Raw genomic sequence first — 86,478 nt, 5'->3', positions numbered from 1 at the left:
GGTTACGAAGAAATAGTGGAACAGGTCTCTCGCGCTTGGAATACATTCATTGCGGATGTTGAACGAGTCAAAAATCTCTGTTGGAGAGAGTGGATAAAGTTGGTCAATTAATTAATGCAATTGGTATAATGCTCGCTCATTTTGTAATTCTGTTTGCGACATCTTCGCAGAAAGAACGAAAGAGATAAGGGAAGCAGATATTGCAATAACAACAGAAGCCACCACGAAAAACACATCGTAGTTAGCCAATATTTCAGCACTAGGGGGAAAATCCTTTACCGAAAAAAAATGATAATGTCCGTTTTTCAAAGTCTTAAATTGTCTTATCAATAAACTACTACTAAATGTAGTAGTTTCATTTATTTACGCAACTCAACTTTGCTCGCTGTTTTTGTAGAAGAGCGAACTGCATTTTGCATAATAGTTAGTTCACGGCTTGTTAGGTTACGCCACTGGCCAGGTTTTAGTGAGCCGAGTTCAAGGTGCATGATTCGGGTTCGTTTTAGTTTGGTGACCTCGTACCCTAAAAACTCACACATTCTGCGGATTTGTCGATTAAGACCCTGAGTTAGAATAATGGTGAATGTATTTTTGCCCGTGGGTTTAACCACACAAGGCTTCGTTACGGTTCCTAAAATTGGTACTCCGCGAGACATACGGTTGACGAAGCGCTCACTGATTGGTTGGTTAACCGTAACTTCGTATTCTTTGTCATGAGCATTTTCAGCGCGCAGGATCTTGTTCACGATGTCCCCATCGCTGGTTAAAATGATTAAGCCTTCCGATGGTTTATCTAACCTTCCTACGGGGAAAATACGTTCCTTGTGACCGATAGCGTCAATAATGTTGCCTTTGACATGACGCTCAGTTGTACAGGTGATACCAATGGGTTTGTTATAGACAATATATACGCGATCTGACTTGTCTGAGGCTACTGCGCCTACAACTTTACCGTCTACCTTTACAGTGTCACCAGGCCCCACTTTCGTACCCAGTTCAGGTGGTTGGTTATTAACGGTAACGCGATTTTGCTCAATGAGTTTATCCGCTTCACGGCGAGAACACAGGCCAGTGTCGCTAATATATTTATTTAAACGTTTGGGCGCTTGCTCACTCATTGCGCATTAGGTCCTATAGATTTCAAAAGAGGGCAATATTATCACGGCAAAAAGAAAGGGGCGATTCGCCCCTTTCTTTTTTATGCGTTAAACCGTGGTTTTTATTCTCGGTTGTATACTATTGCAACAGATTTAATCTGGTTTACTGGTTACCTGCAGCTGAAGGAGCCGAACCACTTCCACCCGTTGAACCACCGCTAGATACTACTTTGGTTGCTATATCGCGAATTTCGTTTTCCAAACTGGTAATGCGGCCAGATAAGGTCGTATTGCGTTGCTCTAACACAGACAGTTTGTCGGTTAAATTACGTACGCTTTGCTGAGCGCTTTGTTTATCGCTTGCTGCTTGCTCAAGTTGAACATTAACAGCGAGCAGTTCATCAGCTAACGAAGCAAGTTGATTCTTAACCGAGCCAATGGCCGCTGCTTGCGATTTTACATTTTCTGAAACTGAGTTGAGGTTCTTATTCAAGGCGTTTTGAACGTTACCTACGCGGTCGCCAAGATCAGCAATCTCTTGTTGATTACGACGCCAAGCTGACGCCCACAACTTATCCATTTGTTCCCAAAGCTCGTTTGTCTTGTTGGTTAGCTCAGTAACTTTAACTTGCAGGGCAACAGTAGATTCACCAATTTCTTCACCTGTAGCAGATAACTTGTTTTCTAACTTTAATATGCGCTGCTCCGCTTGCTCAGCAACCACTTTTTGTTGCTCAAGCATGGTGTACAGGTAATAGCAACCACCACAGGCGGCTAAGGCGATGACGGCAACGAATACAACCCAGATTCCATTACCGTTTCCACCACCAGAGGGTTGGCGGTTTGCTGATGGGGCAGATGAAGGTGGAGGCGTTGCTTTTGTTGGCGCCGCCTGACGTTTTGTTTGGTAATCACGACGGTCTTCTTCATCCAATCTAATGGTTGGAAACTCGTCGTTTTTCGAATTATTTGCCATAGTAAATTTATAATCTCGTTATGTAGTACTAACTTCATCGCATTTAGATGCTTTAACTCAATAAGAAGACAGCACATTTATATTTGCGCGCTAAAGCATGTTATCGCTAAATTAAAGGAAATTCTACGGCTTATGCTCAATGTCAATTATACATAAGCCATAAAATCCGAGAATTTCCTTAAAGCGTAGCGCTACTGCTTATCGCCGATCCATTCAACGCGATACAAATCTCGTCTTCTATCAAGATAATTCCGCACAGAGCCTTCATTTTGAAGCTTAGTGAGTTTATCCAAATCCAAATCAACAATGAGCGTCATTTCTGTGTTTGGCGTGGTCTCAGAGACAATTGCGTCATGTGGGAACGCGAAATCACTTGGCGAGAAAACCGCGGTTTGCCCATATTGAATATCTACGTTGTCCACTTTGGGTAAGTTACCTACGCTACCTGCAATTGCCACGTAGCATTCGTTTTCAATAGCGCGGGCCTGCGCACAGCGTCGCACGCGCAAATAACCGTTTTTGGTATCTGTCCAGAAGGGGACAAACAAAATTTGCATTTCCTGATCGGCAAGAATACGCGCAAGCTCTGGAAACTCCACGTCATAGCAGATCAAAACGCCGATTTTGCCGAAGTCGGTATCAAATGTCTTAAGGCTGTTTCCGCCTTTCATTATCCAATCTTCTTTTTCGTGAGGTGTTGGATGAAGCTTATACTGGCTTTCAATCGTGCCGTCGCGTTTGCAAATGTAGCTGACGTTATAGAGCTCTTCCTCTTCTACCACAGGCATAGAACCTGCGATAATCGTAATATTGTACGATACGGCCAAATGAGACACGGCAGTTAAAATCTCATCGGTATAGGTCGCTAAATGCCAAATTGCATCAATGGATGAATCTGACGGGCTCAGGCCCATTAATGGCGCGTTGAAAAACTCAGGGAACAGGGCAACGTCGCAAGAATAGTCAGACAAGGCATCGACGAAGTACTCTACTTGTTGTAAAAGCTCTTCTACATTATTGAAGTAACGCATTTGCCATTGAATACATCCGATTCGCGCGCTGGTCTTCCTGCTGGCGATGAGGGAAGGCGTGCCCGGTTCATAATAAATATTGTGCCACTGAAGTAGCGTCGCATAACCCTGTGAGGCTTCATCCTCTGGAAGGTAAGCCGACATGACTTGCTTGACTTCAAATCCATTTGAAAGTTGAAAAGTTAAAATGGGGTCGTAGATGTCTTTGAGCTTGACTTGCTCAATGTATTCATAAGGCGACAGCTCATGCGCATGGTTTTTGTAGTTCGGGATTCGACCGCCCGCCATAATGGATTTTAGATTCAAATTACGACAGAGCTCTTTACGCGCTTCGTAGAGACGACGACCAAGGCGTAGACCTCGATACTCGGGTGAAACAATTACCTCAACACCATAAAGCACATCACCGTTAGGATCGTGTGTGGTCAAATAAGCATCACCCGTAATTTCATCGTAGCTATGTTTATCCCCAAACTGGTCATAGTCTACAATCACTGAAATGGCGAAAGCGACCACTTTGCCTTTATCTTCAATACATATTTGCCCATCGGGAAATGTAGTAACTTGGGCTTTATAGTTAGAGTAAGGCCATGCGCCTCCAACGTTGGCGTATACCTCATCCATTAACGCTTTAACATCGTTGTAGTCGTCCAGTCTCAAATTTCTTAAGTCTAGATGATGTTCCGTTTCTTCTATTTGTGTTTGATCTTGACTCATGGGTTACTCTTTTTGCTAAAAATTTTAGTACGTACATTGCATATATCTTTACTAAACCGCCTTGCCATGCGTTTTTCAACTGTTAATTACAATCCGTATGTGCAGACGTAATGGCAACGGAAACAAGGGCAGAAGAAAAGTCTCTCAATCAACCCTCTTAAAATATACACCTCGGTTTACTTATTGATTTAGTTTACCTTTACCGTCATTTGCTCACTTTAAAATTGATATTAAATAAGCAAGAAGCGTGCGACTTCTTAACGACAAATAATTTTTCTTTTATCGATAAAAAAATAGCGCGGAAAATGCGTGGTGATGCAATTGCTATAGGATTCAACCCCGCGTATAAGTTCGCTAGTTTTTTAACATACACAACCCGCTCCTAACTACACGATTAGTTAACCGCTCAAAGGTAGAAATGCTCTGATGAATAGAGAACAACTTGCGTCGTATCAGCCTCTTCACGTTTTCGATGAAGCCATATTTGAAAATATCGTCGATGACTTAGTCACGAAAGGCTTTTCTATTCAAGAGCATGGTTTACCTGATTTCATTACACAAGCACTTTTGGCCTGCCAGCGTTCGATCTCTGAAGCTGAATATCAAGCGGCAGGTATTGGTCGCGCAGAGAATTATCAAAAAGCTGAAAAAGTTAGAGGGGACGAGATTTGCTGGATTACAGGTTCATCTAGCGAAGGCGCTTTGTGGCTTTCATGGTGTGAAGCCATGCAGCAGTATGTAAATCGTTCGCTCTTTATGGGGCTTTTTTCTTTTGAAAGTCATTTTGCCTGCTATGAGCCGGGTAAATTTTACAAACGCCATGTAGATGCGTTTAAAGGCCAGGGCAATCGCGTGTTGTCTTTAGTCGCCTATTTGAATGACGACTGGACTTCAGAAGATGGGGGAGAACTCGTGCTCTACGCTGATGAAAGTGATCTAATTGGAACAAGAGTGCTGCCAACGAAAGGTACTTTCGTTGTCTTTTTGAGCGAACAATTCCCTCATGAAGTATTACCTGCTGCCCGCAGCCGTCACTCGGTTGCAGGTTGGTTTAGGGTTAACGGAAGCGTTAACGACGCGATTGATCCGCCTCGATAAAAGCACTAATCACGTTGTGAAACGCACGTGTATCTAAAAACCAAGACTTATGTATAATAAGTTTAGGCTGTATGCGCGCTATTATTACAAAACTGGTTTGAATTATGGGCCAGCTCCTCTCGCGCACAGCTCGCGCAACATTGTGCCGTCGCAATAGCAAGTATTCTATTACGACGCTTAGGGAAAAGACGTTAGAAGTGATTGGTAAATGCTGGAAAAAATACCTGCCCCAACCCCAAGAGAAGAATTACATGTGCTGGTTATCGATAACCAGGGGCTTGTACATGATGTAGTGTCATCAGCTTTGCATGAAATTGGAATAAAAAACGTAAGCAGTGCTTTTAATGCCTTTCACGCGAAAAGGTTATGTGCTGCAAGACAATACGACTTTGTTTTACTGGCGTTTAACGTCAGTCACGACAAAGATGGCTTTCACCTTTTTGAAGAATTAAAACACCTCAATCACATCAACGACACCACCACGGTCATTTTTCTCAGTGCAGAGACATCGCCTGAATTGGTTAATTGTATTGTTGAATTGCAACCGGATGACTTTTGGGTCAAACCTCTTCAGCGCAACAAAATTGAGCTGCGTTTGGAATACCTTATCCAAATAAGGTTAAAGCTACATAAAATGCTTCATTGTATGCAGGTGGGGGACTATTCCACCGCTATGTACTATGCAGAGCGCCAGTTAAAAGATCCTTCGCTATCGGAGTATCACACCAGAATTAAACGCTTAATTGGTGATTGCTTATTGCAGCTTCGCGATTATCAAACTGCGGAAGACTACTTTAGAAGCTTATTGCAGAGCATGGATCATGCGTGGGTTCACATTGGTTTAACCCGGTCGTTGCTTCGACAAGATGAATTAGAAGAAGCCCAGCTACTGGTTGATGACTTATTGCAGCGCCACGACACGCGATTCTTAACCTTTGACTTGCTTGCTCAGTATTTTATTGAGAAAGAGCAGTTCGATATTGCCTACGAACAAATGAAAGAGGCGAGTAAGCTAGCACCTCGCAATATTGAGCGTAACAAACGGTTATGGGATCTTGCTCGATTGAACCACGATAAGGCAGGGCAACTTTCAGCCGTTCAAAATATGGCAAAGTTTGCTAAAAATTCTATCCATGACTCACCTCATCTAACGCTCAATGTTATTCGTTCAACCATTGATTTAGCCACAAGCCTTGGCAGTACGGAAGGCGAACGCTATATGAAACGCGCAGAATCTGAACTGGAAGAATTGAAACAACAAAAGGGCATGCAGTCTCAGCTTGGCGAGCAGATTGACGTCGTAAAAGCGCGTGTCTTGTGCTTGCGAGACGACAAAAAAGGGGCTGAAAAGTTGATGAAGGATCGTTCGGCATCTACCGACGGACTCTCGATGGAAGATAGCCTCGATAAAATGAAAGCATTTCACGAGTTAGGAATGCGTGAACACTGTGTGAGTATTTTAGATAAGCTTAGAAAGCAAATTGAAGGGGACACGTTTACTTCTCAAGTGGTAAATGAATACCTGAATCAAGAGTCGATTGAACGTACTGAAATTCAATTTACCACAAAAGAGCTTAAGCAAATGGCTGCGGTTAACTACAAAGAGAATCGGTTGTCGCCAGCCTTCAACAATTTACGCCAGGCACTAACACTGTCCCCTAAAGACAAACAAGTTGCACTGAGCTTGTTAAAAGTTATTACTCAAATCCACTTAGGGGATAATTTAACAGACGACCAGATGGAAGCGGCCCATAAAGCGGCGAAGCTTCTTTTAAGCAGTGACTTGTCGCCAACCCAGGCTGAAAAGCGCGATCAGTACATAAGCCGAATAGGTATAGAAGTGGACGACAGTAACGCTGCTGACTTAGTTGGTGTGGTGGCTGTTAAAGCATAACGGTTACTACACAGACTGTTATTGAAAAGAGTACCAATAAAAAAGCTGCCTCCATTGAGGCAGCTTTTTTTATGTGAATGAAGCACACCCGTTAAGCGTGTACTTCATTCTTTCACTTTTTACTTCTTAACAGTAGTCGAACGACGACGAAAGCCAATCGCTGCAGCTAGCAGGGCAAGAATTCCTCCCATTGCTCCACCTGAGCTATCATTGTTTTCTTCTTCTTCCTCTTCAACTACGTCTGCTTGTAGGTCAAAGGTTGCGATGAATGGGTCGTGATCTGAGCTTCTAAATGGACCAACATCAGTAAAGGCGTAACCGTCTTCATCTGGGTAATAACGAAGCGCTTGATCGTACTGCAACTGGTAAGCTTCAACTGAGTTGATGTTCCAGTGAGCACCGTCAATGGCGTCTGCAAGCATAGCTTCACTTGCTAGTACGTGATCTAAACTACCCACCTGTTCAGTTCCGTAGAACCAATATGAGAAGCCTTCTGCATCAAACTCTTCAGCCAAGTTGTGATAGCCGAAGCTAGACTCTACGTCCACTGACGAGCCTTCATCCATACCTGTATTGACCGCAGTCGTAATAGTGTATCCACGAGACTCAGGTGTGTAATCGGTAAGTACAGCTACTGGATCTTCAGCGCTATAAGCGTTTAAGTCGCCTAAGATAACCTTGCGCTCTGGCAGGCTCTCATCACTTAGCGCGTTGCCTAATGTGATAGCTGCCGATACACGAAGTGCGTTACAGCTACCCTGAATCGTGGTAATTTCAGACGGCGCTTCTGCCACATCTTCTGCACACTGTGAACCTTTTGATTTAAAGTGATTCACGGCAACAAGGAACGATTTGCTGCTTTCAGTGTGTACAAACGATTGAAGAAGGCTTGGGCGCATGCGTGCCAGGCTATCTTCATCAATTTGTTGCTCTGGCATAGCAACTACCATGGCATCATTTTCTGGCGTCACTACTGTAGCTTTGTATAACAAGCCTACAGTAATCGCATCCGTACCAATTTCACTGCCATCACTGGTTGCGATGAATGAGTATTGCTCGGTTTCACCAAGTTCGGCGTTAATAGCATTAACTAGAGATTGGATAGCGCTATCTTCACCAAAACCATCGTTTTCGATTTCCATCAAACCGACAACGTCTGCGTTAAGGTTAACGATAGCTTCAACGATACGACCCTGTTGCAATTCAAACGCCACTTCATCGTCTGCGCCGCGGTTTTCGTCATAATCGAAATTTACGTCGCCATTTGCATCTACTTCACCATTAAAGTAGTTAAGCACGTTGAACGTAGCAATAGATAGGTTGCCTTCTGTAACCACTGGGTTTGCTTCGCGAGAAGACGTTACTTCGATAACGTCGCTTGGATTAATTCTGTAAGTGCCAAAACTGTAGTTTAGTGGGCCAGCAGCAGAAACCGAATCACCAATGCGAATGGCATTAGCGTAGCTGAAAGTAGGGAAGTAATTAAGTGCATCTGGGTACTGCGAGCTGCTGTTATCTTCGATTGTAAGAAGGCTTGTCTCGCTCGCTTCTTCTGCCGCAGTATAAGCTTCTGACAGAGGCGCAGCTACGTCGCTTGGTTGGCGTTTAATTGTATCGCTAACAACGATTTCACCAAAACGCCACAGGTTGTTTGTACTCGTCACTGTTGCATCAGTCACGCTAACAACCATACCTTCAACGGTTTCAAGGTCAAGTTCGTACGGCATAGAAAGTTCTACCGCTGCTACAGCATCCGCTGTACCACAATCAAGTGCAGCCACATCACTATCCATAGCAAGTGTGGTCATACCGTAGTTTTCTTCTACTTCACCGTAAAAGCGAACCAGGTTACCTGTTTCAACGTCGACAGAACCTTCTACAAATAAGCCTTCAGACGTGGCGTCGTCAGCGTCGTAATCAGACGCTTCTTCTTGGACAAAGAAGCCGCCAGCACGTGTGCCAGTTACAATAGCTTCAATTATAACGTTATTGCCAACTTCAGCAGAGCTGCTTTCACTGCCCTGTATAGCACTAATAAGTGTCGCGTCTGCACCGCAAATACCTAGCTCAACAGCAGGCTCTTCTGGAACTTCTACAACGTCACCGCCACCTTCAGTGGTAAATGTACCCGCTGGAAACGGCGTTGCAGCGTCAGTGTTAGTGGTCGAGCCATCAAGCGCGTCAACACCACTGTAAGTCCAGTTAGATGCTTCGAAACTGCCGCCATTTGCTGTTTGACCTGACGTACGGTATGCCCAACCGTCTAGGTACTCCCACGCGGTGCCACTACCGTCGGTGTTGATATCGCCAAACGTGTCAATAACGCTGCCATCTTTAAAAAGCTCAATAGCGTCGTCACCATTAATACCCATTGATGAAGTATCGTAGTCTGGTGCAGAACCGAAAAACGCAGTAAATCCATCAATTTCTGATGCTACGTAGATATAAGTACCAGCGCTTGCAGACGCACCAGCTGGAAACGTAAACTCTTCGCCATCAGTACCGCCGCCGTTGTTTGCAGTTCCAAGGGCATAGGTAGATAAATCTGCTATGTCATTGACTACGAAAAGTTCAACTGCTTTTGGAACACCACCGCTTAACGGTCCATCGATAACACCACTAATGACTAAATCGTTAGCTTGGATGGCGGTTGAAGAAAGTGCAGAAATGATTCCTGCAGATAGTAAAGTTAATGATGTTTTCACGTCATTTTCCCTTTGTAGTTTTCATTATTTTTAATTCACATAATTACTGCTTCTGCTTTTGCCGAAATAGAAAAAACAGAGTGATATGTGAAGCGCAATTTTCTTATTGCTTGAGCTACACTAAGGGCATTTGTAATGGATAGGAATGACTTAACCTTATTCAAGCTGTTTTTAAAATATTATTTAAATATCAAGTTCTTATCATCTACAGGTAAGTTTACTCATACCTTTAACTCTTAACCAAAAGCTAATATAGGTGTTAAGTAATGCTAACGACACGTCTATGACAACAGTTCGCCTGGTAAAAAATACGCTTTTTATTGATATCTTTATTTCAGCGCACGAGTGAACAGCGCATGATCATCAACTACTTGTTCTGTATAAAGATTTGCTATTTTTACGAGCAGGCTTTTTACTTGAGAAAAAGATGTTGATGCTGACGACGCGAATCGTGTACTTCTTCTATCGCCTCGGCAGTGAGCTAGCGCAAGGCTATACCCGCACAATTCGGCAAGATACCAATCCGCACAGGTAATCACCCACGCAGCGAGATTTAAAATGTTCGTAATCGCGGCGTGTTGCCGCAGGTATAGTGGCTCTACATCAAGGTAACACAACAAAGAGTACGGACATTTTAAACTCGCCCTTCGGGAAGGTCTGGCAAGCTTCCTAGCTTCATTCTGGGAATTTGAAAGGGAACAGCCATTCCTGCATTCCCACGCTTCGCTAGGAAACTTGCCAGCGCCTTCTGAGTGGGCGATTATCTGTGTGCATTGGTATTATACTCAAAGCCACCATTTATCGCTTTATTTCCCATTGCAATATCTTGTGGGTCGATTCCCACTTTAGCGTGATGTCGGGAGCGAACCAGGTAATGCGCATTTTCAAACTTAACTTCATCAAGCACTAAGTCGGGTTTTCTTTGCATTCTTCGTTGGCATCGAGCTGTAAGGTGTGCCGCATTTAGGCGATTAACCGGGTTAAAATCTGGAAAGTAATAAATAGGCGCCGCAACACGTTGTTGCTTAACCTCGACAATATGACAATGCGCAAAGCTTGCTGAATTATGTGGTTTTGCTGGTCCTACTAAAAAGTAGTAGCGCGCCATATTTACCGACCCGGTGCCCGCGTCCAGGCGTTTCACTATATCGACTACCGCATCGTCCATGTAGGGAGCAAAAGCTTCTAGTAGCGTGGCGTATTCTTGTGGGCTTAGGGTAGAAAATTTTTCACTGTTGGCCTTAAACCCCAAGGTCTTGCCATCAAAATGAACGGCTTTAGCCAGCGCACTTTTAACCGTGAAGTCTTCTCCTCCTGCGCTGCGGGCTTTGGCTTTTTTATATAGTTTGGTCAGCTTGCTTGGCACGGCATCTGGGCAGTAGTCTACGGCTTCGTTAATCACCATGGCGTTTTCTACTACTTGGCTACAGGTTTCTACATAACGCTCAATAAATGCGTATTGCGCATTAATAACCTGCTGGTGGCTGACAACAGGTTTAGTGATGTCGATGTTATCGCACGCATACTTTCCATCAACGGTGCCTAGGCAATGTATCTGGGCAAGGTGCAATGAAGTGAGATAACGAAGCACATCCCAGTGTGCTTTGCCGACACACGCATCATCAAAGTCGTTGGGTGAGAAGATCACTGTATCTCCGTGAGACCCTTCTTCTGTGAGAAAGCCAAAATTGGAAGTATGACAGTCTCCCATCACGCTGGTGAGGGGAACTGTCTCGCATTCTTTAGGAAAATTGATAAGGCCTGCTTTTATGTCAGCGTAAAACAACTGTGCACTGCCTCTGTAGAAAACAAAGGGGCTGGCCTCCATTTTTGCATGCTTTGCCAAAGTGCGAGATGGCGCGTGTCCATCGATTAGCATTATTTCGTGGGAGATGCGCTGTAGTCGGGAATGGGTCATAGTTTTCTCATTCAGCAGAGTTTAGCCGGTGAAACCGTATTGCAAAACAATCAATCTATTTTGGCTCAATTTTCATCGTTCAATTCAATAACCTGATTAAGCGATTCATTTTTACCAATTAGTTTTTTTTGATTGTGCGCGCTATTCTTATCACCAGTTTCGAGAGACATGAATTTTGCGTTAAGTGATTATCTTCACAAAACTGCAAAACCATGTCGACACAATAAACGTAAAGTTTGTATTCGTATGTGTTTAACGTGCGAAAATAATTTAAACCAAATGGAGAATTAAACATGGCATTGATTAATACTGCTATCAAACCTTTTAAAGCAACTGCATTTAAAGACGGCGAATTCGTAGACGTAAGCAGCGAAGACATCAAAGGTAAATGGGCAGTTTTCGTATTTTACCCAGCTGACTTCACATTTGTTTGTCCAACTGAGCTTGGCGACATCGCTGACAAGTACGAAGAACTTCAGTCACGTGGCGTAGAGGTATTTTCAGTATCTACTGACACTCACTTCACTCACAAAGCATGGCACGATTCTTCTGACACGATCAACAAGATCAAATTTGCGATGATTGGCGACCCAACAGGCGAAATCACGCGTAACTTCGATTGTATGCGTGAAACTATGGGTCTTGCTGACCGCGCTACATTTGTTGTTGACCCAGAAGGCATCATCCAAGCGATGGAAATCACTTCTGAAGGTATCGGCCGTGACGCAGATGACCTAGTACGTAAAGTTAAAGCTGCTCAGTACGTTGCAAACAACCCAGGTGAAGTTTGCCCAGCTAAGTGGAAAGAAGGCGAAGCAACATTAGCACCTTCACTTGACCTAGTAGGCAAAATCTAAGCAGCACGCTTAGCGCTTAATATTCGAAAGCTCAGCGCTTTGTGCGTTGCACAGTATTAAGCAAATAATTTGTAGGGAGTGGGTCTCCACTCCCTGATATTAATTTCCAATTTCCGCTTATGTTGTTGACCCTTCAAAAGGTTGGCGGGGATCGGCGTGTCGAAAATAAGGCAGAATAACCGTGTTAACTAAAGAAATTTTACAAGCATTGAAATCATATGCAGAGTCAATGCAAAAAAACGTAACCTTTGTCGTACAGACCGGTGAACATAGCAAGCGTGAAGAGCTTGTGACGTTTCTGTCCGACATTGCTTCAGTAAGCGAAAAATTAAACGTAGAAGAGCGTGACACAAATGGTGAGTTGCGCAGTGCAATCAGCTTTTTGGTGGAAGCTGACGGCGAAGATACGGGAATTCGTTTTTCTGGTATCCCTGGCGGTCACGAGTTTAACTCGCTTGTACTTGCCATGCTGCATGCAGCGGGTACTGAACTTAAGCTAGACGATAGCGTTAAGTCGATGGTGAAAGGGGTGAATGAACCACTTAATTTTGAAGTGTTCATTAGCTTAAGCTGTCACAACTGCCCTGAAGTCGTACAGGCACTTAATCAATTTGCTTTGATTAATCCTAACATCAAGACCGAAATGATCGACGGCGGGTTATATCAAAATCTAATTCAAGAGCGCGACATCCAAGGTGTTCCTAGCGTATACCTTAATGGCGAGCTATTCGCGAATGGTAAAGTTGATGCCTCTGTGCTTATCAACAAGTTAATTGAACGCGACCCTAGCCTTAAAGAAGCAAACAAAGGCGATGCGTTACCACTTCAAGACGTAACGGTTATCGGTGGTGGTCCAGCAGGCGTTGCTTCGGCGATTTACAGTGCCCGTAAAGGCCTTAAAGTTGCCATTGTTGCTGAAACTTTTGGCGGCCAAGTTAAAGATACCATGGGTATCGAGAACCTTATCTCAGTACCTAAAACAACGGGCCCTGAGCTTGTTGGTAACTTGATGGAGCACGTACGCGATTACGACATTACGCTCAAAGAGCACGTACGCGTTGATAGCATTGAGAAAGGCAATATTAAAACCATTACGCTTTCTTCTGGCGAACAGATCCGCACTCGTACGGTCATTGTTGCGACAGGCGCCCGCTGGAGAGAACTTGGTGTTCCGGGCGAAAAAGAGAACATCGGTAATGGTGTTGCGTACTGCCCACACTGCGACGGCCCTTTCTTCAAAGGTAAAGATGTAGCGGTCATTGGCGGTGGTAACTCAGGTATTGAAGCGGCACTTGACCTTGCTGGCATTGTAAAATCGGTGACGGTATTTGAATTTATGCCAGAACTAAAAGCGGATAAGGTACTTATCGATCAAGCTCAAAAACGCGATAATATTACCATTATCAAGAACGCGGCAACGCGCCAAATTACTGCTGAAAATGGCAAAGTGAACGCAATTGAATACCAAGATCGCTCAACTAACGAAGTGCACACCCGTGAACTTGCAGGTGTATTTGTTCAAATTGGACTAGTACCAAACAGTCAGTTTATGAAGGGCACGGTAGACATGACGCAGTATGGCGAAATTATTGTTGATACTAAGTGTCATACATCTGAGCCGGGTATATTTGCAGCCGGTGACGTAACAACAGTACCGTATAAGCAAATTGTTATTTCGATGGGTGAGGGCGCGAAAGCATCGCTTGCTGCATTTGAATACTTATTAAGCCATGAAGTGGTTGAGTCTGAACAGGAAAGTGAAGCGGCATAGTCATTAGCCTTTCAGTTCTCATGAGAGTTAAAGCCGAGCTAACGCTGTTAGTTCGGCTTTTTTGTATGCGCGTATCTTTATGTTACTTAACAACCTCGGTTAACGCGTTTTCTGTTACTTATTGATGTTAATGTGAATGATACTGGTTATCATTTGTGTAAATTTTTGCTAAATTAGACGAAAGTACTAATGCAGCCTTCAGTTCACTTCATTCTTGTAATAGGCGACTTGATGGGTCTTAAAAATTAATAACAGAAAACACTCAACATGAATAAGAAATTACTCAGCTTGGCGGTAGCGGCTATCTTAGTGTCTCACGCACATGCTCAGGAAGATGAAAGTGGCGCTGGCTTAGCTATAGATAAGCGAGAAGCAACAGGGGAAAAAGCAGAAGCGAATGCAGTAGAAAAGATTGAAGTAGTGGGCATGCGTTCTCCGTTTGGCGCAACAAAAACAAATACACCGATTGTTGAACTCGCCCGTACAATTTCCATTGAAACCGCATTAGATTTAAAGCAAAAAGGTGTGTTAAATCTTTCTCAGTCTGCCACCTATATGGCGGGTGTGACGGGGGAGTCATACGGATACGCCACCCGAGTCGATTCAATCTCTTCCAGAGGATTAAGTATTCCGCGCTATCGCGACTCAATTCAAGAGTTGTTTGGCAGCTATAATTCTACGCGAGCTGAAATTTACACAATGGAACAGGTTGAGCTGCTTAAGGGGCCTGCCTCTGTACTTTACGGTCAGGGCTCTCCCGGTGGCATAATGAACTATGTGTCAAAAACGCCGACGTTAGGCAAAGGAAGCGAAGTGGTGTTGTCCTACGGAAACTTCGACCGCGCGCAAGTTGGGGTGGATGTAAACGGCAGCCTGTCTGAAGATGATAAGTGGATGGGGCGTTTTGTTGGTATATATCGTAATGCTGACTCTCAGGTTGATTATGTTAGCGATGACACCCAAGTATTCATGCCGTCACTGTCCTTCATGCCTTCTGACGATACAACGCTAACGCTTATCGGGTTATTCCAAGATACTGATAGCGATACAGCAGCGCAGTTTATTCCTGTGGAAGGCACATTATTGCCTTTGGCTGACGGCACTTATTTACCCGACCAAGATGTTTACGCAGGTGAACCAGGGTTTAATAAATTTGATACTAAGTCGAACCAAGTTACTTTGCTTGGCGAGCACTTGATTAACGATACAACGTCACTTTCATTTACTGCCTTATGGCGAGATGGTGAGGCAGACTACCACCAAGCGTGGCCCACTTTTACGGGCGGTACTCGCTATCTAAACGCTTTTGTAGGGGCACCGGTCGCGCCTACCGATACCTTTGTGCCGAGAACGTTTTATCAAGCAGACAATACGTTTAATCAACACGCTTTTGATATTCGTGTAAACAAGGGCTTTGTAACAGGCGCTTTCGAACACGAGTTATTAGCGGGTGTACAATATCAACATGTTAAAACTGACGCCAACTCTGCTTACTATGCTGGTGGTGGGGTATTACAAGGTGATTTTAGGTACATTCTGGACTTGGCTAACCCTGAGTACACAGGCGCACCAGAGCAAGCCATTTTCGACGCAATCTACAACGATGCGCCTGAACAGACAGTCACGGACACGGGGTTATACCTGTCTGATCAAATTTCCTATGAAAACTGGCGGGTAACGCTAGGCCTACGTCACGACCGCGTTGATAATGATACGGGCGTAACTGAGCAGGATGACACGCAAACATCATACTCAGCTGGAATTTTGTATCGTTTTGACAACGGCATTTCTCCCTACCTTAGTTACGCTGAGTCGTTCGAGACGGTAGTGGGACTAGATAACAATAACAACCAGCTTAAGCCTGAAGAAGGTCGTCAATACGAGGCAGGGATTAAGTATGAACTCTCGTCAGTACCTGGTTTTATCACGCTGGCGTATTACGATATTGAAGTTTCAAACCTTCCTAATCCTAACGGATTACCAGACGAAGCGGCGCAACAGCAAGGCGTAACGACCATTGAAGGGATTGAGCTTGAAGGGCGCGTAGACTTTGGCCAGATAACAGCGCAGTTTGCGGCGTCGGTCTTGGATGCAGAAGATCCTAACGGTTTTTCGTTGTCAGCACAGCCAAACAGCAATGCATCCCTATGGGTAAATTATTCTCCACTTGAGCTTGAAGCGCTGACGGTAGGAGCTGGTATTCGCTACGTGGGAGAATCAGTTTCTGAGAATGGTATCATCAGATACGACACGCCTAGCTACACCCTTGGTGACCTGATGGTGTCGTACGAGCTAGCAGATAATTTGAATTTGCAGCTGAATGTAAGAAATGTGACCGATAAAAAATATCTCACGTCTTGCTTATTCAGAGGTGACTGTTTCCCTGGTGTACGCAGAACAGTGAACGCGTCGCTAACCTATTCGTTTTAAGGATTTATCATGCTTTCAGTTGCAGCGGGTGGTTTAACACTTGCAGCCTTAGGTGTTATTTATAAAAGTTGGCGCGCTCAAGCGTCAACGTATCTTTATTTGGGTCTTGTCGTATGGCTGGTTGCAGCAGTGTGCTGGTCTTATGCTCAGGGGTGGGAGTTTGGCGTGCTATATGCGCTGTGTATTCCTTCCATTTTAGTGTGGCCTTTTATTGCGTTTAACCAAACGCATTTACCTCAGCCCAAAAATGTACCTCAGCCGAGGAGCTTTGATTTCTCGCGACGTACAGTTCTAGGGAACATCGCAAACTACATCGTGGTGCTGGTTGTTTTATTGGTTGTGAGCGTGTTATTGACGCTAGGACTATGTGCGCTACTACCATTCTCAATAGCAGGGAAGTTGGCTACAGGTATCGTGCTGTTGCCAATTTGGTGGGGTCTTATTGTTTATCACTACCTTGCTACCGCCCACAAAATTAAAGTTGTTGTTGCTTACGCAGTTTTGGCTGCGCTTTGCCTACCAATACTTATTTTCTTCCCCATGTAGGTGAATATCGATGGATAAAATAACAAAACAAAATGCATTAAATGCACATACTTGGGTAGGCGTTTTTCTAAGTGTACTTCTCTTTTTGGTGTGCTTATCTGGGACCGTTGCGGTTTTTCACTTAGAGTTTGAAAGGTGGGAACAGCCGCATATTGAAGAAATGGAGAATGTTTCTCCTGATGTTGTTGAAAAGGCGATGGACACCTTTTTGGCTCAGAATACGCAAGAGTCTCACCATCTTTATGTGGTTTTCCCTACATCAGATATCCCTCGGTTGGTGGTAGAAAACGATCATGCTGCTTACTTTGCCGACAGTGAAGGTAACTTATTAGAGCAAGAAAGCGTGTCTTTTACCGAAATGCTTGTGAACTTGCACTTGTATCTCAATTTGCCACAAAGTTGGGGAATGATTTTGGTCAGCGCTTTGGGCGCTATCATCTGTACCCTTGTCGTCACTGGAATTATTGCTCACAAACGAATAGCAAAAGATGCTTTTAAACTTCGACGGGGTGGCAACGGTCAGCAAGCACAAATTGATTTGCACAACCGTTTTGGACTATGGGCATCGCCTTTTCATTTAGTTATAGGTATAACAGGCGCATATTTTGGTATGGCAGGGATCATTTTGGTGGTTGTTGCCTCACTAAATTACGATGGCGATCGCGACGCGGTTATTCAGAAAATCTTTACGCCAGACCCTGTATTAGCGCCACAGGAAGGTAAACCGGCTATTGGTAGGGCGTTTGCACAAATGGAAACGCTAGCGCCAGAAAAGTCGCCAATATTTTTAACGGTACACGAAGTCGGTGAACCAGAACAGTTCATCGAAATATATGCCAAGGCACCCAATAGAATGATCTACGCAGAAGGCTATCGATTCGATACGGCGGGTAATTTTATCGGTGTGGCCGGCTATGAATTCGGTGAATGGGGTAAGCAGTTGGTATGGGCGATGTACCGTTTGCACTTCGGTGACTTCGCCGGCCTTACCAGCAAATGGCTGTACTTTGTTCTTGGTGTAATGCTGACCATGCTTTGCGTGTCGGGTATGGAGATTTGGCTGTCTAAGAAGGCGCATCCGCCGTTAGCAAGCAGGCTTTGGTACAGCACGGTGTGGGGTAGTGTGAGTGCACTCGCATTAACTGCTGTAGCAGATATGTTTTTTACAGGCTCGCTCATCGCCGTTTTTTGGTGCCTTATGCTATTTAATACCGGTATTACAGTGGGAATTAAATCACTCACAAAGCCGATATGGTTGCTTATATCAGGCCTAAGCGTAATGGTGTTACTCATAGCCTATGCGGCTGTGCACCAAAGCGCGACGCTATCGGTTGCGTCACTTCAGCTTAATATACCTATGGTGGTGTACGTGGTGTGGAGTGTTTATCGTGCTAATACGCTGATTAAGCGAGCTAAAAATGCAGAAACTCAGATTGAAGCAGACGCGAGTAACAACGCGCCTCAATCAGCGCAAGAAAAAAGAGTGAATGCGTAAATCTTATCGTAACTATTAGGGGCTCACAGGAAGCCCCTTAGTTACGCTTCTTTCTTTTCCACGTACCGCCATACATATAGCCATTGCTGGCCTTTGCTCGTTCTTGACAAGCTTTGCATACTATACGCCACGTGTCTTCATCACCACATCGAATACGAAACTGTGTGTCGGCATTGATACCGCAGTTGTCACAGGGTTTTGGTAGCCGAACTCTGTCCTTTTTTCCCACTCTAAAAGCGTCTCTTTTTTTTCAATTAATAATTTCTCTGATGTCTATTTTTTATCACAGGTCACTGCGCATAAGCTCGAAAACTTAAATCACTTTTGCGATTGCAACGGCAATAGAAGAGCCTTTTTCAACGGCTGCGCCCCATAATTTCATTAATAACGACGGCCTTTTTGTCATTAGGAACAGCGCTTCATCTCTGTGATATTGTTCATCTGCTTGGCATTGTCTAAACCGATTTATAACGTTTGAAGGGGGGCTGGCTAACGCAGAAATGCGCTTACATTGTTCTTCGTAATGCGAATCTACGAACTGCTCTACTCGGTAAATGGTGTAGTAAAAGCAATTTATACCGCAAAGTCTTGGAATAAAGCCGGTGATAAACCCAGAAGCTATCCATAAAGGTAAAATAAAACTTCCCCTGAAAAGCGGCATTTCGTTTTCAAAGACGGCGAGGTGTCGTCTTTCCGTTTTAAGGTGCTCATGTATGAAGGGTTGTGCCTCGCTTTTTGTGCCAGAAAGATTAACCAGTTTTAAAACACATTCGGCGAATAGAGCACCACGGTATATCCAAACGGCTCCCGTCTCTCCCGCGTGGCTCGCACGTAGTTCTTTGTCTACTTGCTTAGCGTGATTATCTCCGAGTGTTTTTGCATAAAATGGCATGACGTACCTCTGTAGCATTTTATAAACAAACGATCTGAAGGGGGGAATGGATGCTACCTAACGAATTTGTAATGCATATTCAAATATGCGCTATTTAGAAAGCTCTGGATGATAGTGTTCTATTTATAAACGAAAGCAGAGTATCGGAGGGTTGCTTGCTATGCTTGATAGATACAAAACATGCGTTGCTTGCAGGAGAGCATAAATGAAGGTATTCGGTGGCGTTGTCATTCTTGTCATAGGGTATTTACTATTGTGGCCAGTTCCCATTGCGCCAATAGGCTGGCAAGCACCGAGCAGTAGCGGATTTTCGGGGGAGTTTGCGGAAAACAACCGTCTGGCAGATCTTTCGCTTATTGAATTAGGCGCAGATAAAGGGCCGGAGGATTTTGCGATAAACGTTGCGGGAACTATTGCAACCGCTACTCATTCTGGTGCGGTATTACTCAAGAAAAAAGGTGAGGCAGCATTTACTCCATGGATTAACACTGGTGGACGCCCGCTCGGTATCGAGTTCGATACCAACGGCAACTTATTAATCGCCGATGCACATCGCGGATTGCTAATTGCAGACCCTGAAGGTGAGCTAACGGTATTGGTTAACCAAGTAGAAAACACTAAAGTTGTATATGCGGACGATGTGGATGTTGCCGACAACGGCAATATTTACTTCACTGACGCAACCACCAAGTTCTCCGCCAAAGAGTATGGGGGAACGCTGCAAGCGAGCCTGCTAGAAATTTTGGAACATAGAGGCAATGGCAGGCTTATAGAGTACGACCCAGTACGTAGAACGAGTAATGTACTGATGGATGGTTTGGTTTTTGCGAATGGTGTCGCAATAAGCCATGATCAAAATTCAGTGTTGGTCAACGAAACCGGTAAATATCGCGTGTTGCGCTATTGGCTAGTTGGGCCAAAACAGGGTCAAGTAGAGGTCGTGATTGATAATTTGCCGGGATTCCCAGACAACATCAGTCAGGCAAATAGCGGCGCGTACTTTCTGGGTCTTGCTTCGCCTCGCTCCGCTCCCGTTGACGCTCTATCTGACAAGCCTTTCATTCGTAAAATTGTACAGCGTCTGCCACAGTTCATGCGCCCACAAGGTCAAGCATACGGGCACCTTGTTAAAATAAGCGAAAGCGGAGAGGTTTTACAAAGTTATCAAGACCCTAGTGGTGCATTTCCCTTTGTTACAGGCGCAATACAGACAGATGAAGGTGTATATGTGAGTAGCTTAACTGCACGGTCGGTAGGTGTGTTGCAGTTAAACTAGAGACGATAATAAGCATATTGTTACGGCAGAATAAGTAGTTTTCTTTTCTACCGCGATAGAGCGATACGCGTCACGAATGAAACTTACTCATCAACTCTGCAACACGTTTTCTTACATTTCGAAACATTTTAAACTTTTGTTATGTAGTTACGCTTAGAAGGATATGTCACTATCGGCTATGCTAATAAAAGTTGTTTTTAGCACAAGTTTAGTAGTTTTGGGCTAGCCGTTTTAAAAGGATATTTTCTAAATCATGAAAGCGTATACGTATTCTTCTGTTGCACTTGCAGTCACGATTTCTCTTCTAGCTGGATGTGGAGGTGGCTCAGGCTCGTCTAATACCCCTCCTGTGGTGACAACGCCTACCACGCCAACGACACCTGTAACAACAGAGCCAGAGTGGGAAGCGGGAGTGTATGAACCGCAATCTCAATATCTAGCGAAATGTGAAACTCCTAGAAGTGGTATTGATCCTTTTACTAATAGGGCTTACCCAGATACACAAGGTACCGCTATGGATGAAAAGCTGTGGCTACGTACTTGGACTAATGACACTTACTTGTGGTACGACGAAGTAGATGACAATGACCCTGCAAATTTCTCAGTGTTGGGATATTTTGATCAGCTTAAAACCAATGAGCTAACGCCAAGCGGTACGCCAAAAGATAACTTCCACTTTTCACAGGACACTGCCGAATATAACGAACTGTCTCAATCGGGGATTTCATCGGGCTATGGGTTTGATTGGGAATTTGGTTCAACAACCGTGCCGAGAGTACTAACAGTGCGATTCACTGAACCGGGTTCACCTGCAGCTACTGCTGGCGTGCCTCGCGGTGCGACCCTTTCGCGTATAAACGGCGTCGACTTTGTCAATGACAACACGCAGCAGGGCGTCAATGCGATTAATGCTGCGCTGTTTCCGGAAGACGCAGGTACGGTTACAAGCTTTGAGTTTGTGCAGGTTGATGGTTCAACTCTCTCAGTAGACATCACCTCCGGCGATATCAGCGTAACGCCGGTTCAAAACGCAAAGGTACTCGATACCGAAAACGGCAAAACGGGCTACTTCCAATTCAATACCTTTATCGTTACCGCGCAAGAAGGATTAATTGATGCGTTCGATATGTTTGTTGAAGAAAATGTGACCGAGCTCGTTATTGACCTTCGCTACAACGGCGGAGGACGTTTGGCGCTAGCTTCACAGCTTTCCTATATGATAGCGGGTCCGAACCAAACCAATAACGCAACCTTTGAAACATTGCGTTTTAACGATAAAAACCCAAACACCAACCCTGTCACCGGAGAGACCATTCGTCCAACACCGTTTTACCGCAATGTTATTGACTATAACGCAGGGCAACTTACCGACACGCTTCTGCCTAGCCTTTCGCTGACGAAGGTTTACGTTTTAGCCACGGGCGCGACATGTTCAGCAAGTGAAGCGGTAATGAATGCACTTCGTGGTATTGATGTAGAAGTAGTGCAAATTGGCTCTACTACTTGTGGTAAGCCGTATGGGTTCTACCCAACAGACAATTGCGGTGAGACCTACTTTACTATCCAGTTCCAAGGGGTGAATAACAAAGGGTTTGGTGATTATGCTGATGGTTTCATGCCTACCACCACGCCTAATTTCGATTTTGAGTTGCCGGGGTGTGAAGTTGAAGATGACTTTACCGCAAGCTTGGGTGATCCAAATGAAGGGATGCTGTCAGCTGCATTGGAATATGCTGCTACAGGCTCATGTCCTGAAGTTGTCACGTCAAACGGCGTGGCGGATGTCAAAGCACTGCGCAGTAACCAAAGTGCGTTAGGGGACGAAAAGCTCATTCCTATCGACAAGCCTGAACAACGCAAAGAGAACTTTATTTTACACAACAAAATAAATCAGCCTGTTATTCAGGAGCGCAAGTAATGTCGCTTCTTAATAAAAAAGGAAAACTGCTAAAAGGAAGACTGCTAGCAGCACCTCTCGCCATACTTTTGCTCTCGGCGAGCGGATGCGCGACAACGCAGGAGGCTGAGTTACACGAGGCAGTAACCAAATCCATTAGTGTGAGTCAAAAGCAAGCTATTGAAAGTAAGATCAGCAACTGGTTTGGTGGTCTAAACATAACGATAGCCGATGATGCATTCAGTCAAACCGCGAGCATAACGATTGAGCGTAAAGCAAAGGTAGATGGCAGGGGATTACCTTTTGACGGAAGGCACGACAACCCTGTTTATAGCTTTACGCTGCTAAGTGATGGTGAACAGTGCGTGTTGCGTAACGACCAAAGTGGGGAACTTACCAAGCTTGAAAATGTGACCTGTTATATAGTGGACGAGGCATAAGTCGGGATAAATCGACGAAAGCGCAATGTCATCGTTGACAATAGGCCTTAAAAAAACGCCCAGAGTCTACAAGCTCTGGGCGTTTTTGCTGCTATCGTTTGTGCATGCTTGGCTGCTTTTGCGTGCGGCCGCGACTGTTGCCGCCGCTATTATTTCCTTTCGATGCGTTGCCTCTATTCTTATTCCCGCCGGTGTCGTTACGCTGCTGTGCTGTGTTTCCATGACCTTGCTTGTTAGCGTTGGAATTACGTCGGCTCTTATTTACGCCGTTACCGCCTTTGCTGCTCTTGCCCTGAAAGGTAGGAGGAAGCCCAGTATGTTTAGTCAGTGCGCGTTCACCACGACGGCCTTTTTGCGCTTTTTGGCGTTTTTCATCTGCCGTTTCTGGCGGAACAAGGTGTTGAGGACCACGGCCTATTAAGTCTTCACGCCCCATACGCGTAAGGGCTTCGCGAATTTGCGCAAAGTTTTTCGGGTCGTGATAACGCAACATCGCCTTGTGTAATCGACGGTGAATTTCACCTTTTGCAGAAGGCACCTCTTCACTGTCTTTAGTGACTTTGCGAAGGGAATTTACCTCGGTATGGTACATGGTGGTAGCCGTTGCCATTGGCGACGGATAGAAGTTCTGTACCTGATCGAGCTTAAATTTGTTTTCTTTAAGCCAAATCGCAAGGCTTAGCATGTCTTCGTCGGTGGTACCCGGGTGCGATGCAATAAAGTAAGGAATTAAGTACTGCTTTTTACCTGCTTCTTGTGAGTACTTATCAAACAGCTCTTTGAAGCGGTAGTAGCTGCCCATGCCCGGTTTCATCATTTTTGAAAGCGGACCATCTTCGGTGTGTTCTGGAGCGATTTTTAAGTAGCCGCCTACGTGGTGAAGGGCCAGCTCTTTCACGTATTCCGGGTCTTCTACTGCTAGGTCGTAACGTACGCCTGAAGCAATCAATATCTTTTTAATTCCAGGCAACTCACGAGCACGGCGGTATAAGTCGATAGTTGGCTTATGGTCCGTATCCATGTGCGCACAAATGCTAGGGTACACACAAGACGGCCGACGACATGTAGCTTCTGCTTTAGGGCTCTTACAGCGCAGGCGATACATGTTCGCCGTCGGGCCGCCTAAGTCTGAAATAACACCAGTGAAGCCCGGTACCGTATCGCGTATTTGCTCAATTTCTCGAATAATAGAGTCTTCAGAACGGCTTTGAATAATACGCCCTTCGTGTTCAGTAATAGAGCAGAAGGTACAGCCACCATAGCATCCGCGCATAATGTTGATACTGAAGCGGATCATGTCGTATGCAGGGATTTTAGCATCGCCATAGACAGGGTGAGGCACACGCTGATAGGGTAAATCAAATACCGCGTCCATCTCTTCGGTTTCAAGCGGCATGGCCGGTGGGTTAATCCAAATGTGTCTGTCACCGTGGCGCTGCATGAGGGCTCGAGCACAACCAGGATTGGTTTCTTGGTGCAAAATACGCGACGTATGTGCGTATAACACCTTGTTGTCTTTCACCGTCTCGTACGCAGGTAGCTTAACGTACACGTTTTCCCAAGGCTTACGCTTTTCTTTCTCTTTTTGCGCAGGCTGAATAACAATGGGCGCAGCTTCTGGCGCTTCACTGCTTTTGGCGTCTTTATCCTGCGAATCGCACTCGGGCTCCATCTGGTAGGGGCTTGGAATGGCGTCTATCTTGCCGGGCCTGTCTAGAGAGGTCGAGTCAACACCTTGCCACTCTGGTAAGGCTTCTTTAACGATAATCGCAGTACCGCGAATGTCTCGCAAATCGGCAATATTTTCACCTGCCGCTAAGCGATGAGTGACTTCAACAAGAGGACGTTCGGCGTTACCGAAAAAGAGCATGTCCGCTTTGGAATCGAACAGTACAGAGCGGCGTACTTTTTCACTCCAATAGTCGTAGTGCGCAATGCGACGTAAGCTGGCTTCTATGCCACCAACAATAACAGGCACACCTTTAAACGCTTCACGGCAGCGCTGTGAATACACGGTAACCGCACGATCAGGGCGCTTGCCACCTACATTGCCTGGCGTGTAAGCGTCATCGTGACGAAGCTTTTTGTCAGACGTGTAACGGTTGATCATAGAGTCCATATTGCCGGCTGTTACGCCGAAATACAGGTTGGGTTTACCCAACTTCATGAAATCGTCTTTGCTGGTCCAGTCTGGCTGAGAAATAATACCCACGCGAAAACCATGCGCTTCAAGTACTCGGCCAATCACCGCCATACCAAAACTAGGGTGATCTACATACGCATCGCCCGTTACCAAAATAACGTCACAGCTGTCCCAGCCAAGGGCATCCATTTCTTCCTTCGACATGGGGAGAAACGGCGCAGTACCCAGGCAGTGTGGCCAATATTTAGGGTAAGAAAACAGACCGCGATCGGCCTTAATGGTGGCTTGCATAGTAATCACATCTAGATAAATCAGAGAGTTGCTGAGCTTAAATAAGGCTGTAGCTCAGAATAAGTGCGTAATTATAGCAGTGTTGGCCAAGCTAAGGTATAGCACTGTCATTAAATTAAAGAGCTTTGTATACTCACTTAAAGCAACAAGCTGCAAAGCTAGCCATGAGCGCAGGTTTTTATAAGCGCTTCAAATGCCCGCATTTAGCGAATGAAAGGCTTGTCTATTTACAACGAAGAGAATTAACGACGACTATGGCGTATTGGCTATTTAAAACAGAACCTGATGCATTTTCAATCGATGACTTGGCAAACCGCCCAGAACAAACGGAACCGTGGGACGGCGTAAGAAATTACCAAGCGCGTAACTTTTTACGAGACGGCGTTAAAAGGGGTGACAAAGTATTTATCTATCACTCAAGTTGCAAGCTGGTGGGCATTGCAGGTGTTGCTGAAGTGGTAAGAGACGGCTACCCGGACACCACGCAGTTTAGCCCTGAATCAAAATATTACGACCCTAAATCAAGTCAGGATAACCCCCGCTGGTATCGCGTTGACGTGAAATTTGTAGAGAAATTTTCAAGCGTTCTGCCGCTTTCAGTGATTAAAACGATGGACGGTATTACTGAACTGCCATTGGTCAAAAAAGGTGGAAGACTGTCAATCATGCCTGTAGAAGAGGCTGAATGGCAGCAACTGTATGCTGCTGCCAAACAGTAAGTTAAATGCTAAAAAGCGTAGCCGTCATATCTTGTTAGCTTGCTAAAGATAAATATAAGGGCTATCGCTATGCGCTAACTGTTAACATCGGTAATGACGACTTTAAAATATCCACTAGGAATACTGTGCGACTCATCTGCCTCTGGCAGAGTAGCGAAATACCATTCATATAACGGTCCAGAAACCACATAAACATCTTGCCCAGTTCTCACCACATCACGCACCGCATTTTCTAGATCCACCTAAGGACCTTGGTGGCCGCGGTCAGTACCAATTGTAAACACAGTTATCAGCAAACGCGTTAAATGCGCAAATTGTTAGTGTGAACGTGATTTACAGTGGCTTTTCTTATAATGCCTTGGCTTTATGTTAGTGATAGATAGCCTTAGGCTCGCCCGTTCACCTGCTTTTACGTTTGCTCTGTGCAGCATGTTTTGCTTCATGTTACCCAATTCATTCACGTGTAGTTTTGTGATTAATAATAATCACATTTTGCTGTGTGATTGTTTTTGAATTTGAGGTAGTAGCGTGTCATAGTGGACCTCTAAACGGAAAAAAGTGTCTATTGAAAGCAGAAAAGACAACGCGGCGCATAGTGAAATGACAAGAAAGAGTGCTTTAACAAGCAATACAAAAAAGCGCGCTGGTGTGATTACCGGTGACGTCTCCAACTCTCAGTCTTATTCTGATGCTGAATTCAGAGAGATAATTGCTACGCTGAGAGAGCGTTTAACATACTACGCCGAGTACTACGGTGGAGACTTTGATATTTATCGAGGAGACGCATTCCAGCTAGTTGTTGCACAACCACAGCATAGCATTGCAGCCGCAGTTGGATTGCGGCTAGCTCTTAAGGCGCATGCTTCAGGAGTAGATGTGAGAATGAGTGTTGCTGTGGGAGAAGCGCAATTTCGCCCTTCAGAAGTAAAAACTGGCACTGGAGACGCGTTTGTGTTGTCAGGACGAGGGTTAGATAACATAAAGCCGCACCATCTTACTTTTTGTAGCGGTGAACAAACACTCGACGACAAAACGCAGCTCTTAACACGTTTTGCCGACGCGCATATCAATGGACTGACACAAACCCAGTCGCAAACCTTACTCGCGTATCTTGAAGCAACGGATAAGAGCCATGAAAGTGTAGCGGCCATACTAGATAAAAATCGCAGTAATGTAAGTCGAATTCTCAATGCCAGTAACTATAAACTGATAGCAGAATATCTCGACTATATGGAGAGAGCGCTTATTTTATGGGTTCAAGGTGGAACCTCATTAAAAACGGAACAATTGACCAAGGAAGACTAATGTGATGACGAATAACACGAAAAACATAATGCTTGTGACAGGAGAGCCACATGCTTGCTGAACCTCAACTGCTGGTGGCACTTGTGTTAGCGCATCTATTAGCAGACTTTTATTTTCAACCGTTTACCTGGGTACAGCAAAGAAACGAACGACACGCACTGGCTTTGCCCTTATACCTACACGCAATCATACACGGTATACTTGCGGCAGCAGCAATGTTCTTGTTTTCATCAACGATAAGTATCGCAAGTATAGGTATTGGGGCAATTGTAGTCGCCGTTTCTCACTTCAAAATTGACGTTATTAAATCGTATTGTAAGCAAAACACTACGTCTTTTGTTGTCGATCAAATAGCGCACATTGTCGTGATCTTAGGCGTATTTTTGTATGCCACTAATCAGTGGCACGAGGCAGTGGGACTACTTCAGCAGGTAGGTACATCGCACCTATTAGTGGTCTTGGCCTATTTGGCGGTACTCAAGCCCAGTTCAGTTATTATTAAACAGCTGCTGTCGCCTTGGAGCGATGAAGTATTAGCTAACAAAATGCCGTCTTCTCACCCCAATGATCCGCCGACAATAAGTACAGAGGCACAACAAACTTTATCACTGGCAGGTCAACGAATTGGCTATTTAGAGCGTGTGCTCATGCTTACCTTTGTATTGCTAAATCAATTTTCTGCCATAGGTTTTCTTATTGCGGCTAAATCTATATTTCGCTTCGGCGACCTCACTAAACACCAAGACAGAAAGCTAACTGAATATGTACTTTTGGGCACCTTCACCAGTGTGGCGATGACGTTTGCCATTGGCTTGGCATGCGCAGCGGCATTAGGGCAATTACCTATAAAGTCTTAGCAAACCTCCTTAACGTACTGCTTTTGCAAAGGCTTGTTGACTATGATTGCTGAACACCTAGAAAATACGCGAAGCAAGCGTGGAAATGCCCCGCGTAAGTGAGCTGAAAAATGCGTACTAATCTGTAACGCTAAATTTTGACGACGTTCTTACGTATACAATGGTTTCGCTTTGGTTTGCGTTTTCAAAAGAATGGTGTGCGGCAGTTGATGATTCAATATAACTTCCTGCGTTTAATTCAATCTGTCTGGAGGCGTTGTTTTGGGTATAATTGAGACTTCCTTTGATAACCACTGCCTTAAATTCATCACCATAAGATTTTATTGAACCTTTAAATCCTTTTGGAAGCTTGACAAGGGTACCGTATACACTACTTGTCTCGCCCCACAAATAGGCAACAGAAACACCGTCGGCCGCTATATTTACAAGGTCGCTTTTTTGCAGCCACACCATATTGTCTGCGTGAACGTTGATTGGCCTTTCGCCGTTGTCAAAATGTTCTTTTGATGGCTTTACAAGGTATGGGCCTTCATCAATTTCCAGGTAAATCAGGTTGGTTTTGTCGTTTGCCGCAGTGGTGTGATCTTCACCTGCAGGTTGAGTCCAAAACGAACCTGTTGGCATCCACATCTTTGCTGCGTTTGGATCGTCATTGTGCATTTCACCTTCAATCACAATACTTCTATAGGTTATGTTGTGAATGTGCGGTGGCGATTCAAAGCCTTTGTTAAATCGCACTAACATCCCCGTTGCCGTGTCTTTTGTTCGGTCTCCCCACAAGTCTGCTGCCCCGGGGCTTTTGTCGCCACGGGCTGGGTTCAAGTAACCCCATTCTACATCCTTGGCTGCAATAACTTTGTCTTGTGCTTGTGCGCTGGGTACAAGAAGAAAACAGGTGCTCAATAATAGCGATGCTACTGTCAGCTTGCTTCGGTTCGTTGGTTTCATTCAAACCTCCTAATTGTTGGTCGTAGGTTGTATTTAACAGACAGGCACAGTCTATTATTTCGAATAAGTCTCATAAACGACCAAAATCAATAAAGACTTTCCTGAAAATGTGGATAATAGAGGTGCTCCATTTTGCTTTGTCTTTTTCGCCTTGAAATCAAAAGAGTGAAATAAACGTTGAGGGAAGTATGAAAACCGAAGACCTGTCTGTGTTCGTAAAGGTGGCTGAAGTGGGCTCGATAACCACTGCTGCGATAAAACTTGATATTAGCTCATCTGCTGCAAGTATGGCGGTTAAACGTTTAGAAGAGCAGCTTGGCGTAGCGCTATTCGTGCGAAGTACACGCAAAATTCGATTATCACCTGAAGGAGAGCAGTATTTACCTGTGGCAAAGCAAGCACTCGATACCTTACAGCAGGGCCTTGCATTAGTAACAGAGCAGAAGCAGAGCATTCACGGTGAGCTTCGCATGGCGATGTCTTCGGAAATGGGTCGCAACTTAATGCGTGAACTGCTAAATAAAGTGCAACGCGAAAATCCAGAACTTTCATTGCGATTACATGTGAGCGACAGTCGGGTGGACTTCTACCGCGATGGTGTAGATGTAGCACTTAGAGCCATGACAAAAGAAGCGGTTAAAGAATCGCAGATGTATGGTTTTAAAGTGTGCAATATTCCGCATGTGATTTGCGCGTCTCCCGATTATTTAGAAAGAAACGGTGAGCCTACAACTTTGACTGATTTAGCGCAGCACAACGCACTTCTTTATAAGCTCTACGACCAAACCCACAATACGTGGGAACTTATCAACGAGGGCGAGAGAGTTAAAGTGAAAGTGAACAGTAATCGCGCTGTGAATGACGGTGATATTGTTCGGCGCTGGTGCGTAGATGGAGAGGGGATCGCTAAAAAGTCATGTATAGACGTTGCGGGGGATTTACTGAGCGGAAAGCTGCAGCGTATTTTGACTGGTTACCACGTACCGCTAACTGAAATGTGGCTCATGCTGCCTAGCCGGCATCTTATTACGCCAGCGGTAAGATTAATTAGAGATGAATTAAAACAGGTTATTGAAAATAAGCGTCAACGTCTTATTCAAAATCAAATATTAAAAGAGAGTGAATGGCCGCCGTGTGACAACGCCTAATTCAGTTAAAACAACACCTGAACATCATAAACGGAGAGGCTTTAAAAGCCTCTCCTTAAACCTTAAAAGCGATAGGCGGCGGTAAGCCTAAAGCGCTGAGGCGCGCCAGGTTCAACCCACACATCTGCGAAAGAGTTAGTATAAAACTCTTCATCAAACAGGTTATCTACTGCAACTTTAACTGACAAGTTTTCTACAGGCTCTATTTCAGCAAACGCACGAACCGTGGTGTAGCTTGGTAAGTAGAAGTCGGTAGCGGTTTGACCTAAACGCTCATCAACATACAACAGTCCTGAACCGATACGTACTGGCATATCAGCAAATATAAGTCCCTTGCTCAACTGAATGCTCAATTGGTTTTCTGGAACGTTAATTAAAGGATCGCCAGATTCAATGGCTGCAACAAAGTTAGCATCCGCCGCGTCGTTTGTACTTTCAGCATCTACGAAGGTGTACGACACCCAAAGCGAAATATCATTTTCAAATTCAGCGTTAATGTCTAACTCAACACCACGGCTACGCGCTTCGCCAGCGGGGGTTAAGAAGAAGCCGTCAGACGCCTCAGGGCTATCATCATAAACAAGGATGTTACTTTGCTCGATATTAAACACGGCGAAGGTGATATCACCCCGTATATCATTGAACATTGATGTGAGGTCGGCTTTAACGCCAATTTCCGCAGATTTAGATTCGTTAGGTTCAAACGGATTTCCGGCGAAATCCGACCCCGTCAGCTGACGGAAACCTTCTCCATAGGTTGCGTACACACTTGTGGTGTCATCAAACAAGTAAACAGCGCCCACTTGTGGAGAAAAGCGTGTGTCGTCTTGTGATGTGGTACTTACAGGTGACGCTAAGCGATTATCAATTTCCTGCTCGAACTTATCGAAGCGACCACCCAGCCTAACTTGGAAATTATCAGTGATGTTGATTTGGTCTTGGAAATAGATACCCCACGCTTCCTGAACTTCAAAACGGTTCAAGTTGTCAGACAATTCCACATCTGGAAGTGGTGAGTAATCCGGATTAAAAATATCGACCACTAAGTACTGTTCTAAGTCTAAGTCGTTAATGTCAGTATCGCTTGAAAAGAATGGCGGGCGATAGCGCAGAATAATCTGGTCATTTTCAAACTTATCGTAGTCAGCACCAATAATCACGCGATGTGATAGCGACCCAGTATCGAATTGTCCCGCTATTTCGCCGCGTAAAACGAAGTAATCGGTTTGGAAATTACGGTAGCGCTTAAAACGAGACAACAAGGCTTGATTAGGATCGATAAATAACGTTTGGCGACCACCAAAGTTGTTTTCTAATGCATTACCCTCGAAAGTGGTATCGCGTAAGCCAGCACCCAAAAGCAGGTTCCATTCGTCAGCAAGTTTATGAGAAATCTCAATTTGATGACCAACCACTTCCGCATCGATGGTGTCGCCATTAGGATCGCCAGTAAAGGTTTCAATTGGCTGATGGCCCAACTTACCATCGATGGCCACTACGCCACGGTCGAAAGGAATTTTTTGCTCGGTGTATTCGAGTTCGTACGTAACCGTGGTGTCTGCTGATGCTTCCCACGTAACCGATGGATAAAAGCCAAAACGCTCAGTTTCTACTGTATCGCGGAAACTTTCAGCATCTTCATAAAAGCCTACTAAGCGTACACCTACATTTTCAGTACTGCCTGCAACCGATTGTACATCAGCCTCAATGCGCTTCTGCGACCAGCTTCCGTAAGTTGCTTTAATTTCACCACCTTGACGAAACTGGGGGCGCTTTGTAACAAGGTTTACCGCTCCACCTGGTTCACCGCGACCAAACAGCGCAGCTTTAGGGCCTTTTAATACTTCAACATGATCAATGCCAGAGAGATCACGAGGTCCGCCAAATCCGCGTCCTGCGTTAAAACCGTTTACCAAAAAACCGCTAGGTAAGTTTTCGTCACCTGAAAAACCACGAATAGCAAAGCTGTTCCAAAGGCCACCAAAGTTATTTTGTCTGGCTACCGAAGCGGACAAGTCTAAAGCGTCGTTAAGGTTTATAGCGCCTGCATCATTGATGAGACCAAGGTCGATATCCTGCGCTGCCGCCGGCACTTCTTTATATTCAAATGCCCCTTGATACGCACGGTGCATACCATGCACCGTAATTCTCTCTACATCAGCTTCCGATTGAATATCAGTATTTTGCGCATTTGCAGGCGCATTCAAAAGCGTTGCGATAGAAAGGGCGAGGGTAGATTTTACCCAACTAGTCTTCATTAGTGTTTTCCTGTGTCTTTCTTATTGTTGGTGAAAATTGAGGTAGCTGTTTAAAACTGGCCGATGAAAACTCCGGGGCTTCAAACAAGTGATGATAGTAGAATTTGCGCAACGACGCATGAAACTCGCGAACATTATTTTCGTAGTTAACCATGGCTTTAACATCGGTATCAGCCGCACTCGTTAATAAGCGTTGCGTTAACAAAGACGGGGATAGCAGAGCAACATAGCTTGCAATTTTATCTTTGCGTAAGGTGGCGGCTTGATAAGCCTCTGAAAGTTCCTTTGCCGTTTGGTCGCCAACTTGTTGAAATGCGTAATACCACTTCCAATTAAATGAACTGTCTCGCTGTGGATCAAAGTCGGTTTTATCCGCCCACTGTGGGTGAGTTTCAATAAACGCTTCCCATGTTTGTTCAACAGGTTTGTCCCATGCACTGTTAACGGCTTCTCGCTGCGTGAGCACAATGTCGCCGCCCTCAGGTGTATCAACCGAGGCATTAATTATGGTGTGCCCGGTAACTGGCACAATAACCGTTGTGACAAGCCATACGCCTAACATGATTGAAGCTAGGTGCGTGGCGCTGAAATTGGCAAAACGCTTAGCAGCACCTATAGCAAGCACAATAGCGCTCCAAACAATTATGCTGCCAATGACGATGGTACAAACCGTTACTGTTTGAAACACAGACGCGCCATTCACTACACTAAAGGCAATAAACGGAATAAGTGTAACTAGTGCCAAGGGCACCAGGGTTACCAATACGCGTGATGACCAAATAGCATGCGAATTGCGTGCGGTTACATTAAGTAAGTCAAAACGGCGGGCTTCGCGTTCCTTCGCTTTTAAGTCGTAAAGGAGCAAAATGATAAACAGAGGCAACAGCACACTGGTAACGAAAGCAAAGTCAAAACGCCCTAGGAAAGCAAGCTCCGGATTGTCTGTATCGCTTTCATAAATCTGACCTTCTAGCGCTAGCATTCTAATACGGTGCTTCCACGGAAACACATCGCGCTCTCCTACAGCAGCAAACGCCAACGGCGAGGGCGGGGCATAGGTCAAATGAAAGGCGTAATAGGCTACTATGCCATAATTAGATTGGTGAGTAAGGACAGCGTTGCGCTCTGTTTCATCTTTATCTAACAAGCGCTCAATAGTGGCTTGCTGTTCTTGCATTTCCGAATAGCCAGACCACAACGACATCGAGCTTAAAAGAAACACGACCAAAAGCGTTAGTTTTATCTGACGATGGCCAAATACGAAACCCGCTTCTCGTTTAATATCGCTATAACGCATCATGGATTTAATCTCCTAACTGCAGCTTGAAGAAGTAGTGCGGTAAGTCCCATCCAAAGCAACAGCTGAATAAAATAAATCAACGCGTTACTAATGCGTGTGCTTCCTGCTTCTGGTTTAAAATCAAACTCTGCTAAGATCGCCCAGTTATCTGCGCCAACCACAGCTTTGTCTGCTGCTTCTTCACTGGCGTTGCGGTTCATATCTAACTTGTAATCGAGTTTTTCAGCGTGAACCTTGTTCAAAGCCTGAACAAACTCAAGTCTTAGCGTTTCCGCTTCCCTTAAAAAGCGGTGGTGTGTCTCGAGGCTAGTTCCCGCAAGGATCGTAGAAATAGAGCGCACCGCAACCGTCGGCGAAAGCCAGCCAAACTGCCGTGCTATTTGGGCTTGTTCCAACTCTTCGGTCATGCGGGTTTCAGCAAACTCATTAAGCACTTTGGCTTGTCGACCTTCGGAGTACTGGGCAACAATGCCCCTGAAATTAACGGGTAAGTCGTCAACTGAATCTACATTGTATTTCGCTAGTAAATCTTCTTTTAGCTTCTTGAATGCAGGATCGTTAACGTCATGACCGTCACCTAAACTTCTAAGTTTTTCTTCCACTTTGAAATCGGCTTCAAGTTTTCCCATTGAAGGGGCAATGTTTGTGGCAACGCTGCTCCCTAAACGAGGAAGCAACACACAAGCGCTCATCCAAATGACAACAAGAACGGTGAAGCTAACGCTGCTTTTTTCAAATATGGCTGAGCACGCAGTGACTACCGTAGCCCACAGTAAAAAATAAACCACATAACTAAGGCAAAAGAGTATTACAACAAGTGCACTTTCGTTTGAAAACGCGACATAAAGACAGGCAAGCAGTAGCGGGAGTAAAAATAGGCTGCTAGCGGTTATAAGCGCCAGAAGCTTCCCTAAGAGCAATTGCCAACGGGTGGTGCCTTGAGAAAGCAGTAAGGTTAGCGTGCCGGCTTCGCGTTCACGTGACACGCTGCCGTAGCCAATTAGAATAATAAATAAAGGTGCAAGAACCAAAGCTAAAAAGCTGGGTGTTAAACTACTAAAGCGTGTAAGTCCTGCGGATTGGCGCTGCTCGGCGAACATCGCACTATTTTGGCGGTGTCCTTCTAAAAATATAGCGTTCCCCGTGTAGGTATCGACACCCGGTTCAATTACGCTCAGTGGAGTGGGGGCACGAAATACATAATGACCATAATGCACCATGCGATGAGGGTGCTTATCAGGCTGTGCCTCAAAGCGTTGTTCAGCTTCTGTTTGAAGGTGGTCTCTGGTGTGGGCAGCCTCATCGACGTGAAAGGCGTTAACTACCAGTGCAGCTATGGTAAGCATAGCGCCTAGCAATAAAACGGTCGCTGCTACTTTTGTTCGCAACCAATAGCGCCACTGTTCAGCACAAATGATTTTAGCAACATTCAGTATCATACATTACGCCCTGCAAATGCTGCGTGAACGGCTTCAGTATCTATTGGCGTATCGCCAGCGCGCTCGAAGGAACCTGTGAGTTTGCCATTACTTAAAAGCACAATTCGATGGGCAACTTGGCAGGCACCATAAACGTCGTGGGTAACCATAAAAATAGTAGCGCCACCCGCTGCCAGCTCTGACACTAGCGCATTAAATTCGTCGATGGCTGCTGGATCTAGCCCAGATGTAGGTTCGTCTAAGAACAGTACAGGCGCATTGCGCAGTAGCGCCAAGGCAATTGCGGTCTTCTGACGCATGCCTTTTGAATAATTAGATAGCGCCTTATTCCACGAATCTTCTTGAAGTGCGACCTTGCGAAGTGCGGCGAACATATCGTCGTCAGACTTATCGACTCCAGCCACTGACAAGAAATAACGAATGTTTTCTACGCCAGAAAGATGGCCATATAAGGTGACAGATTCGGGTAAGTAGGCAACAGACTTTTGAACTTGGTTTGGCTGGGTAGAGGCATTATGCCCTAATACAGTGGCGCTACCGCTACTTGCCTTCATAAGCCCTAAAAAAGTTTTAAGGGTGGTGGATTTACCTGCGCCATTTCCACCTAAAAGTGCAAATACTTCGCCTTTTCCTACATTAAAATTGAGATTGTCTAGAAGCGTGCGATCGTCAACACACACGGTAAGCGCATCCGCGCATATCACTGAATTTGTTTGCATTGTTTGGAGAAGCTATACATTAGAATTGTGCTGCAATGTTATAATATAACTATCTAAATGGGAATAGCTTTTATTTAGGTAGTGTGTGTTTTGTTTTAATTAGAACAATTTACAAATTTCGGAAGCTGAAACGAAAAAGGCTTGCCGAGTGGCAAGCCTTTGGAATTGGTGGAGCTGGCGGGATTTGAACCCGCGTCGATGTCGCTATTTTATTGGCCTGTAGGGAAGTCTGTGCAGTATTTGTGTTTTTTAATTTCTGCTAGGCTTAGGTCTTATGCTTCGAAATTGGTTGGCTTCTCTTTTTTCAACGGTGCATTCCACCACTGCCTAAGAGTCATTTTATCCCTCCAACATTCGTATAGCACTCGGCATAACTCACATACCAAATATAATCCAAAGAACACTGCGAAGAATTTCCAATCCATGTTTAAGTTCCCTATCTGTTCTGATAGTCATATTACCATAATTCTCCAAATGTAAGCCTAGTTAGTTATGAGGTTTACTAAATTGGACTTAACTATGACTAAAAAGACATCAAAAGGTGATCTGCAAATCACATTTATTCATCAATTCAAACGCGCTACAAGAACAGAGTGGCCTGATAAGTTTCGAGTCTGCTGGCATTTTAATCCAGAGACACTCGACTATATCTATGAACACAAAGATGAGAAGTTTATTACTAACGGCTTTGTACTCTCAGATGGGCTAGTACAGCAGCTTCCTGAGGAACTGAGAAAGAAATACTTCACTCCTTCAGAAAGGTGCTTGTTATTTCTGTTCTTCGAATTACAGATCTCTGAATTCATCAACTCTGAAGAAGTAGATGATGTTGAATTTGAAAACGTGTTCGGCGTATCGAAAAAGCGTTATTTTTCGGTGGAAGCAATTGATGAATGGAGTGAGCAGATCGACTTACTTTAAGGGCTGCTTTGCAGCCCTTTTTTACTAAGCCTGAAAGTTCTTCCTTCTATGTATATAAGTACAAAAAACGCTCATGTATATGAAGTTCATAGGAAAAATTACCGTTGAGGCTTGATATTCCAACGTAAAAAAAGGGATACTTTATCGAAGTACGAGATTACACGGAAGTTTCCTTTAGATAGTTTGGGCACGATTATAAACAACGCGGATTCTTTAAAATTAATGGCCGCAGTATTTGTTTCTACGCTATCAATACCTTCCAATCATAAAGCTAGTCTACGTTTAAATCACAGTGGTTTAGCGGCGTTGTGGCAAAAATTTTTGTTACTCCTAGTCAGTGTTAACTCGACGTAAATATCAAACTTTCAAAACTAAAATTATTAAATCGATAAAAGGACCTTCCATGACTGATACCGTTTTGCCCTCATATAAAGCTGCACCATTTGTCTTTGAGCCTAACACTTTTAAGGTTGCAGGCCTAAGTCTAATTCCGGCGTGGATGGTGTTCCTATTTGGTGCCGCGCCTGTTTCTTATGGTGAGTCTGATATTTATCAACAGGGTGTAATCTGGCACGTGTTTGCTATTGTACTTGCAGTTATTCTAAAGGTTTTTATTTACGATAAAACGGTTATTAGCAATACGTCATACAACCTTGATGAAGAGGGTGTGACTGTAAAAACAGGCCTATTTAATATTACGACCAAGTCTTTCCGTTATTTGGACATTGTATCGATTCAGCATCAGCAAAATGTAATTGAAGCGAGCAGTGGAGTAGGAACGATAACGATTAGGACGCCATCTGAAGATGCAATCAAACTAAGGCAGTTACCAAACCACATGGAAGTTTTTGAATTTATCCAGTCAAAGCGCAAGGGTAAATTTTAGGCTAACCAATTGGCCTACCTTTCAATACAGAACTTATGAATACAAAAAATAATGGGAACCAAATGTTAAAGAATGTTTTGCTTATAATATCGGTTAGTTTCTTTTTAGCAGGGTGTGTAAGCACTCCAGCAGAGAATAAGGACATGTTAGCAGTTTATGATAAAGAGTTTTTGAAATATTCATCACCATTAACAAATTTAAAAGAAGCGAAAGTTGCCGTAAACGCTCGAAGAATAAATTATGCTCCGACTTTCCTCATCAGTTCTACTTTTGGTGATTTATCATTTACCAAAGAAAGAAAGCGTGGACATCTAAATCTATTAGCGCCACATTTTATTGATGTTTTGAATACCAAAAAATGTGGTTCCAAACTTTCAAAGTCAGAAGAAGAAGCAAGTGCCTGCTATGCAGGTTTCTATGATTACTCTATGGAGCTGACGCCTAAAGGTACTGAGAGAGCAATTGAAAATGCAGAGGATGCAATGAAGAGTGTCTATGCTAGCCTTGCAAAATTGGATGAATTTATATCGATTGTCCCAAAAGAAAACAGATTGTTCATTGGCGAAGTCCTGGCGAGGGAGTTTGATGAGAAGTATACGATGGAACAGTTTTCGAGTGCCATTGATTCATTCGTTTTAACTTACAGTGAGGCAAAACTGCTGAGCAGGGTTGAAGCTCTTGTAAGACAAAACCAAGAAGCGCTATTAGCAGCTGAGCTACAAAAGAAAAAAGAAAAGGAAGCGGAGGCGCGTAGAGCAAAATGGGCCGAAGAAGCAAAATTGCGAAAAGAAAAAAATAGGCTCTTTGCATTGGAAAAAGAAAAGGAAGAGCGTGCTCAGCTAGCAATTTGGAATTCAGAGCGAGAAAAAGTTTGGAAAAACCGTAACTCCCAAACTTTTGGTCTTGGCGACAAGGTTTGTAATTACCAAAATATTATGGGTTTTATTGAAAAGGTTAGTGAAGAAAACATTAAGATTCAGACTTACGGTAAAGCGCAAGGGCCAATGGGAAGATTTTTCGGCAACTTACCGACCTACAACTCTCAAATATTGTACGAGCCAATGGATAAGGTTATATGGGCAGCAAAGGGCGATTACGCCTCTTGCGATTTCTCGACCTAGTCACCTCGTCAGTTTATTAAAAAAGCACCCCTCGCGGGGTGCTCAATATTATTTACTCTCCAATGCGCGCATACAAAAATACGCAGCTAGCGAAAAAATAACCCCTATTCCCACGCATCCAAACGAAATCAAAAATAACCTATATGACAATGCCTCAAAAGCAATGAAGTCGGAATAATCTAGCAATAGAAATAAAATGTTCCAAAGTGTATTAATAATTGCGACATAGCTTACTGAATTAGCAAGTGATATCCATTTTCCAGAGAGTTTAATGCAAGCGTCGAACACGCTTTCGTAGTTAGGTCTCATAATAAATTCCTCAGTTAGTCCTATGATTAACTAAGTTCTGCTCATGAGAATTCTGCTAGATAAAAGAGATATTTTTACTTTAATTTGCGCAATGGCTGCCTTCCGTAAAGCAAGACATCAGTTTCAGTGTAAAGAGAGATGCTGACTTAACAGGCGTTCGACTATTGAAGAGGGCGCGGGAATACCTCGAAGTGACTCGATACAAGCAAACTACATATTAAAAAGGACGGTACGCCTTAGAGGATAAAGCAAACACTTTATCTATATGCCGAGGTTGTAAAACGCCTCCGCATCGTCTAGCCCACTAATTTAAGGCAAGAGCCAACGCCAATCTACCAGATGGGTCTAAGTCATATTTAGTCTCCTGTTGTATGAAGGGGGAGTTAATGGCGTACCGTCAAACCTGTTACCAGACTAATGCGTCGCGCTCACATTAAGTAGTAACTATATTCAGTTTACTTCAATCGAAATTTCCATTGTCATGTAAATTATGCTGAAAATTTTCGTAATCGGAGACTATGTAGTAATAGCTGAGCCGCAATCTTTCATAAACTCAATCTGCTTGAGTCTCATGAACTCGGGTGGGAACACTACTGATAGCACAGTAAACCTCGACAGTGCAATCCTCCTGCTGGCTCGACGCACATAGAGGTATGTGCGTTAAAGATGCTTTGTCTATCAACACGATATTCAATAATTCTTGAAGCTATCGTAAGCCATAAAAAAGGGAGCGCATTGCTCCCTGAGGTCAAGTCTACAACTAATTCAACAACCCTAAAACTCTTCCTCCGTCACGAAAACCTTCTAACCTTATTTCCACTATTCTGTCATTACTGCTTTTTGCGAGCGCTTCGAGCTTTGCGAGTTCGTTGAAAAACGCGTCTCTGGAAATGGACTGTGACTTGTCATCTCCTAACGGTCTTTTACTGTTAAACATTAATTCGTATATGACATCACATTGATTGTGCTGAAATTTGATTTGGCTCGTTAGTGTCGCTTGCTGACTTTCAGTGAAAGAAGAACGGGTGTTCGCGAATAGACGAGCGTGTGCTTTCTCAATCTGGGTGAGAAAACGCTGGCGATGACTATACATGTATACAAATTCATATAGCCCGTTGTCACTTCCAAATTCCTGTAGATATTTGCTAAGTATCTTCGCGCGAAGGTCGCCATTAGATTTATTCTTGGCATTAGATGTTTCCATCTCAATAGCGATACGACAGCCAGTATTTGCATCCACGACCAGAGCATCAACGAGTCTTGCATCATTTGCTCTATTCTCCAATTGAATAGCAATATCGCGCTCAGACGCAAATCCCGTTATTTTCTTGTTCTTCACCAAGTCGAGAATCACAATTTGTGCCGAGAGATCATGAAGCAAATTTCGTTCGTTCACTCTGCTAGCATCTGATCGCAGGTGCAGTTCTCTGTTGAGTAAAAATTCAGCTTCCCGAATGCCTTGGTTGGTTAGAACTATGAAGTTTCTGTCTTGGTTAGCAAAAGTAGGATGTATAGCTACGATTTGTTTCTTTTTGAGTCGATTTACAAGTTTATTTACAGCTTCTCTTGATAGCTCCAAGTGGCGCTGAATTACGGTTTTACAGGTAACTCCAAATATTCCTGTTATCGCTATTGCGGCGTTCTCTCGCTGTATGCCAAGTGAAGCTGGGTCACTTTTATTAGTGATATATAAGTAGCGTGTAGAAGACTCGATTGCACGGTCTATGTAGTTCATTTCATTCTCCTGTTTTTAAATCATAGCTACATAGAATCAAGCTCGGGAGAATCTTCGAATGAGCGCACAATGCTTTGCATTATGCTTAAGCTTCGCTTTGCTAAACATACTGCTTAGCTACAACATTTCTTATTCTTAAAATATTGTCTACTTCGTAGGAGTAAATCTTCTGCAAAGCAGAGCTGACGCGACTCGTCGCTGCTCTGCTACTTGTCACGTTGTGACTGCGACAGAAGTTTTACTCGGAGTCAGCTACCGCTGATTTAGCCACATTCCACCAGGCTCTACTCAGGGAAAGCTGCGCTTTGAATACCCCATCGCAGAGTTCACACCGTTGGTGTTTCAGTTGCCTGCAATTACTCCGTAATTACAAGCAATTTTGCTTATGCAAAATGAAATCTGGCTAAATCTGCGATGCTGCCTCCGGCTCCGATAATTGTTCTGTTTCACAAAACTATTATCTGCGCAGCAGTTGTTGAGCGTTGCTCAAGCTTTTTTACATAATCGTACCGATTACGTTGCTTGCATCTTCGATAAGAGCGAAAAGCAAGTTGCGAGAGGTAACAGGCAAATAATTAGAAGAAAAAAGAGCACCCAGCTGGTGCTCCAAGAACATTCTATTTTTTTCGCAGCTTTGTACTTTGTAAGTGACAAGCAAGTGATAATAAATAGATAAGAAAAATTAGCATATAGCCTCTCATTCCGGTAAACGGATAACTCTCTGCAACTTCGAATTGAGTTATTAGTTGCACAACAAAAATCACAAACAGAATGTCTCCTATGGTCATTAGTTGTGAGCTTAGTACGTCAAACAATGCAATAAAAAATTGCCGCTTACATTTCATGTATTTCTCCTTTTATGTCTTCGGCCTTAAAAAGGGCCACACAAGGAGAACTTTTGAGATTGCAGCAAAGCTTTTTCTTTAATCGCTGACTTCGAGAGTGATTCTGCTTTTGATAGTAGTTTAAAATCGCGTGATTATAACGCTTTAATCATGAGTTGATTTTGTGGTTAGATGTCCGCGAAATTCACTCTTGTCACTTAGTGACCGCGACACAAGTTTTGCTCGGAGGCAGCTACCGCTAATTTAGGCTGTTTTTAAAACTTGTATCGAGTTTTTGTTAGAGAGCTTCGCGCCCTATACAACGCTGTATGCATAGCCCCCATCTAAATGTTGGGAAAAAGATAGATTCTTGATATTATCGACTAAAGTATAAATTATTGCTTAAAAGATTTTAGTTTCAATTACTTGAAACTCCCCTATAGATTAATCGATAATAAAGCAGTTTTTGCTTTGCCTTTACCATAAAAACAAGGATGTAGTATGGAGACTGTTGGTTTATCTCTTCAACTTTTCACCTCTGGAAAATTCATAGCGTTCTACTGTGGTTTCGCATTGGTTATCGCTGTCGGTGCGGCAATCAGATTTCATAGCTTACTTCGACCAATAAATGCAGAAATAGATCGCGCCAAATCTGAGCTAAAAAAATCCAAGCGCGATAAAGAAAGCTTCCCCGAGCACTATTACGAATTTTCTGAGTGGATGAGCAAAACAACGTACCTTAAAGACTGCTGGCGAGAGTTTGAAGAGACTTTACTGATTCCAGGAGATGACTTCGAGGGTGAAAAAGAGGTCATTTTAAACACGCATTTAACATCTACTCATTTCAATCAAAGAAATATTCTTTGGCATTACGTAAACATGCGCTTTTACAACGCGCTGCCAAATATTCTCACAGGTCTTGGCATAATAGGTACGTTTATTGGTTTGTCGATAGGAATATACCTCGCAGCTCCTGGATTAAATTCAAATGAAATGAGCGACGCCAAAAATGCGCTTAATACGCTTCTAGATGGTGCGGCACTGGCGTTCATAACCTCTATAGCAGGTCTAGTTTCCTCTCTGTCATTTTCTTTTTTTGAAAAAATGCGTTTGCATCGTTTCAACAAACGGTGTCAATCACTAGTCGCCGAAATTGATGCTAGGGTCGAGTATTTTTCCGCCGAGCGGCTTGCTAATAAATCGTTAGAAGAATCTAAAAAGCAGTCTATAGCTCTTGAGTCATTTGCTAACGATTTAGCCGTTTCACTAGGGCAGGTAATTGAACAACAAGTCGCAGCGCCAATGGTGGCGGCGATTGACGCGTTGCGAAACGAGCAGAAAACGGCTAGTGACGACACGCTTGAACGTTTAATGAAGGAATTTTCAAGTTCTATAAGTGGTGCTGCTGGTGAAGAGATGAAAGCTTTTGCGTCATCTGTGGAGGTTATGAGCCAACAAATGGAGCAACAAGTCGCAAGCCTTAATCAGGGGCAGCAAGAAATGCAGCAGGCATCGAAGCAAGCTGTAGTTGAAATGTCTGAGGCGCTGTCGAAAGGTAGTGCTGATATCGCGAAAGGAATAGCAGAAGCAGTTTCCGATTTATCTTCAGGTATGTCTGAAGCAATAAAGGGCGTTACGAAAGAACTTGAAGAAGCGGGTGCAAAACTAGCAAGAGACTTATCTAGCGCAATCGAAAACGTAACCGAAATTGCTGCAAAGCTCAAAGAAGCATCTACAGAAATGTCTTCGATGTCTGAGTCAAATAAAGACATTTATGTACAGCTCAATGAAACTCTTGAGCAAAGTAAGTCTTTGGTGGAGAAAGCAGCGCAAGCTAACATTGAATTTAGGCAAGTGGCAAACGAATTTGAAGAGTATAGAAAGTCTGTAAAAGAACATACTGATGCAATTTCAAATTCGACTCAGAATACAGAGCGCTATGTCGGAGAGTTACTATCGGGTCAAAAAGAAATCGAGAGCAGCTGGAAGGAATACAAAGAACGGTTCTCGGATATTGATCAGTCAGTAGAAAGCTTATTCAACTCACTTAGTAATGGTTTGCAGTCATTCGCAAAGAATACTGAAGATTATGTGATTAACTTAGATAAACACGCGGCTGAAGTTGTGCAAAGTTTAGCTGGAGCGACACAAGACCTCTCTGAAACTGTTGATGGACTCGATGAGACTCTAGATAACAGGGCGTCAGTTTTCACTGACGGTCTTCAAAAGATTGTAGTAGAGACACAAAAAGTTGTATCTGAAACACTTTCGAAAGCAAAAGCTGCGGAAAGTCAGTTGGAAAAAAAGATCGAGACAGCAAAGCAAATAACCGATTCGACGCAGTAATTCGATAAGGACATCAAATGAGTGAACAGCATGACCTGCTTGAAGACGAAGGTGCTGGCTATCTGATTTCTGTAGCTGACATGATGTCTGGCCTACTATTAGTTTTTATCATCACATTGGTTGCGTTCATTTTGAACTTCCAAGATGCGATTCAAAAACAAGAAAAAGTAACAGAAACTCAGAAGAGTATTGTTAGAAAGCTCACCAATAGAGAGCAGATTCGAAAGCAACTACTACTTGAGATTCAAAGCGTACTTGAGAGCCAAGATATCATTGTAGAGCTAGATACTGAGCACGGTGTTTTAAGGTTAACCGAACAAGCGGTTTTGTTTAATTCGTCAGAAGTGACATTAAACGAATCGAGTAAAACAAATCTCGAAATAATATCTATGGTTATGTCGAGTATCTTACCATGTTACGCCGCAAATCCCCCTGATAATAGCTTGTGTGTTCACAAGACGGAATTTAAAGGCACGCTAGACAGTGTATTTGTTGAAGGTCATACCGATAACGTTCCAATGAATTCTTGGAGATATAAAGACAACTGGGATCTTTCTGCTCAAAGAGCGATCACTGCCTACAGACACATGATGAACGCCTCCACTTTATCGGAGATGGCGAATACCAGCGGGCAGCCTATTTTTTCTGTATCTGGGTATGGAGAAGGTAGGCCTGTAGTGGGCCATGCACACACAGAGCCAACTAATGACCCAGTTAATAGGCGTATCGATATCAGGTTCATTATGTCTCCTCCTTCTTTGACAGAGGCACAGCGCTCTATCGTTGAAGCAGGGGCACGCTGATGGCGACGAAGAATCTCTCAACCGACTTGTTTTTTCTTTCGAGCACTAATGTATTCATGGAGCAAGAAAGCAAATTGCTAGAGGCAAAGAAAGCTGTTCTGTCTATGTTCGAGGTGTCGTTTGCCGAAGTGCCCGAAGTCGTAGACATCAAAGTGGTTTATGAGAAGTTGATTGTTGCGCTAGATGAACCGGAGCTATTTAACAGGCTTTCTCGTAGAGAAGAAAAGTTGATCCCTTGGGCACTATTACAATTGATTGAAGACGAACCTCTTTACGAAAGGCCAGGTGCAACAACTACTGTTGTTAGTTGGCTATTGAACAAAAAACGTTACCAATCAATACCAGGGTTTATCCATGCCTTTTTATCAGAGTACCCAATTACATCAAAAAGCTTTGCTTCACTGAAAAATGCGATTGAAGCGTTAATAGAAAAATCTGACTCGCCTAAAGTTGCTAGTTTAAAAGAATGGTCACTAAACGTAGATTTATTTTCTCAAACGGTTATGAGCGATTTCGTCCAAATTGCCGTTGAGAAATCATTAAGTGAATGTGTTGCAAAGTACAGATTATATAGAGGCCTTCAGTTTGGTAGTTTCTTCAAGGTCGGTTTAGCGTCCTTGTTAACAGAGCTTAGTGGCTCGCTATCGGCATTTAAATCTATAGAGCAAGAAAAGATAACAGAAGACCTCATCGGCACGTTTATCGACAGCAACGAATGCTTTGTGTACCCCGCATTAAGAAATGATTTTGTCGAAGGGCTTTTACTGTCTTATCAATCAGCACCACCAAAAAAGCGCCTTAAAGACAGGATTAAGAAAGTAATTTTAAAGCATTATGGTGACCCGCGTATAAGTAAGGCCAGGTGGGTTGGTGTGAGTGAAGAAGCCGTGAGCGTAATGAAAGCATGGATGGTCGAAAATACCATGCATGATTTCTTCAACTTACTCAGCCACGTTGCGAAAACCGACTCGACCGCAGATAACCATTGGCAATATAGAAAACGCTTTTGGAACGCTTATCTCAAAAAAGGTGTTATTCAAGAAGCTTGGGTGGCACTTGGGCCTAGGGCTAATCAAGAGGCAAGTGCATTTTTAAGTAAAAGTAGCTCTTTTGCTACGTTAACTGGCGGTGCTCAAAATCATAGTTCATTGATTATGGTAATAGGGGGAGTGTTAATTACTGAATGGAGTCATTCAGGAAAATACCGCCTATGGGAGCGTAACTTGTCAGGGCCTACTTTGTACAAAAGGGCATATAAACGCTCAGAATTGGTAAGTGATAGTGATTATGAAGGTGCACACCATTCAAGTGATTCGGGTGGGTGGCAGTATAAACTATCAACCTTGATAAAAGACTTAACTGGTATCTCAGTAAGTAGTAGAGAGTACATGAATGATAGATAAAGCTACGTTCTCTTGGACATATGAAAACAAGACTTTTCAGTTTTTTGCCGAAAATGCTTCAAACAAAATACACCCGAAAGAATGGGGACGTTATCAACTGGTCGCTAATGACAAAGTAGTTTGTGCTGATTCGTTATTTCGTCTTGCTAATAATGGAGGTGTAATTGAAATTTCTGAAAACGCTATTCATTGTCCCAGCGCCTCTATCGCACAGCTCACCGAAATGGAAGTTAAGCAACTTAACTTAACTGAAGTTTTCAATGGCTCAGTAAAGCTAACATCAACAGGTCTAATAACTAGTCCTAACTTCCAATTAAACTATAGGTTGCTTAATGCGCATGGAAGACCTGTGTTAGGTGCGAAAGTCGACGACATTTTTGTAAGTGCGGCAGGTAAAAAATCTCTCTTACTCGACCCTCTTTATCAGCTCACAAATAAAATTGACGAGTTCAACGGCACTAAAATAGCAGATCAAGACGAAAGATTCGTAGCATTAGGTGAAATTAAAGAGTTACTGCCCATGGAAGCAGTGGTAGATGGTCAATTAGATAACATTACTATTTGTCGTGCAGACAGACTGACACTTGATGTGCAAGAACACGGTGTTTTCAATCCTTTACTGATCAAACCCGCTACCGAAAGCGAATGGAACACACAGTCGCAGTCTGACGTTGAATATGCTGTACCCAAAATCAGGCAGAAGCAGTTCGAAGACCATTTTAAAGGTTGGAGTGGCATTAGAAGTAACTATGCATTAGGGAATAATACTTATGTCGTTCTGCCAAAAAGAATTCAGGAAGTGTTGTCAGTTGTTAAGGAATATCAAACTAAACCTGCTGAAGAACGTTTAGCGTTTGTAAGTAATCCCCACAAGATTATCAACGAGAAACTCGGATACGACGATAACCCAGAAGAAACGGAAGCTGTATTTGTTGAAACGCCTGAATTCGTGAGCCAACGGATAGCGAACATTGGTGTTTGGGAGCCAAAGCTTTGTGCATACGTAGTTAAGCGTGAAGGCGACTGGGTGCCAGATGATCAGCAACGGCTATTTTTTCCGATAGAAGATCTGTTAGTTAACTTCACGGTAGAAGAAATGAAACAGCTTCTAGTGGAAGTAACCGACGCGCTCGATGCAGAAATACCCGAAATTACATTCATAGGTCAGCGAGTTCCAATATCTCTGGAAACGAAAAATCTGTTGATTAGAATGCTCAAACCTTTCGACGAATATGGCCCAGGTGACGCGGATCGACCAAGAGAAGTGTTAGCGCCTGTATTGAAAGACAATATTGAAGATGTTGACTTTCAAATTGTCAAACGTGATTCCAGGCCTGAGCTACAACGATTGCCTGAAAAGCTTAAAACTAAAACGCTATTTGACCATCAGAAGTTTGGTGTGAACTGGCTATGTGAGCATTGGGAAAGTGGTTCAGTTGGCGCGTTGTTGGCAGATGATATGGGCTTGGGTAAAACACTTCAAACCCTGTCATTTCTGACCTCAGTGAAGTCGCAAATGGATGAGCGAAAGTACACCAAAAAGCCCTTTCTTGTTGTTGCACCCTCGGGGTTGCTCAAAAACTGGTTAGATGAAGCGAAAATACATATTGAACCTGATGGCGTAGGCGAGGTATTTGAGGCTTTTGGTGAGAACATCCGTCACTTAAAAAACATGAGTGTGGTAGAGCGGAACCAATTGCTAAGCCGCTCAGATTGGGTTTTGACGACCTATGAAACACTACGAGACAAAATCAAATATTTTATCTCAATTGATTGGGGGGTTACGGTTTTCGATGAGGCTCAAAAGATTAAAAACCCCGTATCTCGTGTTACCGAAATGGCAAAGTCGTTGTCTTCTGATTTTACGCTCATGTTAACAGGTACACCTGTAGAAAACGAACTCAAAGACCTATGGTGTATTGTTGATACTGCGCAACCTGGTTTATTTGGCTCTTTAAGTCATTTTCACAATGAATACGCGTTACCTGCGCAATCTGATCCTACTGAAGCCAAACGCCTTAAGTCGCTATTAGTAGAAAAAAGCCACCCTGCACTAATGCTTCGCCGCATGAAAGAAGACCATATTTCCGGTTTACCAGAAAAGAAAGTGTGTGAAGTACCTGTCCAGATGCCGTCACTTCAGGCCGAAGAATACGAAAAAATTGTTATGGAAGGCCAAGACGAAGCAGCTAAAGGTAATGTTCTAGCAGTTATTCAGAGGATTCGACGTGCATCATTAATAGCAGAGGAGTTTGATGGAACAGGCATAACTGATGGCATCATTAAGCGGTCTGCAAGACTCACTGCACTTATAAATATTTTGGATAACGTCCATTCCAAAGGAGAGAAGGCGCTTATATTTTGCGAAGCTATCGACGTACAAGAATATTTATCAGGTTATTTACAGCAGCGTTATCAGTTACCAAATAGGCCTTTTAGAATAAATGGTTCAGTTGATGGATACACGCGAAAGCGCTTCGTAGACGAGTTTCAGAGCGTGCCTGAAGGTGAGTTTGATGTAATGCTTTTATCGCCCAAGGCTGGGGGAGTAGGGCTGACTGTTACAGCAGCTAATCACGTTATACACTTAACTAGGTGGTGGAACCCAGCTGTTGAAGATCAAAGTACCGACAGAGCGTTCCGAATCGGTCAAAAGAAAACAGTGCATGTATACATTCCGCTAGCGCTTCACCCCAAATACAAAGATCAGTCATTTGACGCCAACCTAAATAGGCTACTGCATAACAAAAGGAACTTAAGTATGAATGCATTATTGCCTGGCACGCTGTCAAAAGAAGATATGCATTCACTATTTAGCGATACACTAAAAACAAACAATTAAAGGAAAAAAGTATGGTATTGCCAGACGTTGGTTTAGTCATAGATGAACCGTACATTTCACAAATATTAGCAGGCGACAAAATATGGGAGATGCGCGGTAGCCGCACAGGTAAGAGAGAAGTCATTGGCTTAATAAAGAAAGGCACCAAACATGTGTACGGAACAGCCGAACTTTATGCATGTGAAGGCCCTTTAAGCTATGAGCAACTGTTAGTAGCAACCGATAAGCATGGAATATCAAGAGAGAGAGTAGAAGCTGGCTTATTAGACAAGTGGAACTATGCTTGGAAACTAAAGAATGTTGTAGAATTTGAAAAGCCGATCCCTTACATCCACCCTAATGGCGCAGTTACCTGGGTCAAATTAAACAATCATGCCCAACAGGCGAATAAGCCGAATAATTCTTCGCCCAAAGCGAAGCAAGTCCTTGCCGAAAAAACGCTATCTAAACAGCAGTCAGTGAACTCATTCCACGCAAGTACAACCGCAGAAAAAACAGACGTACCTGTAGCAAAAGATGGTACGTTTTTCTCACCAGAATTGGCTAGAAATGGATTCTTTACTGTTGGCGAAAAAGGTGATGAGCAAAAATTCCGTTCATTTGAGGATGCGTTGCAATATTTACGGAATATGAATAAAGCCAAGTGGCGACGCCCCAACGACAAAGGAAATTGGGGAATAGTATCAGCGGTGGAATGGCGCTAATTTAGGAGAGCAGTCATGGAAGATGCATACGAAATATTAAAAGCATACCAACGTGAACATCGTGACACGTTTTGCGATAACTTAACCCTTCGAAGTCACAGAGGTCTAAGCTGGTTGCAACGCGCTGAGATGTGCGAAGACGACCCAGATGCAAAATTTATATTTTTATGGATTGCTTTCAACGCTATTTACGCACAAGACTTAGATGCACTAAAACTGAGGGAAGCAGAGAGCTTTTCGCGGTTTATCGAAAAACTTCTTTCATTGGATAATGATAATACCCTAAGTAATATAGTGTGGCAGGAATTCCCGCGCAGTATAAGAGTATTGTTGAACAACCAATATGTGTATCAGCCGTTCTGGGATTACCAAAACGGCAATATAACAGAAGATGAATTCAAAACCCGCTTCGCTGAATCAAAATCTAAAGCCGCTAAAGCATTAGGTAACACCCAGACTCAAACAGTGCTTCAACTGGTGTTACAACGATTGTACACGCTTAGAAATCAACTTATCCATGGCGGTGCAACATGGAATAGCCGTGTTAATCGTGAGCAGTTACGAGATGCAAATTGCTTTTTACATAAACTCGTCCCCGCGCTATTAGACATTATGATGCGTAATCCCAAAGAGTTGTGGGGTACAGCAAACTATCCCGTGGTTACATCCTAAGCAGTTAAACAAGCTAATAGCATAAAACGCTAAAACCAACTTAATACACGCGGTAACATTAACAAACAGAATAAGTGATGCTGGCGACAATGGGCCTGCATACAAAACAGAAAACAGGGACAATGTAGTGGATAACAAAGAACAAGAATTTCTCAACGGTCTCGAAAAGAAGCTGTGGAATGCAGCAGATAAACTGCGCTCGACCTTGGATGCCGCTCAATACAAACATGCTGTATTGGGGTTAGTTTTTCTTAAATATGTTTCCGACGCGTTCGCCATTCGTCAGCAAGAGTTGAAAGCGGCATTCAGTAACCCTGATGACGAATACTTTATAGATCCCGCTGACTTTGATGAAGGCGAAAAAGACCCCGAATACCTAGAGGAAGTGAACGCTGAGCTGGAAGTTCGCGATTTTTATACTGAGAAGAATGTGTTCTGGGTGCCCAAAGAAGCTCGTTGGTCGTTTCTTCAGGATAACAATAAAGTTGTTCACGGTGGAGAAATTGAGATTGGAGCTGATAAAGCTACTGGCAAAGCAGGTAAGAAAATACGCTCGGTAGGTCAATTAATCGATAACGCACTAGAAGCCATTGAGCGCGACAACGCCAAGCTTAAAGGTGTACTCAACAAGCAGTACACCACATTGAAGATTGACCAGAGTAAATTAGGCGAGCTTATTGACCTTATCGCTACTATTCCGTTCAATCACGCCACAATGAACAGCAAAGATATCCTTGGGCATGTGTATGAATACTTCCTTGGACAATTCGCCTTGGCAGAGGGCAAAAAAGGCGGCCAATATTACACGCCAAAATCCATCGTATCGCTGATTGTTGAAATGCTAGAACCATTCAAAGGCCGCGTGTATGACCCCGCGATGGGCAGCGGCGGCTTTTTCGTGCAGTCTGAAAAATTCATTACAGAACACGGTGGTCGCATTGGTGACGTTAGTATTTACGGGCAGGAATACAACTACACTACATGGCAGTTAGCCGCCATGAATATGGCAATACGTGGTATCGACTTTAATTTCGGTAAAGAGCCAGCCAGTACCTACACCAATAACCAACACCCAGACTTACGTGCCGACTACATCATGGCAAACCCACCGTTCAATATGAAAGAGTGGGATGCAGGCGTAGCCGATGACGATCTCCGCTGGAAGTACGGAACACCACCTTCAGGTAACGCCAACTTTGCGTGGTTACAGCATATGCTGTATCACCTTGCTCCTAATGGCTCTCTCGGCTTATTGCTAGCCAATGGCTCCATGAGTTCAAACACCAACAACGAAGGCGCAATCCGCAAAGCGCTTATCGAAAACGACTTGGTTGAATGTATGGTGGCATTACCAGGCCAGCTATTTACTAACACGCAAATTCCTGCTTGTATTTGGTTCTTAACCAAAAGCAAAGGCGCACGAGTAAATGACTATGGCCGAAACCTGCGAGATAGAAAGGGCGAGGTATTGTTTATTGATGCGCGTAACCTCGGCTATATGAAAGACAGAGTGCTCAGAGACTTTGCAACAGAAGATATCCAAAAAGTCACAGATGCATTCCACAACTGGCAAACAGGCGATAGTTATGAAGATATCGCCGGATTTTGCAAATCAGCCAAGCTCGAAGATATTGAAAAGCATGACTTTGTGCTAACGCCAGGACGTTATGTAGGTGCAACCGAGCAAGAAGATGATGGCGAACCTTTTGCAGATAAAATGGCGCGACTGACTTCGCAATTAAAAGAGCAGTTTGAAGAAAGTAACCGACTGGAGCAGCAGATTAAGGAAAATCTGAAGGGGTTAGGTTATGAGTGCTGATTGGCCTGTAGTTAAGTTAGGCGATTTAGTGAACGAAATAACGGTTGGTTTTGTTGGATCAATGACACATGAATATCAGGAAGAGGGAATACCATTTTTTAGGTCAAAGAACATTAGTGAATATGAGATTGATTGGAACGACATCAGATACATTTCCGAGAGCTTCCACTCTAAATTGAAAAAGTCCGCCCTTGCGCCAGGTGATGTAGCTATTGTTCGGACAGGGAAGCCAGGAACAACATGTGTGATACCCGATGACCTATCAACTGCGAACTGTTCTGACTTAGTTATAGTTCGCACAAATCGTCAGAAGTTATGTCCCCATTATTTGAGTTATTTTATGAACTCGGTTGCTAATAATCAGATCAATTCTCATTTGGTCGGAGCTGTTCAGCAACACTTTAACGTTGGGTCAGCAAAAAAGCTTGAAATACCATTACCATCAAGGGAAGAGCAAGATAAGATTGTTTTGGTACTAAAGTCTTTAGATGACAAAATAAAAGTAAATCAAAAAATAAACCAAAGCCTCGAAGTTGTTGCCCAAGCAATCTTCAAAAGCTGGTTCGTAGATTTTGAACCTACCAAAGCCAAAATCGCCGCCCGCGAGGCGTTACTAGCAGAAAACCCAGCCGCCACACCAGAGCAAATAGCCACCGCCGAACGACAGGCCGCTATTCAAGCGATAGCAGGCGCAGGCGACATCATCCCAACAGAACAACTGCAAACCATCGCCGAATTGTTCCCGAATCAATTGGTGGGGAGTGAGTTTGGGGAACTACCTGATGGGTGGAGTTTTAAGACTGTAGGAGAGCTTGTTGATGTATTAAATGGCTTCGCATTTAAAAGTAAGGACTACATTGAAGACGGTATATTTGTCCTAAGAACAAAAAACTTTGATAGTAATAATTTGGTCGAACGTTTATCTGACGATGTATTTTTGCCTGAGAGTTATACTGTTTCGCACAGTAAATACTTATGCGAACCATTTGATTATCATCTTATCATGGTGGGAGCTAGTGTAGGAGGGAGAGGCCTTATTTTACCTTGTCAATTACCAGCATTTCGAAATCAGAATATGTGGTGTTTTAGACCGAAAATTGAATCTAAAGTTGGGAAGGGTTTTACGAAGTTTATGCTGGATTCGATAATAGATAAGTCAAGAGGTCTAGCTTCAGGAAGTGCTCGTGAGTTCTTCAGGAAAGGAGATTTTCAGCAACAACGTATTCCAGTTTCAAAAATCGAATTGACAGAAATATTTGAAAAAATTGCAATGTCTAACTTAGTCTTGCAAGCGTCAAATTGTTCTCAAACGGAAGTCTTAAAAGATATTCGAGATAGCCTTTTACCTAAGCTGTTAAACGGTGAAGAATTAGTTTGTGATGATTTGGTGAGTTAAAAGGCTATGCCTCAAATAAGAGAATGGAATGAAATATCAGACAGATATCATCAAGGAACATTGCTGTTAGGCAATGGTTCTAGTATCGCTGTAAACGATTGCTTTCGGTACGACTCGTTATTTGAAGAAGCTTGTAGTCTTGGATATATCAATGAACAGGTACAACAAGTATTCGAGGAGTTTGGTGTCTCAGACTTTGAACTTGTCTTGCGGAGGTTATGGCAGGCTAAAAAAGTAAATGAAGCATTGGGAGTTGAGCCTGGGAGAGTAGAAGAAGCATACTCTTTAGTGCGTAAGGCATTGATTAACACCGTTCGTGATGTACATGTGTCATACGAGGAAGCTAGTCCACATTTAGAAAGTATTTATCACTATATGATGAATTTTGATACCGTTATAAGCTTGAATTACGATTTGATTGTCTATTGGGCTGCTCAACTCTCAAGGGAAGAGCTTGGCGTTTGGTTCAAAGACTGCTTTAACAAATCAGAGTTCAGGAGTGATTGGGCAGATCTTCGAGAACCATATAGAGCTGATGGTACTACGCTTTTTTTTATCCACATGGTAACTTGGTACTTCGAAGAAAAGGCTTCGCTGGCACGAGGAAAATAGCCACGCAAAATAGAGGAAGTCTTTTAGACGCTATTCTCAATGAGTGGGAAGAAAAACAGTGTGCGCCAATATTTATCTGTGAAGGAACAACAGATAAGAAGCAACAATCCATAGCAAGTTCTGACTATTTAGAGAAAGTTTTCTATGAAGTCTTGCCTTCAATCAGTGAGACCCTAGTCATTTATGGTTGGAGCTTAGGAGAACAAGATACTCACTTACTGCGTCAAATTGGGAAGTCGGCTGTGCAACGCGCAGCGGTATCTATATATGGAGGTGACCAAGTTCTAGCAGGAAATATTGAAAGACAGCTTACGGAGATTGGTTTGGAAGAAATAGTGTTTTTCGACTCAACTAGCGAAGGTTGTTGGAACAACGGAAATGAGTAGCTGCAAGGATAAGAAATAGTGAAAGAAGTAACTGACCTAATTGAGCAGATCAAGCTTGGTGATAAAAGTGCAGTAAAAAAAAGTTTAGATATATCGCCGAACTTATTAAATGAGAAAGGCGAAAGTGGTATCGGGGCGTTTGTGTTTGCACTACAAAAAGGATTTAAGTCAATAGCCCAACTTATCCTTAGTTCTGATAACTTCGATTTAAATCAGTTTCATGCTCAACCACTTGTTTACTCAATTGAACTTGGATATATCGATTTAGCGGCTGAATTACTCAAAAAAGGCGCAAATCCTAATATAACGAATGGTAAAAAATATCCTTTGCTAATCGCCTTGGAAACCGAATGTTTTGCCATCGCTGAAACGATGTTAGCTTGCGGCGCGGAAATTAACATCCGTAATGAACAAGGATGGACGCCATTGATCTGGGCTTCAATAAAAGGTCGAACTGATATTGTTCAATTTCTTTTAAAGCACGGTGCAGATGTTCATATTTGCTGTAACGACGGCTGGAATTCATTGACAGGGGCACACTTTAAAAACCGAACAGACATCGCTGCTTTACTCAAAGAGAAGGGAGCTACCTTTCCATCGAAATATGCAGAAGCAGCGTTACTTTCTTCTTTTGAAGGAGGGTATTTAGACGTAAGCGAAGATTTAGTCAAAAAAGGCACTAACGTTGATATTGCAGATGGTGAAGGCAATTCTCTGTTAATGAAAGCCATTATTCGTGGTGATTATTCATTCGTAAAGTTACTTATTGAACACGGTGTGGATGTCAACGCGAAAGATTCAAATGGCGTTACAGCGTTGATGTTGCTAGCCAAAACTTCAAAAGTTGAATTAATTGAGTTAACAATCAATGCAGGTGCGAGCGTTAATCAGAAAACAAAAAAAGGACGAACTGCATTATGGTTTGCGACTGCGACTAACAATCAGCCCGTTATTAGCAAATTAGTTTCTTCAGGCGCGGAAATTGATTCCGCAAAGAGTAATGGTTGGACATCGTTAATGTTGGCCGCGCAAAGTGGGATTCCATCCTGCGTTAAGCTTTTATTGGACTTAGGCGCAAATCCTGTACTTAAAACTGATAAAGGTTCGACTGCTCACGATATTGCAATAAGCAACAGACCTGTTCTTAAAAGCAATGAAAACTATGAGCGGTACAATAAAACTGTTTCGCTCTTGGAGTATTCTTAATGATTGAGGTTGCCGAAGTATTTGAAGCAGTAAGGCGCGGCTATAATCAACTAGAGTTCGCTTCTGCGGACGAAATCTCAGATTATTTCGCAAGTGTAGAGGCAGAATCTGTTCTAGGTCATGTTAGCAACATTAAGGGCATCCTGTTTGAGCAGGAGTATATGGATACGTTAAGTGCACAGGGTATATCGGCCAATTTGTTCGAGTCTACTAACCATCCGCTAACTGATATAAGTATTCTAAACCCAGACGGCAGTGTTAATGAAATTCAGTTAAAAGCGACGGATAGCGCAAGCTATATCAACACGACTATCAGTGAAAACCCCGAAATAGATATTGTTACTACATCGGAAGTTTTTGAAAGCATTGATTGCGAGAGTGTAATTGATTCTGGAATATCTAATGCCGACCTCAACGATGCAGTGGTTGAGAATTTATTTGAAGATGTTGTGAATCCTGTAAGTCCATTATCAGGCATAGGTTGGTTATTGGGTTTACCCTTTTAGAAGAGTCAAGGAAGAAAGTTAGTGTTTAAGATAGATAAAACAACCAACCGAATTACCCGCCTGCAAAATAAGCGCTTCAGTGATCTAGGTTTTTCAGAAAGGAATCATCTACAGGAATGGTTAGCTTATCAGCCTGATGCGTTTGGTGAAGAATTACTAATTATCCAAAAAGAATTCGACGGTTTTGATGATACGCGTGAAAGATTGGATCTTCTTGCGCTAGATAAAGACGGTAATTTAGTCATTATCGAAAACAAACTTGATGATACAGGTCGCGATGTGGTGTGGCAGGCACTGAAATACGCATCTTATTGTTCGGGCCTCGGTAAAAAACAAATCGTCGATATTTTTCAAAGTTATCTCAATCGTTACTGCGGTGGCGGCGATGCTAACGCATTAGTATGTGAGTTCCTTGAAGTACCTGATATGGGCGAGGTTGTGCTTAATTCTGGTAATGCACAGCGGCTAATTTTTGTTGCAGCCAATTATCGCAAGGAAGTTACCAGTACCGCGCTTTGGTTATTAAGTCACGGTATTCAGTTACAGTGTTTCAAGGTTACGCCTTTTTCTATGCAGTTAGACGTCACTGAGGGGCAACGAGAGGAATTGTTCTTAAACGTTGAGCAAATTATTCCAACACCCGAAGCTAAAGAGTTAATGATAGGTATTAGCGCTAAAGAAGCCGACGAAAAGGTTACAGAGCAAGAACTCAAAAACCGTCATAAAATTCGTTTGGGATTTTGGGAGCAAGCATTAGAGGCATTCAAAACTAGTCAATGCGATTTGTTTGATAATATTAACCCCACGAAGGATCATTGGTTGTCTGCTGGTTCTGGTGTACGTTCATGTCCCTACACGCTTATTTTTGGCGCAAAAGAGGCTAGAGTGCAGTTGGAGTTCACTAGATCTAGTGCAGAAGAGAACAAGTTTATTTTCGACTTTATGCAAGCGAATGAGCAAGATATTGAAACTACATTTAGCGAGGAGTTAACTTGGCTCAGACTAGATGAGAAAAAAGCCAGTCGTGTACAATATTCACAAGAGTTTCAAGGCTACGAGCGAGATTCTTGGCCTGACATTATCGACTGGATGATCACGCACATGATAAGACTTGAGAAGGCGACAAAACAGTATCTGTCTCAAGCAAATAGCCAGATAAAGAATAGTGCCCAGTAGTAAGGAATGTCATGATCACAGAAGACCAACTAGAACAGCTTTGTATCGACTGGTTTAAAGAGACTGGGTATCAGTATGCAAACGGTTATGACATAGCCCCAGATGGGGCGTCTCCCGAGCGAGCAGACTATCAGCAAATATTACTCGTTGAGCGACTTTTCGCACAACTCAAAAAGATAAACCCACTTTTACCTGAAGACGCGCTTCACTTGGCAGTAAGCGCAGTAAGTCAGCCTGACACGCCAATACTTACTAAAAACAACAAGCAGTTTCATCAATATCTGCTTGAAGGCGTGAAAGTAGAGTATAAGGAAGATGGTGAAGATAAAGTTGATTACGCAAGATTAATCGACTTTTCTTCAGTAGATAACAATCAATTTCTCATCGTTAATCAGTTCACCATTACAGGTGCAAAGGGCAATCGTCGGCCCGATGTGTTGGTGTTTATTAATGGTATACCGTTGGCAGTAATTGAGCTTAAAAACCCCGCAACGGAAAATGCTACTATCGATAGCGCTTTTAATCAGCTTCTTACATACAAAGAGCAAATACCCGACCTATTTACGTACAACGAAGCTTTAGTAATAAGCGATGGCTTTGCCGCGAAAGTTGGATCATTAACGGCTAATAAAGAACGCTTTTTACCATGGCGTACAGTAAAAGATGAAGATGACAAAAGACCTTATGAATACCAACTTGAAACGGTTATAAGAGGGTTCTTCGAACCAGAGCTTTTCTTAGATTATATTCGTCACTTTGTGCTTTTTGAGGAAAGCGGTGGCGAGTTAATTAAAAAAATTGCTGCATACCACCAATTCCACGCAGTGCGAGCAGCAGTTGAAGCTACTGTTTTGGCTAGTCGTAAAGAAGATGAGATAGACGAATTCAGCGAGCCACGCGCCAATTATCACAAAAAAGTAAAGCCAGGCTCAGGTAAGGCCGGAGTAGTGTGGCACACACAAGGCTCTGGTAAGTCAATTTCTATGGTTTGCTACGCAGGTAAACTAATGGCCCAGCCAAAAATGAATAACCCGACTATTGTAGTTGTTACTGATAGAAATGATTTAGACGGGCAATTATTCAATACCTTTTCAATGGCATCAGAAACGCTTAAACAAACACCTGTTCAAGCTGAAGACCGTGACTCGTTGCGCGATATTCTTACCTCTAAACAGTCTGGTGGTATTGTATTCACCACTATCCAAAAATTTGCGTTGTTAGCGGGTGAAACAGAGCACCCAATATTGAGTAGCCGCAATAATATTGTTGTCGTTAGTGACGAAGCTCACCGTAGTCAATATGGCGATAAAGCGCGTTACGTGGAAATTAAAGACAAAGATGGCAACGTAATTGATAGTAAATATGTCTACGGCTATTCAAAATATCTACGCGATGCGTTGCCCAATGCTTCTTTTATTGGTTTTACGGGAACACCAATCTCGTCAGAAGATAAAGATACCCGCGCAGTATTTGGCGATTATGTTTCTATCTACGACATTCAAGATGCTGTAGAAGATGGTGCCACAGTGCCTATCTACTACGAGTCACGTTTGGCAAAACTCGATATTAGGCAGGATGATATTGAAAAGCTAAATGCGGATGTTGATGAAGTATTCGAAGATGAAGAAGATGCTTCACAAAAAGAAAAAGCTAAATCGAAGTGGGCGGCGCTTGAGAGGTTGGTAGGCGCTGAACCGCGAATGGCTGAAGTTGCCGAAGATTTAGTAAATCACTTCGAAACGCGTATATCTACATTTCCTGGCAAGGCTATGATTGTGTGTATGAGCCGTGAAATCTGCGTTCATATGTACAATGCATTGGTTGCCCTTCGCCCTGATTGGCATGATGACGACCCTAATAAAGGTGCCGTTAAGGTTATCATGACGGGGTCTGCATCTGATAAACCCTTATTCCAACCGCATATTCACAACAAGGACACCAAAAAGTCTTTTGAGAAACGCTACAAAGACATTAACGACCCTTTACAAATGGTGATTGTTCGAGACATGTGGCTAACTGGGTTTGATGCGCCTATTTGTCATACGATGTATGTAGACAAACCAATGAAAGGCCATAACCTCATGCAGGCCATTGCCCGTGTAAACCGAGTGTTTAAAGATAAGCCAGGCGGACTTATTGTTGACTATATCGGTATTGCTAACGAACTGAAAAATGCATTGAAAACATATGCAGATTCGCAGGGCAGGGGTAAACCTACACACGATAACCATGAAGCGTTTGCAATTATGCTTGAAAAGCTTGAGATCATTCGGGCGTTGATGGTTGGATATGATTACTCAGACTACGAAAGCAGTGCACTTAAGCTTTTACCTGGTGCAATGAATCATATTTTGGGTTTGCCTAACCCTGGTAATGGTCAACTTGACGGAAAAAAACGCTTCCTCGATGCAATGCTTCCACTTTCTAAAGCATTTTCATTATGTAGTACATTGGATGAGACCGCAGAGTACAAAAAAGAAATAGCCTTTTTCAGTGCAATAAAATCGGCTTTCGCCAAGCATAGCGGTGGAAAGAAAAAGTCAGATGAAGATAAGAACTCTGCTCTTAAGCAAATTATTGATAATGCCATTGTTGCTGGCGGAGTTGTCGATGTATTTGAATCTGTGGGCTTAGACAAGCCTAATGTAGGGCTGTTATCTGAAGAGTTTTTGGATGACGTAAGAAACATGAAGCAGCGCCACCTTGCGGTTGAGCTTTTAGAAAAGCTGCTAAAGGACGACGTTAAAGCTAAATTGAAAAACGACGTGGTTTCAGAAAAGGCTTATTCAGAAAGAATTATGGAAACGCTGAGAAAGTATCACAATCGCGCTATAGAGACTGCGCAAGTGATAGAAGAGCTAATCCAGATGGCAAAAGATATGGAGGATGATCTTAAGCAAGCTGAAGAACTCGGTATGAATAATGACGAGATCGCTTTTTATCGAGCTCTAATTCAAAACGAAAGTGCGGTTAGAGAGCTTGGTGACAATAACTTACGTAGCCTTGCTAAAGATATTACCGAAAAGCTTCGAAAATCCACCACTGTAGATTGGCAAAAACGAGACAGTGTTCGAGCAAGGTTACGAAACTTAGTGCGGAGAGCATTACGTAGATGGAAATATCCCCCAGATCGCTCTGACGAGGCAATAGAACTATGCCTTAAGCAGGCCGAAGTTTTGAGTGAAAGTTGGACTTCTTAGGTAGCGATGTTGCGGACTGTCAATGAGTTTACATTAACATAAATCAATCTAACATTACTTTGTAAAAGCAACATAAAACACGTTGTAGATGGAGAAACGCAGTATGGTAAGGGATTACGACTCTCAGCCTAGTTTTGCTTATGAAAAACAAGAAACGCATGAATCGAGAACTGATAGTAACGAAGCCAATATTTCACAAAACCAAAACGAGCAGCCACTTAAGAGCTTAGACGTAAGCGATTTAGAATCTAAATTCATTCTGAAAGCCAGAAAAAAAATAAGGTTGTTTGACCCCGAAGGTATCTATCAATTTAAAGGAAGCGCGATACCTTATTATCAATCTTTTCTTCACCTGATTTCGCTGCTGGTCTCGTTATATTTAATCGCCTATTACTTCGCGGTTATTGTATTTTCAGAGCTTGAACAACTTGATGGGGTGGGTAACACATCTGATTTAACAGCGATAGACAAGTTATTCATGATAACCCTCGCAGTGCTAACCGTCTTGAAGCTAAAGAAACTGATATCTGTGAAGGTTACTCACTATGACGTCAGATATAAATTGGCGCTAGCGGCTAACGGGTTCAATCGCATCGTTATAAATTTAGTAAAATTCTCAATTTACTTTTTAGCGCTCGCTTTATTCATAATAGGTTTAGACCACCCAAACGAAACAATATTAGGCGCTTTCGACAGGTTAGGAAACGGAGTGACAGCAGATTCGCTTACGTTTTTCTCATGGATAGTGACCTTGCTTATTTTTATTAAAGCGTTCAAGCGTTTTGGAAAGGAGTAAATCGATGAAGTATCTCATTATCTTAGCCATCTTCTTAGTTTTCGCTTCACAAGCATATGCAAAAGAACGTTTACCTTCCAACTGTGCCCACCTAAGTGAAGTGTCAAAGGCTTCTTTTGTACTATTCAACAAGAAAGAATTTATGCAACTAGGAGAGTGCTTAGCAATCGCAGCGCTTAAAAACCAAAAGAAGCTTGACCTTGTGCGCTCTTGTAATGAAGTAGATGAGGATAGACGGAACTTTTTGGGGATACTTTCTCTGTCTAAGCTGGAGTCAATTCTGCTAGGGCAATGTATCGGGACAATTAACTATATCTATGAACACTACAATAAAGAAAGAGTAAACGACTATCAGTATCGTACGAGTAACCGCATAGTTTACCGCTGCAACAAAGGTGAGAAAGCGGTAGATATTCTTAGGAACATTAACAAGGATGAAGTAGGGCGGGAGGATATACGTGAGCTACTTTGTGACGAGGTGCGCTATTAATGGGTGAAGTAGAAGTTCAATCATTTTTAGCGTTAGCACGGAGCTATCTAAAAACGGAAAAATTACCAGAGCGTATCAGAAACGCTCTGAACACCATTTTCACCAAAGAAGACGGTGCTAGCTTGTATCGAAGCAAAATAATTGGTGAAAGTCATGATCATATCACACAAAACAAGTATCCAATCATAAAAGGAAGACGTTACTCAGTAAGGAATATTCTTTGCGTTTGGTATTTATTAAACGGTGATACCGGAAAGACTAAGGCATTTTTGCAAAGCTATGCTAAGTCAGGAATGACAAGTAAGTTTGAGAAGATGTTGTTAGAACTTGCTAATCAGCAATATTTAGAGTTTTTCAGTTTGGGCGTAGTCAGAGAAAACATCCATGAAATTATCGAAGCGCTCAAGTCGGATGAATTTGACTTGTTTACTGATAAACTTCCATCTCCATTTTTCTCTAATCATGATGATCCGTCAGATATATCCCCGATTTTAATAGCTTATTCTCAAGATATACCTTGGGAAGACTATATGAGCAGATACGAAGATGCAGAATTCAACTTTAATGAAAAGCGGTATGACAAGGCAAAAGAGATATTGCACAAACTTGAAGAAGACGCCGTCATTCGTCTACCTGTAGTTGAGGCACTGAATAAGAAAATAAAGGCTATCGAGGCAGAAGCGGAGGAAGCCTGGAATTATTTTCAAAAAATGTTGAATTAATGCTTGTTTGTGCCGAGCACAAATAAAAACTGGCTATCGTCGAAACAAAGGAGATAGCCATGACAACATTACGCAAACTTTTCAACCAATACGAATCGGCTGAGTGCCGTAAGTACATTTCTAAAGCTGAGCAGATAGAGGAAGGCCTTAAGTCTGGTAAAAGCTATGCCGAACTTGGCGGACGTCAATTGAGCTTAGCGAAAGGCTTGATACGATTTAAACTAGGCAACTACCGCCTTATATTTAAAAAAGCTCGTGAAGAGTTCATTCCTGACAGTCTAATTCAACGAAAGCACTTAGAACGTTTCCTTAAGCGAAGGTGATACGTGTTTGTATCAAACTTTCAACTTTTAAAAAGGAAACAAAGATATGTCTCAAAAGAAAAAAATTAAGCCAACGGACAATTCTGCAAACCAGAAAAATCCTAACAAAGGAACACCTGGAACTAACAAGCAGTATGACCAGAAACACGGCAATCGTAGTAAGCAAATTCAACAGGGAGGTAAATAATATGAATACTGTAATGGCACAAGTTGTAAATAAGGCGTTCGAACAAAACATAGGGGCTGATGTCGGTAAGTATAGTGAGCAGCGCGTGGCAATAAATTCGCTAAACTTGGATAAGTTGAAATGGAAGCTATCAAAGTCATCTGAGGCAACATGGACTGAAGAGTTGATAGACTTCGCAGAGGAAGAATACAAAAAGTTTCTTTTCTTGAAGCTGATTTATCCTAAAGTTGCCTTAGTGCCTAATAAGCTTGTAGACAAGTTTTGGCATGAGCATATCCTTGATACGGTGGCGTACCAGAAGGATTGCGAAGCAATATTTGGCTACTTCATTCACCATTACCCATACTTTGGTATCTACGGTGATGATGACCAACGCTCATTGCAAACTGCCTTTGACGAAACTGTTGCGTTGTATGAAAAGCATTTTGGAAAATATCCAACAGATGTGCTTTATGGTGCGAACAGTAACAAAGCTGCGCGTTGTGGGGATGATCATGCGTGTCACGCACCATCTTCATGCGCCTGTCGTGTACCTGGAGCATGTAAATAATAGTATTTATCGTTAAAAATAGAGCACCCTAGGGTGCTCTAATCATTATTCTGAATAGGGAGTTTTTTTCGCAAAAATTCGCAAATTAACGCTGTAGCATAAAGCAAAAAAATAAAAACCCAGCCTTTCAATCCCACGAATGGATAAGAGTTGTGGACTTCAAACTGCGTGATAAGTTGTATGAGCCATACGGCAAACAAGACATCTCCTAGCTTCATTCCCCATTCCGTCACCCAAAACAACGCTGAGTAGCGCGCACGACGACTACCTTTCATATATTACCTTCCTGATTTTTCTTAATTGACCTCAGAAGTAATAAGGATCTCAAGAAGGAAATTTATTAGGCAAAGGGAGAAATAGCGCATATTTTCTCGGGAAATATTAACGTTTTTTTGCGGACTCGATGTCGCTTAGGAGGCAATTACATTGTTGCTGACTATGCAGTCAATGAAATTGAAAATGCCACAATTTTCCGTAAATTTCTAGTAACCAAATCAATATTTACGGAATAAATATGACACTACTTAGCCACCAACTTTTTGACCACTGCGGTATATCTTTAGAAGCATCTGAGCCACCCGATGAAGAAATAAGTGCTCCCCAGATAAACCCAGGCTCTGGCTTACCCCTTATAAAAAATAGTAGCGTGGATATTGGTGGCTATATCATCGGTGACGGGCCACTTAATCATGACGATGAAGCTGTGATTGCTATTATTGACGACTGCATTGAACCGTTTGATTTAGCTATAGAGCCGACCTTTGTATTTGAAGCGTCAAGTACATTTGATGACACCTTTTCTATCTCTGATGACTTTTGTAGTTTGAACGATGAATGGATATAGCCAAATCATATTGATTGGCGGAACTTATAGCCTAAACGCTAGTGACCGCAGGTTGCAAAGCACTGTTGGAATGAAGGTTGTCAATCTTTGAAAAAAGCACTGAATTTACTCAGTGCTTTCAGTTGAATGTTTATCGCTTCGAGGCTTGACCTTTTGATATCAATGGACGTGGTTTGTCGTCGGGATTGTCTGGTGCGCCAAGATAATTACATTCAAAGCACTTATGGCCCTTTACGTAACGAAGGTTGGTATTACATGCGTAACAAAAATCAACCGTAGTATATACATTTTGCCCATTATCAATGGCTTCTTGTCTCGCAAGTGCATTAGCTTCGTTGACTTTACTCTGTCCCGTGGCGTCTGCGCGATTTCTTCGTGTCTGATCTTTTTTGTTGCAGGGAATACAAACACTTTTAGGAGTGCGCTCCCATGATCCACAGCGTTTACATGGTTTTTTGCTTGGTGGCATTTATAACCTCAATTTCCATTCTCCCGTAAATTTCGCTTGAGAATGGTTAACTTGTAAAAATAGCTTCATCGAATGGCTACTAGCCTTCGGTGAAACAGCTTGTCTCTCATTACTCGAATATGGGGGGCCAAGTTATCAATGCAAGCTTTTACGGCTGCACAAAATTTCTGCCGTGAAGAGTCGAGAAAGAAGTAAAGAGGATTAAGTAAGTGTTAACAGCCGTTCCATTGAGTAAGTATTGCGATTTGTCTGGTGAAAGTATAGAAGCGATTGAACGTCGCATCGAGCGTGGCTACTGGGTGAAGGGTACACATGTTTTCAAACCAGCACATGTTCGTGAACGTTGGGTTGACCTTGTAGCAATAAGTGAATGGGCACGCACCAGCGGCTCAAATTCTTAAAAAGGAAGATGGTATATGTTGTTAAAGAAAAATGCTGAAAAACTGAAAACGGTGCGCGGTGTGTCGATTCGTTATGATAAGCACGAACGTGCAACGGGTATCCAACTGGCGTTTACCTACAAAGGTATTTTGTGTCGTGAGCCTGTTGGCTATGCAATTACTCAGGCAGGCCTCAATGCGGCAGCAAATAAGTTGGGAACCATCAAGCATGAAATTGCCAAAGAAACGTTTTTCTACGCCGATTTTTTCCCTAAATCTAAAAAATTAGCGCTGTTTGGTGGGGCTACGAAGGGAATTACGGTCAAAACTTATCTAGACAGGTATATTGATAAAGCAAAGGTGCGTAAACTATCCATAGCTACAATCGTTGGTTACAAAAAAGATTTGAACGGTCTTAAGGCATTGTGGAACATACCCGTAGCAGAACTGGAGCGTATTAACATTGTTAACTACGTTAGTAACGCTACCGTCTCTTCAAAAACGTTAGGTAATCGACTTTCCGTATTGCGATCTGCATTAGATGAAGCGATTACCGATAAGGTGATTAAGCTAAATCCACTTGTCGGCTTTAAGTTGAAAGATCATATTGATATTGAAACAAAACACGACAATAGGCAAAAACATCTAGACGTTCTTCCGTTTACTCCTAACGAAATGACTAAAATCATAAATGAGACCTGTGAAACTGAAAAAGCAATTGTTACTCTGTTAAGCGAAACAGGTTTGAGATCAAGTGAATGGATTGCACTCAAAAAAACGGATGTTTGCCTCATAAGTCTAGAGGTTTCTATTTACGATGCTGTTGTTCACGGTACGACGAAAAGCACAAAAACGAAAGCCGGAAAAAGAACAATACCTATCTCTCAGGAGCTAGCAGACATGTTGGAGCTAGAAATGGATAAACATGATGAGGAGTACGTATTTGTTAATGATCAAGGAAGGAGATGGAATGCTGATTCATTTAGAAAACACAGATGGTCAAAAATTATTGAAAGGGCTGGGGTGCGATATCGCTACCCATATCAACTTCGTCACACGTTTGCCACAAGGCTAATTTCTCAAGGCGAAAACCTTTGGAAAATTTCGAAGCTCATGGGACACGCGTCGCCACAGCAATTGTTTGAACACTACGGAAACTATATTGAAGCTTATGAAAAACAGTCGAAACGGCAGGAAGCGCGTAGCCGATAGCTAAGTAATAGCAGCATTCAGAAAGCCAAAAGCCACTGACAATCTAGACAGTGGCTTTTGGCTTTCTGATTTGAAATACCTATAAATAAGATACTTTAGTTTTAGCGCGACATTGCTAAGATAGAGAAATAAAGCAATACGAACGCTTTTAAAGCGTTAAAAGCCTGTCTAATAGGGAAAAATGGAATTTTCAAAACGCTATAAATTTTCTGAATGGCCTAACTCTGATATACCCAAGATACCTGCTGGGATTTATGCAATATGGAAGAGTGACGAACTTCTTTATTGCGGAATGTCAGGTCGTCAAATTGAAAATCACAAATCTGACAGAAAGTTTGGGCTGATAACAAGACTTAATAGCCATGCATCGGGTCGATTAAGTGGAGACCAGTTTTGCGTTTATGTTGCAAACAGGCTCGTTATCCCTTCACTACGAGCTTACGACCTGCCTAAATTTGCTAGCGGTGAACTAAAGCTAGATACAATGACAAAGCGCTACATTCATGAACACTTAGACTACCAGTATATCTTGGTAGATAGTAGTTCTGAGGCCTACACGGCTGAAGTAAATGCTCGTAATGGTAGTCTTTTGGGACAAAAGGCCTTATCGAATTCTCTTCAAGAACTTTGCACAAAAATATGGATTTATCTATTGCAAATCTCTGGTTAAAGTTAAGCTTTGAAAAGAAATAGTCATATTTAGGGAGTCGGTCTATGAGTTTTGAATATTGTGGATCTGAAAGTTATTTAAGTGATGGAGTTTACGCAGATTGGTGGAATTGGGAAACCGATGCAGAATATGAAGCTAGGAAGCAGAAGAGCCAAGAAGAAACCTATTTGATTGAGCAAATGAAACTTCAATGGTTACAATTTGTTGATAAAAAAGAATATTCAGCTCAGGGTCTCTTAAATTCAATGTTCAAAAATACATTGGAAAAAGGAGCGATATTGGCTACACGACGTTACTGTCGAACTGAGTCAATTAACCTTAAATATGCCGAGGCAGTTTATAAAAATAGTAAGCCAGCAGATCTGGTACTATCAAAGCTTAAAGTTTTTGATTTATTTATGAGCGTTGACGAAATTAAACGCTTAGATTTGATTTTCGATGAGCTAGAAAGATACAGAGAAGATTTGACTGTATATTTTAAAGTGTATGAGGTTCAACTTTTTATACATAGAGAGATGCAACTTAAGAATGGTGTAAGATCTCACCTAAAGATGGATAAGCAGATAATGAGAGAAGTTTTATCTTGTGTAAGACTATACTTTTTATTCAGAGAGTTAAAAAAAATGGATTTGGACGGTTTTTCTGAATTTTTATCGAGATACAAAAGAACAATCAGTGATGCGAGGGCATTTATTCCTCGATATTGCCTTGAATCTTCCGCAGAACACAATGAAAATTGGAGTTTGAGGTATCAGCACACTTTATTGCACTACCTGCCGAAGGATATGAGAGATTTTATTAAAAAAATAGTTGATTTGCGATTTGAAGAATCCAAAGTAACGATTTTTAAAGAAGTCAAAGACCTAATCACAAATCATCATTTACAAATATGAACAGATTGATTTGTTCTCGCTTCGACAGGAAAATTCCAAATGTCTCAAATATTAATGGGAAAACTGTAGATTTAAATTTCAAATCTCAAAGAAAAGTTGAAGAATTTTATTGTTTGGCTACGGATGGAGAACAAGTTTATGATGAAAAGACTTCCGACTTTGAAAGCTTTTTTAAAAAAAATCAGGGGTGTGAAAAGACATTTCTTGTTCTAACTGATAAGGAAGTGATTCAGTTACTACGGTGGAGCCAACACTTTAATGTGAAAGTATTGTCTTTTGAAAGCCTATTTCCTATATTTGATAATATAAAATATTATTCTAATTTAAAGTTGCGCTTTAATTCTCTTAAGCATCGTTTAGAGTATGTAAGAAAAATAGGTTTAACAAGTGGCTCTATTAAATCCACAGTAAGTAGGAAATCCGAGAGCATAATACGAAGAAAATGCAGGTATAAAAGTAGTTACGATGAAGTTTTTGCTCATGCATATATTCCTCCGTATCAAGAAGTATATAAACTTTTCGATTTCCGAAGAGACAGAGCAATAATTGCACTTGATTTCAATTCAATGTTCGCTGATTGTATGTCAGGTGAGTTTTTAGACCCTAGTGCTGTTTACTTCGAAAAAATTAACGCAACTTTTAAGGGGCAGAGTTGGTCAAAGGAAATTGGTCTATATCATGTTATTTTGAAGCGCCCACATTCAAAATTTTTTCAAAACTATCATCCATTTAAATATACTCAATTAGGACTTTCATTGAAGTTCAAAGCAAATGACACAAGTGAAGTTGAAACTCAGTTGTTTGATTTTGAACTAGACTATTACAGAAAGTTTTTTGATGAAGTGCATATATTATCTGCGCTACGATCTAAAAGTAGTATGGGGCATCCACTATACAATGAGTCAAAAAGGCTCTATCGACTAAGAACTAGAGCTGAAAAGGCCAATAAGTCGTCTTTGGCAAGATCATATAAGCTTCAATTGGCTATGCTGCATAGTGCAACTAATAGAAGAGTTGAAAAGAAAATTAGATATAAGTCTTTCAGTAATTTACTGTCACTTCTAAACGAAGAGCTATGCCTTACCATAAATGAAGAGGTGCCTTATCTGATAAAATCATCGCCATTATTAAAAAAAGTTAAGGTGATAGATGAAGACAAAGAAAAAAGTGGATTAACATGGGACTTAAATAACTCTAAGACAATATATAGCTTTTCTAGTCAGGTATTGGCAAGGTCGAGATTGAAAATGTTTAAATTGTTGGAGGCTCTTCTTGATTTTGAGGGCTTAGATATATGTTATGTGAACACAGATTCAGTGCACGTATCTATTCCAGCTGTGAGTCAGAATAACTTTTTTAAAAGATATTCTAACCTTATAGGTTCAGAACTTGGTAAGTTAAAAATTCAAAGCATTGCTGATAAAGCAGCTTGGTTAGATGTTGGACACTATTATTTGTTTAAGGGTGGTGATGTCGTCCAGTGGTCTAATATAGGTTTGAACCATAAAGGGAATAATGACCCTTTTTTAAGATTTCGAGAAAAATACAGTCGCGTAAAGTTAGATAATGGAGTAACTACGACGAAATCAAAAGTTACTTTTATGTCTAGTTTGTCTTATAAAAAGCGCCTGTCAAAGTATGAAATCGGGTGCTCAAAAACTATTGATTATCTGCGTTTTTCTGCTGATGAAATTAACGGTTTTGACAACGCTACTCTGACAATATTAAAAGAAAAGCAGGCGGCAAAGGCAGTTAAGCGAGAGCTTTTCAATTTACTAAGTTGTTAGCTACATATTAAAACCTTTAAAGTAAAGTGAAGTGGTAGTAGGATAAGGGTCTAGCAGATGGGGGCGCGTTTAGTTTTCTGAGCGCGTATTGCTGCAAGAGTGTTTCACTCGATCGCTTCGCTCCTAAAATCTGGAGAGTTAATTTACGCTCCTGGCGAATGAGCTAGCCCCATCAGCTCCTTAATTCTTTGTTAAAAACTTTTCTTAATGTCTGCCAGGTTTTGGAGTTAGGGTGCCTTGTCACTACATTTTGTTAATTTAATTTCCCTAATTTATTCGTAGTGGATAGTAGCTAGCAGTAAATGACAAATTAAGCCTTCGCTACGACCTTAACTTACCACTTATCGCCGATAAATCGTGACGAAATAAATAAGTTATTTTTTGATAAACATTAAAAGGGGTTGGTTCGCGCTAACTTGTCCGCCATAAATTAGAAGTTAATATGAGCTAAAAATCGCAACATCTACGTGTAGTAATGGTGTATTTCCAATTAAATTTGAAGCAAATCCAAAACTTCAAAAAAAGCCTTAAACCCTTTAAATACAGCGCGTGCAGAATAAGTGTACTTTGTTGTTGATTGCTAGTGGGTTGTTAGTAGGGGATTCCACTACAGCCCGCGATGTAGTTGGGCTGTAGTGGGTTTTGTGTGGTGGAGCTGGCGGGATTTGAACCCGCGTCCAGAAAATGTCTACCTTTGGTACTACATGCTTAGTTTGTCATTTATTTAACTGCTTGGAACTCCGACAAACAGGATTTCCTTGCAGCTGGCCTAATACTGTTTCGCGGTTCACCCTTAGACAAGGTTCCCTCGCTATCCTACTTGGATGACCTTCCGAATCCCCGCTAGCAGGAAAAGACTAGGGTGGAAGGGCCTATGCCGGTTATTAAGCGGCTAGTGCGTATGTTTCGTCGTTTGCGACTATTTAAATGCGGCTTTTTAAGAGGCAAACCGCTCCTCTGCATGCACCTCCGGCTTCCTAGATCCTGTCGAATCCTAATCAGCCCCGAGTGTGATTTTCAATAATAGCACAATTGTTACATGGTGAAATACATTCTTTTGAAAATTACTATAAATTTTAAGGGTTTGTCTATAAATCAACCAAAAATAACATCTAGTTTTTCAAAAGCTTAGCTGTGTGGCTTTCAGTTGAAGCTTTGCTTAAACAGCAACACACAAACATTGAGTATTATTGAACTACCATAGATGTGTGGATGCTTGAGTAAAATTCAAGTGCCGAGCGCACAAGGGCTGTGCAAGAAACGCAATTTATAAACTAAAATAGCGCTTTTTATTTGATTACTTTAGCGAATTTTTAAGGAAATAGTGCTGATGTAATGATGCAATTAGTAGCAAGAACCATTAAAGTACGTGAGCATAATTAAAAGGCTTGTAGTGTAAATGTCTTCAGATTCCATATTGTATTCTCCGTATACCTTGCCATGTGGCGTAACAGCGCGAAACCGTCTTGTTAAAGCTGCTATGGAAGAAAATATGTCGAGTATGGGAAATATTCCCGGAGAGTCTTTGTACTCACTCTATCGATATTGGGCCCACGGCAATTTAGGCATGGTGATCACAGGCAACGTTATGGTCGATAAAGGCGCCATGACAGGGCCAGGTGGCGTTGCACTAGAAAAAGATACCGACATCGCACCGTTTCAAAAATGGGCAAAAATCATTAAGTCTAATGGCGCTTTAGCCATAATGCAGATTAATCACCCCGGTCGGCAGGTATTTAAAGCGATGAAAGGCAAAGCAATTGCGCCTTCTGCTGTACCGCTTGATATGGGTAAACACTCCAAGCTGTTTGCACAACCACGAGAAATGACCTGCCAAGACATTCACGATGTATGCAAACGTTTCGTTCAAACTGCTAAGCAAGCTGAAAAAGCCGGGTTTGATGGCGTTGAAATTCACGCCGCTCACGGTTACTTGCTTACGCAGTTTTTGTCTCCGCTTACTAATCAGCGTCAAGACGAGTGGGGAGGTTCTATTATTAATCGCGCCCGCTTGCTGATAAACATAGTCAGTCAGGTTCGAGCGGTTTGCGCTAAAGACTTTATTGTTATGGTAAAGCTTAACTCTGCAGATTTTCAGAAAAATGGTTTTTCTTTTGATGATGCCTGTGAGGTGGTAAATCGCTTGGAAGCCTTGGGTGTTGATGTTGTAGAACTGTCTGGCGGCAGTTATGAAGCGCCTGCCATGCAAGGGCAAACTCGTGACGACACCACGCTGGCCAGAGAAGCGTACTTTTTGGAATTTGCGCAGGCACTGGTGAGTAAAACTGATATTCCGCTTATGACAACTGGCGGTATAAAAAGGGCCGAGGTAGCAGAGGAAGTAATTGAGCAGGGCTGTGCCCTTGTTGGATTAGCCAGCGCCCTTGCTATTACGCCCGACTTAGCTAAAAAGTGGCAACAAGAATGGGCGTATTCGGGCATAATTCCACACTGCTCTTGGAAAGATAAATCGCTTGCAAGCCTTGCGAATATGGCCATGGTGCGAAGACAACTTAGACGCCTTGGGAATAACCTAACCACCTTAAGAAACCCGTCACCGCTGTGGAGTCTGATTCTTGATATGCTACATCGCAAGAAAATGACGAAACGAGACGTAGGTTAAACCTACTACACTTCTTTTTTGGCAGCCCAAATAAAAACACAGCGTTAAACGCTGTGTTTCATCATTCTTTCTTTTTGACGTTGCCAATCTTTGTCTTTAATGGTGTCACGCTTGTCATGGGCGTGCTTACCTTTTGCTAGGTGAATTTCTAGTTTCACCCAACACTTTTTCCAATACATAGACGTGGCAACGATTGAATAACCTTGGCGGTCTCGCGCACCCATTAAGCGGTCAATTTCTCGTTTGTTCAGCAACAATTTGCGAGCACGCTCTGGAGCAGCGATAACGTGGGTAGAGGCTTGATTCAGCGGACTAATTCTACACCCTACCAAATACGCTTCGGCATTCTGGATAATAATGTACGCATCGGTAATGTTCACTTTACCGGCACGAATACTTTTAATTTCCCACCCTTGAAGCTCAAGTCCGGCTTCGAACTTGTCTTCTAGGAAATAGTCGTGACGCGCTTTTTTATTCTGCGCGATATTTCCTGTGGTGTTTTTGTTGGCTTTATTCTTTTTCATGCTGGCTATTATACTGATTGTTCAAAGGAATGTCTTTAGTTGTCATTGTTATCTTATATTGGGGCATTTGGTTCAAAACCGAATACGAGCGAACCAAATTTTCTGTGATACAATGCGGCCAAGAGTTTTAATTGTAGTGGAATCAATGCCAAGTATTCATAGAAGCGCGCTGGTAGCTCATAGCGCAGAAGCCATGTTTAACTTAGTCAACGATGTAGCTTCCTACCCAGAGTTTTTGCCAGGCTGTACCGATAGCAAGATCCTCGACACGTCAGCGCAAAGCATGAAAGCGTCATTGTTAGTGGCAAAAGCTGGTATCAAGCAATGGTTTACAACGCACAACGTGTTAGAGCCAGGTAAAAGTATTCAAATGCAACTGGTCGACGGTCCGTTTCGCTCGCTTACCGGTGGCTGGACATTTTCAGCGTTATCAGAAGAAGCCTGTAAAATTGAATTAAACCTAGAGTTTGAATTCAGCAATAAGCTAGCTGAAATGGCTTTTGGTAAAGTGTTTAACAGTTTAGCCAGCAGTATGGTTGCAGCGTTTACAGACCGAGCGCGGAGCGTGTACGCATGAGTAAGAAGCTCATCAATATTGAGGTTGCCTACGCGTTACCCACCAAGCAAACTATCATTGATGTTGCTATTCATGAAAATGCGACGGTAGAAGAAGGAATAAACGCGTCTAACGTGCTTGAGCAGTTTCCCGAGATTGATTTGAAAGCAACAAAAGTGGGTATTTGGAGCCGCGTGGTTAAGCTTCGCGACACGCTTACCGATGGCGACCGTATTGAAATTTACCGCCCGCTTATTGCTGACCCTAAAGAAATCCGCAAGCGCCGTGCTGAGAGAGCGAAAGAGGAAGGGCGCGCTGACAAAGTCACAGGTGGAAAGGTAAATCCACTTAAGGCGAAGTCATAGCAGTCAGCTGAGCGCTTCTACGCCAGCGCCAAAGATAGATACAAAAATGGCCTTCAAGTGAAGGCCATTTTTTTTAAAGACAAAGGCTATTAGCTTTTTTCTGAAATACTGCCTAACTCCAAGAAAGGGGAGGCATCAATATCTTCAGCATCCATCATGCTAGCAATTCGCTGAACGGTAGCGACCATTTGGCTTTGCTCCCACTCTTTAAGCTGTGAAAAACGCTCGACAAAGTGTTCTTGAAGCGGACGAGGGGCGTCAACCACTGCCTCTTTACCGCGTTCGGTTAAGAATACGCCCACTTTTCGTTTATCTTGCGTACTTCTTATGCGCGTAGCTAAGTCTCGTGATTCTAGTCTATCTAGAATATTCGTGATGGTTGCAGGGCTTAAGTTAATATTCTCTGCAATTTCTCGCACCATTATACCCGGGCGCTCTTCAATATTTTGCATCACCAATAACTGTGGGCCTGTTAAACCCACGTGTTTACTTAGCTGCTTGCTGCGTAGGTCTACAGCGCGTATTACGCGCCGTAGTGCCACTAATAGTTCTTCTTCTTTTCGCATGTTACTTCCAACAAATGCGTAACCCAACGGTTACTTAAGCAAATGAATAAAATGTTGGTGCTTATGATAGTGATCGATGACGTCATTAATGACCGAAATCTTCGACCAGCCCATAATATCATAGTTCTGACCACCTTCACTAAGGTGCACTTCGGCGCGATAGTACGTGGCCTTTTTGTTTTCGTCCAGTGCTGGTGTGTCACTTGGACCAAATTCAGGCTGTTCTGTCGATACAGGGTGCACAGCATAAATAAACTCAGGGTCATTGCCCATATCAACGGTTAATATGAGTGCTTCGTCGGTATCTTCAATTTTAATTTCAAATTGCTGTGCTTTAAACTCCTCGCTTACTTCTATTAGCGCAGGCTTCACCACTTTGTTGATATAACGACGAACGGCAGTTTCATCTGGAAAGGTCACAATATTTTCAAGGCGCTCTTTCCAGTTTTTATCAGAGTCATTATGCTGCGGTGTACCCGTTAGTACTTGTAAACTTTCACGTTTGTACGCCTCAATACGAAGGGCTTTCAATAGTCCCGCTATGGCGATAAGCAGCACAATAGCAAATGGCAGTGCGGCAGCAATCGTCATAGTTTGCAGCGCGCCAAGCCCACCAGCGTAAAGCAGCACTGAACTCACCACACCAACGCCAACAGCCCAGTATACTCGTTGCCACAACGGCGTATTGTTTTCACCGTGTGAACACAACATATCGACAACCATGGCACCCGAATCACATGAGGTTACAAAGAAAACAATGACCATCAATACTGCTATTAGGCTTAGTACTGAAGCGAAAGGGAACTGTTCTAAAAATACAAACAGTGCCACTGAGCTATCTTCATTTACCATTTGTGCAAGTACGTCTTTACCTTGTACTAACACCTGATCAATAGCGGCGTTGCCGAATACGGTCATCCAAAATAGTGTAAACGCTGATGGTATAAGCAGTACGCCCATTACAAATTCACGAATGGTTCTACCGTAAGAGATACGCGCGATAAACAGGCCAACAAACGGTGCCCATGCTAACCACCAACCCCAGTAGAAGATCGTCCAGCCGCCAATCCAGTCTGTTTTCTCATAGGCGAACAGGTTAAATGTGTTGCGCACCAAATCAGACAGATAAGCCCCAGTGTTCTGCATGAACGCTTGTAGTAAAAATACGGTTGGGCCTAAAAAAAGAACAATTAAAAGCAGCAGTAAGGCTAAAACCATATTAGTTTCTGACAGACGGCGTATGCCTTTTTCCAGGCCAGTAGTTACAGAAATTACGGCTAAACCAATAACGCCTGCCATTATAGCTATTTGAACACCAGTATTTGACGGTAGACCAAATAAATAGTTAAAACCCGCATTTACTTGCGAAGCACCCAAGCCTAGCGACGTAGATACACCAAACACCGTTGACGTAACCGCGAATATATCAACCACGTGCCCAGGCCAGCCATAGATCCGGTCACCAATTAACGGGTATAAAGCAGAACGCAGTGTAAGAGGTAAGTTTTGACGGTACGCAAAATAGCCCAAAATCAGCGCCACTACCGCATAAATTGCCCAAGCATGAACACCCCAATGGAAAAATGTGGTTTTCATTGCTTCGCGAACAGCATCAATACTTTCAGCCTGTGCAGTGGGGGGCGCTAAAAAGTGCATTAAGGGCTCGGCAACGCCAAAGAACATAAGCCCAATTCCCATTCCTGCTGCAAACAACATACTAAGCCAAGTCCCAAAGCTAAATTCGGGGCTTGCGTGATCTGGGCCTAACTTAATTTCGCCGTAGCGTGACATGCCGAGGAAAACAACAAACACCACAATTACTGCGACAGTAAATACATAAAACCAACTACCGTTGGTCACAATTGCGCTCTGAAGCTTTTGGAAAAGCGCGTCTGCTGTTTCAGGAGTACCAGCAGCGAAGATAAGTAAACATAGGATTAAAGCTGACGATGTAATAAACACCGGCTTGTTGAGTGGAGATTTATTTTCGTTCTCAATCACGCAGTAAATTCCTTTCACCTTTTATAAATTTCGGTTTATACGCAGAAATATACCGCATGGAGCATTTTTTATAAACATCAGATGAAATTATTTGATTTGTATGTATTTGGTCAGTGAGTAAAAGTGAAGTCTTTTTTTTGCAGTTGTTTTTACGATAAAAATTAGACTTTCTGCTAGGTTTTAGGTGTTTTTGGTTAATTATTAATCGTTAGAGTAGAAATAATTAATAGATTGTGTATCGTAATATATGATCTTTTTGATATGTGTTTTAAGTAAACACTGTCCGAAGAATAAAAAAACAATTGAAGGAAACACACACAAATGCGAAAAACTCAGCTTAGCTGTGCAATCATCGCTGCACTGGCATCCACCTCTCTGGCTGCGCAAGAAACTAAAGCGCCCGCTAAACTTGAAACCATAGAAGTTACCGCCACGAAAAGAAGTGAATCAATCCAAGATGTCCCTGTCGCAGTCTCTGCGTTGGATGGAAAAGCATTAGAAAACCTCGGTATTGATAACTTCCAAGACTACGTAGAGTTTTTACCGAATGTGGTATTCCAAGGTACAGGTCCAGGGCAGAACGAAATATACATTCGTGGTGCGGCGACCACGCAATCAAGCATTACCCTGTCATCTGTTCAAGCACTTCAGCCCTCAGTGGCTTTCTATCTTGATGAAATGCCTGTTTCTATGGCTGGCCGAAACTTAGATATTTTTGCTACCGACGTTGAGCGTGTAGAGGTTCTACCTGGGCCGCAAGGTACGTTATTTGGTGCGAGTTCTCAGGCAGGTACAGTTCGCCTAATCACAAACAAGCCAGATCATTCTGGTTTTGCTGCAGGCTTCGATACCAGTATCTCTACCACAAAGGGCGGAGATATGAGTAACACGGTGGAGGCATATTTCAACGTTACTCCAACTGACAACCTTGCGCTGCGTGTGGCTGCCTACAATGAAAGTCAGGGCGGTTGGATTGACAACATTGAAAATGAGCCAGGAAATGGTGGTTACATTGGAAGTGCAGTAGTTATTGATCGTATTTCTGGAAATGCATTGCAGAAACAGGGCATCGATCCGGCTGCGATGGATGCACGTCGTGAAATCAATGGTTTTACCCGCAGTGAAGCCGCCGTTGTGTCGCCAAGAAACAGCGAACATGTTGAAGATAACTTTAATGACGCGGTCTACTCAGGGGCGCGATTCGGGTTGTCTTACATTATCAACGAAGATTGGGATGTTCTGGTTCAACACACTCAACAAACACTTGATACTGAAGGTGTGTTTGCCTACGACCCCACAGTGGAAGGCGAAAGCTCGGCAATTCGCTTTCAAAGCGATGAAAACTCCGACGAATTTGGCTTAACCACATGGACCCTAAATGGTCGTTTGGAAAAACTAGATGTGGTGTATACCGGTGGTTACCTAGATCGTGAAATAGACACGCTTACCGATTACACAGGCTACACCAACGGCGGCTTATTTTCCGCGTACTATGTGTGTACGCACTATGAAACGCCAGATAATCCAGATGACGCGCGCTGCCTCGATCCGAGTAAATACTACAAAGAAGACACAACTAGCACTCGCTTAACCCACGAACTACGTTTCAGCACAACGATGGATACACCATGGCAGCTAACGGCGGGTGTGTTTTATGACGAACAGGAAGTAGGCTCGGTAGGCCAGTTTAAAATCGCAAGCCCTGAAATCTTTGAGAACCTTGCGGGTTCATGGAATGCGCTGGCGGGTGACCGTGGAATTAACAGCGATGGTGGCCCTTTCTCTCCTGAAATTAGCTTTGTAAACGATGTTACGCATACTATCGAGCAGATCGCAGTATTTGGTCAGCTAGGCTATGAAATTACTGATACGCTTACTGCTACCATTGGTGCGCGCTGGTATCAAATTGACGATATTTATCGCGGCGCTACATCAACACGCGACGTAACAGGCCGATTAGAAGCCTATGGTCAAGGCGTGCTAGATCCCGCCGTTTATGATGGTTTGGGTCTTGACGGCCAAGGTGTTGTAGATGCTATCCAAGATGGTTCATTGGAAATTGGATTACTAGACGGTGACGGTGTACTCACTGTTGACGATACCATCTTCAAATTTGGCCTTGACTGGAAAGTAAATGAAAACGTATTGCTTTTCGCGAACTATTCAGAAGGCTTCCGTCCACCAGTAACTAACAGACTAGGTGGTGACGCAGCGGCAAATGACACTGGGGCCTTTGCGGATTTCCGTGTTCCGGTTTACTCAACAACAGATACGCTGGATAACTACGAAATTGGCCTGAAAGGTGATTTCTTAGACGGTATCTTGCGTGTTAATGCTACTGGTTACTATTCAGAAATCAGTGACTTGCAAACGTCGCGTTTCGACCCAGCAAATATTAGTTTCTTAGTCTTTACCGATAATGTTGGTGATGCAGAAGTTAAAGGGATTGATGCAGACATTACTTGGTTAGCGACAGATAACCTAGTTATTAACGCAGCATTTAGCGTACTGGATACTGAGCTGGTTAGTATTAACCCTGAACTAGAAGATATCGCGGCTGGCGTAGGCAGTGAGCTTCCGTACTCTGCTGATTTCTCAGGCAACATTAGCGCACGTTATTTCTTTGAGTTAGATGGCGGTAAAGAAGGGTATGTTAATGCATCACTTACCTACACCGGCGACCGTCTTGCTGGCATGGTGATGAACGCCTATGCCATGGAAGATGCAACTCGATTGATTTATGGCACGGGCTCGGGTCTGAAAATTAAAGATGAGGGTGACGAGTTTAAAGGCGCAACGTATCCAGGTGCAGATGGCGAAACAATTCGTGGTGGTCGCTACATTCAGGAAAGTTACGTGATTGGTAATGTATCTGTGGGGATGACGTATCAAAACTGGAAAGTTGAAGCATTCGTTGACAACGTTTTCGACAAATCAGCAATCTTGAACATTGATACACAGCAGTATACGCCTAAGGTTGTGACTAATCGCCCTCGTACTATAGGTCTTCGCTTCTCTTACGACTATTATTAATAGTTATCAGTGGTTGATGTAACGTTAACCACGCAATAGCGTTATCAAACGGCAGACATAAGTCTGCCGTTCTCATTACTAAAGCTAAAAATTTCGGTAGTATCTGTATTTAGTAACTAACGCGTATACTAAAATAGCAGCTGTGCTGAAACGCTCGTATTTATGTATTTAATTAGGCTCATAAAAGCGCGCTATATTTCGCAAATAGAATAATAAAGTAGGCTATGACACCAGAAGAATTTCAACAACAAGTACGCGCTGTAAAGCAGGCACTGCAGCGTGGACAGTTCTCAATTGCAATGGAAAGCATGCAAACGCTTTTTTCTGCATCGTTGAGCGATCAACAGAAGGCGGAAACACACTATTTAACAGCGGTTATTCAAAGGCTGTCTAAACAATATAACGAAGCGTTTAAACATATTGATGCGCTACTTGGTCTTAAGCCAGATTATGGTAGAGGATATCAAGAGTTAGCTTATTGCCATGAAGCCACCGGCAACCATCAAGCAGCGGCTAACGCATTTTTTAAAGCTACGCATTTTAACCCCGCGCTAATTAGCAGTTGGAAAAAGCTCCTTACCATTTATAAAAGCCATGACGACGTACCTGCAGTATCAATGGCGACCCAGCAAATCGAACATTTGCAGTCACTTCCTGCACCGGTACTCGGTGCTTACGATTTAATGTATGAAAAGCAGTTTTCAGCAGCAGAGCAAGTATGCCGACAGTTTTTAACTAAGCAAAAACATCATCCAGAAGCAATGATGTTACTTGCTGAAATAGGCATGCAGCTTAAGGTATATAGCGATGCTGAATTTCTTTTAGAAAGCTGCGTTGAGCTTTATCCTGACAATGAGCGTGCCGCATTAGCCTATCAAAATGTTTTATCTAAACTAGGCAAATTCCCAGATGCGGTGAAGGTAGCGAAGGCGCGATTAGCGCTGAACCCAGAAAGCTTTGCTATTAAAACCAGCTTGGCCCATGCACTTGTTGGCGTCGGTCAGTTAGATGAAGCAATAAGCCTATACAAAGAAGTGTTGTCACAAAATGCTGATAGACCTAAAGTGTGGGTTGCATTGGGCCATGCGTTAAAAGCAAAAGGCGATACTACGGATGCCGTTAACGCCTATGAAAAAGCGGTTGAATACGCGAATGATTACGGCGACGCTTATTGGAGTTTAGCGAATACAAAAACCTACAAATTCAGCGACAACATGCTGTCGCAAATGTGCAAGCAAGTTGAAGCTAGCTCGATAAAGTTAGACGATAAAATTCACATTTGTTTTGCGTTAGGTAAAGGGTTTGAAGACAAAGGCCAGGCAGATAAAGCGTTTGCCTACTATGACCAAGGCAATAAACTTAAACACAGTACGCTTCAATTTGATATTAGTAGAACAGAGAAGGCCTTAGACGCTCAGCAGCAGGCTTTCACGGCGGGTTCTTTCAGTTCAAAACAGGGCTGCCAAGCTCCCGATCCTATTTTTATTGTGGGCTTGCCTCGCGCTGGTTCGACATTATTAGAGCAAATCCTCGCGTCACATTCGCAGGTAGACGGCACCATGGAGCTACACGATATATTAGGTATTGCTTCATCATTAAGTCATCAAAAAACACCTTATCCGTTTAACGTGAGCGAACTAGATAGTGCAACCCTCGAAAAGCTTGGTGCCCGTTATATTGAGCAGACTAAAGCTTACCGACAAGGCGCGGCATTTTTCATTGATAAAATGCCCAATAACTTCATTCACATAGGCTTAATTAAAAAGATACTGCCTAACGCCAAAATTATTGATGCACGCAGAAACCCAATGGACTGCTGTTTTAGTGGCTTTAAACAGTTATTCGGTGAGGGGCAAGAGTTCAGCTATTCGCTTGACGATATTGGCCGTTACTATAATGCTTATGAACAGCTTATGGATCATTGGCATAGTGTGTTGCCTGGGGAAATTCTTACTGTACAGCACGAAGATGTTCTGGATGATTTGGAAGGGCAAGTTAAACGCATTCTAGATTTTTGTGGGTTAGATTTTGAAGAAGCATGCTTAGCGTTTCACCAAACCAAACGGGTGATAAAGACGCCAAGCTCTGAACAGGTTCGCCAACCTATATACAAAACAGGGATGGGGCAGTGGAAGCCTTTCGAAAACTATTTAGCTGAGCTTAAACAAGCACTAGGCAGAGACACCTCAAAGCCAGATAATTAATGGATAGTCAAAAATGAAGAGTCATGGCTGTCTTTAAGTCATGACTCTTTTTTAATTAGTTAAAACGTATCAACTACCTTTTAAGGCTGATACGGAAGCGAAGATTGATGAAGGATAATGCGAATTTTTCCGTCTTCACATTGTTTGAAAACAAAGCTCTTGTTTACAAAAATATGGCTGTCGTCTTCGCCGATAAAGTGTACGTTACACTGAACAATGGCAAGCTCACCGTTTAAGATAAAGTCTTCTTTGCTATACCAAACCTTCACCCATGGCTTTAATTTAAAGCCATTGTCGTTTGGATAGTCGCTATTACCGCCTACGAAATAAGATAAAGCGCCTTTTTTTGTTGGGCGAAATGTTTGAGAGCCAAAAGTAAGCGTAGGTTTAAAGAGTACTTTTCCATTATCGTAGTCGTAGTTATCTGACAGCACTTGTGAAGCGAATGCTTTTACATCGCCACCTTCAGCGTGCACTTTACCTACCGCTACTACATTGTCGCACCAAGTTTGTAGTGCGGTATGAACCATTTCTTCTGTGAACATGTTATTTCTCCCAAGATAATGTGCAATGTTATATTGTATCATTATGATTTGTTTACAATATCGATAAATTAATGAATTGAAACTGTTTATCCGTGATAGTCATTTTCTATCAGCAAGCGCTAAGACCTGTCGATTGCATAACTTCAATTTTTCCAATAAGAAAACCTGTTACCTATTAGACATTAAAAAATGTTAATCATTCTTAATCTAATCTTCTGTTTTCAACGTTACAACGTTATCTGATGTCGAGTTTACAAGCTATTACATCTGTAATGCTTAGACTTAATGTAGAAGGTTTAGTCATGAATGACGTTACACAGCTAATATTGATGTATTTCATCATACCGCTGTGGTTCACAGCAGGGATAGTCGACTGGTTTTGCCACCGCAGCAGTAATATTGCTGCTACCGCGGGGCCGAAGGAGTCCTTAATTCATCTATTGATGTTTATAGAGGTAGGAATTCCTCTTTTTATGGTTCTCCTCTTTGAGGTGAATAGTTTAATTATTGCTGCAGGTATTCTGTTTTTCTTCTTACATGAATTAACAGCACTGTGGGACGTTAGCTATGCGGTATCGAAAAGAAGAGTGGGGCCTATTGAGCAGCATGTGCACAGCTTTTTGGAAATGATACCGCTGCTCGCATTAATTTTGGTAATTGCCAGACATTGGTCTCATTTTATAGCGTTATTCGGACTGGGCGAAAGTCCTGCTGATTTTGGTCTGCGGTTTAAGCAAGAGCCCCTTCCAACATGGTATTTACTATCAGTTATCGCCGTTGCTACCGTGCTAGAATTTTTACCTTATGTAGAGGAGTTGATTAGAGGTATGAAAGCAAAAGAAAAAAGTTCACAAGAAAAAACGACGTTGTCTTCAGATGAAGAAAAACAATCCAATAGTAAAGCGGACGTTTCACATCAGGATGCAGAAGCTGCGAGCCCTTATGCATCATCTGTTGCAGGTGAAGAAGACCCAGGTGTAGCGCTTGAAGAATTGGTAGAAAGCAACAAGAAGTGACGCTTCAATAGTAAATAATAAAAGGGCAAGCGAGACCGCAAATACTAGAGCTACTATCGCCTAGTTAGCCTAAACTTGACCAGAATCTAGGTAATGTGGTGCCTTGTCGCTTTACATAGTTAAAGGCACCACCGCGACATAAAAAGTGTTGTATAAAATACAGCGGGTAAATATGGCAGCTTCGTACAAAGTTACTGAATACTTAAAAGCCCGCTTAGTACTTACGACGTTTGAGCCCCGTCTCTGCCAATATTTTTGCTGAGATCTCTTCAATCGAGTACTTAGTGCTATTTAAAAACGGGATTTTTTCCTTTCTATACAAGTTTTCTACTTCACGCAGTTCCATTCGACATTGTGGCAGCGATGCATATTTGCTGTTTGCACGGCGCTCTGAACGTATTTGATGGAGTCTATCCGCTGCAATCGTTAGCCCAAAAAGCTTATGTTTGAACCTGCGTAGGGCAGGGGGAAGCTTAAGCATGTCGCCCATGTCTTCTTCTGTAAAAGGGTAGTTCGCTGCTTTTATTCCGTATTGAAGGGCTAAGTAAAGACTTGTTGGCGTTTTACCCGAACGTGAAACACCAGTAAGAATGATGTCTGCTTCATCGTAATCTTTTAGATTAGAGCCATCGTCATTAGCCAGTGCGTAGTTTACGGCCTCAATTCTAATATCGTAGGTGGTTTCGTGGATACTGTGTGTACGATGTTTTTCTGGTTTTGAAGGAACACCCAATACTTTTTCCAGTGGCGCTACGAATTGATCGAGAAAATTATAGTTAATGCCCACAGATTTCGAGATTATTTTGCGAATATCTACATTCACAATTGTATAAAAAACGAGCGGCCTTTCTCCGGTGTCTTGAAAACTTTCAGAAATTTGCTGTAAAACTTTGTGAGCTTGTTCCTCAGTTTCAACGAAAGGAATGGTGTTGTGATTGAAAGAAACGGGAAACAGGGAAAGCAGGGCGTGGCCGAAGACCTCTGCAGTGATGGCTGTACCATCTGAAATATAAAAAGCTGTGCGCACAACATATCCTTAACATTGGTGTAATTTTATTACAAAAGTAATAAAGGGTTTACTTTCTGAATTTCCCCATTCTAAGATGATTTCGTCGAAAAGCTACACGGTTCTTGTGAATGATGGCAAATATCAATAGGTTTGCTGTCAAACGTAATGGACAGCGTTAACAGTGGTTTTCACCACATATCGACTACAATTTGATGAGTTTCAGGTGACAAAAAGCACAAACCTGAAATTAACCTCATACCCTACACATAAAAAAGCTGGAGGCTTGGGCTGTGCAAGAATACGTACTTTGGTATCAAGAACTGGGCATGCATGATGTGGGTCGCGTAGGCGGCAAAAATGCATCATTAGGCGAGATGATTTCAAACCTGGCGAACGCCGGTGTGCAGGTGCCGGGAGGTTTTGCTACCACCGCCGAGGCATTTAATGAGTTTCTAGAGCAAAGTGGCCTAGAAGCGCGCATTCACGAAGTCTTAGACTCGTTAGACGTAGATGACGTAAACGCACTGACCGAAGCGGGTAAGAATATCCGCCAGTGGATCATCGACACACCTTTCCAAGGAAAGCTAGAAGAAGAAATCAAAACTGCGTTTGTCACATTACAGGGTGATGCAGGTGAAGAAGCGTCATTTGCAGTGCGTTCATCAGCCACGGCTGAAGATATGCCTGATGCGTCTTTCGCAGGTCAACAAGAGACTTTCCTAAACGTTAAAGGCTATGAAGCCGTGCTTGTGGCAATTAAGCACGTGTTCGCATCGCTATTTAACGACCGCGCTATTTCATATCGCGTTCACCAAGGATACGACCACAAAGGCGTGGCGCTATCTGCAGGCATACAACGCATGGTGCGTAGTGATATCGCATCATCAGGCGTTATGTTTACTATCGATACAGAGTCTGGCTTTGAAGACGTTGTATTTATTACCAGCTCATTTGGTTTAGGTGAAATGGTGGTGCAGGGTGCGGTTAACCCTGATGAGTTCTATGTTCACAAACCAACACTTGATAAAGGCCTGCCTGCTATCGTTCGTCGTAACCTTGGTAGTAAGCTGACTAAAATGGTGTACTCAGATGATGAAGCACACGGTAAGCAAGTGTCTATTGTCGATATTGATGCAGCTGACAGCAAAACCTTCTCGTTGACTGATGACGAAGTAATGGAGCTTGCTAAACAGGCGCAGATCATTGAAAACCACTACAAGCGTCCTATGGACATCGAGTGGGCAAAAGATGGCGCAGACGGCAAACTATACATTGTTCAGGCTCGCCCTGAAACGGTACGCAGCCGTGAAGACTCACAGAGCATCGAGCGATTCCAGTTGAAAGGTCAAAGCAACATTGTTTGTGAAGGCCGTGCAATTGGTCACAAAATCGGTGCTGGTGTAGCGAAAGTGCTTGATTCAATTGAAGAGATGGACAAAATCCAGGCGGGTGATGTTCTGGTAACTGACATGACAGACCCTGACTGGGAACCTATCATGAAGAAGGCTTCTGCTATTGTTACCAACCGCGGTGGCCGTACGTGTCACGCGGCAATCATCGCGCGTGAGTTAGGTATTCCAGCGGTTGTGGGTTGTGGTAACGCGACTGACAGTATCGAGAACGGCGACAAAATTACTGTGTCTTGTGCTGAAGGTGACACTGGTTTTATCTACGGTGAC

The 86,478-nt window shown here is 42.8% G+C and carries 70 protein-coding genes, 1 other RNA gene and 2 pseudogenes (1 of these 73 running past the window's edge); 51 read left to right on the top strand and 22 right to left on the bottom strand.

Features of this window, described 5'->3' with window-relative positions:
* Nucleotides 1–111: pseudogene (locus MHM87_RS02170) on the top strand (IS630 family transposase); the annotation flags it as partial.
* Between the two features lie 248 nt (nt 112–359).
* On the opposite strand, the gene rluF reads toward MHM87_RS02170, so the two are convergent.
* The 3 genes from rluF to MHM87_RS02155 all read right to left on the bottom strand — a co-directional run bounded on the left by rluF (nt 360) and on the right by MHM87_RS02155 (nt 3,821).
* The gene (gene rluF / locus MHM87_RS02165; RefSeq protein ID WP_014949260.1) at nt 360–1,118 is read right to left on the bottom strand and encodes a 23S rRNA pseudouridine(2604) synthase RluF; all 759 of its coding nucleotides are present in this window, start codon (nt 1,116–1,118) and stop codon (nt 360–362) included.
* 142 nt (nt 1,119–1,260) lie between these two features.
* Nucleotides 1,261–2,073: a hypothetical protein gene (locus tag MHM87_RS02160; protein WP_239257645.1), complete on the bottom strand. Its 813-nt coding sequence runs from the start codon at nt 2,071–2,073 to the stop codon at nt 1,261–1,263.
* 191 nt (nt 2,074–2,264) lie between these two features.
* A complete protein-coding gene (locus MHM87_RS02155) occupies nt 2,265–3,821 on the bottom strand; it encodes a bifunctional GNAT family N-acetyltransferase/carbon-nitrogen hydrolase family protein (protein ID WP_014949262.1) in 1,557 nt (518 codons plus the stop codon).
* 426 nt (nt 3,822–4,247) lie between these two features.
* Here MHM87_RS02155 and MHM87_RS02150 point away from each other — a divergent pair, with 426 nt between their 5' ends.
* Both MHM87_RS02150 and MHM87_RS02145 read left to right on the top strand, forming a co-directional pair.
* On the top strand, nt 4,248–4,919 hold the full coding sequence (locus MHM87_RS02150; protein ID WP_014949263.1) for a 2OG-Fe(II) oxygenase: 672 nt from the start codon (nt 4,248–4,250) through the stop codon (nt 4,917–4,919).
* Nucleotides 4,920–5,127: 208 nt separating this feature from the next.
* Nucleotides 5,128–6,813, top strand: a complete 1,686-nt coding sequence (locus MHM87_RS02145) for a response regulator (RefSeq protein ID WP_239257644.1) — start codon at nt 5,128–5,130, stop codon at nt 6,811–6,813.
* 119 nt (nt 6,814–6,932) lie between these two features.
* On the opposite strand, the gene MHM87_RS02140 is transcribed toward MHM87_RS02145, so the two are convergent.
* The 3 genes from MHM87_RS02140 to MHM87_RS02130 form a co-directional block, all read right to left on the bottom strand.
* Complete coding sequence (locus MHM87_RS02140; RefSeq protein WP_049586661.1) at nt 6,933–9,518, bottom strand: ExeM/NucH family extracellular endonuclease; 2,586 nt, start codon at nt 9,516–9,518, stop codon at nt 6,933–6,935.
* A 329-nt stretch (nt 9,519–9,847) separates the two neighbouring features.
* Complete coding sequence (locus MHM87_RS02135) at nt 9,848–10,135, bottom strand: DUF2252 family protein (protein ID WP_275443004.1); 288 nt, start codon at nt 10,133–10,135, stop codon at nt 9,848–9,850.
* Between the two features lie 143 nt (nt 10,136–10,278).
* The gene (locus tag MHM87_RS02130; protein ID WP_239257642.1) at nt 10,279–11,436 is read right to left on the bottom strand and encodes a DUF2252 family protein; all 1,158 of its coding nucleotides are present in this window, start codon (nt 11,434–11,436) and stop codon (nt 10,279–10,281) included.
* A gap of 293 nt (nt 11,437–11,729) precedes the next feature.
* Here MHM87_RS02130 and ahpC point away from each other — a divergent pair, with 293 nt between their 5' ends.
* The 5 genes from ahpC (at nt 11,730) to MHM87_RS02105 (ending at nt 18,535) form a co-directional block, all read left to right on the top strand.
* On the top strand, nt 11,730–12,293 hold the full coding sequence (ahpC, locus tag MHM87_RS02125) for an alkyl hydroperoxide reductase subunit C (protein WP_014949268.1): 564 nt from the start codon (nt 11,730–11,732) through the stop codon (nt 12,291–12,293).
* Between the two features lie 181 nt (nt 12,294–12,474).
* On the top strand, nt 12,475–14,064 hold the full coding sequence (ahpF, locus tag MHM87_RS02120) for an alkyl hydroperoxide reductase subunit F (protein WP_239257641.1): 1,590 nt from the start codon (nt 12,475–12,477) through the stop codon (nt 14,062–14,064).
* Between the two features lie 267 nt (nt 14,065–14,331).
* Nucleotides 14,332–16,494 carry a TonB-dependent siderophore receptor gene (locus MHM87_RS02115; RefSeq protein WP_239257640.1) on the top strand — a complete coding sequence of 721 codons (2,163 nt, stop codon included), beginning with the start codon at nt 14,332–14,334 and terminating at the stop codon, nt 16,492–16,494.
* A gap of 9 nt (nt 16,495–16,503) precedes the next feature.
* A complete protein-coding gene (locus MHM87_RS02110) occupies nt 16,504–17,040 on the top strand; it encodes a hypothetical protein (protein ID WP_168463198.1) in 537 nt (178 codons plus the stop codon).
* Between the two features lie 10 nt (nt 17,041–17,050).
* Nucleotides 17,051–18,535 carry a PepSY-associated TM helix domain-containing protein gene (locus MHM87_RS02105; protein WP_239257639.1) on the top strand — a complete coding sequence of 495 codons (1,485 nt, stop codon included), beginning with the start codon at nt 17,051–17,053 and terminating at the stop codon, nt 18,533–18,535.
* A 313-nt stretch (nt 18,536–18,848) separates the two neighbouring features.
* Here the strand turns inward: MHM87_RS02105 and MHM87_RS02100 are convergent, their stop codons facing one another.
* Nucleotides 18,849–19,427 carry a demethoxyubiquinone hydroxylase family protein gene (locus MHM87_RS02100; RefSeq protein ID WP_239257638.1) on the bottom strand — a complete coding sequence of 193 codons (579 nt, stop codon included), beginning with the start codon at nt 19,425–19,427 and terminating at the stop codon, nt 18,849–18,851.
* A gap of 205 nt (nt 19,428–19,632) precedes the next feature.
* On the opposite strand from MHM87_RS02100, the gene MHM87_RS02095 reads away from it, so the two are divergent.
* The 3 genes from MHM87_RS02095 (at nt 19,633) to MHM87_RS02085 (ending at nt 23,040) form a co-directional block, all read left to right on the top strand.
* Nucleotides 19,633–20,703 (top strand): SMP-30/gluconolactonase/LRE family protein, encoded by a 1,071-nt coding sequence (locus tag MHM87_RS02095; RefSeq protein WP_239257637.1) that lies wholly within the window; start codon nt 19,633–19,635, stop codon nt 20,701–20,703.
* 253 nt (nt 20,704–20,956) lie between these two features.
* Nucleotides 20,957–22,621, top strand: a complete 1,665-nt coding sequence (locus MHM87_RS02090) for a S41 family peptidase (protein ID WP_239257636.1) — start codon at nt 20,957–20,959, stop codon at nt 22,619–22,621.
* A complete protein-coding gene (locus MHM87_RS02085; RefSeq protein WP_187447649.1) occupies nt 22,621–23,040 on the top strand; it encodes a hypothetical protein in 420 nt (139 codons plus the stop codon). Before MHM87_RS02090 ends, MHM87_RS02085 begins: the two co-directional genes overlap by 1 nt.
* 91 nt (nt 23,041–23,131) lie before the next feature.
* Here MHM87_RS02085 and MHM87_RS02080 read toward each other — a convergent pair whose 3' ends face one another.
* On the bottom strand, nt 23,132–25,474 hold the full coding sequence (locus MHM87_RS02080; RefSeq protein ID WP_239257635.1) for a YgiQ family radical SAM protein: 2,343 nt from the start codon (nt 25,472–25,474) through the stop codon (nt 23,132–23,134).
* 254 nt (nt 25,475–25,728) lie between these two features.
* Here MHM87_RS02080 and MHM87_RS02075 point away from each other — a divergent pair, with 254 nt between their 5' ends.
* Nucleotides 25,729–26,193, top strand: a complete 465-nt coding sequence (locus MHM87_RS02075) for an EVE domain-containing protein (protein WP_049586718.1) — start codon at nt 25,729–25,731, stop codon at nt 26,191–26,193.
* Nucleotides 26,194–26,282: 89 nt separating this feature from the next.
* On the opposite strand, the pseudogene MHM87_RS02070 reads toward MHM87_RS02075, so the two are convergent.
* A pseudogene (locus MHM87_RS02070) lies at nt 26,283–26,450 on the bottom strand (DNA/RNA non-specific endonuclease); the annotation flags it as partial.
* Nucleotides 26,451–26,751: 301 nt separating this feature from the next.
* On the opposite strand from MHM87_RS02070, the gene MHM87_RS02065 reads away from it, so the two are divergent.
* Both MHM87_RS02065 and MHM87_RS02060 read left to right on the top strand, forming a co-directional pair.
* On the top strand, nt 26,752–27,498 hold the full coding sequence (locus MHM87_RS02065) for a hypothetical protein (RefSeq protein WP_061094891.1): 747 nt from the start codon (nt 26,752–26,754) through the stop codon (nt 27,496–27,498).
* 50 nt (nt 27,499–27,548) lie between these two features.
* The gene (locus tag MHM87_RS02060; RefSeq protein WP_187447255.1) at nt 27,549–28,355 is read left to right on the top strand and encodes a DUF3307 domain-containing protein; all 807 of its coding nucleotides are present in this window, start codon (nt 27,549–27,551) and stop codon (nt 28,353–28,355) included.
* A gap of 117 nt (nt 28,356–28,472) precedes the next feature.
* Here MHM87_RS02060 and MHM87_RS02055 read toward each other — a convergent pair whose 3' ends face one another.
* Nucleotides 28,473–29,303, bottom strand: a complete 831-nt coding sequence (locus MHM87_RS02055) for a DUF4437 domain-containing protein (protein ID WP_239257634.1) — start codon at nt 29,301–29,303, stop codon at nt 28,473–28,475.
* A 188-nt stretch (nt 29,304–29,491) separates the two neighbouring features.
* Here MHM87_RS02055 and MHM87_RS02050 point away from each other — a divergent pair, with 188 nt between their 5' ends.
* Complete coding sequence (locus tag MHM87_RS02050) at nt 29,492–30,451, top strand: LysR family transcriptional regulator (protein ID WP_239257633.1); 960 nt, start codon at nt 29,492–29,494, stop codon at nt 30,449–30,451.
* A gap of 62 nt (nt 30,452–30,513) precedes the next feature.
* On the opposite strand, the gene MHM87_RS02045 is transcribed toward MHM87_RS02050, so the two are convergent.
* From MHM87_RS02045 to MHM87_RS02030, 4 genes are read right to left on the bottom strand one after another with little or no spacing between them, the layout of a single operon-like run.
* The gene (locus MHM87_RS02045; RefSeq protein ID WP_239257632.1) at nt 30,514–32,709 is read right to left on the bottom strand and encodes a TonB-dependent receptor; all 2,196 of its coding nucleotides are present in this window, start codon (nt 32,707–32,709) and stop codon (nt 30,514–30,516) included.
* The gene (locus MHM87_RS02040) at nt 32,699–34,009 is read right to left on the bottom strand and encodes a DUF3526 domain-containing protein (RefSeq protein WP_239257631.1); all 1,311 of its coding nucleotides are present in this window, start codon (nt 34,007–34,009) and stop codon (nt 32,699–32,701) included. Before MHM87_RS02040 ends, MHM87_RS02045 begins: the two co-directional genes overlap by 11 nt.
* Nucleotides 34,006–35,448, bottom strand: a complete 1,443-nt coding sequence (locus MHM87_RS02035; protein WP_239257630.1) for a DUF3526 domain-containing protein — start codon at nt 35,446–35,448, stop codon at nt 34,006–34,008. The genes MHM87_RS02040 and MHM87_RS02035 overlap by 4 nt, the downstream gene beginning before the upstream one ends.
* Nucleotides 35,445–36,167, bottom strand: a complete 723-nt coding sequence (locus MHM87_RS02030; RefSeq protein ID WP_069944200.1) for an ABC transporter ATP-binding protein — start codon at nt 36,165–36,167, stop codon at nt 35,445–35,447. Before MHM87_RS02030 ends, MHM87_RS02035 begins: the two co-directional genes overlap by 4 nt.
* A gap of 519 nt (nt 36,168–36,686) precedes the next feature.
* On the opposite strand from MHM87_RS02030, the gene MHM87_RS02025 reads away from it, so the two are divergent.
* The 3 genes from MHM87_RS02025 to MHM87_RS02015 all read left to right on the top strand — a co-directional run bounded on the left by MHM87_RS02025 (nt 36,687) and on the right by MHM87_RS02015 (nt 39,095).
* Nucleotides 36,687–37,088, top strand: a complete 402-nt coding sequence (locus MHM87_RS02025) for a hypothetical protein (protein WP_239257629.1) — start codon at nt 36,687–36,689, stop codon at nt 37,086–37,088.
* 403 nt (nt 37,089–37,491) lie between these two features.
* A complete protein-coding gene (locus MHM87_RS02020) occupies nt 37,492–37,974 on the top strand; it encodes a PH domain-containing protein (RefSeq protein WP_239257628.1) in 483 nt (160 codons plus the stop codon).
* A 62-nt stretch (nt 37,975–38,036) separates the two neighbouring features.
* Nucleotides 38,037–39,095: a hypothetical protein gene (locus MHM87_RS02015; protein ID WP_239257627.1), complete on the top strand. Its 1,059-nt coding sequence runs from the start codon at nt 38,037–38,039 to the stop codon at nt 39,093–39,095.
* Between the two features lie 1,069 nt (nt 39,096–40,164).
* On the opposite strand, the gene MHM87_RS02010 is transcribed toward MHM87_RS02015, so the two are convergent.
* The gene (locus tag MHM87_RS02010) at nt 40,165–41,139 is read right to left on the bottom strand and encodes a hypothetical protein (RefSeq protein WP_239257626.1); all 975 of its coding nucleotides are present in this window, start codon (nt 41,137–41,139) and stop codon (nt 40,165–40,167) included.
* Nucleotides 41,140–42,464: 1,325 nt separating this feature from the next.
* Here MHM87_RS02010 and zorA point away from each other — a divergent pair.
* The 20 genes from zorA to MHM87_RS01910 all read left to right on the top strand — a co-directional run bounded on the left by zorA (nt 42,465) and on the right by MHM87_RS01910 (nt 64,102).
* A complete protein-coding gene (zorA, locus tag MHM87_RS02005) occupies nt 42,465–44,309 on the top strand; it encodes an anti-phage ZorAB system protein ZorA (RefSeq protein ID WP_239257625.1) in 1,845 nt (614 codons plus the stop codon).
* A 17-nt stretch (nt 44,310–44,326) separates the two neighbouring features.
* Nucleotides 44,327–45,112, top strand: a complete 786-nt coding sequence (locus MHM87_RS02000; RefSeq protein ID WP_239257624.1) for an OmpA family protein — start codon at nt 44,327–44,329, stop codon at nt 45,110–45,112.
* Complete coding sequence (locus tag MHM87_RS01995; RefSeq protein ID WP_239257623.1) at nt 45,112–46,515, top strand: EH signature domain-containing protein; 1,404 nt, start codon at nt 45,112–45,114, stop codon at nt 46,513–46,515. The genes MHM87_RS02000 and MHM87_RS01995 overlap by 1 nt, the downstream gene beginning before the upstream one ends.
* Nucleotides 46,505–49,357 carry a DEAD/DEAH box helicase gene (locus MHM87_RS01990; RefSeq protein ID WP_239257622.1) on the top strand — a complete coding sequence of 951 codons (2,853 nt, stop codon included), beginning with the start codon at nt 46,505–46,507 and terminating at the stop codon, nt 49,355–49,357. Before MHM87_RS01995 ends, MHM87_RS01990 begins: the two co-directional genes overlap by 11 nt.
* An 11-nt stretch (nt 49,358–49,368) precedes the next feature.
* Nucleotides 49,369–50,061 carry a hypothetical protein gene (locus MHM87_RS01985; RefSeq protein ID WP_239257621.1) on the top strand — a complete coding sequence of 231 codons (693 nt, stop codon included), beginning with the start codon at nt 49,369–49,371 and terminating at the stop codon, nt 50,059–50,061.
* A 15-nt stretch (nt 50,062–50,076) separates the two neighbouring features.
* Nucleotides 50,077–50,733: a HEPN domain-containing protein gene (locus MHM87_RS01980; RefSeq protein ID WP_239257620.1), complete on the top strand. Its 657-nt coding sequence runs from the start codon at nt 50,077–50,079 to the stop codon at nt 50,731–50,733.
* Between the two features lie 127 nt (nt 50,734–50,860).
* Nucleotides 50,861–52,552 carry a class I SAM-dependent DNA methyltransferase gene (locus MHM87_RS01975; RefSeq protein ID WP_239257619.1) on the top strand — a complete coding sequence of 564 codons (1,692 nt, stop codon included), beginning with the start codon at nt 50,861–50,863 and terminating at the stop codon, nt 52,550–52,552.
* Nucleotides 52,542–53,948, top strand: coding sequence for a restriction endonuclease subunit S (locus MHM87_RS01970; protein WP_239257618.1), 1,407 nt, complete (start codon nt 52,542–52,544; stop codon nt 53,946–53,948). The genes MHM87_RS01975 and MHM87_RS01970 overlap by 11 nt, the downstream gene beginning before the upstream one ends.
* 6 nt (nt 53,949–53,954) lie before the next feature.
* Complete coding sequence (locus MHM87_RS01965; protein WP_239257617.1) at nt 53,955–54,560, top strand: DUF4917 family protein; 606 nt, start codon at nt 53,955–53,957, stop codon at nt 54,558–54,560.
* Entirely contained in the window at nt 54,518–54,946 is a 429-nt protein-coding gene (locus tag MHM87_RS01960; protein WP_239257616.1) for a DUF4917 family protein, read from the top strand. Before MHM87_RS01965 ends, MHM87_RS01960 begins: the two co-directional genes overlap by 43 nt.
* An 18-nt stretch (nt 54,947–54,964) precedes the next feature.
* The gene (locus MHM87_RS01955; protein WP_239257615.1) at nt 54,965–56,152 is read left to right on the top strand and encodes an ankyrin repeat domain-containing protein; all 1,188 of its coding nucleotides are present in this window, start codon (nt 54,965–54,967) and stop codon (nt 56,150–56,152) included.
* Nucleotides 56,152–56,658, top strand: a complete 507-nt coding sequence (locus MHM87_RS01950; protein ID WP_239257614.1) for a hypothetical protein — start codon at nt 56,152–56,154, stop codon at nt 56,656–56,658. The genes MHM87_RS01955 and MHM87_RS01950 overlap by 1 nt, the downstream gene beginning before the upstream one ends.
* Nucleotides 56,659–56,679: 21 nt before the next feature.
* A complete protein-coding gene (locus tag MHM87_RS01945) occupies nt 56,680–57,834 on the top strand; it encodes a DUF4268 domain-containing protein (protein WP_239257613.1) in 1,155 nt (384 codons plus the stop codon).
* A gap of 11 nt (nt 57,835–57,845) precedes the next feature.
* Entirely contained in the window at nt 57,846–61,034 is a 3,189-nt protein-coding gene (locus MHM87_RS01940; RefSeq protein WP_239257612.1) for a type I restriction endonuclease subunit R, read from the top strand.
* 103 nt (nt 61,035–61,137) lie between these two features.
* Nucleotides 61,138–61,830 carry a hypothetical protein gene (locus MHM87_RS01935; protein WP_239257611.1) on the top strand — a complete coding sequence of 231 codons (693 nt, stop codon included), beginning with the start codon at nt 61,138–61,140 and terminating at the stop codon, nt 61,828–61,830.
* 4 nt (nt 61,831–61,834) lie between these two features.
* The gene (locus MHM87_RS01930; protein ID WP_239257610.1) at nt 61,835–62,320 is read left to right on the top strand and encodes a hypothetical protein; all 486 of its coding nucleotides are present in this window, start codon (nt 61,835–61,837) and stop codon (nt 62,318–62,320) included.
* Complete coding sequence (locus tag MHM87_RS01925; protein WP_239257609.1) at nt 62,320–63,042, top strand: hypothetical protein; 723 nt, start codon at nt 62,320–62,322, stop codon at nt 63,040–63,042. The genes MHM87_RS01930 and MHM87_RS01925 overlap by 1 nt, the downstream gene beginning before the upstream one ends.
* 59 nt (nt 63,043–63,101) lie before the next feature.
* On the top strand, nt 63,102–63,365 hold the full coding sequence (locus MHM87_RS01920; protein ID WP_239257608.1) for a hypothetical protein: 264 nt from the start codon (nt 63,102–63,104) through the stop codon (nt 63,363–63,365).
* Nucleotides 63,366–63,411: 46 nt separating this feature from the next.
* A complete protein-coding gene (locus MHM87_RS01915; RefSeq protein WP_020745037.1) occupies nt 63,412–63,552 on the top strand; it encodes a hypothetical protein in 141 nt (46 codons plus the stop codon).
* Nucleotide 63,553: 1 nt separating this feature from the next.
* The gene (locus MHM87_RS01910; RefSeq protein ID WP_239257607.1) at nt 63,554–64,102 is read left to right on the top strand and encodes a hypothetical protein; all 549 of its coding nucleotides are present in this window, start codon (nt 63,554–63,556) and stop codon (nt 64,100–64,102) included.
* Between the two features lie 38 nt (nt 64,103–64,140).
* Here MHM87_RS01910 and MHM87_RS01905 read toward each other — a convergent pair whose 3' ends face one another.
* Nucleotides 64,141–64,377: a hypothetical protein gene (locus MHM87_RS01905; RefSeq protein WP_239257606.1), complete on the bottom strand. Its 237-nt coding sequence runs from the start codon at nt 64,375–64,377 to the stop codon at nt 64,141–64,143.
* Between the two features lie 239 nt (nt 64,378–64,616).
* Here MHM87_RS01905 and MHM87_RS01900 point away from each other — a divergent pair, with 239 nt between their 5' ends.
* The 6 genes from MHM87_RS01900 (at nt 64,617) to MHM87_RS01875 (ending at nt 70,357) form a co-directional block, all read left to right on the top strand.
* Nucleotides 64,617–64,946 carry a hypothetical protein gene (locus tag MHM87_RS01900; protein WP_239257605.1) on the top strand — a complete coding sequence of 110 codons (330 nt, stop codon included), beginning with the start codon at nt 64,617–64,619 and terminating at the stop codon, nt 64,944–64,946.
* A gap of 678 nt (nt 64,947–65,624) precedes the next feature.
* Nucleotides 65,625–65,816, top strand: a complete 192-nt coding sequence (locus tag MHM87_RS01895; protein WP_239257604.1) for a hypothetical protein — start codon at nt 65,625–65,627, stop codon at nt 65,814–65,816.
* A gap of 15 nt (nt 65,817–65,831) precedes the next feature.
* Nucleotides 65,832–67,007: a site-specific integrase gene (locus tag MHM87_RS01890; protein ID WP_239257603.1), complete on the top strand. Its 1,176-nt coding sequence runs from the start codon at nt 65,832–65,834 to the stop codon at nt 67,005–67,007.
* A gap of 181 nt (nt 67,008–67,188) precedes the next feature.
* Complete coding sequence (locus MHM87_RS01885) at nt 67,189–67,677, top strand: hypothetical protein (RefSeq protein WP_239257602.1); 489 nt, start codon at nt 67,189–67,191, stop codon at nt 67,675–67,677.
* 44 nt (nt 67,678–67,721) lie between these two features.
* The gene (locus MHM87_RS01880; RefSeq protein WP_239257601.1) at nt 67,722–68,570 is read left to right on the top strand and encodes a hypothetical protein; all 849 of its coding nucleotides are present in this window, start codon (nt 67,722–67,724) and stop codon (nt 68,568–68,570) included.
* Nucleotides 68,567–70,357: a hypothetical protein gene (locus tag MHM87_RS01875; protein ID WP_239257600.1), complete on the top strand. Its 1,791-nt coding sequence runs from the start codon at nt 68,567–68,569 to the stop codon at nt 70,355–70,357. The genes MHM87_RS01880 and MHM87_RS01875 overlap by 4 nt, the downstream gene beginning before the upstream one ends.
* Before the next feature lie 647 nt (nt 70,358–71,004).
* On the opposite strand, the gene ssrA is transcribed toward MHM87_RS01875, so the two are convergent.
* Nucleotides 71,005–71,363, bottom strand: a transfer-messenger RNA (tmRNA) gene (gene ssrA, locus MHM87_RS01870).
* Between the two features lie 393 nt (nt 71,364–71,756).
* On the opposite strand from ssrA, the gene MHM87_RS01865 reads away from it, so the two are divergent.
* Entirely contained in the window at nt 71,757–72,980 is a 1,224-nt protein-coding gene (locus tag MHM87_RS01865; protein ID WP_014976383.1) for an NADH:flavin oxidoreductase/NADH oxidase family protein, read from the top strand.
* A 44-nt stretch (nt 72,981–73,024) separates the two neighbouring features.
* Here the strand turns inward: MHM87_RS01865 and smpB are convergent, their stop codons facing one another.
* Nucleotides 73,025–73,504: an SsrA-binding protein SmpB gene (smpB, locus tag MHM87_RS01860; RefSeq protein ID WP_014949307.1), complete on the bottom strand. Its 480-nt coding sequence runs from the start codon at nt 73,502–73,504 to the stop codon at nt 73,025–73,027.
* A gap of 145 nt (nt 73,505–73,649) precedes the next feature.
* On the opposite strand from smpB, the gene MHM87_RS01855 reads away from it, so the two are divergent.
* Together MHM87_RS01855 and MHM87_RS01850 are read left to right on the top strand one after the other, a co-directional pair.
* Nucleotides 73,650–74,081 (top strand): type II toxin-antitoxin system RatA family toxin, encoded by a 432-nt coding sequence (locus MHM87_RS01855; protein ID WP_014949308.1) that lies wholly within the window; start codon nt 73,650–73,652, stop codon nt 74,079–74,081.
* Nucleotides 74,078–74,425, top strand: coding sequence for an RnfH family protein (locus MHM87_RS01850; RefSeq protein ID WP_061485785.1), 348 nt, complete (start codon nt 74,078–74,080; stop codon nt 74,423–74,425). The genes MHM87_RS01855 and MHM87_RS01850 overlap by 4 nt, the downstream gene beginning before the upstream one ends.
* A gap of 89 nt (nt 74,426–74,514) precedes the next feature.
* Here MHM87_RS01850 and MHM87_RS01845 read toward each other — a convergent pair whose 3' ends face one another.
* Complete coding sequence (locus tag MHM87_RS01845; RefSeq protein ID WP_012518305.1) at nt 74,515–74,991, bottom strand: MarR family transcriptional regulator; 477 nt, start codon at nt 74,989–74,991, stop codon at nt 74,515–74,517.
* A 30-nt stretch (nt 74,992–75,021) separates the two neighbouring features.
* Nucleotides 75,022–76,992 carry a choline BCCT transporter BetT gene (betT, locus tag MHM87_RS01840; RefSeq protein WP_061485786.1) on the bottom strand — a complete coding sequence of 657 codons (1,971 nt, stop codon included), beginning with the start codon at nt 76,990–76,992 and terminating at the stop codon, nt 75,022–75,024.
* A 321-nt stretch (nt 76,993–77,313) separates the two neighbouring features.
* On the opposite strand from betT, the gene MHM87_RS01835 reads away from it, so the two are divergent.
* Nucleotides 77,314–80,025, top strand: coding sequence for a TonB-dependent receptor (locus MHM87_RS01835; RefSeq protein ID WP_049586690.1), 2,712 nt, complete (start codon nt 77,314–77,316; stop codon nt 80,023–80,025).
* A gap of 224 nt (nt 80,026–80,249) precedes the next feature.
* Nucleotides 80,250–82,229 carry a tetratricopeptide repeat-containing sulfotransferase family protein gene (locus MHM87_RS01830; RefSeq protein ID WP_061485788.1) on the top strand — a complete coding sequence of 660 codons (1,980 nt, stop codon included), beginning with the start codon at nt 80,250–80,252 and terminating at the stop codon, nt 82,227–82,229.
* A gap of 80 nt (nt 82,230–82,309) precedes the next feature.
* On the opposite strand, the gene MHM87_RS01825 is transcribed toward MHM87_RS01830, so the two are convergent.
* Nucleotides 82,310–82,774, bottom strand: a complete 465-nt coding sequence (locus MHM87_RS01825) for a hypothetical protein (protein WP_049586693.1) — start codon at nt 82,772–82,774, stop codon at nt 82,310–82,312.
* Between the two features lie 302 nt (nt 82,775–83,076).
* Between MHM87_RS01825 and MHM87_RS01820 the strand changes: the two genes are divergently transcribed.
* Nucleotides 83,077–83,790, top strand: coding sequence for a hypothetical protein (locus MHM87_RS01820; RefSeq protein ID WP_049586720.1), 714 nt, complete (start codon nt 83,077–83,079; stop codon nt 83,788–83,790).
* A 214-nt stretch (nt 83,791–84,004) separates the two neighbouring features.
* Here MHM87_RS01820 and MHM87_RS01815 read toward each other — a convergent pair whose 3' ends face one another.
* Complete coding sequence (locus tag MHM87_RS01815) at nt 84,005–84,817, bottom strand: pyruvate, water dikinase regulatory protein (protein WP_049586695.1); 813 nt, start codon at nt 84,815–84,817, stop codon at nt 84,005–84,007.
* A gap of 272 nt (nt 84,818–85,089) precedes the next feature.
* On the opposite strand from MHM87_RS01815, the gene ppsA reads away from it, so the two are divergent.
* A protein-coding gene (gene ppsA, locus MHM87_RS01810; RefSeq protein WP_187447248.1) for a phosphoenolpyruvate synthase crosses the window boundary here: on the top strand, nt 85,090–86,478 show its 5' portion. It continues 984 nt past the right edge of the window; 1,389 of the gene's 2,373 nt are visible here — the first part of the coding sequence; its start codon is at nt 85,090–85,092; its stop codon lies off the right edge, out of view.

Source organism: Alteromonas sp. Cnat3-28 (assembly GCF_022348265.1).
Classification (GTDB): Bacteria; Pseudomonadota; Gammaproteobacteria; order Enterobacterales; family Alteromonadaceae; genus Alteromonas; species Alteromonas macleodii.
The sequence above is the reverse complement of the archived record's forward strand: the minus strand, read 5'-3'. Positions and strand labels throughout refer to the sequence as shown.

Coding starts and splice junctions, on each gene's coding strand:
- MHM87_RS02155 (WP_014949262.1), bottom strand. CDS start 3,821: ATGAGTCAAGATCAAACACAAATAGAAGAAACGGAACATCATCTAGAC.
- MHM87_RS01880 (WP_239257601.1), top strand. CDS start 67,722: ATGAGTTTTGAATATTGTGGATCTGAAAGTTATTTAAGTGATGGAGTT.
- MHM87_RS01915 (WP_020745037.1), top strand. CDS start 63,412: ATGTCTCAAAAGAAAAAAATTAAGCCAACGGACAATTCTGCAAACCAG.
- MHM87_RS02020 (WP_239257628.1), top strand. CDS start 37,492: ATGACTGATACCGTTTTGCCCTCATATAAAGCTGCACCATTTGTCTTT.
- MHM87_RS01865 (WP_014976383.1), top strand. CDS start 71,757: ATGTCTTCAGATTCCATATTGTATTCTCCGTATACCTTGCCATGTGGC.
- MHM87_RS01855 (WP_014949308.1), top strand. CDS start 73,650: ATGCCAAGTATTCATAGAAGCGCGCTGGTAGCTCATAGCGCAGAAGCC.
- MHM87_RS02015 (WP_239257627.1), top strand. CDS start 38,037: ATGTTAAAGAATGTTTTGCTTATAATATCGGTTAGTTTCTTTTTAGCA.
- MHM87_RS02080 (WP_239257635.1), bottom strand. CDS start 25,474: ATGCAAGCCACCATTAAGGCCGATCGCGGTCTGTTTTCTTACCCTAAA.
- MHM87_RS01890 (WP_239257603.1), top strand. CDS start 65,832: ATGTTGTTAAAGAAAAATGCTGAAAAACTGAAAACGGTGCGCGGTGTG.
- MHM87_RS01850 (WP_061485785.1), top strand. CDS start 74,078: ATGAGTAAGAAGCTCATCAATATTGAGGTTGCCTACGCGTTACCCACC.
- MHM87_RS02075 (WP_049586718.1), top strand. CDS start 25,729: ATGGCGTATTGGCTATTTAAAACAGAACCTGATGCATTTTCAATCGAT.
- MHM87_RS02105 (WP_239257639.1), top strand. CDS start 17,051: ATGGATAAAATAACAAAACAAAATGCATTAAATGCACATACTTGGGTA.
- MHM87_RS02035 (WP_239257630.1), bottom strand. CDS start 35,448: ATGATACTGAATGTTGCTAAAATCATTTGTGCTGAACAGTGGCGCTAT.
- MHM87_RS02050 (WP_239257633.1), top strand. CDS start 29,492: ATGAAAACCGAAGACCTGTCTGTGTTCGTAAAGGTGGCTGAAGTGGGC.
- MHM87_RS02010 (WP_239257626.1), bottom strand. CDS start 41,139: ATGAACTACATAGACCGTGCAATCGAGTCTTCTACACGCTACTTATAT.
- MHM87_RS02130 (WP_239257642.1), bottom strand. CDS start 11,436: ATGACCCATTCCCGACTACAGCGCATCTCCCACGAAATAATGCTAATC.
- MHM87_RS02095 (WP_239257637.1), top strand. CDS start 19,633: ATGAAGGTATTCGGTGGCGTTGTCATTCTTGTCATAGGGTATTTACTA.
- MHM87_RS01965 (WP_239257617.1), top strand. CDS start 53,955: ATGCCTCAAATAAGAGAATGGAATGAAATATCAGACAGATATCATCAA.
- MHM87_RS02000 (WP_239257624.1), top strand. CDS start 44,327: ATGAGTGAACAGCATGACCTGCTTGAAGACGAAGGTGCTGGCTATCTG.
- MHM87_RS02085 (WP_187447649.1), top strand. CDS start 22,621: ATGTCGCTTCTTAATAAAAAAGGAAAACTGCTAAAAGGAAGACTGCTA.
- MHM87_RS02040 (WP_239257631.1), bottom strand. CDS start 34,009: ATGATGCGTTATAGCGATATTAAACGAGAAGCGGGTTTCGTATTTGGC.
- MHM87_RS01940 (WP_239257612.1), top strand. CDS start 57,846: ATGATCACAGAAGACCAACTAGAACAGCTTTGTATCGACTGGTTTAAA.
- rluF (WP_014949260.1), bottom strand. CDS start 1,118: ATGAGTGAGCAAGCGCCCAAACGTTTAAATAAATATATTAGCGACACT.
- smpB (WP_014949307.1), bottom strand. CDS start 73,504: ATGAAAAAGAATAAAGCCAACAAAAACACCACAGGAAATATCGCGCAG.
- zorA (WP_239257625.1), top strand. CDS start 42,465: ATGGAGACTGTTGGTTTATCTCTTCAACTTTTCACCTCTGGAAAATTC.
- MHM87_RS02055 (WP_239257634.1), bottom strand. CDS start 29,303: ATGAAACCAACGAACCGAAGCAAGCTGACAGTAGCATCGCTATTATTG.
- MHM87_RS02030 (WP_069944200.1), bottom strand. CDS start 36,167: ATGCAAACAAATTCAGTGATATGCGCGGATGCGCTTACCGTGTGTGTT.
- MHM87_RS01820 (WP_049586720.1), top strand. CDS start 83,077: ATGAATGACGTTACACAGCTAATATTGATGTATTTCATCATACCGCTG.
- MHM87_RS01835 (WP_049586690.1), top strand. CDS start 77,314: ATGCGAAAAACTCAGCTTAGCTGTGCAATCATCGCTGCACTGGCATCC.
- MHM87_RS01900 (WP_239257605.1), top strand. CDS start 64,617: ATGACACTACTTAGCCACCAACTTTTTGACCACTGCGGTATATCTTTA.
- MHM87_RS01990 (WP_239257622.1), top strand. CDS start 46,505: ATGATAGATAAAGCTACGTTCTCTTGGACATATGAAAACAAGACTTTT.
- MHM87_RS01985 (WP_239257621.1), top strand. CDS start 49,369: ATGGTATTGCCAGACGTTGGTTTAGTCATAGATGAACCGTACATTTCA.
- MHM87_RS02100 (WP_239257638.1), bottom strand. CDS start 19,427: ATGCCATTTTATGCAAAAACACTCGGAGATAATCACGCTAAGCAAGTA.
- MHM87_RS02025 (WP_239257629.1), top strand. CDS start 36,687: ATGACTAAAAAGACATCAAAAGGTGATCTGCAAATCACATTTATTCAT.
- MHM87_RS01825 (WP_049586693.1), bottom strand. CDS start 82,774: ATGTTCACAGAAGAAATGGTTCATACCGCACTACAAACTTGGTGCGAC.
- MHM87_RS01905 (WP_239257606.1), bottom strand. CDS start 64,377: ATGAAAGGTAGTCGTCGTGCGCGCTACTCAGCGTTGTTTTGGGTGACG.
- MHM87_RS02145 (WP_239257644.1), top strand. CDS start 5,128: ATGCTGGAAAAAATACCTGCCCCAACCCCAAGAGAAGAATTACATGTG.
- MHM87_RS01970 (WP_239257618.1), top strand. CDS start 52,542: ATGAGTGCTGATTGGCCTGTAGTTAAGTTAGGCGATTTAGTGAACGAA.
- MHM87_RS01875 (WP_239257600.1), top strand. CDS start 68,567: ATGAACAGATTGATTTGTTCTCGCTTCGACAGGAAAATTCCAAATGTC.
- MHM87_RS01935 (WP_239257611.1), top strand. CDS start 61,138: ATGGTAAGGGATTACGACTCTCAGCCTAGTTTTGCTTATGAAAAACAA.
- MHM87_RS02115 (WP_239257640.1), top strand. CDS start 14,332: ATGAATAAGAAATTACTCAGCTTGGCGGTAGCGGCTATCTTAGTGTCT.
- MHM87_RS02090 (WP_239257636.1), top strand. CDS start 20,957: ATGAAAGCGTATACGTATTCTTCTGTTGCACTTGCAGTCACGATTTCT.
- MHM87_RS01950 (WP_239257614.1), top strand. CDS start 56,152: ATGATTGAGGTTGCCGAAGTATTTGAAGCAGTAAGGCGCGGCTATAAT.
- MHM87_RS01920 (WP_239257608.1), top strand. CDS start 63,102: ATGACAACATTACGCAAACTTTTCAACCAATACGAATCGGCTGAGTGC.
- MHM87_RS02110 (WP_168463198.1), top strand. CDS start 16,504: ATGCTTTCAGTTGCAGCGGGTGGTTTAACACTTGCAGCCTTAGGTGTT.
- MHM87_RS01910 (WP_239257607.1), top strand. CDS start 63,554: ATGAATACTGTAATGGCACAAGTTGTAAATAAGGCGTTCGAACAAAAC.
- ahpC (WP_014949268.1), top strand. CDS start 11,730: ATGGCATTGATTAATACTGCTATCAAACCTTTTAAAGCAACTGCATTT.
- MHM87_RS01925 (WP_239257609.1), top strand. CDS start 62,320: ATGGGTGAAGTAGAAGTTCAATCATTTTTAGCGTTAGCACGGAGCTAT.
- MHM87_RS01845 (WP_012518305.1), bottom strand. CDS start 74,991: ATGCGAAAAGAAGAAGAACTATTAGTGGCACTACGGCGCGTAATACGC.
- MHM87_RS02045 (WP_239257632.1), bottom strand. CDS start 32,709: ATGAAGACTAGTTGGGTAAAATCTACCCTCGCCCTTTCTATCGCAACG.
- MHM87_RS02150 (WP_014949263.1), top strand. CDS start 4,248: ATGAATAGAGAACAACTTGCGTCGTATCAGCCTCTTCACGTTTTCGAT.
- MHM87_RS01830 (WP_061485788.1), top strand. CDS start 80,250: ATGACACCAGAAGAATTTCAACAACAAGTACGCGCTGTAAAGCAGGCA.
- MHM87_RS01885 (WP_239257602.1), top strand. CDS start 67,189: ATGGAATTTTCAAAACGCTATAAATTTTCTGAATGGCCTAACTCTGAT.
- MHM87_RS02160 (WP_239257645.1), bottom strand. CDS start 2,073: ATGGCAAATAATTCGAAAAACGACGAGTTTCCAACCATTAGATTGGAT.
- MHM87_RS01980 (WP_239257620.1), top strand. CDS start 50,077: ATGGAAGATGCATACGAAATATTAAAAGCATACCAACGTGAACATCGT.
- MHM87_RS02060 (WP_187447255.1), top strand. CDS start 27,549: ATGCTTGCTGAACCTCAACTGCTGGTGGCACTTGTGTTAGCGCATCTA.
- MHM87_RS01930 (WP_239257610.1), top strand. CDS start 61,835: ATGAAGTATCTCATTATCTTAGCCATCTTCTTAGTTTTCGCTTCACAA.
- MHM87_RS01995 (WP_239257623.1), top strand. CDS start 45,112: ATGGCGACGAAGAATCTCTCAACCGACTTGTTTTTTCTTTCGAGCACT.